A 112,542-nucleotide genomic window follows, 5' to 3' on the forward strand; every position below is an offset into this window, starting at 1 on the left:
CCGAGCTTCCGGGTGGCGCTGCGCAGATACGCCTTGACCGTCTCCGGCTCAAGACCCAGGTACTGGCCCACCTCCGCGTTGGTGCAGCCGAGTGCGACGTGGGAGAGGACGTCGAGCTCGCGCGGGGAGAGACGCGGACGCTCCACGGCGGCACCCGGCAGTCCGGCGGAGCCGCCCCCGCCCCCGGTCTCGATCCCGGCATGCAGGAACCGGTCGCAGGCCCGGCGCAGCCGATCCCGCAGGGCCGCGTCCTCGATCTCCTGTGCGATACCGCGCAGTTCGGCGTGCAGGTCCCGCAGCGCGTCCAGCCCCGGCGCCGGGGGCTGCTCGGGCGGGGCCTCGGCCGCGGCCTCCAGCAGCCTCACGCGCCGGTCCACCTCGTCGCGTACGGCGATCTCGCCCGCCAGCCGGCGTGCGGCGTCCACCAGCGCGGCCGTCGTCCGGTCGCCGAGCGGTGCCGCGTCCCGGGCGGCGGCGTAGAGCACACCCCGCACCCCGCCCCGCACGGTGACCGGCGCCGCCACGATCGCGCGGATGCCCTCGCGCTGCACCGGGCTGTCGTAGTCGTGGGTGATGGTCGTGGCCGGCACGTAGTCGCTCACCGCGTACGGGCGCTGGTGCGTCAGGACGTAGCCGCCCAGCCCCCGGCCCGGTCCCACGCGCAGGCCGCGCATCGAGTCGGTGAGTGTGCCGGTGAACTCGGTCAGCCGCAGCGCCCCCTCGGTCACCTCGCCGCCGAAGACCGTGCGCACGCCTGTACGTCGCCGCGCCAGACTGAGCGCGTGGCGGAACGCGTCGGTGTCGTCCGGCCGCAGCGGGGACCGGGGCGGCGGCACCGGGCCGCCAGGTGTGCGGGGGCGGAAACGGTCGGGTGAAGGCAACCTCGACTCCTCCACTGCGCAGCAGCGCTCAGTTCGATCGTCCCGGGCGGTGCGCCGGGTCCAGCAGTTCGATGGACTTCTCGCGCATCTCGACCTTGCGTATCTTGCCCGTCACGGTCATCGGGAACGCGTCCACCACATGGACATGGCGGGGGATCTTGTAGTGCGCGAGCTTGCCGGTGCAGAACTCGCGAACCGCCTCCTCCGTGAGGGGTGCCGCGCCCTCCCGCATCCGTATCCACGCCATGAGTTCCTCACCGTAGCGCTCGTCGGGCACGCCGACGACCTGCGCGTCGAGCACGTCGGGATGGGTGTGGAGGAACTCCTCGATCTCTCTGGGGTAGATGTTCTCCCCGCCGCGGATGACCATGTCCTTGATCCGGCCGGTCACGCTGACGTATCCGTCGGCGTCCATCACCGCCAGGTCCCCGGTGTGCATCCAGCGCGCCGCGTCGATGGCCTCGGCGGTGGCCTCGGGCTGCTGCCAGTAGCCGAGCATCACCGAGTAGCCGCGGGTGCACAGCTCACCGGGCTCGCCGCGGGGCAGGCAGCGGCCGGTGGCCGGGTCGACGACCTTGACCTCCAGATGCGGCCCCACCCGGCCCACGGTCGCCACCCGCCGCTCGATCGAGTCGTCGGCGCGGGTCTGCGTGGAGACGGGTGAGGTCTCGGTCATGCCGTAGCAGATCGACACCTCGGCCATCCCCATCCGCTCGATGACCTGCTTCATCACCTCGACCGGGCAGGGTGACCCGGCCATGATGCCGGTGCGCAGGCTGCTCAGGTCGAAGGAGGTGAAGTCCGGGTCGGCCAGCTCGGCGATGAACATCGTCGGCACCCCGTACAGCGAGGTGCAGCGCTCCTCCTGGACAGCACGCAGCGCCGCCTTCGGTTCGAATGCGGCGGACGGGATCACCATGCAGGCGCCGTGGCTGGTGGCCGCCAGATTGCCCATCACCATGCCGAAGCAGTGGTAGAAGGGCACCGGCAGACAGATGCGGTCGGCCTCCGTGTAGCGGCACAGTTCGCCGACGAAGAAGCCGTTGTTGAGGATGTTGTGGTGGGAGAGGGTGGCGCCCTTGGGGAATCCCGTGGTGCCCGAGGTGTACTGGATGTTGACCGGGTCGTCGGCGGAGAGCGTGGCGGCGACGGCTTCCAGCGTCTCGCGGGCCTGCCCGGGGTCCTGGGAGCGGCCCAGGTCGAGCAGCCGCTGCCAGCTCTCCTCGCCGATCAGCACCACTTCGGCCAGGGCGGGACAGTCGCCCCGGACCTCTTCGGCCATCGCCGCGTAGTCGGAGCCCTTGTGACTGCGCGTGGCCACCAGGGTGCTGATGCCCGCCTGGCCCACCACATAGGCCAGCTCGTGCGCGCGGTAGGCGGGGTTGATGGTGACGAGGATCGCGCCGAGTTTCGCCGTCGCGTACTGCACCATCGTCCACTCGGGACAGTTGGGCGCCCAGATGCCCACCCGGTCGCCCTTGCGGATGCCCAGCGAGTGCAGGCCGAGCGCCAGGGCCTCGACGTCGGCGGCGAACTGCCGGTAGCTCCACCGCCGCCCACTGCCGGCATCGACCAGTGCGTCGCGGTCCGGGTGCGCGGCGACGGTCCGGTCCAGGTTCTCCCCGATGGTGTCCCCCAGCAGCGGCGCCGTGCAGGGGCCTGACGCGTAGCTGCGCTCGGCGCGGGGTGCTCGGCGCGGTGCGGATGCGGGCACGGCGGCCTCCTGGGTGCGTCGGAGTGGCGGCGGCGGAGCGGCGGGTACGTCGGAGTGTCGTGCGTCACAGATACCTGCCGTGCCGACCGGTCCGCTACCCCTTGTCGGGGGTAGCGGGGCTTGCCGGGGTGCGGACGGTCGCCGCGCCGCCGATTCGGGCCGCCGGCCTCGGGCGGCTCGCGGGCCGAACGGGTGAATTCTGGATCCGTGCGCCCGTACTGCGCAGGCCGGCGGGTACCTCTGCCGTCCTCTCCCGTCCTTCCGTCCCGTCAGACCATGCGGAAATGTACGCAAATGGGAGAATCGCCACGACAGGGCACCGGCTCTGGACACGCGTCGGACGGATACGGACGAGGAGAGCTGGGTGGGCGGCCCCGCGGATGGACTGGGCAGAGTGCCGCATTTGGCACCGCCGCTGCTGTTGCTCGGGGGTGCGGCGGCGAACATGTTCTCGCCGAAGCCCTACTACGGGCTGCCGCTGCTGGCCTGCACCTCGATGGTGGCGGGCATGAGCTACTCCTTCCGCTCCAGTGCGCTGTTCGCGCTGGCGGCCGGCGCGGTGACCGCGGGGGCGGCCTGGTACACGGGCCGCGAGGGTGCGGCGCTGGTCTCCGATGTGATCGCGGTGCTGGTGGTCAGCCTCGTGGGGCTGTGGGTCAAATGGCTCGTCGACCAGCAGGGCCGGAATCTGGCCGTCGCCCTGACGGTCGCCGAGGCGGCACAGCGAGCCGTCCTGCCCGCGCCGCCCACCGGCATCGGCCCGCTGACCGTGGCCGACCGCTATGTGGCGGCCCAGGTCGGAGCCGCGATCGGCGGGGACCTGTACGCGCTCCAGGAGACCCCGTTCGGCATCCGCGCGCTGATCGGCGATGTACGCGGCAAGGGGCTGCCCGCCGTCTCAGCCGTCTCGGTCGCGGTCGGCGCCTTCCGGGAGGCGGCCGAACACACCCCCACGCTGCACGACCTGGCCGGCCGGCTGGACCGGGCCCTCGACCGGGAGGGGGAGCGCCGCAGGGGCACGGAGGACGACATCGAAGGGTTCGTCACCGCACTGCTGGTCCAGATTCCGCCCAGTGGTGAGACGGTCACGGTGCTCAACCGGGGCCATCCGCCGCCCTACCTGCTGCACGACGGCATCGTCACCTGCCTGGAGCCGACCCATCCTGAGCTGCCGCTGTCCACCGGGCTGGAGTCCCCGAACGGTGCGCCGGTCGAGGAGACCTTCCCGTTCGCGCCCGACGACTCGCTGGTGCTGGTCACCGACGGGGTCACCGAGGCCCGCAACGCGGAGGGCGAATTCTTCGACGTCCAGCGGGGGCTCGGCAGGATCGGGCCGTGCCGCGCGGACGAGCTGGCCGACGCGCTGGTGAAAGCGGTGACGGAGTGGACGGGGGGGCAGCGGCAGGACGACCTGGCGGTGTTGGTGCTGACCAGGGGCGAGTGACCGGCGTTGGCCGAGGGGCTTTCCGAGGTATTGACGGTGTGCAGACACTGACTAAAGTCTAGACCAATCGGATGACCCCCACCGGGACCGCCCTGCGCGTGCGCCCCCTGGATGTGCCGCGCTCGCCGGTCCTGCCGCCGAAGGAGTTGACATGCACAAAAAGAGGAAGCTCGCCGCGCTGATCGGCGCCGGACTCTCCCCCCTGCTTGTCCTCGGCCTCTCCGTGACCCCGGCCAGTGCCCACGGCTACATCAGCGACCCGGCCAGCCGCCAGGCCCAGTGCGCCGCCGGAGTCGTCGAGTGCGGTTCCATCAAGTACGAGCCGCAGAGCGTCGAAGGCCCCAAGGGGCTCCAGGACTGCGCCGGCGGACACGACGAGTGGGCCGAGCTCCGTGACGACAACCACGGCTGGAACGTGGCCGACGTCGGAAAGTCCGCCACGTTCCAGTGGAAGCTGACGGCCGCTCACCGCACCACCACCTGGGAGTACTACATCGACGGGCAGAAGATCGCCGAGTTCGACCAGGGCGGCCAGCAGCCGCCGTCCCAGCTCTCGCACACCGTCGACTTCGGAGACTTCTCCGGCCGGCAGACCGTGCTGGCGGTGTGGAACGTCGCCGACACCGCCAACGCGTTCTACGCGTGCGTCGATGTGAACATCGGCTGAGCTCCGCTTCCAGGTGTGTCCCTCGCCGCCGTTCTCCCGGCGGTGAGGGCACACCTCGTGGTGAGGGCTGTCTCCGCCGGGAAGGAGCCGGGGAACTCACAGCCCGTACAGCCGCTTGGCCGTGCCGCCCGCGATCATCGCCGTCACTCTCTCCGCGTCCGACGGTGACCACTCGCCCCGTTCCACCCACTGTCCGGTCAGGGAAGTCATCGCCTCCCGGAAGAGGCGGGCGCCGGTCAGATACAGCTCAGGGACCCCGTAGGCGTCGGTGGAGAACAGTAGCTTGCCGAACGGGGTGAGCTCCAGCAGCTCGGCCAGCACATGGCGGGCGCGCGCACCGGTGTGGGTGAGGGTGAGACCGAAGTCGGCGTGGACATGGGGGAAGACGGCCGCCAGATAGCCGGCGCCGCGGTGGTAGGGGTAGCAGTGCAGCAGGATCAGCGGGGCCTCGTAGGGGGCCGTGGCGCGGATGAAGTCGGTCAGCAGCAGCGGGTCGCAGCGGTCCAGCCGCAGGTCGGGGTCGCCGAAGCCGGTGTGCAGCTGCAGCGGCAGCCCCGTCCGTACGGCCGACCACAGCAGGTGCCGCTCCAGTACGGGGTCGGAGAGCCTGCCGCCCCGCACCCGGGAGGCCAGCCAGCGGTCGGCCGCCGCGTAGACGGCGGAGGTGCCGGGAGGGGTGGGTTCCAGATCCAGGCCGCAGCGGTAGGCGACCACGGACTTGAAGCCGCGCGCCGTACAGGCCGACTCGCGTACGGAGTCGGCGAGCTCGGCGAGGAAGGAGTGGGTGTCGCGCGCCGTGTCGGCCGCCCGTTCGGCCAGCCGTTCGAGCCGGACGATCTCGTGTGCTTCCGCCATCGCCGTCTCGGCCAGTTCGCCGGGGGTGAGCAAGGCACCGGGCAGCCCGGTGTCCACCAGGAACGTGGCGATGCCGCTGGCCCGCAGCAACCGCCCGGTCACCTCGGTGGTGCCCAGTTCGGCGCGGCGCTCCAGGTAGGCGGCGGGCGGGCAGTGCGGTTCCAGACCGAGCTCGGGAGCGCACCACCGCCGCACGGCGAATCCCAGCTGGGTGTCGAAGTAGCCGGCCCGTCCGCCGGGGCCCCGGGGTGGGGAACCCGGGCCAGGGTCCGGGTGCTGCGGCACGTGCGCCTCTGTCAGGTACCCCTCGAAGACGTCCGGTTCGGGGCCCGTCCTGAGCACTCCGTGGCAGTGCTGGTCGATCAGCGGCGGAAACGTGCCGCCCTGGCCTGGCATTCAGTACCTCCCACGGGTCGCGGCGGCGATCTCGTGCTCACTCGCCCCCTCGAACAGCTCGATCTCACCGGCCCGCACGGCGCGGACGGCGCCGAAGAGCGGTTCGCCCATCGCCGAGCGCAGCGTGCCGGAGCGCTCGAAGTGCGCCAGCGCCTCCGCCAGCGAACCCGGCAGCCGGCCGGGCCCGCGCTCCTGGCGCGCCGGGTCCCCCAAGACCGGTTCGGGCAGCCGAGCGGCGGCCGGGTCGGTGCCGGCTGCCAGGTCCAGCCCCGCCAGCCCCGCCGCGACGACCCCGCCCACCAGCAGATACGGATTGGCGGCCGCGTCCACACACTTGACCTCGGCATTGGCGTTGCCGGCTGCCGCGCCGGTTCCGGCGACGAAGCGCAGCGCGGCCTCCCGGTTCTCCAGGCCCCAGCACTGGAAGGCGCCCGCCCAGCGGGACGGGCGCAGCCGCAGATAGCTGGCGGGCGACGGGGCGCCGAGCGCCAGCAGCGCGGGCAGTTCCCGCAGTACCCCGGCCAGGAACGCCTCGCACTCCCGCGTCATCCCGAACGGCCCCTCGCCGCCCGCGCACAGATTGCGGCCCTCCCGCCAGAGGCTCAGATGCACATGCCCGCCGTTGCCGACCCCGTCCGGGTCGACCACGGGCGCGAACGACGCGGTCAGGCCGTGGCGCAGCGAGACGGCGCGCACGGTCTCGCGTACGAGTACCGCGAGATCCGCCGCTCCCACCGGATCGGACGGCGCGACCGACACCTCGAACTGGCCCGGGGCGTACTCGGGGTGGATCTGCAGCACCTCGACGCCCTGCGTACGCAGAGCCGTCAGGATGTCGCGCAAATACTCCGAGTTCTCCACCAGCCGCGCCATCCCGTAGGCCGGACCGGTGGTGGCATACGCAGGCGCGGTGCCCGCTTCCGGCAACGGACCGCGTACGGCCACCCACTCGGTCTCGAACCCCATCCGCAGCTCGATCCCGTGCTCGGCCAGCGCCCGCCGGGCCATCCGCCGCGCGAAGCCGCGCTGGCAGCCCGCGTACGGCTCGCCGTCCTGCTCGTAGCGGTCCACCGGCGCCCACGCCCAGCCCGGCTGCGCGGCCAGCACCGTCAGTCGGCCCAGGTCCGGCACCAGCCGCAGGTCTCCGTCCGGGCCGCCGAGGTGCTCACTCGCGGTCATCGAGTCGTCGACGAGGTAGACATCGAAGCAGGGGGACATGCCCACGCCCGCGCCGACGGCCTGGGGCAGCCGGTTTGCCGGCACGGCCTTGACGCGGGTGAGCCCCGCGTTGTCCACCCAGGTGAGCGCCGTACCGTGCACCCCGGCCCCGGCCAGCCGTGCCGCCGCTCCGCGGGCCCGCTCCTCGGCGGGTCCGCTCCGTGGGCCCTGCCGCCCGTGCTGCTGACCCGTCATGTCCGCTTCCGGCCGCGCCGAGGTGCGCGCGGCTGATGCCGGACCGCGCCGTTTGGTTCCCATGAACGAGGCGTTTACTCCCCCTTCGCGATCAGGGCAAGTCGGCGTGCGCTGGGGCCTCCGCATTTCGCTCCCGACCCACTCCACGGCGGCGCCGCGGATGTGCCAACGGCAAGAAGCCTGGGTACGAGGTGCCTGACTCCGGGGGTAGTTGGGCAGGTACCCCCATGAGGCCACATCGGAGCGGGGAGGGAAACTTGGAAGGTGGCGAGACCAATGCGGCTACGGTACGGGAGCAGCGGTATGCGCATCACTGACGTCACTGGCGGTGAAGCGGCCGCCAGAGACGCCGAGCACGACGGTACGGCGGAGGGGCACGACGGTACGGCGGAGGGAGGTGGCGCGTCCCCTGCGGTGCCCCGGATGGTGCTGGGTATCCGCCTGCGGAGACTGCGCGAGGCACAGTACATATCGCGCCGGGAGGCCGCCGAGGCCATCCGGGTGACCCACCAGCGGATACAGGACCTGGAACAGGGACGCATCGGCTGCGCCCTGCGGGATGTCGCGGATCTGCTCACCATCTACGGGGTGACGGACGAGAGCGAGCGCGCGGTACTGACCGCGCTGGCCCAACAGGCCAACACGCCCGGCTGGTGGCACTCCTTCCAGGGAGTCGTCCCGCGCTGGCTGCACACCTTCCTGGGGCTGGAGCAGGCGGCCAGCGTGATCCGCACCTACGAGGTGCAGTTCGTGCCCGGCCTTTTGCAGACCGCCGAATACGCCCGCGCCGTCATCGAACTGCTCCACGACGAGGAGCCCGAGGCCGGGATACAGCGGCGGGTGGACCTGCGCATGCGCCGCCAGCAGATCCTCTACGGCCCGCGCGCCCCGCACGTGTGGGCGGTCATCGACGAGGCCGCGCTGCGCCGCCCCGTGGGTGGAGCGGCCACGATGCGGGCGCAGCTGCGGCATTTGAGCGCGATGAGCGAACTGCCGCACGTGACGGTCCAGATCATGCCGTTCAGCGCGGGCGGACACGCAGCAGCGGGAGGCCCCGTCACGCTGCTGCGGCTCCCCGAGAGCGAACTGCCCGACATCGTGTATCTGGAGCAGCTGCACAGCGCCACCTATTTCGAGGACGACGCCGACATCGAGGCGTACCGCCGGGTCACCGACCGCCTGGTGACCCGTGCGATGCCGCCGTCCCGGACCCGGGACATGCTCAGGGAACTCGCCGAGGAGCTGCCCGACGACGAGCCCGTGCGGCACTTCGCGGGCCGGTAGAGGTGTACCCGGCCGGCTGCGCCCACCCCCCCCCGGGCCCTCTCCGCGCAGTCAGCCCGCATCCGGTACGCGTTCGAACACGGCGGCCAGGCCCTGGCCGCCACCGATGCACATCGTCTCCAGGCCGTAGCGGGCGCCACCGCGCCGCATCTCGTGTGCCAGCGTCGCGAGGATGCGCGCCCCGGTGGCGCCCACGGGGTGGCCCAGCGAGATTCCGGAGCCGTTGACGTTGATCCGCTGCTCGTGGTCCCGCTCGGTCAGGCCGAGTGCGCGGGTGCAGGCGAGAACCTGCGCTGCGAACGCCTCGTTCAGCTCGATCAGATCCATCTCCGCCAGACCGAGCCCGGCCTTGGCGAGCGCGTCCCTGGTGGCCTGTACCGGGCCGAGGCCCATGGTCGCAGCGGGCACTCCGGCGCGGGCGAAGGAGACCAGCCGCACCACCGGACGCAGCCCCAGCCGTTCGGCGGTGGCCGCACCGGTCACCAGGCAGGCGGCCGCCGCGTCGTTCTGCCCGCTGGCGTTTCCGGCGGTCACGGTGGCCTCCGGGTCCTCGCCGAGCCGTACGGGCCGCAGCCCGGCGAGCTGTTCGGCGGTGGTGTCCGCGCGTGGGTGCTCGTCGGTCCCGACGCGCGTCTCGCCTTTGCGGGTGCGTACGGTCACCGGCACCGTCTCCGCCTCGAACGTGCCCTCGGCCAGCGCCCGTGCGGCGCGCTGCTGGGAGCGGAGTGCCAGCGCGTCCTGCTCCTCGCGGCTGACGGAGAACTCCCGGCGCAGGTTCTCCGCGGTCTCGATCATCCCGCCGGGCACCGGGTGGTGGACGCCGCCCGCGGTGACCCGGCCGCGGGCGAGCGAGTCGTGCAGCGTCAGCCCCGGTCCCTTGATGCCCCAGCGTCCCTCGTGCGTGTAGTACGGCGCCGCGCTCATCACCTCGGTGCCGCCCGCGATGACGACCTCGCTGAACCCGGCCCGTATCTGCATCGCCGCGTCCAGCACCGCCTGGAGGCCGGAGCCGCAGCGCCGGTCGACCTGGGTGCCCGTCACCGACTGCGGCAGCCCGGCGTCCAACGCCGCGACCCGGCCGAGCGCCGGCGCCTCCGAGGTGGGGTAGGAGTGCCCGAGGATCACCTCGTCGACCCGCTCGGGATCGATGCCTGTACGCGTCACGATCTCGGAGATCAGCAGTGCTGCCAGCTCCTGTGGGCGCTGCCCGGCCAGCGCGCCGCCGAACCGGCCGATGGGGGTGCGCAGGGGTTCGCAGATGACGATGTCGGCGCTGTCGGAACCGACTGGGCTACCTGTCATGCTGTGGCCTTTCCGAGGGGGAGTCAGCTGGCGGAGCGGGCAGGACGTCGTGGGCCACCTCCAGCACGCTGTGCAGCGCGGCCGACGGGTTGTCCGCGCGCCAGGCGAGCGCCGAGCGGAGCACCACGGGCGGCCCGGCGAGCGGGCGGTAGGCCAGGCCCGTCTGCTGGATATGGGTGCAGGAGGTGAGCGTGAGGGTGACCCCGACTCCCATCGCCACCAGCGCGAGGATGGTGTACGAGTCGGGCGCCTCCTGAACGACGCGCGGGATGTGCCCGGCGCGTTCGCAGGTCTGGAACGTCACATCGCGCAGGCTGGAGCCGGCGTCTGCCGGGAAGCTGACGAACGGCTCGCCCGCCAGGTCCGCGACGTCCACCCGCTCCTGCCGGGCCAGCGGATGGTCGGCGGCGAGCGCGCAGATCAGCTCCTCCTCGGCGATCACCCGGGTCGCCACGCCCGGCCTGGTCACCGGCAGCCGTACGAAGCCCAGGTCGAGGGAGCCCTCGGCGACCCTGGCCAGGGCCCGGTTGGCGTAGTTCTGGCCCTGCATCACCAGCTCGATACCCGGGTGCGCGGTGCGCACGGCGCGGGTCAGCAGGGGGAGGGTGGTGTGGCTGGACGCTCCCGCGAACCCCACGCTGACCCGCCCGAACTCGCCGCGCCCGGCGGCCTTGGCGACCCGGGTGGCGGCGTCCAGGTCGGCGAGCACCTTGCGGACCGGGGCCAGGAAGGACTCACCGGCGCTGGTCAGCCGTACCGAGCGGGTACTGCGCTCGAACAGCTGGACGCCCAGCTCCTTCTCCAGCTGGCGGATCTGCTGGCTGAGTGGCGGCTGGGCCATGTGCAGCCGCTTGGCGGCCCGTCCGAAGTGCAACTCCTCGGCCACGGCGACGAACGCGGCGAGGTAGCGCAGTTCCACGGCGGGCTCACTTTCGCGGGGACGGGCCCGGTGGGCCGGCTGATCTGTCGCTTGTCTGTCGCTCGTACTGATCTGTTGCTCGTCTTAAAAAGACTCTAATTTGGTATTGGACGCAGATCAATGGTCGCTGACAGCGTGGAACCGCGCGCACCGAGGAGAGGGAGCCGTTCATGCGGATCAGGGTCGTGGGAGCCGGCACCATGGGCCGTGGCATCGCACAGTGGGCCGTCACGGCGGGACACACGGTCGAACTCGCCGACGCGCGGCCCGAGGCGGTGGCCGACGCGGTCGCGTTCGTCCACGCCATGCTGGAGCGTGCGGTGGCCAAGGGCCGGACGAGCCGCGCGGCGGCCGACCGCGCGCGAGCGGCGCTGGTACCGCTGGACTCCCCGTACGACGCCGCGAGCGGCAGCGCCCACGACGGCACGGCCCCCGAACTGGTCATCGAGGCGGTGCTGGAGGACCTCGACGTCAAGGTGGAGCTGTTCACCGGTCTGGAGCGGACGCTGCCCGCCGCAACGGTCTTCGCGACCAACACCTCGTCGCTGTCCGTCACCCGGATCGGCGCCCGGCTCGACGACCCCGGGCGGCTGGCCGGGCTGCACTTCTTCAACCCCGTCCCGCTGATGAAACTCGTCGAGGTGGTGCCCGGCACCGCCACCCGGGCGGGCGTGACCGAGCTGCTGACCGCCCTGGTGGCGGACTCCGGGCACCGCCCGGTCACGGTGGCCGACACCCCCGGCTTCCTCGTCAACCACGCCGGACGCGGCCTGGTGACCGAGGCCTTCGCGCTGCTGGAGGAGTCCGTCGCCGGTCACCCGGCCCTCGACCGGATCGCGCGTGACGTACTCGGGCTGCGCATGGGCCCGTTCGAACTGATGGACCTGACGGGGCTGGATGTGACGGCCTCGGTGATGGACACCGTCTGGGACGGCTTCCGCCACGCCGACCGGCTCCGCCCCTCCTACCTGCCGGCCAACCGTCTCGCGGCCGGGCTCTACGGGCGCAAGTCCCGGCGGGGCTTCTACGCGTACGGCGAGGGAGAGGCGGGGCCCTCGCTCCCGGAGCCCCTGATCGAGGGCGGCGACCCCGCGCGTGCCGTACGGGTCACGGGCTCCGAACTGGCGGCGCCGGCCACGCCGCACGAGCCCGGTGACGACGCGCTGGTCCTGGTGCCGACCTGGGGCACCTCGGTCGCGGCCGCCGTCGCCGAGCAGGGGCTGCCCGCCGAACGCACCCTGGGGGTCGACCCGCTGTCGCTGGACACCCCGCGCCGGGTGCTGGCCATCACCCCCGCGACAGGCGAGGACGCCGTACGGGACGCCGTGGCCGTGCTCGCCCGGGACGGTCACGCGGTCACCGTCGTACGGGACACCGCGGGCTCGGTCGCGCAGCGGCTGCTCGCCTCCATCGTGAACGTCGCCACCGGTATCGCCGAGCGCGGTATCGCGGAGCCGGACGACATCGACGTGGCCGTCACCCTCGGCCTCGGCTATCCGCGCGGGCCGCTGGCCTGGGGCGACGGGGTGTGTGCTGCGCGCATGCTCACCCTGCTGCGGGCTCTCCACACGGAGACGGGCGACCCGCGCTACCGGCCCACCCCGTGGCTCACCCACCGCGCGTGCCTGGGCCTGCCGCTGAGCACACCGATGCCGCGCCTGCCGGAATGAGGATGCGCTTTCCGGACGGGGAGCCGAGAAGAGGAGAGGGAGCACATGGACCAGCGCGATTTCGGGCTCAGCGAGACCCAGCGGGACTTCCGTGCCATGGCGCGGGACTTCACCGAGCGTGAGGTCGTCCCGCACGCCAGGGACTGGGACCGCGCGGAAGCGGTGGACCCCGCGATACCCGGGCGGCTGGGGGAGCTCGGATTCCTCGGTCTGACGCTGCCGGAGGAGTACGGCGGCACACCCGCCGACATGCTCTCCTACACGGTGGTCACCGAGGAACTGGGCCGCGGCGACTCCTCGGTCCGCGGCATCGTCTCCGTCTCGCTGGGACTGGTCGCCAAGACGATCGCCGCGCACGGCACCGAGGAGCAGCAGCGGCAGTGGCTGCCACGGCTCGCCGGCGGTGAGTCGCTGGGCTGCTTCGGGCTCACCGAGCCCGGGACCGGCTCCGACGCGGGCTCGCTCCGTACCCGGGCCCGGCGGGACGGCGGGGACTGGATCCTCGACGGCGCCAAGACGTTCATCACCAACGGCACCGTCGCCGATGTGGCCCTCACCTTCGCCCGCACGAGCGAGGACGGCATCACCGCTTTCCTGGTACCGACCGAGGCGCCGGGCTTCACCGCGACCGGCATCCACGGCAAGCTCGGGCTGCGCGGGCAGGCCACCGCCGAACTGGCCTACGACGGCGTGCGGGTGCCCGACTCGGCGCGCCTCGGCGGGGTCGGCAAGGGTCTCGGTATCGCGCTGGGCGCGCTCTCCCGCGGCCGGATCTCGGTGGCGGCCGGCTCGGTGGGGCTCGCGCAGGGGGCGCTCGACGCGGCCGTGCGCTATGCCACCGAGCGCGAGCAGTTCGGCAGGCCGGTCGCCTCCTTCCAGTTGGTGCAGGAGCTGCTGGCGGAGTCGGAGGTGGACATCCGCGCGGCGCGGCTGCTGACGTACCAGGTCGCGCGGATGGCGGACGCGGGCGCCACGCCGAGGCAGTACGCCACCGAGGCCTCGGTCGCCAAGTACCACGCGAGCGAGACGGCCGTGAAGGTCAGCAACAACTGTCTGCAGACCTTCGGCGGCTACGGGTTCATCGACGAGTACCCGGCGGGCAAGTACCTGCGGGACGCCCGCGTGCTCACGCTCTACGAGGGCACCAGCCAGGTGCAGAAGCTGATCATCGGCCGGGCGCTGACCGGGATCGACGCCATGACCTGAGCGGCGCCGCGGTGGTCACCGGACCTGCTGCTCGCTGTAGAGGGACTCGATCTCCTGCGCGTACGCCTCGGCCACGGCCTTCCGCTTCACCTTCAGCGACGGGGTCAGCAGGCCGTTCTCCTCGGTGAACTCGCCGTCGACGATGCGGAAGCGGCGGATGGACTCGGCCGTCGAGACCGACTCGTTGGCGTAGTCGACGGCCCGCTGCACGGCGGCGACCAGCTCCGGGTCCTCGCACAGCTCGGCGAGCGGTGTGCCGGCGGGCCGCTTGCGCACCCGCAGCCAGTGCGCGACAGCCTCCGGGTCCAGGGTGACCAGCGCTGCCACGTACCGGCGGCCGTCGCCGACCACCATGCACTGCGCCACCGGTGGCCGGCTGCGCAGCCGGTCCTCCAGCGGCGCGGGCGAGACGTTCTTGCCGCCGCTGGTGATGAGGATGTCCTTCTTCCGGCCGACGATGGTCAGATACCCGTCCTCGTCCAGCTCTCCCAGGTCACCGGTGGCGAACCAGCCGTCGGACAGCGCCTCGGCGCTCTCCTCGGGCCGGTTCCAGTACGAGCCGAAGACGATGCCGCCCTTGACGAGCACCTCGCCGTCGTCCGCGATCCGCACCGCCGTGCCGGGCACCGGGCGGCCGACGGTGCCGGGGCGCGGACCCAGCGGCGGGGTGACGGTGGCGGCCGCGGTGGTCTCGGTGAGCCCGTAGCCCTCGTAGATGACGACGCCCGCGGCGCAGAAGAACAGACTGAGCCGGCGGTCCAGCGGTGAACCGCCGCTGATGGCGTAGCGCAGTCTGCCGCCCAGCTCCTTGCGGATGCGCCGGTAGACCAGCAGGTCGTACAGGGCCCAGGCCAGATACAGACCGGGCGAGGGGCCCTTGCCGCTGCCCAGGAACTTGTGCAGATACGCCTCGCCGAACCGCACCGCGATCCGGTCGGCGCGGTCGAAGGAGGAGCCGCGCCCCAGTTTCTCCGCCGTCTCCCGGCCGGTGTCGTGGATCTTCTCGAAGAGGTAGGGCACGCCGACGACGAACGTCGGCCGGTAGGAGCGCAGTTCCGGGCGGAGCTCGTCCGGCTTGATGCTGGGGCAGTGCCCGAACTCGATCCGCGCCAAAAGGCAGGCGATCTGAATGGTGCGGCCCAGGATGTGCGCCAGCGGCAGGAAGAGCAGCGTGGCTGCCGTCTGCCCGGTGACCTCCTTGAAGACCGGGTGCAGCAGCTCGACGGTGTTGGCGGCCTCGGCGTGCAGATTGCCGTGACTCAGCACGCAGCCCTTGGGCCTGCCGGTGGTGCCGGAGGTGTAGCAGAGGGTGGCCGTCGTGTCCGGGCCGAGCCCCGCACGGCGCCGGGTGAGCTCCTCGTCGGGTATCTCCCGCCCGTCCTCGGCGAGTCGGGCGAGCGCGGGGCTTTCGCCGTCGGCCGGGTCGATACGGAACAGCCGGGGCCGTTCGGGCTGTGCTGCCAGCGCGGGTTCGGCGGCGGCCGCGTGCTCGGCCGTCTCCACGAGCAGGAAGGCGGCGCCCGAGTCGCGCAGTATCCATGCGATCTGCTCGCTGGAGGAGGTGGGGTAGAGGGGTACGGTCTGGCCGCCGGCCGCCCAGACGGCGAAGTCCACTACGCACCACTCGTAGCGCGTACGGCACATCAGCCCGACCCGGCCCCCGGGCCGCAGCCCCGCCGCGATCAGCCCCTTGGCGATGCTTGCGACCTGGCGGGCGAAGTCGGCGGCGGTCACCGGGAGCCACTGGTCCCCGCACTTCCGGCGGATGACGACCGTATCGGGTGCCTCGGCGGCGTTGGTGAAGGGGAGATCGGCGAGGCTTCCTGAGGTGGTGGGCGCGACCAGGGGCGCGGCACGGGCCTCGCGTACGGTGCCGCCCTCCTTGATCACTTTCACCGGGCCGCGTGAGTCGATGTCGCCGCGGCGCTTCGCTGTCCTGAGGTCCTTCCAGACGCCCATCGGGAGGCTCCTGTTCGCGGGTACGGGTGTGGTGCCTGGGGTGGTGCGCTTGGTGACGAGACTGTCAACTTACTCATGCGTAAGAAGAAATCAATGCCCCGCACGCGAGCAGCGGCGGCCCGGCACCCTCCCGAGGAGGACGGCTCCAGCGGTCCGGGCGGCCCCAGTACTCCCCCCGGCTGCCCGGACGACACCGGCTCGCCGTCCCCCGGTCCGACCGGCTCCGCGTCGCCGACGCCCACGCCGAGTCCCACTGAGAGCGACGGCCCTTGCGAGAGCGGGACGCGGACCTGAGGCGGATCACTCCCGTGCTGCCGCTGCCGGGTGCGGGCAACGGGAGCCGGGCCGCTGATGCCGCCCGCGGACCCCCCACAGGCCGCGGGCGGCTGCCCAGCGGTGGCACAGGCCCGGGCGCCTGACGGGGAGGCGCCCGGGGACTTCCCTCAGAGTGCCCCACCGCGACTGCCCCCAGCAGGGGCCGAACGGCCCCTCTCCGCGCCGGGCTCGTCTCCGCGCCGGGCCCCGTCTCCGCCCGGCGCCGGCGTCAGTGCGGGTGCGGTCCGTCGTGGTGCACGGGGCCGTGCGGCGTCTCGCAGTGGCCCGCCGAGAGGCTGGACAGCGCGTGGGCGCCGGCCGGAATCGGGTCCGCGTGGTCGATCTGGAGGGTGGTGTGGGTCAGACCGTGCCGCTCGGCCAGCATCCGGTCCAGGTCGCGGCGGACGCGGTGACAGTCGCCGCCCGGTTCGACCAGGATGTGCGCCGACAGCGCGGGCTCGCCCGAGGTGATCGTCCAGATGTGCAGGTCGTGCACCTCGGTCACGGACTCCGCCGAGGCCAGTTCGTCGCCCACCTCGTCCGGGTCGAGGCCGACCGGCGCCGCCTCCAGGAAGATGCGGCCCGAGTCGCGCAGCAGCCCGTACCCGGCCTTGAGCATCAGCCCCACGACCAGCAGGGTGGCGATGGCGTCGGCCCGTGCGTAGCCGGTGACCAGGACGACGAGGCCGGCAACGGCGGTGCCGATGAAGGCGAACAGATCGTTGAGGATGTGCTGGTAGGCACCCTCGACGTTGAGCGAGGAGCGGTTCGCGCGCGACAGGCACCAGGTGGCCAGGAGGTTCACCACGATGCCCACCAGCGCTGTGGTGACCACCATCCAGCCGGTGACCTCGGGCGGGTCCAGCAGTCGGCGTATCGCCTCGTAGGCCAGCCAGACGGCGGCCAGAATCAGCGTGAGCCCGTTGGCGTGCGCGGAGAGGATCTCGGCGCGCTTGAGGCCGAAGGTGTAGCCGCCGCGCGCGGGCCGTGCCGACAGCCGCATCGCGACCAGGGCCAGCACGATCGAGACCGCGTCGGTGAGCATGTGCGCCGCGTCCGACAGCAGCGCCAGGGAGCCCGCCAGCACGGCGACCGCCGTCTCGACGACGATGAACACGCTGATCAGCGCGAGTGCCATCGAAAGCCAGCGGTGGTCGGCCCCCGCGGTCACCCCGTGTGTGTGCCCGGCGTGGCCGTTCCCATGGCTGTGCCCCGGCTGTCCCTGCCCCTGTTCGGTTCTCGCCCCCACGGTGTTCCTCTCCCTCGGTGCCCCTCCCTCGGCGGCCGGCGGCCGCCGCCCGGCGGTGCGGGCTGAGTGCAGTGAAACCCACCCCACCCCGGGGGTGCAAAGGCTGCACCGGTGACCGTTGTCAAAACCGATAACGCGGCCCTGACCTGCGCGTTCTTCATGATTTCCGTTGTCGGTCCGGCCTCCGGCCCAGCGGAGGTGAGAAGCTGGCGGCAGCCGGTGATCGACAGAGTGGGACGAGCGGTGGGAGTGGGATATGGACCGTAGCCCCCAGGAAGCCGCCGCCGAGGCCGCGCTCGCCGAGCTGGACCTGCCGGCGAAGGTGGCGCTGCTCGGGGGCACGGACATGTGGTCGGTCGGCCCGGACAGCGCGCTGTCACCCGCCGGGTTCGGCAGGCTCGTCCTCTCCGACGGGCCGGCCGGGGTGCGCGGCGAGAACTGGTCGCCCGAGGACCCCAGCATCGCGCTGCCGTCCCCCACCGCGATCGGCGCCACCTGGGACCCGGAGGCGGCCCGTACGGCCGGGCTGCTGCTCGCCCAGGAGGCCCGCCGCAAGGGCGCGCACGTCGTGCTGGCCCCCACCGTCAATCTGCACCGCACCCCCTACAGCGGCCGGCACTTCGAGGCGTACTCCGAGGACCCGCAGCTGACGGGGGCGCTGGGCGCCGCACTCGTCGCCGGTCTCCAGCGGGGCGGGGTCGCCGCGACGCCCAAGCACTACGTGGGCAACGACGCGGAGACCGACCGCTTCACCGTCGATGTACGTGCCGACGGCCGGACCCTGCGCGAGCTGTACCTCGAACCCTTCGAACGCATCGTGCGCACCGCACGCCCCTGGGTCGTCATGGCGGCTTACAACAGCGTCAACGGGGTGACGATGAGCGAGCACGACGTGCTCAACAACGGGGTGCTGCGCGGCGAATGGGGCTTCGACGGGGTGCTGGTCTCCGACTGGACCGGTGCCCGCTCCACTCTCGGCTGCGTACGCGGCGGCCTGGACCTGGCCATGCCGGGCCCGGACACCGTCTACGGCGAACATCTGGTCGCCGCCGTCCGCGAGGGCCGGGTGTCCGCGGAGACGGTCGATGTGCTCGCCCGCCGGGTGCTGCTGCTCGCGGCCCGCGTCGGGGTTCTGGACGGCGTGCCGCCCGCCGTGCCCGCCGCCGAGCTGCCCGCGCCGCTCGATGGCGCCGCCACCGTACGCGGCCTGGCTGCGCGGTCCTTCGTCCTGCTGCGCAACGAGCCCGCCGCTGCCCCACTGCTCCCGCTCGCCGTCGCCGGGGCCGAGCCCTCCGGCGCTGAGCCCCCCGGCGGCACCGTGCGCCGGATCGCCGTCAGCGGACTGCACGCCTCAGCGCTGCGCTTCGGGGGCGGGGGCAGCTCCCAGGTCTTCCCCGAGCACGTCCGCACCCCTCTGGAGGCGCTCCGCGCGGCGCTGCCGCCCGGTACCGAGGTGTCCTATGAACCGGGCCCCGACCCCCGCTCCCGGCTCGCCGCCGCGACCGCGGCCGACGGCTTCCGGCTGACCGCCGTCCTGCACGGGCTCGACGACGCCGAGCTGGCCCGGGTGGAGCAGCGGGACGGCAGCGTGCGCTGGATGGGCAGCCTGCCCGGCGGGGTCTCCTTCGCCGATCTGGGCCGTGTGGAACTGCTCGGCTCCTTCACACCGGGTGAGACGGGCACCCACCGGCTCGCGGTGCGCGGCGTCGGCCACTTCCGGCTGGAGGCGGGGGACAGGGTGCTCTACGACGCGGAGCTCCAGGCCGAGAGCGACGATCCGGCAGCCGCCTTCCTCAACCCGCCCCAGCGGACCTTCCTGCTGGACGCGGAGGCGGGCGAGCCGCTGTCCGTCCGCCTCCGGCACTCCGTCCCCGCGTACGGCGTGGGCGGCCTGTTCGGGCTGATCTCCTTCGAACTCGGCTACGGCGCTCCCGCCGTCTCCGAGCAGGAGCTGACCGAGCGTGCGGTGCGCGCGGCGGCCGAGGCGGACTGTGCCGTGGTGTTCGTCGGCACCACGGACGAGTCCGAGGTCGAGGGCGTCGACCGCGAGAGCCTCGCCCTGCCGGGCCGCCAGGACGAACTGGTCGCCCACGTGGCCAGGGCCAACCCCCGCACCGTCGTGGTGGTCAACGCGGGCGCGCCCGTGCTGATGCCGTGGCGCGAGGACGTCGCCGCCGTACTGCTGTGCTGGTTCCCGGGCGAGGCGGGCGGCGAAGCGCTGGCCGATGTGCTGCTGGGTGCCGCGGAGCCCGGCGGGCGGCTGCCGACGAGCTGGCCCGACGCCGAGGACGACCTGCCGGTGCGCCAGGTCGTCCCGGACGGCGACGGCCGCCTCCCGTACGCGGAGGGGCCGTACATCGGCTACCGCGCCTGGCAGCACCGCTCGGCCGGCAGCCGGGGGAGAGGTGCCGCCGTGCCCGCGCCCGCCTACTGGTTCGGGCACGGGCTGGGCTACACCCGGTGGGAGTACGAGTCGCTGAACATCACCGCGCTGGACGGTGCCCGGGGGAACGACCCGTACGGGGCCGTAGCGCGGGTCACCGTCCGGGTCCGCAACAGCGGGGAGCGCACCGGCCGCGAGGTCGTCCAGCTGTATCTCGGACCGGCGGGCCCGGAGCGCAGGCTGGCGGCCTTCACCGTGGTCGAAGCGGCCGCCGGCGAGGTGGCCGAAGCCCGGCTGGAGGTTCCGCTGCGCGCCGTACAGACCTGGGACGACGCCCGGCTGACCTGGCATCCGGCCGAGGACCCGCACACCTTCGCGGTGGGCCGCAGCGCGGTCGACATCCGGCTGGCGGCCGAGCTGGCGCTGTGGAAGTAGCCCGCAGGGCCGGCTCAGCGGGCGCGTTCTCCCGCGTCCCGCACCCCGGCGCGGAAGGCGCCGGGGGTGGTGCCGGAGCGCTGGTGGAAGAACTTGGCGAAGTTGGTGGCGTCGGCGAAGCCGAGCGCGGCGGCGATCCGCGCCGCTGAACGGTCGGTGTGTGCCAGGAGGCGCTTGGCCTCCAGGATGACGCGGCGGTCGACGAACTCCTTGGCGCCCAGTCCGGCCGCGGCGCGGGTGGCCCGGGAGAGGGTGCGTGGCGAGTAGCCCAGCGCGTGCGCGTAGTCGGCGACGCGCCGGGTGCGGGCGAAGTCCTTCTCCACAGCGGCGCGGAACCGGCGGAACGGCTCCGAAGAGGTGACCGCGTCCGGGCCCTGCTCTTCCGTCCCCGCCAGCCGTACCAGCCGCAGCAGCAGCACGCCCAGCAGATGGCGCAGTACCTCCGTGTGGGCGGCGCGGGCGGCCGGGGTGCGCCCGGCGGCGAACTCGAACCGCAGATGGTCCAGCGCGATACGCACCGCGCGCGCTTCCTCGTCGTAGGGGTGCCGGGACACCGCGCCGGTGGCCTCGTCCAGTCCGACGGCGGCTGCCGTCGCCGGGTCGGGAAAGGCGGGCTGGAAGAGGATCAGTGTGCCCTCGGCTTCCGCCACGTCCTGGTACTGCTGCACCTGCCCCGGGCGCACCCACAGCCAGGCGCCGGGCCCGGTGGTGTGTCCGGCGAAGTCGACCGACTGGCGCAGCGTTCCCGACTCCACGGCGAACAGCTGGTGGAAGCCGGGCCGCTGGGGGTCGGCGAGCCGCTGGCCGCCGCGCGCCGCACGGTCGCGCAGTTCGGACAGCGTCATCACCTCGATGCCCGTGGCCGCGACGCCCGGCGGCGGGGCGTACGGGAGCTCGGGGATCGCGGCCGACGCCGATGCGGCTGAGTGTCCGGTTCTCACCATGGCTGGTCGTGACCTTACCTCGCGGCACCGCTGCTGCCCGGTTAGCTTCGAGGTGTCGTCCTTCCCGCGCGGAGGACGCGGCCGCGAGCGTGGCGGAACATGCCACTCGGCCGACGCCCACCCCCACCCGTACGCAGCAACAGGAGTACCGCCATGGCGAACATCGCCGTCTTCGGGGCCAACGGCAACATCGGCAGCAGGATCGTGCGCGAGGCACTCGACCGGGGCCACCAGGTGGTCGCCGTCGTCCGCGACCCCAGCACGTTCGTCGCCTCCCGGGAGGCGGTCACGGTCACCACCGGCGATGTGCTCTCGCCCGAGTCCGTCGCCGCTGTCGGCGGGAACGCCGATGTGATCGTCAGCGCGGTCGGTGGTAAGGACGGCCCCGGCCATCTGGCGACCATCAGGCCCGCCGCCGAGTCGCTGGTGACCGGGCTGCGGTCGCTCGGCGCCGGAGCGCCCTCGCTGGTGTTCGTCGGCGGCGCGGGGTCGCTGCGCAAGCCCGACGGCTCCCAGGTGTGGGACACCGAGGGGCTGCCCGAAAGCATCCTGCAGATCATGCACGCGCACGGGGACGCACTGGAGTTCCTACGCGGCGTCGAGGACCTGCGCTGGACCAACATCAGCCCCGCCGCGATGATCGAGCCGGGTGAGCGTACGGGGACGTACCGCGTGGGCAAGGACGACCTCGTGGTGGGGGAGAACGGCGAGAGCCACATCTCCATGGAGGACTACGCCGTAGCCGTGCTGGACGAGATCGAGAGCCCACGGCACGTCAGGGAGCGGTTCACCGTGGGCTACTGAGCCCACGGCGAGTTCCCCGCGCCCCTCAGGGGCGCGGGGCTACGGCAGCCGCCGGTCCATCGCTGCCCGGCCTTCCGCCGCCAGGCGTTCGCGGGCCCACTGCAGGTTCTCCTCCGACAGGTCGCGTCCGGAGGCGAGGACCAGGTCCTCGGGTGTCGGCTCGCTCTCGGGGGCGGCGTGCAGGATGGCGTCCGGCGTCGTCCCCTCGTAGCGCTGGCGGAACTTCGCGATCTGGCCTTCGGAGTCCACGACTCGCGCCTTTCCGGTGTAGAACGGGTGACTCTCCGAGGAGATCTCCACATCGACGACCGGGTACATACGCCCGTCGTCCCACTCGATCGTGGTGTCGCTGGTGGCCGTCGAACGCGTCAGGAACGCGTAACCGGCCGCCCGGTCACGGAAGACCACCTCGCGGTAGTCGGGGTGAGTATCTGACTTCACAAGTCGCTCCTTCCCCCGCTTGCAGGGCGCCCCATCCAGGTTACGTCCGTACCTCTCGTGCAGCATCCCGCCTGGTGGGCCGCCCGCCCGGCGGGTTCCGACGTGCGGACCCGGGAGGGCGGCGGGATGCTGGAGTGCGCGGTCGTCGTCCCCTTCCGGAACGAGGTACGGATGCGCACCAACGACCTGACCAACGAGGTCCTCGCCACTCTGCGGAAGCCGCGCCCCTACCCCGCGGTCACCCTGGTGCTGCCCACCCACCGCACCAAGCCGGACAAGCTGCAGGACCCGGTGCGGCTGCGCAATCTCATCGCCGAGACCGGGCGGCGGCTCGCCGAGGACCCGCTGGTCCCGGCGTCGGCGCGGGCCGATGTGATCAAGCAGCTGGAGCAGGCCGAGAACGAACTGGATCCGACGTACGCGCTCGACACGCTGGTCGTCTTCGCAGCGCAGGGCGAGCACCAGTTCTGGCACCTGCCCCGGCGCTCGGGCGCCGAACGCATCGTCATCAACGACACCTTCCTCACCCGCAACCTGGTCGCGGCCCACGCCCAGAACCGCCCCTACTGGGTCCTCACCTTCGACGAGGAGAAGGCCAGGCTGTTCAGCGGCGTGGGCGAACAGCTCACCGAGGAGCAGCGGTTCGGCTTCCCTGTCGAGCACGAGACCGAGCTCTCCGAGCGCGAGCGGGCCTCCCGTACCGGGGACTTCACCACCGGCTACCGGGACGAGGCGGCACTTCAGCACCTGCGGGACGTGGACGCGGGCCTCTCCAAGGTGCTGGAGACGGAACCTCGCCCCTTGCTGATCGCGGGGCTGCAGCACGGGCTGACGGCGCTGGCCGACGTGGGGACGCACACGGCACGCAACGCGCTGGCCACCGTGCCCAAGGGGGGTCTGGCCAACGCGCGGCCCTCGGTCGTCCACGAGGCCGTCGCACCCGCGCGGGCCGAATCCCTGCGGGCCAGGGCCGACGAGGCGCTCGCCCGGCTCGGCGAGGCGATCGGCCGCAAGGAGTTCGTGGTGGGAATCGACGAGGTGTGGCGGGCCGCCAAGGAGGGGCGGCTCTCGCTGCTGGTCGTCGAGGAGCCCTACCGGCAGAAGGTGCGGCTGACCGGCGGTCATCTCTCGCCGGCCGCCGACGACGCGGTGAGCGACGAGTCGGGCGAGGTGTACGACGACATCGTCGACGAGACGGTGGAGTGGGCGCTGTCCACCGAGGCCGAGGTGGTCTTCGTGGCCGACGGCGCGCTGGCCGAACACGACAGGATCGCGGGGGTCGTCCGCTACACATGGGCCGGCTAGGGGCCGTTGGGCGCGCGGGGGAGCGGACGGCCTAGGGTCGGCAGCCGTGACCGAGGACAGCACCGCACACGACGACCGGCCACGGCGCGCCCTCGTGTGGTACGCGGCGGCGACCTTCGTCTTCGCCGTCGGCATGGCGGGCACCACGCTGCCGACCCCGCTGTACGGCCTCTACCGGCAGGAGCTCGGCTTCGGTGAGCTGATGGTGACGGTCGTCTTCGCCGTCTACGCGGTCGGTGTGATCGTCGTCCTGCTGGTGGCCGGCGACTTCTCCGACAAGCTGGGCCGGCGGCCCGTGCTGTTCGTGGCTCTCGCCCTCTCGGCGGCCAGTGCCGGATGCTTTCTGCTGGAGGGCGGGCTGCCGCTGCTGTTCGCGGGGCGGCTGCTGTCCGGGTTCGCGGCCGGGCTGTTCAGCGGGGCTGCGACCGCGACCGTCCTGGAGCTGGCGCCGAGCGGCAGCCGGGGCTTCGCCGCCACCGCCGCGAACATGGGCGGACTGGGCTGTGGACCGCTGCTGGCCGGCCTCCTCGCGCAGTACGCGCCCCGCCCGCTGGCCCTCCCCTTCGCCGCGCATCTGGCGCTGCTGGCCGTCGCCTCGGTGCTGACCTGGGCGCTTCCGGAGACGGTCCGGCCGCCCAGCCCCCGGCCCGCGCTGCGGCCGCGCGGGATGGAGGTGCCGCGCCAGGTGCGGCCGGTCTTCCTCCCCGCCGGACTGGCGTGCTTCACGGGCTTCGCGGTGTTCGGCCTGTTCACCGCCGTCTCGCCGGGCTTCATGAGCGGGACGTTGCACATCGCGAATCTGGCGGCCTCCGGCGCGGTCGTCTTCTCCGTCTTCTGCGCCTCGCTGCTCGGACAGTCGCTCACCGGCCGGTTCGGCGCCGCGGTGGCGCTGCCGCTGGGCTGTCTGGGACTGGTTCTCGGGATGGCGCAGGTGGGCCTGTCGCTGCTGGTGAGTTCGCTAGCTCTGCTGGTGACGGGAGCGCTCACCGGAGGCATCGGACAGGGCCTGGCGTTCCGTTCGGCCATGGCGGTGGTCAGCGCCAGGGCACCCGAGGAGCACCGGGGCGGCACCATCTCCGCACTGTTCGTCGTCGCGTACCTGGGCATCTCACTGCCGGTCGTCGGGGTGGGGGCCCTCAGCACGGGGCTCGGACTGCGCAACGCGGGACTGGTCTTCTCCGGCTGCGTGGTGCTGCTCGCCTCCGGTGTCGGCGCCCAGTTGTGGCGGACCAGAAAGGCGGAGGCGGCGGCACTCGCCACGACCGGCTGAGGCAGGGAGGCGGTCCGGCTGCTGGCGGGCCGGCCAACTCGGCTGTGCCGACGGTGGGATGAACCCTTGTCCCGGGCCGCGGAGCGCGTGTAGCGTCCCGCCACGTCAGGACATCCCATGTCCTACGTCTGATCTTTCCGGCGGCCGAGGGGGCGCTCCGCGATGGCGGGACTGACGAGACACGACGGCAGGACGCTCTTCGCCGCCTGGCTCGGATACCTCATGGACGGCTTCGACTTCGTCCTGATCACCCTGGTGCTGACGGAAGTTGCCGGCACCTTCGAGCTGTCGACCGTCACGGCGGCGACGCTCGTCTCGGCCGCCTTCATCTCCCGCTGGTTCGGCGGCCTGGCCATCGGCGCCGTGGGCGACAGGTACGGCCGCAAACCCGCGATGATCCTCAGCATCGTGCTGTACTCGGTCGGCTCCCTGGCCTGCGGACTGTCCTGGGGCTACTGGTCGATGTTCGCCGCGCGGCTGTTGCTCGGCCTCGGCATGGCCGGGGAGTACTCGGCGAGCGCCACCTATGTGATCGAGAGCTGGCCCGCCGCCGCCCGCAACCGCGCCAGTTCACTGCTGATCTCCGGGTACGCGGTCGGCGCCATCATCGCCGGGCAGCTCTACCGCTTCGTGGTGCCCGCCTGGGGCTGGCGGGCGATGTTCTTCCTCGGTGTCATCCCCATCGCACTCGCCCTGTGGATGCGGCGCGGGCTGAGGGAGTCCAGGGACTGGGAGGAGGCCCGTGCCGCCCCCACCCGCTGCGGCATGGGGGAGACGGCTGCCGCGCAGCCCGACTTCGTCTCCGTGCTCTACCGCGGTCGCCACGCCCTGCTCAACCACGCCGTCACCCTCGCCGTGGGGCTGAGCCTGTTCCTGCTGTTCACCGAGCGGGCCGGGCGCCTCACCTGGCCGCTGGCCGCTCTCGCCGCCGCCGGATTCGTGCTGTTCGCCGCACAGTTCGCCGGGCGGCGTACGCCGATGATGGTGACGCTGATGATCACCGTCTTCTGTGCGTTCCTGTACTCCTGGCCCATCCAGGCGCTGCTGCCCACCTACCTCAAGACAGACCTGGACTTCTCACCCGGCACTGTCAGCGACATGCTCTTCTTCGCCGGATTCGGGAACGTGGCCGGCTGTGTGCTGGTGGGCTTCCTCGGCGACCGGTGGGGCACCCGGCGCACCTATGTGGCCTCGCTGTGTGTGTCGATGCTCTTCGTACTGCCGGTCTTCGCCATGGACAGCGGCCAGACCGTCTGGCTGGCCCTGCTGCTGTTCTTCCAGCAGATGTTCGCGCAGGGCATCTCCGGGCTGCTGCCGAAGCTGATCGGCGGCTACTTCCGCACCCCGGAGCGCGCGGCGGGGCTCGGCTTCACCTACAACGTCGGCTCCCTCGGCGGCGCGGTGGCGCCCGTGCTGGGCGCCTCCCTGGCGGGCGGACACAGCCTGGGCCCCTCACTCGCCTGGCTGACGTTCTCCCTCACCCTGGTGGTGATCGTGCTGATCGCCGTCGACGCGCCGCTGCGGGTGCAGCGGCTGATGGGGTGCCGCGGAGCCGCGCCCCAGGGCGATCTGACCGAGCAACCTGCGGTCGACCCGGACCAGTTCGACCCCCGTCCTCGTACCACTCCGAAGTGACAGCCGGCACCGCTGGGAGACAATGCCTCGATGACCGACCAACCCGTATCAGGACCGGCCCTCGCGGACCGTACAGCGCTGGGCGGGGTGATCCCCCCGCTGTGCACCCCGCTGACCGGGGCGGGGGAGCTGGATGCGGCCTCGCTCCGGCGGCTGTGCGCGTTCCTGCTCGATGCCGGGGTCGACGGCCTTTTCGTCAACGGCTCGACCGGTGAACTCGCCTACCACACAGACGAGGTGCGGCTGGCGGCGCTGCGCACCGTACGTGAGGCGGTCGGCGGCACCGTCCCCGTCCTGGCCGGCGCCGTCGACATGACGGCCAACCGGGTCGTCGCGCAGGCGCGCGCCGCGCGGGACGCGGGCGCGGATGCCGTGGTGGCCACCGTGCCCTTCTACTCGCCCACCCACCCGGGGGAGATGGCCGACCACTTCCGCGCGGTGCGGGAAGCGGTCGGTCTGCCGCTGTGGGCGTACGACATCCCCGGCAACGTCCAGCGCAAGCTCCCCGCCGAGGTCACGGCCGAGCTCGCAGCCGACGGGGTGCTGGCCGGTCTCAAGGACAGCAGCGGCGATCTCGACCAGCTGCGCAGCCTCCTGCACCTCACCGAGGCCAATGGCGCACGCGCCCAAGGTTTCTCGGTGCTCACCGGTTCCGAGACGATGGCCGACACCGCCCTCGCGCTGGGCGCCGACGGCATCGTGCCCGGCCTGGGCAACGTCGACCCGCACGGCTATGTCGCCCTGCACCGGGCGATGCGGCGCGGCGACACCCTGGCGGCGGCAGCCGAACAGGAGCGGCTGCGCGGGCTGTTCGGGCTGACCCGGGTGGGCGATCCCGCCAGGCTGGGCACCTACTCGGCGGCCATCGGCGCGTTCAAGGAGGCACTGTGCCGGCGCGGGATCATCGCCACGGCCACCACTCCGCTGCCGATGCGCCCCCTGAACGGCGAGGAGCGCGCCGCGGTGGCACGCTGCCTCGCCGAGGCGGGGCTGGGGCCGGTGTGACTCCTGGGCGTCGGCTACGGGCTGGGCTCCGGGCGCAGCTCCGGCGGGTGGTCACCGCGCCGAATAGCCGCCGTCCACCAGGTGGTAGCTGCCCTGGATGAAGGAGGCGCGCTCGGACAGCAGGAACGCGGTCAGTTCGGCCACCTCGTCGGCCGTCCCCAGGCGGCCCTGCGGATGAAGCGAGATCAGGCGTTCCCGCGTCGCCCGGTCCGTCCCGCGCAGCAGCGGGGTGTCGATGAAGCCGGGGCCCACGGCGTTGATCCGTACCCCCTGGTCGGCGTATTCGAGCGCCGCCGTCTTGGTGAGGCCGACGACGCCGTGCTCGGCGGCCGCACACGCGGGACTCCCCGCGAAGCCGTTGCCGCCCAGGACGGACGCCACGTTGACGATCGCGCCCCTGCCCGCCGCCGACATGACGGGGAGCTGGTACCGCAGCCCGTGGAAGACGCCGCCGAGATTGGTCGCGATGATCCGGTCCCAGGCCGTGACCTCGTACTCGCCGGTGGGCATCGAGGGCCCGGCCACCCCCGCGTTGTTCACCGCGAGGTCGAGCGAGCCGAAGGTCTCGGTGGTGAACCGCACGGCCTCCCGGACGGAGTCCGGCTCGGTGACGTCGACGACCAGCGCCTCCGCGCGCGCCCCCGCGGTCTCCAGCTCCCCGGCGGCGAGCTGGGCGGCGTCCTCGTCGTAGTCGGCGACGACGACCGAGGCGCCGGCCCGCGCCAGCCGGCGGGCCACGGCCAGCCCGATGCCGGAGGCGGCGCCGGTGATCAGTGCGGCCCTGCCCGCGAACTCGCCGCTCATCCGCCCGACCTCCGCTCGGTGACCGCTTCGGCCACTCTCCCTCCCCGCGCCGTGGGCCGCACCGCCACGGGCGTCATCCGGGTGAGCGCCCCCGCCGGGGCACGGCAGTGCGCCGTACGGAGGGTTCCGGCTTGCGCCGTGCGCGTGGTACGCGTGACATGGCGGTGACGGCACCGCCGCCCCGCCCTCCGCCCGCCCGCACCCAAGGACCCGGTATGACACCTCTGCAACTGGTCTCCCGCCCGCTGCTCGGCGCGTTCTTCATCAACGCGGGATGGGGGACACTGAGCAAGCCCGAGCCTCCGGCCGAGATGGCGGCGCCCTTTCTCGACAGGCTGCGCGAGAAGGTCCCGCTGTCGGGTGACGATGTGACGCTCGTACGGGTGAACGCCGCCGTTCAGGTCGTGGCCGGTGCGCTGCTCACCGCCGGGCGCCTCCCGAGGACCTCGGCGCTGGCGCTGGCCGCCTCGCTGCTGCCGACCACCTTGGCCGGACACCCGTTCTGGGAGGAGGACGATTCGGGGCAGCGTTCGGCTCAGCGCATTCACTTCGGCAAGAACGTCGCCATCATGGGCGGGTTGCTCTCTGTCGTCAGCGACGCCAACCACCAGGCGGTGGCCCACGTGCTGAGGGCTCGCGCCAAGGCGCGTAAGCGCCTGAAAGAGAGCAAGGCTCCCTTGCCCCGCTGAGGGGGTGCCCCTGGAGGGGGCACCTGTTGCGCTTGGGCATTCTGCGCCAGGGGCGCAGGGTGGGCAAGCGCAGCCCCCATGCGGGGTACGCAAGCGTAAGCGATCAGCCCTGTGCGGCCCTCAGCACCCGTTGCGCGGCATGCACCGAGTCGACCAAGGGATGGAGCGCCAAGGCGCGCAGCGCCATACGCGGCGAATGGTCGACGGCCGCCTCAATGGCGCTGCGCTCGACAGCCTTGAGCTGCAGCATCAGCCCGAGCTGGTCCGGCGCCACCGGCCCGGCCGCCAACGGCCGGGCACCCCCGGCGTCGACCAGACACGGCACCTCCACCACGGCATCGCCGTCAAGACCGGGCACTGCCCCCCGGTTGCGGACGTTGAGAATGAGCGTCGTGCGCTCATTGCGCGAGATGGCCCGCATCAGGGCCAGCGCGACGCGGTCGTAGCCGCCGCCGTCCAGATCGCAGCTGTCACGCTGCCAGCCGCCGGACGCCTCGCGGCTCTCGGCCATATAGGTCTCCTCGCGTTCGCGGCGGGTGTCCTCCCAGGTCTGGAAGGCACGGCCGGCGCCGTCGCCGTCGGCCAGCTTCGCGTAGAAGCCCTCCTGCTGGCGGGCGAGGAACTCGCCCCGGGTGGCGTCGGCCTCGCGAATCGCGGTGAGCGCCTCGCGGTGGTGGTAGTAGTAGTGCAGATATTCGTTGGGCAGGGCGCCCAGCGCGCCCAGCCACTCGGCGCCGAAGAGCTTGCCCTCCTCGAAGGACTCCAGGGCCGGGGCATCGGCCAGCAGCGCGGGCAGCCGGTCGGTGCCGTCCACCACGATGCGGCGCAGCCAGCCGAGGTGGTTGAGGCCCACATAGTCGAACTCGGCACGGTCGGGGTCGGCGCCGACGGCCCGCGCGGCGCGGCGGCACAGTCCCACGGGGGAGTCGCAGATCCCGATGACGCGGTCGCCCAGCACGCGGCTCATCGCCTCGGTGACCATCCCGGCGGGGTTGGTGAAGTTGATGACCCAGGCGCGCGGGGCGAGTTCGGCGACGCGTTCGGCGATATGGGTGGCCACGGGTACGGTACGCAGTCCGTAGAGCACTCCGCCCGCGCCGACGGTCTCCTGACCCAGCAGCCCCTCAGCCAGCGGTAGTTGCTCGTCGCGTACCCGTCCGGCGAGGCCGCCGACGCGGATGGCGCTGAAGACGAAGTCGGCACCGGCCAGCGCCTCGTCGAGGTCCGTCGTGGTGCGTACGGCGGGCGCGGGCCCGGTGTGCCGGGCCGCCTGCTCGGCGAGGACGGCGCTGATGGCGTTCAGCCGGCCGGGGTCGGTGTCGTGGAGGACGAGTTCGGTGCAGCGCCCGGCCGCATCCGGGCCCTGTGCGTCGTCCAGCAGCGCACGGTGGACCAGCGGTACGCGGAACCCGCCGCCGCCGAGCACGGTGAGCCGCATTCCGGGAGCGCCGTCGGCACTCGTCATTCCGGTCATACTTGAACTACCTCCACATCGGCCTCGCGGAACGTGGCGAGGGTGGCCGGGTCGGTCTCCTGGCCGGTGATCAGCATGTCGATGTCGGCGGCCTCGCAGACGCGCGCGCTGCCGGTGCCGGGGAACTTGCGCGCGGTGGCCAGCAGCACCGCCTGCCTGGCCGAGCCCAGCATGGCCCGTTTGACGGGGACCTCGACCTCCGTGGTGTCCAGCACCCGGCCGTCGGCCAGGACCCCGCTGGTGCCGAGGAAGACCCGGTCGGCGTAGATCTCGCGCAGCGCGGCCTGGGTGAGCTGGCCGACCAGGGAACGGTAGTTGCGCCGCACCTCGCCGCCCAGCAGTACGAGACTCACCTCCGGGTCGGAGCGCAACTCCTCGTACACGGCGAGGTTGGAGGTGACGACGGTGATCTTCCGGCCGTGCAGCAGGCGCGCGAGCTGCAGGGTGGTGGTGCCGATGTCGAGCAGCACCGTCTCGCCGTTCTGGATCAGCTCGGCGGCCCCGGCCGCGACGGCTTCCTTGGCCGGGAGGTCGTCCACCTCCTCCTCGGCGAAGGGGCGCTCGACGGGTTCGCGGGCGATGGCGCCGCCATAGACCCGGCGCAACCGGCCGGCCCCGGACAGGTCGGACACGTCCCGCCGTGCGGTGGCCTCGCTGACCTGGAGCCGCCGGGCGATCTCGACGACCGGCAGCACCCCCTCCTCGCTCAGGAGCCGCAGCAGCTTCTCGTGCCGGGTTTCGCGCAACATGCTCCGCACCCTAGCGCGACTGAGCGTCTTTGCGCGACTATGACCGACCTCTTGCAAGCGGCCGCGAAAGGGTGCAAGGTATCGCTCAAATCAGTCACGGAAAAGCTGAGTTCTGGCCATAGCTGAGAGGGGCGAACGGCCTTGAGCACCACTGGGAGCGCCCTCCCCCAAGTTCTCGACTCCGCTCGAACAGGGGGGACCCCCATCGCACCGACCGGGAGCTGGTTGGACCCGCTGGCCGCCCTCCGCGCGGACGGCGGTCCTGAGACCGATGTCTTCCTCACCGGCACGGTCTTTCTCGACATCGTCTTCACCGGCCTCGACCACGCTCCCGTACGGGGCACCGAGACCTGGGCCCGCGGCATGGGCTCCAGCCCCGGCGGAGTGGCCAACATGGCGACAGCGCTGCGCAGGCTCGGGCTGCGCACCGCGCTGGCGGCCGCCTTCGGCGACGACATGTACGGCGACTACTGCTGGGAGGCCCTCTCCGGCAGCGAGGGCATCGACCTGGCGCCCTCGCACCGGGCGAAGGGCTGGCACTCACCGGTCACCGTCTCCATGGCGTACGAGGGCGAGCGCACCATGGTCAGCCACGGCCACGAGGCGCCCAAACCGTGCGTCAGCGTCGCCGCCCGACCGCGCTCGCGGGCCTGCGTCACCTCGCTGTCCCCCGGCCGGGTGGGGGACTGGGTTCGGCAGGCGCACACCGAAGGCAGCCTGATCTTCGCCGACACCGGCTGGGACGAGACCGGCGCCTGGGACCCGGACACCCTGGCAGACCTGTCGCTGTGCCACGCCTTCCTGCCGAACGCCACCGAGGCCCTCCACTACACCCGCACCGACACCCCGGAGGCGGCCGTACGGGAGCTGGCCGAACTGGTGCCCGTCGCGGTCGTGACCAAGGGCTCCGGCGGCGCGGTGGCGGTGGACGGGACCACCGGCGAGTACGCGGACGTGCCCGCGCTGGAGGTCGAAGCCCTCGACCCCACAGGGGCCGGGGACGTGTTCATGGCCGGCTTCACCACCGGAACGCTGGCCGGCTGGCCGCTCGCCGACCGGCTCGCCTTCGCCAACCTGACCGCGGCACTGTCCGTACAGCACTTCGGCGGCTCCCTCTCGGCACCCGGCTGGAGCGAGGTGGCCGCCTGGTGGCAGTACGCACGGCGGATCGGCGGCCAGAGCCAGGAGGTGATGCGGCGCTATTCCTTCCTGGACGGCCTGCTGCCCGGCGGCGGTGGCGACTGGCCCCTGCGGGCCACCCCCACCATCGGCTTCCGCTCATGAGGGCGCGTGCGCCCCGCAGGGGCGCGGGGCTGTGCTCGTTCATGCGGCTCCGCCGCGCGGGCGCGCCGAGCCGAAACGGAACCGCAGCCTGCGACGCGAAGCCAGGGGCAGCCCCTTCCCAGCAACAAGGAGGCGTACGACCATGAAAGCGCACCGGCACCACAGGAGAGGGCGCTCGTGCATCGTGCTGGGCGCGCTGCTGCTGGCCGCAGCCTGCGTTCCCGGGACCGACGGTTCCGGCGCGGCGGGCTCCCAGGGGGCCGCGGCGACTGCCATACCCGACCCCGGCAAGGCCGGAAAGGTCACCCTCACGGTGTGGGACCAGCAGACCCGCGGCGGCGCGAACGCCCAGATCGAGCGGCTCAACAAGGAGTTCGAGCACAAGTACCCCAACGTCACCATCAAGCGGGTGGCACGCAGCTTCAACGATCTGAAGAAGACCCTCAAACTCGCCCTGAGCGGCGACAACCCGCCCGACGTCGTCCAGGCCAACCAGGGCTACTCCGACATGGTGGCCTTCGCCCGTGCCGGCATGCTCACCCCGCTGGACAGCTACGCGGGCCTCTACAGCTGGAACACCCGCTTCCCGCAGACCCTGCTCAACCTCAACCGGGTCTCGCCCGACGGCAAGCAGTTCGGCACCGGACAGCTGTACGGGATCTCCCAGGAGGGCGAGTACATCGGCGTCTACTACAACAAGAAGGTGCTGCGGAAGGCGGGCCTCGAGCCGCCGAGGACCTGGCAGGACCTCACGGGCGCACTGCCGAAGCTGAAGAAGGCGGGAGAACTTCCCATTCAGTTCGGCAACCTCGACAAATACCCCGCCATCCACACCTTCGGCGTCCTCCAGGGCCAGGCGGCAGGCAGCGCCGAGCCGGTCCGCGAGACGGTCTTCGGCCGCGGCGGCGGCTTCGACACGGAGCCCACCCGCAAGGCGGCCCGCACCCTCGCCGACTGGGCGGAGAAGGGCTACTTCCCCAAGGGCGCCAACGGCAAGGGCTACGACGACGCCGCCAAGCAGTTCGCCGACGGCAAGGGCGCCTTCCTGATCACCGGCACCTGGCAACTTGCCGACCTGCGCAAACCCATGGGTGACGACCTCGGCTTCATGCCGCCGCCCCCGGCCGAGGGACGGCAGCCGGTCACCACCGGGGGCGAGGGCCTGCCCTGGTCCATCACCTCCAAGTCCGACCACCCCGAAGTCGCCGCCGCCTACCTGGACTTCCTCACCGACGCACACGCCTCCAAGGTGATGACCGAGGAGGGAGTGCTGCCCATCGTGCCCGGCAAGGCCGCGAAGCAGCTCGACCCGGACGAGGCCGACGGCCAGATGTTCGCGGGCTGGCAGAGACTGAACGCCGCCGACGGGCTGGTGCCCTACCTCGACTACACCACGCCCACCTTCTACGACACCCTCTCCGCCGACCTCCAGGGCGTCCTCAGCGGCAAACTCAGCCCTGGCGATCTCGCCACGCGGATGCAGAAGGAATACGCGGAATTCCGCGCCCGGCAGCGCACAGGCTCCGAGGACGAGGGATGAGCGCGCACACCGGCACGGGAAGCCGGGGGAGTGCGGCCGTACTGCGCCGCCTCACCGCCCGCTACCGGCGCCAAGCACCCGGCGAGCCCAGGGCGGTGGGCTATCTGTACGTCCTGCCCGCGCTCGCCGTCTTCGGGGTCTTCCTGCTGTGGCCGCTCGGCCAGACCGCCTGGCTCTCCCTGCTGCACTGGGACGGGCTCACCCGCGCGAGCTGGGCCGGTCTCGACAACTACCGGGACCTGCTCACCGACCCCGCACTGCGCGCCCCCTTCGCGCACGCCGCGGTGCTGCTGCTGTTCTACGCCGTCCTGCCGGTGGCCATCGGCCTGCTGCTCACAGCGGCGCTGACCCGCTTCCGTATCCGCGGTATGACCTTCTTCCGCACCGTGCTGTTCCTGCCGCAGGTGCTGGCCATGGTCGTGGTCGGTGTCGCCTGGCGCGCGGTGCTGGCCCCCGAGGGGCTGCTGAACGACACGCTGAGCGCCGTCGGCCTGGGCGGCCTGACCCGGTCCTGGCTGGGCGACGACACCTGGGCGCTGCCCGCCGTCGGCACCGTGGGCACCTGGGTGGAGACGGGGCTGTGCCTCGTGCTCTTCCTCGCCGGGGCGCAGCGCATCCCACGGGAGCTGTACGAGGCCGCCCGTATCGACGGCGCCGGACCGGTACGGGAGTTCTTCACCGTCACCCTTCCGGGGCTGCGCGCGGAGGTCGCCGTCGCGCTCACCCTCACCCTGGTGGCGGCGCTGCGCAACTTCGACCTGATCTACATCACCACCAGCGGCGGCCCCGGCAACGCCACCTCCGTACCCGCCTACGAGGTCTACCGCCGGGCCTTCGAGAGCGGCGAGGTCGGCTCGGCCTCGGCCATGGGCATCACCCTCACCGCCGTGATCTTCGCGCTGACCATGGTGGTCACCAGGCTCGTGGAGGGCCGCAGACGATGAACACTTCCCGCACCGAACGCGGCGTCACCTACGGCATCCTCGGCCTGTTCGCGCTGATCGCCCTCACTCCGGTGGCCGGAATCCTCTCCACCGCGCTGGCCGGCCAGGACTCGCTGGACACCGGCTTCGCGCTGCCGGACGGCCTCAACTGGGGCAACTTCGCCGACGCCTGGACCCGCGGTCACTTCGGCACCTACCTGTTCAGCTCCGTGCTGGTGGCCGTCGCCGTGGTGGCCGCCACCACGGTGCTGGCCACCCTGGCCGCCTACGCCTTCGGCACCATGCGCTTCCCCGGTTCCAACTGGCTGTTCTACCTGTTCGTCCTGGGGCTCACCCTCCCGCAGGAAGCCGTGATCGTCCCGCTCTACTTCGACCTGCGGCACTGGGGGCTGACCAACACCTACTGGGGGCTGATCCTGCCGCAGACCGCACAGTCCCTCGCCTTCGGCGTCTTCTGGATGCGCACGTACTTCCGCAACACGCCGCGCTCCCTGCTGGAGGCGGCCCGCATCGACGGGGCGACCCACTGGTCGACCCTCACCCGCATCCTGGTGCCGATGGGGCGGCCCGCCTTCTCCACGCTGACCGTCATCGTCTTCATGTGGACCTGGAACGAGTTCCTGATGGCCCTGGTGATGGTGAGCGACGAGGCGCACCGGACGGTACCGCTGGGTCTCGCCTTCTTCCAGGGCCAGCACGCGTCGGACACCGCCTTGTTGGCCGCCGCCGCGACACTGATCGCCCTGCCGGTCGTGCTGGTCTACCTGGTGCTGCAACGCCGCTTCATCCAGGGCATGCTGACGGGCTCCGCGAAAGAGTGACGGGCGGCGGCCTGCCTTGAATCCCTGGCAGAGAGGGCCGCTCCCGTTCGTGCGTGGGCAAGGCGAGCGCGAAGGTGGATCACTACTCTGCACGAATGCTCTCATACGACGAGTTGACCTCACCCGAGCGTGAGTTGTGGGACGCGTTCCCGGAGGGACGCCGCGTGGACCTGCGCACGGGCGTGCCCGAGGAGGACCGTGCCGCCGAGGGTGGGCGTTGGGGCCCTGAACGGACGGTGCGGGCCGCGGTGATGGTGGCGCTCCTCCTGGGCGCGAACACCGGGCAGCCGGGCGCCGTGGCATGTCTGAGGCTCGCCGGGGCGCGGATATCCGGTCACCTCAATCTGGCCGGCGCGCAGGTCGCTTACGCCCTCTGGCTTGAGGACTGCTGGTTCGAGGAGTCGGTTGACCTGCTCGGAGCGTCGGCACAAACCGTCGTGATCACGGGCAGCCACGTACCTGGCATCGAAGCCTATGCGGCCTGCATCGAGGGAACGCTCGACTTGCGGCGCTCCGTGGTGGAGAGCCTCGCTTCCTCGCCCTTCAACCACGTGAGCACCGCCCTGTCCCTGAGCGACGCCCGGGTGACTGGCGGCATGCTCCTCAACGGGACTGAGATCAGCGCGCCCGGCGGGTGGGCCGTGGCCGCAGGCGGCCTGGTCATGGAAGGAGGCGTGACCTGCAGGGGCGGGTTCGTCGTGCGAGGTGAGGTACGGCTGCTGGGGGCGCAGTTGCCGGGCGGACTGTTCATGAAGGGTGCACAGCTGGTGAGCCCCGGCCCGCGCGGGGTGGCGCTCGCGCTGGACAACGCCGTGGCCTCGACGCTCGACTTCTCCGACGGGTTCATGGCGAACGGTACCGTACGGCTGCGGGGCGCCCGGATCTCGAACAACCTGACCTTTGAGGGAGCCGTCCTGAACGGGCCGCCCGACGGGCGCAGCCCGTCCTTGGTCGCGCCTTTGATGCAGGCCGTCGACTTCGACTTCACCCTCGCCCGGTCTCCGTCCGGCAGCGTGGACCTGCGAGGCGCACAGGTGTCCAACCTCCACGACAGCGATCACAGCTGGCCGGACGTGGTGGAGCTGGACGGCTTCGGCTACGGCTCCATCAAGGTGGAGGAGGGCGGCGAGCGCAGGGAAGCAGTGGGGCGGCGGGACTCCGTTGCGCGACGGGTGGCGTGGATTCGGCGAAGCCCAGGCTACAGCCCGCAGCCGTACGAGCAGTTGGCGAGCTGGTACCGGAAAGCCGGCCACGACGACGACGCCCGCCGCGTTCTCCTGGCCAAACAGCGCCATCGGCGCCGAACTCTGCCCTGGGCCGCGCGCATGTGGGGGCACCTGCTCGACGCGACTGTCGGCTACGGCTACCGCCCCTGGCTGGCCGGTGTCTGGCTCCTCGCACTGACCTTGCTGGGTACGCTGTCCTTCAGCGCTCACTCCCCCAGCCCGGTCAAACCAGGCGAAGGAGCCCCGTTCCAGCCCGTCGTCTACACACTCGACCTTCTGGTCCCCATCGGCGGTCTGGGCCAGCGCACCGCCTGGTACTGGCCGAACGACGGCCTCCAATGGCTGGCCTACCTGCTGATCGCCTTCGGCTGGGTGCTGACGACCGCCGTCATCGCGGGTGTCACCCGCGCCCTGCAGAAGAACTAGGGGCAGCAGAGCAGTCCGCATCCCAGGGTGAGGAAGGCTTCGCGGGTATCGGAGATGCCCAGTTCACGGCCTTGTGCAAAGCGCTTTAGTGCTTCATGCTACCGACGAAGGTGGTCCAGGCAGTTGTTGAGAAGCGCAGCGGTGCTCGGTCGGTGTCCTTGCTGTTCCGTACGGGGACGGTGCCCGTTCGCGCCTGGGACGGCGCCCATTCAAGGCACTGCCCGCCGTTGCCGGCGCTGTAGCTGCTCTTGTGCCACGGCCCGTTGGTTGTGGTCATGGTGTGTGCTCTCCTATCACGCTCTGGGCCAAGCTGAGTCTGCTTATCGGCGTGCGGAGTGCTTCATGCTACCGACGAACGTGGTCCAGGCTGCCGTTGAGAAGCGCAGCGGTGCTCGGTCGGTGTCCTTGCTGTCGCGCACGGGGACCACACCGGTCACCACCGAAGCGGGCAACCACTCGAGGCAGTTGCCGCCCTGCCCGCCGCTGTAGCTGCTCTTGAGCCAAGGTCCGCTGGTCGTGCTCATCGAGTGCGCTCTCCCATCACGCTCTGGATCAAGCTGAGTGACTGAGCCGGCGACAGTGCATCCGCGCGCAGCCGGTCAAACAGGTTTTGGGCGGTTCCTACGTGCTCGGGAGAGTCAATCACACGGCCGATTCCCTGGCCCTCCGAGTACAGGACAGAGGAGTGGTCGTCCGGGAATTTCAGCAGTGTGAACGGCGACTCAGCCGGAGGCGCACCCGACGCGAACGGCAGCACCTGAACCGTGACGGCCGGGTAGTCCGCAATAGCTGCCAGGTGACGAAGCTGATCACGCATCACTGCGTCTCCGCCTACCCTGCGCCGCAGGCTCGATTCGTCCAGCACCAGCCACAGGAGCGGTGGGCGATCGTTCTCGTGCAGCTTGCGCCGTTCCATCCGCAGATCGACTTTGGCGGCCGTCTGCTCAGGAGTGTCGAGCGGCTGTCCGGAGCGCAGCAGCGCACGTGCGTACTCCCGGGTCTGTACGCCGCCGAAGATCAGGTTCGTGCTGTAGTCGCAGATTTCGGACGCTGCTTTCTCCAGCTCTACGAAGGGTGCGAACCAGTCGGGGTGGTCGACATCCATGAGCCGCCGTAACTGTTCGGCGAACAAGTCACCGGTGCCGAACGCGACGTCGCAGCCCTTTGCGAACTTCATCGACGGAGTGATGGTGCCCTTTTCGACCTTGCTGACATAGCCCTCGCTGTAACCGGTGGCGGTGCCCAAGTGCTTCTGCAGCAGTCCGCGCGCCTGCCTCACGCGCTTGACGTCTTCCCCGAACGAGGTAGGCGCCACTGGGTTCAAGTCACTGACCCGATTCCGCTTCCTTGCCATCTGCGACCAGCCTCTCTGTATCTAGAACGGTCAGACGCAGGTTGTCGCTCGCTTGCGTCCTCGCGTTCAAGCGAGCCAAGAGTACCGCCGGTTGTGTTGTTCTCACCACACAGCGCAACTAGGGAGGCGGGGCTATGCCCGACGAACGAGTAAGCATGAGCACAGCGATGAACGGCGGATGCCAGGACTGCGAGTGGTTCCGGATGATGATCAGTCGGGCCCGAGGAGCGTGCGACGACAGGAGCGCCGCAGATTTGGAGGCGTTGCAGGGGCGGCACCTGCATCTCAAGCACAACCCTGATGCCCAGCCCGGGCGGCGCGGCCTTCGGAGCGTGTGACATGTGGCAGGTCGGCGACACCGCGAGGGACGTGAAGAGTGGCCGCACCGGGGAGATCGTCCAGGTGACCGGACCGGCCCCGTACATCTACCGGTTGAGGGTCGTCACGGGTCCCGACGAACCCCCGATCATGCTCTATCGCTATGCCCCCGAACTTCGCCGCGTGGCAACCCCCGTCTCCCGACGCACTTGAGTCAGTCAGTTCAAGTCCACGGCGGCCGGGGAGAGGACCAGACGCCGCACCGTCTCCGCCTCCACGCGAGGGCGGGAGTAGACAAGAGGGAACGCCCCATCCGCGGCCCAGTCCTCGAAGAGATCCGCATAGTGGGGGGAGCGCGGGTCGCCGGACTGGCCGGGGGAGTTCATGGCGAGGGAGTTGTCCCAGGCGCCGACGTCCACCACCATCCGGAAGCTCGCCCCGGCGTTCTGCCGGAAGTCCGGCAGGTACGCGGCGGCACCCACCGTGTCGCCACTCCCGCCACGAGGGAGGGGACCGAGGCCGCACCAGCCGGGAGCCTCCGTCACCCCCTGGCGGGCCAGCAGCCGGGCCACCGGATGGTGCAGTTCGGCCCGGTGCAGGGCGCCCCAGGACCAGCCGTCCGGGTCCTCGCCCAGCAGCCCGGCGACGGCTGTCACGGCTGTACCGAGGCTTGTCAGGAGCAACTGTGCGCGCTCGCCGTCCGGATCGGGCGCACCCAAAAGCCGGAGCCCGACACGCGGGTCACCCGAGTCACCCTCCACCGGCAACACCCGCGCCAGCGCCTCGTCCAGCCGCTCCGCCGGCACCAGCCCGCTCAGCGCCCGCCGCAGCAGCGCCAGCCGCAGATGCCGCCGGAACCACACCTCGAACAGCGCGGCGGCGGCCGAGTCGGCGCGCAGCTCGCCGCCCCAGCCGCGCAGCAGCGCGAGGCCGGTCCGTACGCGGGGGTCCGTGCTCTCCAACCCGGACAGCAGCGGCAGCACGCGCCGCGCGGGCAGGCTGACGTAGTCGGTCTGGAGCCGTACGCAGTCCTCGGCCGTCCAGTCGTGCCGCGCCGCGAGGGCTTCGGCGCACCGCTGGTGGCGGAAGGGCGCGTACCAGTCGTGGGTGACGGGCCGCTCGGTGTGCGGGTAGTCGGGCGGCAGATTGTGCTGGTTGGCGGTGGCGAACCAGCCCTGTTCGGGGTCGCGTTCGGCCGGCAGCTCGTCGGCGTCCAGGAAGCCGTCCCACTCGTAGCGCCCGTCGCCGGGCACCGGCAACGTGCCGTCCCAGCCGCGCCGCCGGGGGACGCGGCCGGCCGGGCGCCAGCCGATCGTGCCGTCGGGCGCCGCGTACACCTGGTTCTCACCCGGCGCGCCCCAGCGGCGCATGGCTGCGAGGAACGCGTCCGGGCTCTCGGCGCCCATGTAGCTCGCGCTGCCCAGATACGGCGCCATCCCGGGGCCCAGCCAGGCGGCGCGCACCGCGAACGCGGCCTGCCGCTCGGGGCGTTCGCAGATGACGGGACCGTGCCGGGTGAACCACATCCGGGCCCGCACCGGCTCCGCGTCCCGGACCGGGATGTCCTCGGTCACGCACGTCATCGGCTCCCAGCCGTCCCCGTAGGCGTAGGAGTGCGGGTCCTCCGGGTCGGTGCGGTAGACGTACAGGTCCTCCTGGTCGATCGGGAAGATCGTCAGTCCGAACGCGATTCGGCCGTTGTGCCCGATGGAGATGCCTGGCAGTGCCGGTTCACCGGCGCCGATCACGTCGAGACCCGGTGCGGACAGATGGGCGAGGTAGCGCAGCGAGGGCAGGGTGACGGCCCGGTGCGGGTCGTTGGCCAGCAGCGGCCGTCCGGTGGCGGTGCGGGAGGGTGCCAGCACCCAGTTGTTGCTGCCGTCCAGGCCCTGGCGGGGCGGGGTGCCGGTTTCCCAGGGCGGGACGGTGGCCAGGTCGTAGACGCGGAGCACGTCGTCGGGGATGACCTCCAGGTCCAGGCCCTCGGGGACACGGAGCCGGTGGCCCTCCGGCTCGCGGGCCCTGCGCAGCTCCTCCACCTCGGGGCCGAAATCGCGGAGCGTGCGCGCCCGGGCCACCTCCTCGCGCAGGTTGTAGAAGAGCCCGTGGGTGCGGATCCGGGCCAGATCACCGGGCTCCCAGTACGACGGCTCGAAGCCGAGGGCCGCGAACTCGGGAGGGAGCGCGCCGGAACCCCGCGCGTGCGCCACATACGTGTTGAGCCCCGCGACGAAGGAGTGCGCCATCTCCTCCGTCCCGGGCCCGTACGCGGCCCACTCCTCCGCCATCTCGCCCCGATACAGGAACAGCCGGGCAGCGCGGTCGTGCTCGACGTACTGCTCGCCGAACACCTCGGCCAGCAGCCCAAGCCCCCGCCGCCGCCACAGGTCGAGCTGGAAGAGCCGCTCGCGGGCCGCGTTGAAGCCCTGCGCCAGGAAGAGGTCGGCCCGGGAGGCGGCGTACAGATGCGGTACGCCCCAGCGGTCCACCAGGATCTCGACGGGCTGCTCAAGACCGGGGACCTCGTACCTGGTCACGTCCACGCTCGTGCCTCCTCGGGGATCACGCCGGTTCCTGCTCCGGCGACGGGGTCTGCCGTGCCGGTGCCGTTCCGGGCGCGGACGGCCGGGCGTAGGTGAGTGCGACGGCCACCAGCAGGTTGGCCGCCAGACCCAGCAGGCCGCCGTTGATCCCGTGCCAGGGGTCGTTGTCCGTCCACCACAGCAGCAGTACCACGCCGAGCCCGACCAGCATGCCCGCGACCCCGGCCACCGCGCTCAGCCGCCGCCAGAACAGGGAGAGCAGCGCCAGCGGCACGAGCTGCGCCAGCCCCTCGTACGAGAGGACCGACAGCTGCACCAGGGTGTTCGGGAAGAAGAGGGCACCCAGCAGGGCCACGAGCCCGGCCACGAAGCACACCAGTTGGGACAGCCGCTTGATCCGTACATCGTCGGCGCCGCCCGGGCCCGAGCGCCCGGCGCGGCTGCGCGGGTCGGAGCCGTTGCCGCCGCCCAGCAGGGTCCGGCCGCACAGGGTGCCGATGGCCAGCATGAAGACGCTCATCGGCACAATGGCCGACAGCGCGCCCGCCACCCCGATCACCGCCACCAGCGGCGCCGGCAGCGAGTCGGTCACCAGCCGGAACAGCGCCAGGTCCGGGTTGTCCAGCGCGGGCAGCGCGAACAACGCGACGGCACCGACCATCATCGGGATGAACAGCAGCAGTTGGTACCAGGGCAGCAGCAGCGCGTTGCGGCGCAGCGCGTTGGGGCTCTTGGCGCTGAGGTAGCCGGCGACGGTGGTGGGGAAGATGGAGATCGTCACGGCGTTCAGCAGCAGCGTGGAGACGAACCAGGTGCCGTTCAGCCCGCCCGACTCATGGCCGGGGAAGGTCAGCCACTGCGGCTTCTCCTCGACCATCCGCGTCATGAAGTCCCCGTACCCGTCCAGGTAGTGCAGCGGCACCCACACCGCGAGGAAGACCACCGCCACGATGACGAGCACGTCCTTGAGCACGCTCACCCACGCCGAGCCGCGCAGCCCGGAGACGAGGATGAACGCCTCCGCGACGACGAAGGAGATCACGGCGGCGACGTGCAGATCGACGCTGCCGTACGTCATCGCGTTCACCACCACCCCCATGCCCTGGATCTGCACCTGCACGTAGGGAACGATGAAAACGGTCGCCGTGACCGCCACCAATATCCCCACCGGTCGGGAGCGGAAGCGGTGTTCAGCCATGTCGGCTATGGACAGCAGCCGGTGCCGGCTCGCGTACGTCCACAGCGCGGGCCCGACCACGTACGCCACCGCGAAGCCGGTCGTCAGATAGGCGACGAGGTACAGGATCGGCACGCCCATCGAGTACGACCAGCCTGCCGTGCCCAGGAACGAGAAGCTGGTGTAGGTCTCGCCCGCCATCAGCAGCCAGATGAACAGCACGCCGAGGCCCCGGCTGGAGACCGACCACTCGGCCATGCCCTTGTCCCGCCCCCGGGCGCTGAGCACACCGATGGCCAGGGTCGCCACCATGGCGAGACCGAAGATCGTGGTGGCGATCGCCGCCGATCCGTTCATCGCGGGCCTCCCTCGTCGTCGACCGGGAGGGGCTCGACGGCGCCCTGCCGGAATGCCGGGTCCAGCCGCGAGACCGCCCAGATGACGAGGGGGCTCACGACCGTGGCGGCCACGATCCAGAACAGGAGGAAGGGCAGCCCCGCGATACGGGGCTCGATCCGGTTCGCGACCACGGGCGCCGCGCAGTACAGGACGGCGGGGACGAGCAGGAGCCACAGCGCCGGGCGCCTGGCTCCGATACGGGGAAGCCCGGCGAGGGGGTCGTCGTCCCCCTGCGGCGGGCGGTGGTGCTCGGACATTGCGGGTTGCTCCTCGGGAGACGGCCGGTAACGGCATGGGAGTCACAGGGCGGGGTCGTACCGGCCGTCGACGGCGGTCCACCCGCCGTCGACCGTCAGCACGCTGCCCGTCACGAAGGTGGCGGCGTCGGAGATCAGGTACACCACGGCGCCGGCGATCTCGTCGGCCCGCGCCCACCGCTGCAGCGCGGAGGCCCGTGCGTAGGCGTCGTACCACTCGGCGTCGGCGGCGATCTGGTCGGTGAGCGGGGTGCGCACCACGCCGGGGGCCACGGCGTTGAACCGCACGCCCTGCGGCCCCCACTCGGCGGCGGCGGTGCGCAGCAGTTGGACGAGGCCCGCCTTGGCGGCCGCGTACACGCCTTGGCCCGGCTCGACCTGGAAGGCCCGCATGGAGGCGAGGGAGACGACCGAGCCCCGGCCGCGCTCCGCCATCGCCGGGGCGCAGGCCCGCACCAGTGAGAAGTGCGCCCGCAGGTTGAGGGCGATCACCCGCTCGAACTCCGCCACGGTGTAGTCCGCGATCCGCTTGCGCACATTGACGCCGACCGTCACCACCAGGCCGTCCAGCGGGCCCCAGTCGGCGGCGGCGCGGGTCAGCGCCTCCTCGTCCAGTACATCGAGTGGGTACGGGGAAGCGCCGGACCCCGCGAGTCGCACGGTCTCCTCGGCGCCCGCCGCGTCCCGGTCGGCGACCACGACTCGGGCGCCGTGCGCGGCGAGGGCACGCACCGCCGCACGGCCGATACCGCTGCCGCCGCCGACCACGGCCACCCGCTTGCCGTCCAGCCGGAAGAGCCGGCCGTAGTCCACCTCGGCGCCCCGGCCGCTGTCCGCGCTCACGGCTTGATCACCGCCATCTTCGTCACCGTCAACTCCTCGATCGCGAACCGTGGCCCCTCCCGGCCGATGCCGGAGTCCTTGACGCCGCCGTAGGGCGCGACGTCACAGCGGTAGCCGGGCACCTCGTTGATCACCACGCCGCCGACGTCCAGCTCCTCCAGCGCGCGGAACGCGACATCGAGACGGTGGGTGAAGACCGCCGCGTGCAGTCCGTAGCGGCTCGCGTCGACGGTGGCGAAGGCGGCGTCCAGATCGGGTACGGAGCGCAGACAGACGACCGGGCCGAAGATCTCCTCGTCCCAGGCCGGCTGGCCGTCCGCCACTTCGGCCAGCAGCGTGGGCGTCAGACAGCGGCCCGCCCGCTCGCCGCCCGCCACGAGCCGGGCGCCCGCCGCGCGCGCCCGCTCCACCCATGCCAGCACCCGCTCGGTCGCCGCCTCGTCGATCAGCGCCGCCACCCGGGTGCTCTCCTCGCGCGGGTCGCCCACCGGCACCGACGCCAGCCGCTCGGCGATCCGCCGCTCCAGCTCGGCGGCGACCGGCGCCTCGGCGATGACCCGCTGTACGGCGATGCACGCCTGCCCCGAGGCGTAGTAGCCGCCGCGCACCACCGCGTCGGCGGCCGCGTCCAGATCGGCGTCGGCGGCCACGACCAGCGCCGCGTTGGAGCCCAGCTCCAGCACCACCTTGCGGGGCGCCGCGTCCTTGGCGATGCGGTGGCCCACGGCGGCCGAGCCGGTGAACGAGACCGCGGCGACCGCCTCGTGGGTGGTGAGCGTCCTGCCCACCTCCACATCGCCGGTCACCAACTGCACCGCGCCGGGCGGTGCGCCCTGGGCGACCAGCTGTTCGCGCACCAGGTTCACCAGCCACAGTGTCGCCAGCGGCGTCGCCGGAGCCGGCTTGACGATCACCGGGCAGCCCGCGGCCAGCGCGGGTGCGATCTTGTGAGTGGCCAGCATCATCGGATAGTTGAATCCGGCGATCCCGACGACCACTCCGACCGGCCGCCGCGTCCAGAAGCCGGTCATCCCGTCGCCCGACGAGAGCCCGTCCAGCGGCACCGTCTCACCGTGGATGTGCACCACCTCGTCGGCAGCGGCCCGCCAGGTGGCCACGGCCCGGGTCACCTCCGTGCGGCAGTCGACGCGCGGCTTGCCCGTCTCCAGGACCAGCAGGTCCTCCATGCCCGCCGCCACGCTGTCGAGCGCTTCGGCGACCCCGGCGAGGACCGCGCGGCGGGTGCGGGTGGTCAGGGCCGCGACCGTGCGGCGCAGCGCGGTGGCGTGCTCGACCGCCTGCCGGGCCAGCTCCGGGTCGCCGACCGGGGCCGGTGCCACGGGTGTTGAGTCGTACGGGAACGAGACGACTTGGTGGTCTGGTGCCGCAACCCAGCTGTCGCCGACCGGAAGCCCGTCGGGGAACTCCTTGCCCTGCCACAGGTTCACGCGGCTGCGCCTCCCTTTCCGTCGGTGAGGAAGTGATGTGCCGCCGCCGCGTACACCCGGGCGTACTCGCCGATCTCTCGCACTTCCACGAACTCGTCCTTCTGATGTGCGATCCACTTGCCGCCCGGGCCGTAGACGACGGTGGGCAGTCCGGCGTCCCGGGTGAGGATCGTGCCGTCGGTGGTGCCCGGCACTGCGCCGAACGCCGGTGCGGAGCCGTGCACCCGGGTGTGTGCGGCGACCAGCCCGCGGACCACGGGATGGTCCTCGGCGATCTCGATGGCGGGCCGGTCGTCCACGACGGTCAGCCGCACCTCGACCCCGAAGGCTGCCGCCGCCTGCTCGGCCGTGGTCCGTACCCGCTCGGTCAGCTCGGTGTGGTCGGTGCCGGGGATGGTGCGTACGTCGACGCCGACGACGCCGTGCGCCGGGATGACGTTGAGCTGGTCCGGGTCGCCGCCGAGCAGTACGGTCGGGGTCACCGTCACCGAACCGGCGTGCGGATGCGTACCAAAGCGCACGGTGGCCCACTCCTGCACCGAACCGAGCGCCTCGACGATCCTGGCGCCCGCCGCGATCGGGCTGCGGCCTTCCTGCGGCATGGCCCCGTGCGCCATCACGCCCGTCAGATCGAGCCGCAGCCGGATGCCGCCGCGCGCCGAGGTGCACACCTCGTACCCCTCGGGCTCGCAGACGACGACGCCGTCCACCTCGGCGGCCAGCGGGGAGGCCGCGAACGCCTTGGCGCCGAGCATCATGCCCTCCTCGTCGGCCATGACGCCCAGCACCACCCGGCCGGGGAAGGGGCCCGCCTGCTGGAGGGCGCGCACGCCGTAGATCATCGCCGCCACGCCGGACTTCATGTCGGCCGTGCCGCGGCCCCACATCTTCCCGTCGCGGATCTCGGCGCCGTACGGGTCCACGCTCCAGTCCGCGGGATCGCCTTCGGTCACCACGTCCGTGTGACCCTCGAACATCAGCGTGGGGCCCGGGCCCCCGCCGCCCTCGACCACCGCGACCACGTTCGGGCGGCCCGGTGCCACCTCCGAGACGGTGTGCTCCCAGCCGAACCGGGTGAACAGCTCCGAGACCAGCTCGGCGGCCGGTCTCTCCACGCTCTCGGCGCCCTCGGCGTTGACGGTGCGCAGCCGCACCAGCTGCTGGGTGAAGGCGATGGCCGCCTCGGTGTCGAGCAGGGAATCCCACGGCAGAGCGCCGGGACCGGAATGCATGGCTCCTCCACGTCCCTGTCCCAGCCGTCGGCCCGCACAGTTAGGGCCAGGCGACTGGTCAGACCAGTTGATCGACCGTACTCTGCTGGTGGGCCACCGCCACGGTCAAGGGGTCGGCACAGGATCGACACACCGAAGACCATGCGGAACACAGCACGAACACGAGAAGGGGCGCCGATGTCGGCCGAGTCGCCTGTTCGGATCGGATTCCAGCCGGTGCGCCCGGTGCGCGCCTACCAGCGCGTCGCCGAGCAGATCGAGGAGCGCATCCTCGCCGGCGAACTACCGCCCGGCTCCCGGCTGCCCGCCGAGCGGGAGTTGGTGCGCCAATTCGACGTCGGCCGCTCGACCATCCGCGAGGCGCTGCGGGTCCTCCAGTCCTCCGGGCTGATCCGCTCCCGGCCTGGCGATCCGCTGGGCGCCGAGGTGCTGGGCGTCTCACCCGACACCCTCAGCCACGCACTCGGCCGTCTCGCCCGCTCCCACCTGTCCTCACTGGCCGAGCTGATCCAGTTCCGGATGGTGCTGGACGCCGAGAGCTACCGGCTCGCGGCTCGGCTGCACACGGAGGAGGATCTGCGCCGGCTGACGGAGTTGGCCGACAGGATGGGGGAGTGCGTCTCGTGCGACCCGCATGCCTTCAGCGAGGCCGACGCCCAGTTCCACCGCGTCGTCGCCGAGGCCAGCGGCAACGCGCTGCTCGCGCTGTGCGCGCGGGCGGTCCACGATGCGGTCGTGGACGCGATCGAGGGAGAGCTGGTCCGCGCGGAGCGGGATGGGGACGCGGGGGAGTGGATGCGGCGTTCGGTTGTCCACCACCGTGAGATCCTCGCCGCTCTGCGGGCCTCGGACGGGGGTCGCGCGGCGCGGTTGGGGCGGGAGGCCCTGTTCGAGCACTACGCCCCGCATCTTCCGGAGCGCGACCGTGAGCGGTTGAGGGCGGCGCTGGACTGATCCGGCGACCGCTTCCGGGGAGGGGCTGCCCTTTGATGTGCGTTGCAGGCTGCGGTTGTCTCTGTGGCTGTGGGGGCACCTCCTGGCCGGAGGCTGGGGGAGCAGTTCCCTGCGCCCCTGAGGAGGCACCGTCTCCGCTGTGCTTGGGCAGTCTGCGCCAGGGGCGCAGGGTGGGCAAGCGCAGCCCCCACGCCGGGTGCCGATTGTCAAACGGTGAGGTCGTGGAGGTCCGCAAGTGTCCCCGCGCTGGCCTCCGCGAGCCATTCGGCAGGGGTCGGCCCTCCCGTATAGCCGAGGACCGGCATGTGCGCGGCGTGGGCTGCGCGGACGCCCGCCGGGCTGTCCTCGATGACCAGGCACTCCGCGGGCGGGGTACCGCAGACGGCCGCCGCGTGCAGGAACAGATCGGGCGCCGGCTTGCCCTCGCGGACGTCCTCCGCGCTGAAGATCCGCCCAGCGAAGCGCTCCCACAGGCCGGTGGCCTTCAGCGAGTGGCGTATCCGCGCATGGCTGCCGCTGCTGGCGACGCAGTACGGGACACCCCGCGCGTCCAGCGCGTCCAGCAACTCGGCTACGCCCGGCATCGTGTGCGGGGCCGCGTCGAAAGCGGCGGCCACCCGCGAGCGGTACTCCACCAGCCAGCCCTCGTCCACCGGCACCTTCGCGTGGGCGCGTACCTGCGCCAGCAGATACGGCTCCGGGGTGCCCAGGAACTTCTCCAGTACGTCGGCCGGGGTCAGCGGCCAGCCCGCTTCGGTCGCCATGGCGGCGATGACCTCGGGCCCGATCCGCTCGGTGTCGACCAGGACCCCGTCGCAGTCGAAGATGACGAGTCGTGCCGCGGCCAGGGCCTGGCCGACCGGGGGGTGGGACGCGCTGTGCATGCGCCCCACCCCATCACGCCGCGGCGCCGGGGCTCGGACCGGGTCGCTCAGCCCGGGTCTGTCAGCCGGTCGGTGACCCAGGTGTGGAAGTCACCGATGTGGTGCTCGCTGGGGACCAGCACCCCGCCGTGCCGGTAGGCACGGGAGGCCATGGCGGGCTGGGTGCGTTCGCAGGCGTCGAAGTCCTGCAGGTTGACCCGGTGGAAGAGCTCCACCGAGTGCGAGACGTCCGCACCCGCGGAGATCACCTCGGGCGCGTACAGCCAGTCGCACTCGATCACCGTGCGGTCCTCGGCCAGCGGGAACATCCGGTGGACGATCACATGGTCCGGCACCAGGTTGACGAACACCTGCGGCCGGATGGTGATGGCGTAGTAGCGGCGGTCATGGGCGTCCGGAACGCCCGGCAGCCGGTCGAAGCCCGCGCTGCCGTCCACCGTGAACCCCTGCGCCTCGGCGGCGAACTCCGGCCCGTGCCCCACGTAGTACTGCGCCGCGAACCCGTCGGCGAACTCCGGTAGCACCTCCGTCAGTTCGGGGTGGATGGTGGCGCAGTGGTAGCACTCCATGAAGTTCTCGATGACGAGCTTCCAGTTGGCCGCCACGTCGTAGGTGTGGCGTCGGCCCAGGGCCAGCGACTCGATCGCGTAGTGCCCGATCACGTCGGTTCCGCCGAGCCGGTCGGCGACGTCCCCCATCACCGTCTGCTCGAACGGCGGCGGCTCGGGTGACAGGCACACCCAGGCGTAGCCCAGCCACTCGCGCAGTGCCACGGTGTGCAGCCCGTACGAGGAACGGTCCACGTCCGGCATCCGGGTCAGATTGGGCGCCGCGGTCAGCTTGCCGTCCAGGTCGTAGGTCCAGGCGTGGTACGGGCACTGGAGGCTGCGCCGCACCTCACCCGCCTGCTCGGTGCACAGCCGTGCGCCGCGGTGCCGGCACACGTTGAGGAAGGCCCGCAGCTCACCCCGCCGGTTGCGGGTGATCAGCACGCTTTCCCGGCCCACCTGGACGGTGCGGTAGGCGCCGGGCTTGTCGAGGTCGGCCGAGCGGACCGCGCAGAACCACTCGGTCTCGAAGATGCGCTCCTGCTCGCGCCGGAAGTTCTCCGGATCGGTGTAGCGGTCTCCTGGCAGGGTCGCCAGCAGGCTGCCGACAGCGGTCGTCATGATGTGGTTTCTCCCTCGGGAGTGGCGAACTGGCGGTGCGGGGCCTTCAGCGGCTCCCGGAGCGGGTCGAACAGTTCGATGGGGTGCTCGGTGGCGCCGTCGAGCGCCAGGTCGGCGACGATCTCGCCGACGACGGGCACGAACTTGAAGCCGTGCCCGGAGAATCCGCAGGCCACGGTCACCGCGTCGGGGTGCTCCGGGTGCCGGGCCAGCACGAAGTGCTCGTCGGAGGTGGTGGTGTACATACACGTGACGGCCTTGCGCAGCCGCCCGGGCAGGTCCGGGAGACGGGTGCGCAAGTGCGCGGCCATCGCCGCGGCCTCCGCTTCGGACACGGTGCGGTCGATGGTCTCCGGATCGCACAGTGCGCCCTTGCGGAAGAAGGCGGTCTTCGCCCCGCCCTCCGGGCCCTCGATCGCCGGGAACCCGTAGAACTGCACACCGTCCGTGTCCTCCCACACGTATACGGGCTGGTGTTCGGGGGTGAAGGCGGCGGTGCCGCCGCGCGGGTGGAACCAGTACATGACCTGCCGCTCGACGGCGAAGTCGACGCCGAGGTCGGCGAGCAGGCGCGGCGCCCACGCGCCGGGGCAGACCACCAGGTGGCCCGCGGTGTAGACGTCGTCGGCGGTGTGCACCCGTACGCCTCTGCCGCCGGGCAGCACTTGCCAGCCGGTCACCGGCTCCTCGAACCGCAGGTCGGCACCGGCCTGCTGGGCGAGCTGCACATGGGCGGTCACGGTCGCCTCGGGGCGGACGAACCCGGCGCGCTCCTCGTACAGCGCCACCTCGTCGTCCGCGGGAGTGAGGGTCGGGAAGCGGCGGCGTATCTCCGCGGCTTCCAGCAACTCGTGGGGCAGGCCCCACCGCCGGGCCGAGCGGAGGCTGCCGGAGACGGCGTGGCTGTCCGGGCGGCCCACCATCACGCCGCCGCACAGGTTGGCGAGAGTGCGGCCGGTGTCGCGTTCCAGCTTCGCGAACAGGTCGTAGGAGCGCAGGAGCAGCGGTACGTAGGCGGGGTCCTCGAAGTATGCCTGGCGGATGATGCGGGAGCCGCCGTGGCTGGAGCCGCGGTTGTGGGCCGGGCCGAACCGCTCGAGCCCCAGCACCCGGTGGCCGCGGGCCGCCAGATGGTAGGCGGCGGCACTGCCCATGCCGCCGAGACCGATGACGATGACATCGCGGGAGTGCGACATTGTGGGCCTCCTCGGGCTCAGCGGCGGATGCGGGCCATCTCGGGGTCGAACAGGGGCTCGGCCGCGACGGTCGCCGCGACCTTCTCGCCGAAGTACTCGACGGCGACCGGGGTCCCCGGCTCGGCAGCGGCGGCCGGCACCCACGCGTAGGCGACGCCCCGTCCCACGCTGTAGCCGTAGGAGGCACTGGTCACATAGCCGGCGACGACCCCGTCCACATGCACCGGCTCGCTTCCCATGACGACTGCCGCCGGGTCGTCGAGGGTGAGGCACACCAGTTTCCGGGCGGGCGCCCCGCGTGCGGCCAGTGCGTCCCGCCCGACGAAGTCGCCCTTGGCGGAGCGTACGGCGAAGCCCACACCGGCCTCCTCGGGGGTGTGCTCGGTGGTCATGTCGGCGGCCCAGGCGCGGTACCCCTTCTCCAGCCGGAGGCTGTTGAAGGCGCTGCGGCCGGCGGCGATGACGCCGAGCCGCTGTCCGGCCTCCCAGAGGGTGTCCCACAGCCGCAGCCCCACGTCCGCTTCCGTGTACAGCTCCCAGCCCAGCTCGCCGACATAGCTCACCCGCAGCGCGGTCACCGGGATGTGGCCCACATAGGTCTCGCGCGCCTTGAAGTAGCCGAAAGCCTCGTGGGAGAAGTCGGCGGGGGTCAGCGGCTGGACCAGCTCCCTGGCCAGCGGTCCCCACACCCCGATACAGCAGGTGCCGGAGGTGATGTCCCGGATCTGTACGTCGTCCGGCGCGTGCCGCACCAGCCATTCCAGGTCGGCCGGGCTGTTGGCGCCGAGCTGCCAGCGGTCGGGGGCCAGCCGCGCTGCGGTCAGGTCGCTGCGGATACCGCCGTTCTCGTCCAGCAGCAGGGTGTAGGTGACCGAGCCGGGGCGCTTCTTGAGGTTGTTGCTGGTCATCCGCTGGAGGAAGGCGAGTGAGCCCGGCCCGGTGACCTCCAGCCGCCGCAGCGGTGTCATGTCGTAGAGCGCGACCTTCTCCCGGGTCAGCCTCGCCTCGGCTGCGGCGATCGGCGACCAGTGCCGGGCCGACCAGCTGTCCCGCTCCGGCAGCCGCAGGCCGAGCTCCTCCACCAGCGGCGCGTTCGCCTCGTACCAGTGGGGCCGCTCCCAGCCGCCCGACTCCAGGAAGTGGGCACCCAGCTCCTGCTGCCTCGGGTAGAAGGGGCTGGTGCGCAGGGGCCGGCCGGTGCCCGGCGGCTGCAGCGGGTGGATCACGTCGTAGACCTCGACGAAGCTGCGTTCGCCCCGCTCGCGTACGTACGCGGGGGAGCGCTGCGCCTTCTCGAAGCGGTGCGGGTCGCACTCGTGGCTGTCCACCGTGGTGCGGCCGTCCGTCATCAGCTCCGCGACGGCCCGCGCTGCGCCGGCCGAGTGGGTGACCCAGACGGCCTCGGCCAGCCAGAAGCCGCGCACCGCGCTGGACTCGCCCAGCAGCGGCATCCCGTCCGGGGTGAAGGAGAAGACGCCGTTGAAACCCTCCTCGACCTGGGAGTCGGCCAGCGTCGGCAGCAGCCTGCCGGTCTCCGTCCAACTGGGCGCGAAGTCGTCCGCCGTGAACGGCAGCGAGGACGGCATCTTGGGGGCCTGGTCGTAGGGCAGGATCGTGTACGGGTCGACGGGCAGTGGACGGTGTGCGTAGGTGCCGATGCCGATGCGGCCCGGGCCGTTGCCCGTCGGGTCGAGGTGTTCCCGGTAGTACAGGTCGTGGTCCTGGTGGCGCAGGATGGGCCGGACGGCCTCGACGCCGTCGGCCCCGACGCCCTCCAGCCCGGACAGCGGCGCCGTCTTCGCGTACTGGTGCGCGAGCGGCAGCAGCGGTACGTCCACCCCGGCCATGGCGCCGACCACCGGCCCCCAGAACCCGGCCGCCGAGACCACGTGGTCGGCAGGGAAGGTGCCCCGGTCGGTGACGACCCCGGTGACCCGGCCGCCCTCGCGTTCGACACCGGTGACGGTGTGCCGGTCCAGGAAGCGCGCCCCGCGCCGCGAGGCGCGCTCGATCTGGGCCAGGCAGGCGGCTGTGGCCCTGGCCAGACCGTCGCCGGGGGTGTGGAAGCCGCCGAGCACGGTGTCCGGGTCGAGCATCGGAAAGAGCTCGGCGCACCGCGCGGGATCGACCAGCTCGCCCTCCACGCCCCAGGAGGCGGCCAGCCCGGCCTTGCGGTGCAGATCCAGCCGGCGGGCCTCGGTGGTGGCCACCTCCAGACCGCCCACCGGCAGGAAGCACGCCTGCCCCGCGTGGCGCAGCGAGCTGAACTTCTCGACGGTGTAGCGCGCGTACTGGGTCAGCGCCCTGGAGGGGCTGGTACGGAAGACGAGGCCGGGGGCGTGCGAGGTGGAGCCGCCGGGCGCCGCCAGCGGCCCCTGCTCGAGGACCGTGACGTCGCGCCAGCCGCGCGCCGTGAGCTCGTCGGCCAGCGAGCAGCCGACGATCCCGGCGCCGATGATGACGACACGCGAGTTGTTCGTCTGCGGCCCGGCAGTCGCGCGTACGTCGCTCGCTGTGTCGTTTGGTTCGCTTCTCCGTCCGCGCGGCTGTGGCGCGGGTCGGTTGTTCGTCTGCGGCCCGGCAGTCGCGCGTACGTCGCTCACAGGACCACCACCGATCGCAGGACCTTGCCGCGCTGCATCCGCTCGAAGGCGACCTCGACCTCGTCCAGCGCGATCGTCTCGGTGACGAAGGCGCCCAGGTCGAGCTTGCCGCTGAGATAGAGGTCGATCAGGACCGGGAAGTCCCTGCTGGGCAGGCAGTCCCCGTACCAGGACGACTTGAGGGCACCGCCCCGCGAGAACAGCTCCTGGAACGGCAGCTCGATCGTCACGTCCGGCGCCGGGACACCGGCCTGCACGAGCACGCCCGCCAGGTCCCGCATGGCGAAGCCCTGCAGATAGGTCTCCGGGCGGCCGACCGCCTCTACGACGACGTCCACGCCGTGGCCGCCGGTCAGCTCGCGTACGGCCTCGACGGGGTCGGTGCCGAGCGAGTTGACGCTGTGCGTGGCCCCGAACTGGGTGGCCACATCCAGCTTGTTGTCGTCGATGTCGACGGCGATGATCCGGCGCGCACCGGCCAGCGAGGCCGCCGCGATGGCCGCGTTGCCGACGCCGCCGCAGCCGATGACGGCGACGGTGTCCCCGCGGGAGACACCCCCGGTGTGCACGGCGGCGCCCCAGCCGGCCATCACCCCGCAGCCGATGAGCCCGGCCGCCTCCGGCCGCGCGGCCGGGTCGACCTTGACTGCCTGCCCCGCGTCGACCAGCGTTTTGTCGGCGAAAGCGCCGATGCCGAGCGCCGGGGTCAGCGGGGTGCCGTCCAGCAGCGTCATCGGCTGCCGGGCGTTGCGCGAGTCGAAGCAGTACCAGGGCCGCCCCTTACGGCAGGAGCGGCAGCTTCCGCACGGTGCGCGCCAGGCGAGTACGACGAAGTCGCCGGAGCGCAGATCGGTGACGCCGGGGCCCGTCTGTTCGACGACGCCCGCGGCCTCGTGGCCCAGGAGGAAAGGGAAGTCGTCGCCGACGGCACCTTCCCGGTAATGAAGATCGGTGTGGCAGACACCGCATGCCTGGATCGAGACGAGGACTTCGCCCGGGCCGGGGTCCGGTACCAGGACCGTCTGCACCTCGGCTGGGGCATCCTTCTTCATCGCGATGACAGCGCGGACCTCGTGTGGCATTCCCAGACCTCGCAGTTTGTTGCGTAGTGCACGACTGGTTGCGCTATGGGGAACATAGTGAGAACGCCGGGGCTCGCCCGTCAAGAGATGTGGATCAGCCGTTGATGACGACGTGTCAGAAGAACGCGATGCGGGTCCGGCCGAGGCCGGACCCGCAGTTATGGGAGGTCGGGGCGGTGCCTTTGCTGACGCCCCATCAGAATTTTGTAGTTTCCGACGGCTGTTTCGAGGCTGTTTCGGGGGTGGGGGAGCAGTCCTCCGCGCCCCTCGCGGGGCGCGCTCCCTCTCAGTAGGCGTAGCCCATGCGGCGGGAGAGATCTTGCGCAGCGGCCATGGTGCGTTTGGCGACCTCCTGGAGGCGTTCCTCCTCCAGCCGGTAGGAGGGCCCGGAGACGCTGATCGCGCCGATGACCTTCCCGTCGTGTGCCCGCACCGGGGCCGCCACCGCGTGCAGGCCGAGCTCCAGCTCGTCCCGTGCCGCCGCGAAACCGGTCTTGACCACCGCTTTCAGCTCGGCGCGCAGCTCCGCGGGGGAGACCACCGTCGACTCCGTCAGCCGTGGCAGCTTCCGGGACAGCACACTCTCCTGGACCGACTTCGGCTGGTGCGCCAGCAGTGCCTTGCCGCTGGAGGTGGCGTGCAGCGGCGTTCGCCTGCCCAGCCAGTTCTGCGCGGTGACCGAGGAGGCACCGCGCGCCTGCATGATGTTGACCGCCGCGTCGTCGTCCAGCACCGCGATGTTCGCCGTCTCTCCGGCGTCCTCGGCCAGCTCCCGGCACACGGGAGCGCCCTCCTGGGAGATGTCCAGCCTGGAGGCCGCGGCTCCGGCCAGCCTCAGTACGCCGGGGCCCAGGTAGTACTTGCCGCGGTCCTGCTCCTGTGAGACCAGCCCCCTGGCCTCCAGTACACCCAGCAGGCGGAACGCCGTCGATTTGTGGACGCCCAGCTCCTCGGCGATCTCCGTGACTCCCGCGTCGCTGTGCCGGGCCAGGATCTCCAGCACGCTCACCGCACGGTCGACCGACTGCACCGAGGCAGCCGCGCCCCTGGCCTGCTTGCCAGTCCCTGTGTCCTCCGCTTTTTCACTCATCTGCTCAACGTCACCGCCTGCTGGCCTTGTTGTGGTTCCCGGTTGTGGTGCGCGGCCGCGCGCCGTCCTCCCCGCAAGTCTCCGCGGAGGTCGTCGGCGAGTGCTTGACGTGAAGCCTCCCCGCTTGGATTCTGTTGCGCATCACGCTCCATCGTGCGCGATGCGGAACTCGGATAGTAGTGAAGTGTCTTCCCCGCACCTTCCCCGGTCATCCGGCACCGGGGCCGGCTGCCCCTGCTCACTCGAACGTGCTCGCGAGGTGAATCACAGTGATCCCTGTCTGCCGCCTTGAGGACCTGCCCCAAGGCGAGTCCGTCCGTCTCGACCTCGAACCTCCCATCGCCGTCTTCAACGCCGACGGCGAGCTCTACGCGATCGACGACACCTGCACCCACCAGGACGCGTCCTTGTCCGAAGGCTGGCTCGAGGGCTGTCTGGTCGAATGCCCACTGCACGCCGCTTCATTCGACCTGCGTACCGGCCGTCCCACCTGCCTCCCCGCTCGCAAGGCGGTACGCACCCACCCGGTGAGCGTGCTCGACGGCACCGTATGGGTACACGTCGAGTCCGACCTGGCCGCACAGGCACCGCACACCGCCGCAGCCGGACAAGGGAGCGCCGCATGAACACCATCACCGTGATCGGCGCCTCCCTGGCCGGACTCCACGCCGCACTGGCGCTGCGCGCCGAGGGGTACGACGGCAGGCTGGTGATCGTAGGGGAGGAGCACCATCGCCCCTACGACCGCCCTCCCCTCTCCAAAGAATTCCTGACCGGCGCGCTCACCGCCGAGCGGCTCTCCCTCGCCGACGCGGAGGAGATCGCCGACCTGGACGCCGACTGGCTGCTGGGCACCCGCGCCGAGGGCCTGGACCCGCCCTCCCGTACGGTCACGCTCACGGACGGCCGCAGGCTGTCCACCGACGGTGTCGTCCTGGCCACCGGAGCGGTGCCGCGCACCCTGCCGGGCGAGCCGCTGGCGGGGGTGCACACGCTGCGCACCCTGGACGACGCCGCCGCGCTCCGCGAGGAGCTCAGCCGTGGTCAGGTACGGGTCGTCGTGATCGGTGCCGGCTTCATCGGCGCCGAGGTCGCCTCCTCCTGTGCCACGCTCGGCCACAGCGTCACCGTCGTCGAGGCGGCCGCCCAGCCGCTGCTGCCCCAGCTCGGCGCCCGGATGGCCGCCTTCTGCGCCGATCTGCACACCGACCACGGCGTCACCCTGCTCACCGGCACCGGGGTGCGCGCGCTGCATCCGGACGCCAGGGTGCCGGACGCGCACGTGCGGGGCGCGCACGTGCGGGGCGCGCACGGCGCCGGGCACCGGCGGGTCGGCTGGGTGGAGCTGGCCGACGGCCGGTTCCTGCCCGCCGACGTGGTCGTCGTCGGAATCGGGGTCCGTCCCGCGACCGGCTGGCTGGAGGGCTCCGGCATCCCCCTGGACGACGGCGTGGTCTGCGACGCGGGCGGAGTCACCTCGGTGCCGGGCGTGGTGGCCGTCGGCGATGTGGCCCGCAGCGCCGGGCACCGGGACGAACACTGGACCAGCGCCATGGAGGCCCCGGCCGTCGCCGCGCGCAACCTGCTGGCCGGAACGACGGTCGAGACCTACACGGCGCTGCCGTACTTCTGGTCCGACCAGTACGGTGTCCGGCTTCAGCTCGCGGGCGCCAGGGCGGAGACCGACACCGTACGCGTGGTGGAGGGCTCACCGGAGGACCGCAGCTTCCTCGCGGTCTACGAACGGGAGGGAGCCACCACGGCAGTGCTCGCGGCCAATCGGCCGCGCCCCTTCATGCGGGCCCGGCGCGAGCTGGCTCGCGCCGGGATGGTGGCTGCCTGACCCTCTGCGGGGCTCCCTCTCCCGGTTCCGGGGAGGGGGTGCCCCTTGTGTGGTTTGCGGGCTGCTGGTTGTTCGTGGCTGTGGGGGTACCTCCCGGACGGAGTCTGGGGGAGCAGTTCCCCGCGCCCCTGATCGGCACCCCGCAAGCGGGACTCAATTGCCGGCAGTTGAAGGCTGCTTTTCGCTGGGGCGGACGATGACGAAGCCCTCGCCGTCCAGTCTGAGCTGCACCGCCTCTCCCGACCCACCACGGATCATCGATCCGAAGCTCTGTGAGCGGTGCAGCGAGGTCTGCAGCTGGGCGCTCCAGCCCACCACCGCGTCGGTGTCCACGAACACCGGCGCCTGCTGCGAGACCGGGATGACGATCGGCGTGCCCTCGCAGATGACGGCGAGCCTGCCCTGGCCGGAGAAGACGCTGTTGAACAGCCCTCCGCCGGCCATCCCGGCGCCCTTGACGATGCCGATCTCGTAGTGCAGCCCCGCGTCGAAGACCAGTACGTTGCGGCCGTTGACGGTGAGCGAGTCGCCGGGGGCTATGTCGATGAGAAAGCAGTTCTCCGCCTCGTGCGCGAACCATGCCTCGCCCTGCCCGCTGACCGACATCAGCGCCAGCCCCTCCCCGGTGACCTGACGCTTGAGGAAGTTGCCGACCCCCTGCCCCTTCTTCTCGAACCGCAGGTTCCCCCGCCAGGCCACCATCGATCCCTGCCGCGCGTAGCACTCCCCGTTGACGGCGTACTTCACGCACTTGTCGTTCTGCAGCTCCATTCCCGCCGTGGGGCTGGGCTGCGCCATGTTCTTCGTAGCGAAGAGCTCACTCTGCATGGCTGTATGTTCCCCCGGAACCCGCCGCTCAGCCAGGTGCTTTCCCATGAGTCGCCGCACTCGGGCCGAGCCGTGTGCGTGCCTGTGATTTGAGACTTTTCCACCCCCGGAAGCCCCAATAGCCAGCCATCCCTCGGGTGGAAGTCCCAAAAAGGAGTTCAGTGAAAAAATGGAAGGTGCCAGAGGGCGAGGGCCCTCGGGGTGTGTGCCCCATGGCATTCGGACAGGAGATCGGGACATGAAGTTCGTGCTGGAAGTCGACACCACCGAGATGCGCGGCGAGGGCGAGGCCGCGACCGAGCTGGGGCGGGTGCTGCGGTACTGGGGCGGCAACCTGCGCCACTACGGGCTGCAGCCCGGAGACGGCTCGCCCGTCTACGACTCGAAGTACCGTGAGATCGGCAACTGGCGTATCACCGAGTCGTCCTGAGAGTGGACGAAGCGGGCGGCTGGGAGGAGACCGGGTGACGGGCGCGGGCGTGGACCCTCATCAAATCGGACGGGAACTCGGCGGTGCCGTCGTCACGGTCGACCCCGGCCTGCCCCCGGCGGTGCGCGAGGGGGTGCGGGAGCTGACCGGCCGGCCGGTGGGCACCGGCGCCGGGCCCCGCGTGCATGTGGGTCCCTCCGTGCCCGAACTCGCTGCGGAAGAGCGGCTGTTGTGGCTGCACAGCACCAACGCCGGAGTCGACGCGCTGCTCAGTTCGCTCTCGCCGTGGCCGCCCGGGACACTGCTGACCCGGACGGTCGGGAGGATGGGCGAGCGGATCGGCCAGTACGTACTCGCCTGGGCGCTGGCCGAGTTGCAGGACATCCCGGGCTTCCTGCGCCAGCAGGCGTCCAGGACCTGGAACCGGCTGGCGACCGAGCCGGCTGACGGCACCCTCGCGGTCGTCTTCGGCACCGGCGGGATCGGCGCGGGGGTCGCCGCCGCACTCGGGCGCTGCGGCATCCGCACCGTCGGTGTGGCCCGCACCCCGCGCCGCGTCCCCGGCTTCGACGACGTTCTCCGGCTGGGCAGCCCGGCCGGTCCGGACGGTCCCTCGGCCGAGCTGGCCGCGGCGCTGGCCGAGGCGCGCTGGGTCGTCGACGCGCTGCCGCTCACCCCCGAGACGGACGGGCTCTTCGGCCCCGGGCTCTTCGGGGCGATGTCAGGCGCGACGTTCTTCAACGTCGGCCGCGGCGCGACCGTCCGTACCGACGCGCTCGCGCAGGCGCTGGAGGACGGCCGGGTCGCGCACGCGGTGCTGGACGTCCTGCCGGAGGAGCCCGCCCCGCCCACCTCCCCGGCCTGGGACCTGCCCCGTACGACCCTCACCTCCCATTCCGCAGGTCCCACGACTGCCACCGACATCACCACCGACTTCAGCGCCGCCTGGCACAGCCTGCGCGTCGGCCGACTCCCCACGCTCGCCGTCCACCCCACGGCCGGCTACTGAACGGGTATGCGCGACGACGTCGGCCGGGGCTCCGGGGCTGAGGCGGCCCAGCCCGTCGTCCCCCCAGACCCGGGTCACCAGAGCGCCGCGTACGGAGAGCGTGCGGCTCGCCGCGGGCTCCGCGCCCGGAGGGCCTGTCCCGGTCCCGGTGCCGTCCGTCAGGGCGACCCAGCCGCCCGGGATCTCCTCGCCGTCCATGGCTGCGCTCAGGTGTCCGGAGGCGGGCGCCCGGTGCGCCGAACGGACGCAGTGACGCGTACCGGGGCGTATGGAGGGGAACTCGTGCGCAGTCCGCCCTTCCGGTACCGAGAGAGGGGGCGCCATGCGCTGTTACGACTGCTACAGGGAAGGTATCGAGACCTCCGCCGTCGCCGTCTGCATCGAGTGCCACGCCGGTGCGTGTCCACGCCATCTCCACCCCGAGTCCGAGCCCGTGCGCCGGTCGACGAGCACGGGGCGGGTCTGGTCCGCGCGTGAATCGCGCCGGATGTACTGCTCCGTCTGCCATGCGTCGCTCCAGCAGGAGGACCCCGCCGATCCCGGCGGAATGTGACGAGTTGTCGCGCGCGCCCGCTGTGCCGGACCCGTGAGCGGGGCCGGCACGGCGGACGCGCGGGCGGCCGTCGTCGGCCACCGCCGGCCGCCGCCGGTCTCGAGGCGTGTCCGTGTGTCCGTCTCGCGGCGTGCCGGGGCCCGCGGCTCGGCTACCCGCCCTGCCGCACCCGGCGGGCCGCCGTGGCGCCCACGGCGGCCGCTGCCGCCGTGCCCACAGCGGCGAGCAGTCCGTGGTGGTGCGAGGCCCACAGCTGGTAGCTGCGCGAGGACGCCTCGTCGTCGAACTCGCCGTGTGCTCCGTAGTCGTGCCGGGAGTCCGCGGGCTTCCACAGGTTGTCCGGCTGCGCGGGGGAGCGTGCGTGGTCGGTCTGCTGGCCCTGGAAGCCGGTCCTGGCCAGATAGCGGTCCAGAAGGCCGGGTGCGAACTTCTCGCCCAGCAAGGTGGCCACCGTCGAGCCACCGACCCAGTGTTCCCTGCGCTGCGGGTGGTCGGCCGCGTACAGAATGCCGCGTGCGGCCACCTCGGGCTGGTAGACGGGCGCGACCGGACGCGGATTGCGCGGCAGCCGGGACTTGACCCAGGTGAACTGCGGGGTGTTCAGCCCGGGGAGCTGCACCATCGTGGCCCGTACCCCGCTCTTGTCGTGCAGCAACTCGCAGCGCAGCGACTCGTGGAAACCCTGGATGGCGTGCTTGGCCGCGCAGTACGCCGACTGGAGCGGGATGCCCCGGTAGGCGAGCGCGGAGCCGACCTGGACGATGGTCCCCGTGTCGCGCGGCTTCATGTGCCGCAGCGCGGCCAGCGTCCCGTGCACGAAGCCGAGGTAGGTGACCTCGGTCGCCCTGCGGAACTCCTCGGGCTGCACCTCGGTGACCGGCGCGAAGACGGTGGAGAACGCGGTGTTCACCCACACTGCGATCGGACCGAGTTCCCGCTCGATGCGATCGGCCGCCGCGTCCACCTCCGTATGGTCGCCGACATCGACGCTCAGCGGCAGCGCCGCGCCGCCCGCCTCCCGCACTTCGTCGGCGGCGCGGGCCAGGCCCTCCTCGCCGCGAGCGATCAGCGCGACCGTGGCGCCGCGCGCCCCGAAGGCGCGGGCCGTCGCGCGGCCCACCCCGCCGCTGGCGCCGGTGACCACGACGACCTGGCCGTCGGCTCCCGCGCGACCGGACTGCTGCTGGCTCATCGCCACACCTCCGCTGTCTGGGCGAACGCTTTCTGCGTCCATCTGTCTGCCGCGTCCATCTGCTTGCGCCGTCCGTCCGCTCTCCGCGCACGACGCCGGGCGCGGAGAGCGGCGGGCCGATGGGACGGCCGGTCAGGGGAATGGCCGGGTACCCCGCTCTCAGGAGCCCAGTAGGCAGAAGAGGCCGCCGTCCGGGTCGCGAACGGTGGCGACCCTGCCGTGCGAGGCGTGCTGGACGGGGGAGATCACCGTGCCGCCGGTCTTCTCCGCTGCGGCGAGTGCGGCGTCGATATCGGTCGCGCGGAAGTACACATCCCACCGGGTGCGCACCTGGGGATCGGGTGCGGCCTCGACGCCGCCGCCGCGCAGCCCGGCCACGGTTTCACCGTCGACCAGGATGTGCACCTCGTCGTTCTGCTCCTCGTAGCTGACCCCATGGCTGGGGTTCTTCGTCCAGTCGAGCACATCGCCGTAGAACAGCGCCGCCGCGAAGGCGTCGCCGGTGCGCAGCTCCAGCCAGGCGGGCGCGTAGCCCGCGCCGACCGCCCAGCCGCGCGGCAGTTCTCCCTGCCACATGCCGAACGCCGCGCCGTAGGGGTCGGCGGCCATGGCGGCGCGGCCGTCGCCCAACCGCAGCGGACCCACCGCGACGGTGGCTCCTCTTTCGCGGACGCGCTCACAGGCCAGGTCGGCGTCGTCGACGGAGAAGAACACGGTCCAGCGCACGGGGAGCTGCCAGGAGACCGCGGCTTCGTTGAAGCCCGCAATCGGTTCGCCTTCCCTGGTGGCCGTGCGGAATCCGCGGCCGAGAGAGCTGTCGGTGAACGACCAGCCCAGCACGGCGCTGTAGAACTCCTCGGTGGCCCGCCGGTCGCGGACGGTGAGACTGACCCAGCATGGCACCCCGGGTACGGAATCCATCACGTCACCTCAAGCCTCCCGCACTTTCCTTTCGCAGTTGGTCGTCCGTTTCTTCCGTCCCTGCATGCCGGGGTGCCCACTGCCTGCGGAGGCGAAACGAGAGTGACTCCTGGGAGGAAATGTACGGTTTTGTGGGTGTTTCCCACTCTGGGTGGGGTACCGGGCGGGGTGCGCCGATTCCGTGGCCGCCGCCACGGGGCCCTTCGGCGTGACCCGCACCCGTCGCGCGCCCCGCGCCCCCGAGGAGTCCCCATGATGGCCCACCCCGACACCCTGCGAGAGCTGCTCAACCGCTACGAGGCACTCCGTGACCGGCCCGGCGGCCGGCAGGAGCTGGAGGACGTCTCGTACACGCTCTGCGTCTCCACGGGCACCCGCGACATCCGGGACGCGGTACGGGCGGCGCGGGCGCATATCGCGGGTGCTTACGCGGCCTGAGCGCTGCCGCGGGCACCGTCCCCTGCCGGTTGCCGGTTGCCGGTTGCCGGTTGCCGGTTGCCGGGCGGAGGGGCGCAAGCCGCCTTCCCTCCGGGGCGGCTTCCACACCTGGTCGGAGCGCACTCCGCCGGTTCCGGTGGGCTCTCAGCCGGCGCCGTGGTCCAGCTCGTGCCCGGTTGTCGCGTCGACGTGGTCCGGGATCTCCTCGTGGCGGTCTCCCACCGTGGAGGTGCCGGCGGGCTCGAACAGCAGCAGTGAGGCGCCGGTCTGAGAACTGGGCTTGTGCTCGACGCCGCGCGGGACGGTGAAGACGGACCCGGCGGGCAGCGAGACGGTGCGCTCGCCCTGCGGCTCCCGCAGCGCGATACTCAACTGGCCCTCCAGGACGAGGAAGAACTCGTCCGTGTCCTCATGGGCGTGCCACAGGTGCTCGCCCTGGACCTTGGCGACCCGTGCGTCGTAGTCGTTGACGCGGGTGACGATACGGGGGCTCCAGAGGGCGTCGAAGGAGGCCAGAGCCTTGTGCAGATTTACAGGTTCGGTACTCATGAGCTCATCCTCGGCCGTGACAGCGCGTCCCGGAAGTGCTAGAAATCGCATATGGCGCAAGATTCCTCGCAGGGCCGGACGGCCGGACTCCACCGCGTCGTCGTGATCGTCGACGAGAACTCCAACCCGTTCGAACTCGGCTGCGCCACCGAGGTCTTCGGTCTCCGCAGGCCGGAGCTGGGCCGCGACCTCTACGACTTCACGCTGTGCTCCCCCCAGCCGCGCACCCTGATGCGCGACGGTTTCTTCACCCTCACCGGCGTCGCGGACCTCGCGGCGGCCGACCGCGCCGACACGCTGATCGTGCCGAACCGGCCCGACGTCGAGGTGGAACGCCGCCCCGCCGTGCTGGCGGCGATCCGGCGCGCCCACGCCCGCGGTGCCCGCCTGCTGGGGTTCTGCAGCGGAGCCTTCACCCTGGCCGAGGCGGGCGTGCTGGCCGGACGGCGGGCGACAGCGCACTGGCAGTGGGCCGACCAGTTCCGCGCGCGCTTCCCCGACGTACGCCTGGAGGCGGACGTGCTGTTCGTGGACGACGGCGACATCCTCACCGCCGCCGGCAGCGCCGCCGCACTCGACCTGGGGCTGCACGTGGTGCGCCGGGACCACGGTGCCGAGGTCGCCAACGCGGTGAGCCGGCGCCTGGTCTTCGCCGCGCACCGGGACGGCGGGCAGCGGCAGTTCGTCGAGCGGCCGATGCCGCCGGCCCCCGAGGAGTCGCTGGCGCCGCTGCTGGCCTGGGCCCAGGAACGGCTGGGGGAGCCGCTGACCGTGGCCGGGCTGGCCGCCGAGGCGGCGGTCAGCCCCGCGACCCTCCACCGCCGCTTCCGCACCCAGCTCGGCACCACGCCGCTGGCCTGGCTGACCGGCGAGCGGATCGCCCTGGCCTGCCGGCTGATCGAACGCGGCGAGGAGCGGCTGGACGTCGTCGCCCGGAAGAGCGGCCTGGGCACCGCCGCCAACCTGCGGGCACGGCTGCGCAGGGAGACGGGGCTGAGCCCGTCGGCGTACCGGCAGCGCTTCGGCCGCGTGGACCTCCCGGACCCGACCGCGGCGTGACGGGCGACGGAAAGCACCCTTCCGTGCCCCGGTCGCCCAGCACTTTGCGAGAGTGTCCCCATGGGCGAGAACAAGCAGCGCATGCTGGCTGGGGAGTGGTACGTCCCCGATGACGAGGAACTGTTGGCGGACACCGTACGGCGGGCCGAGCTGTGCGCCGCCTTCAACGCCGCCGACACGGCGCCGCCGGACGAACGGCGCAAGATACTGGAGGAGTTGATCGGTCAGCTGGGCGAAGACGTCCGTATCCGCCCGCCGTTCCGCTGCGACTACGGCACCCACATCTCGATCGGCACCGGTACGTTCGTCAACTTCGGTGCCGTCTTCCTGGACGCCGCACCCATCACCATCGGCCGGGACGTGCAGATCGGCCCCAATGTGCAGCTGCTGACCCCCACCCACGAGCTTGACGCCGAGCGGCGCCGCGCGGGCTGGGAGAAGGGCGTGCCCGTCACCATCGGTGACAACGTGTGGCTCGGCGGTGGCGTGATCGTCTGCCCGGGGGTCACGATCGGCGCCGACACGGTGGTCGGAGCGGGTTCGGTGGTCACCAAGGACCTGCCGCCGGGCGTCCTGGCGGTGGGCAACCCGGCCCGGGTGGTGCGCGAACTGTAGGCGTGCACGCTGGTCACGTTGACGACCGTGCCGCCGTCCCTCTGCCCGATCATGCGGCGCGCGGCGCGCCGGCCGGCCTCCCTCCGCTGGTGAGACGGCCGGCTGACAGCAAGAGCGCGCCGGTCACAACAGCGCGCCGGTCAGAGGGCCGAGTCACCCCTGAGACGGGTGCGTAAACAGGGGAGTGAGGGGTACGCCGGGCCACCGGGCAGCCTCACCGGCAACCGCGCCACGCCCGAACGTGCGACCCGCACGAGTGGCGCGCATGCTGGATGAGGGTCCCGTGTTGTCACTGCCCCAGTGAGGAGAAGCACCATGCAGCACGACGAGTTCATCGGCCAGGTGCAGGCGCGGGCCCACCTCGACAGCCGTGGCGCGGCCGAGGCCGGTACCCGTGCCACCCTGGAGACGCTGGCCGAACGCATCCCCGCATCGCTCGCCGACCACTTGGCCGCGCAGCTCCCGACCGAGCTGGGAGAACACCTGCGCCGCGTCGAGTACGCGCCGGACGTCCCGCAGACCGGGGTGCGGATGTCCCGGCAGGAGTTCTTCGACCGGGTCGCGCAGCGCGCCGGAGCCGACCCTCCCAAGGCCGTACACGAGGCACGCACCGTGGTGGAGCTCCTGGAGGAGGCGACCCAAGGTGCGCTGACCGAGCGCATCCGGCAGTCCCTGGACGAGGAGCTGGCCTCCATCCTCTTCTCCGGCAGCACCGGTACGGCCGGCCGCAGCTGACCGTCCCCACCGTCGCGGAAAGGCAGCGATCGGACATGGCCCACACCACTGTCGAAGAAGTCCTGGCCGCGCTGAAGGACGTGGATTTCCCGGCCGGGAAGGACGAGTTGCTCCAGGCGGCCGAGGAGTCCTCGGCGCCCGCTGAGGTCCATGTGGCGCTGCGCGGCATCCCGCCGGAGCAGTACGCCAACCGTGCGGAAGTGGCCCGCTCGGTGCAGGTCGACCCCGACTCCGACCTCGGCCACAGCCGGGCCCAGCACGCCGAACAGGCGCGGCAGGGCGGCAAGCCGGGGCAGTCGCAGTATCTGCGGGAGGCCCCCAAGCCCCCGGTCGAGGACGAGCTGGACCGCGGAGGCGAGCGGTAACCGCACGCTGTACGCACGCACCCAAGGAGGTCCGACATGGTGCGCAAGAAGGTCGAGGGCGACGAGGACGAGCGGCGCAGGGAAGCGCACAAGGCGCACCACGCCGACGAACCCGCCAGCGCCCGCTACGCGACCACCGGCGCTTCGAAGCAGCGCACCCACCGTGCGGGCGGGTCCGCCGAGCAGGACACCGAGACCCCGGCCCAGCGCCAGGGCAAGGTGGGGCACACCGCCACCGAGCAGGAGCGCAGGCGCCAGGGCGTCGGCCCGGCCGAGCCCCGCAGCCCCTACGAGGGCCGTGGCCGCCCGGACTACTCACCGGAGCACGAGCAGGTCTTCCGCGCCCTGGTCACCGCCGAGCAGCAGCACGACGGCGAGCCGGTGAGCCTCGATGAGATCTCGCGGGAAGCCCATATGCCGCAGGAGCGCATCCAGCCACTGGTGCACGATCTGGTGACGGTCCATCACCTCGCGACCGAGCTCCAGGGCGCCGAGGCCCCTGACCTGTCCCACTACGAGACCAAGCCGCGGCACTGAGCGCCCACCGGCGGGACGAGTTGTGTCCCAGCCGTTGACACGCCCCGGCCTCCTCCTTACTGTTCCGCCGAATCGCTTCGAAACACGCAATCGAAACGATTCGATGATCCCGCGGAAACAGTGCCGAGGAGGGGGCGTTGGTCAAGATCACGGATGTGGCCAGACGCGCTGGCGTCTCGCCCAGTACCGTCTCCTACGTCCTCAGCGGCAAGCGCTCCATCTCGGCCGCCACCCAGCGCCGCGTCGAGGCGAGCATCCGCGAACTCGGCTACCGCCCGCACGCCGGGGCCCGGGCGCTGGCGAGCAGCAGGTCCAATGTGCTGGCCCTGGTGATGCCGCTGCGCAGCGGCATCCATCTGCCCGTACAGATGCAGTTCGCCGGAGCCGTGGCGACCACCGCGCGCGGCCACGACCACGATGTCCTGCTGCTCACGCAGGAGGAGGGCGAGGACGGGCTGCGGCGGGTGGCCGACAGCGCGCTCGTGGACGCGCTGATCGTGATGGACGTCCAACTGCGCGACGCACGCGCCCCGCTGCTGCGAGCACTACCGCTGCCCTCGGTCCTGATCGGCTTCCCCGCCGAGGCCGACGGGCTGACCTGCATCGACCTCGACTTCACCGCCACCGGTGAGACCTGCGTCAGCCACCTTGCCCAGCTCGGACACCGGTGCGTGGCGCTGCTCGGCTCACCACCCGAGGTGTACGCGCGGGGCACCGGCTTCGCGCAGCGGACGGCCGCGGGCTTCACCGCCGCCGCCCGCCGCTACGGCATGACCTCCACGGTGCTCCCCTGCGAGCCCACCAGGGCCGCCGCACGGGAGACGGTGGACCGACTGCTGCACGACCACCCCGACCTGACCGGGGCCGTGGTGCACAACGAACCCGCGCTGCCCCTGCTGACGGAGGCGTTCCAGCAGGCGGGGATGCGCGTCCCGGAGGATCTCTCGCTGGTGGCCGTCTGTCCGGACGAGCTGGCCGAGAACGCCGCTGTACCGGTCACCTCGGTCGCCATTCCCGCCGCCGAGGTGGGGGAGCGGGCCGTCGAACTGCTGATGGCCAAGCTGAACGACCGTCCGGTACCGGACGCCACGCTGCTGCCCCCTGTGCTGACCCGGCGCGCCAGCACCGCACCGCGCGCCTCCGCCTCATGACCACCGCGCCCGCGCCACCCCCCGCCTGACCGCCTCCCCACCTCCGCTTCCCTATCTCCGCCGCCCGCCCCGAGCCGACCCCAACTCAGCCGCCGACGCCTCCCGTTGCGCGCCATTCGTCGAAGCGCTTCGACTCGAAGGAGAGCCCCGTGCAGGAACAGGGCACCCCCAGACGCCACCTCATCGCCCTCGGCCTGGCCGTCCCGCTGGCGGCCGCCGGTACGGGTCTTGCGCAGGCCGCACCCGCCACAGCGCGCCCCCGCAGGTCCACCCGTGCCGGCCACCCCTTCCGGGACCCCGCGCTGCCCTTCGAGAAGCGCGTCGAGGACCTGCTGGGCAGGCTGACCCGCAAGGAGAAGATCTCCCTGCTGCACCAGTACCAGCCGGCCATCCCCCGGCTCGGTCTGAAGCCCTTCCGCACCGGAAGCGAAGCCCTGCACGGACTCGCCTGGCTCGGCAAGGCCACCGTCTTCCCGCAGGCGCTCGGCCTGGCCAGCACCTGGAACCCGGCGCTGATCGAGCGGGTCGGCACCGCCGTCGGGGACGAGGCGCGCGGCTTCCAGCACGAGCGCCCCAAGGGCTGGGGCCTCAACCTGTGGGCGCCGGTGGTCAATCTGCTGCGCGACCCGCGCTGGGGGCGCAACGAGGAGGGCTACTCCGAGGACCCGTATCTGAGCGGGGTCATCTCCACCGCCTACGGCACCGGACTCCAGGGCGACCATCCCCAGTATCTGAAGACGGCCCCCACCATCAAGCACTACCTCGCCAACAACACCGAGAAGAACCGCTCGACCTCGGACTCCGTACTGCCCCCTCGGGCTCGACACGAGTACTACCAGGCCGCCTTCAGGCCCGCGCTGCGCGCCGACGCCGTCACCGGTGTGATGACCTCCTACAACCTGGTCAACGGCCGTCCCGCCACCGTCGATCCCGGCCTGGACGAGACCGTGCGGAAGTGGGCGGGGAAGGACCTGTTCAACGTCACCGACGCGGACGCGCCCAACAACCTCATCAAGGGACAGGACTACTACCCCACCCTGGCGGAGGCCGACGCGGCAGCGCTCAAGGCGGGCATCGACAGTTTCACCTCCGACAGCGAGGACTCCTCCAAGACCGTCGAGGCCCTCACCACGGCGCTGGAGAAGGGCCTGATCACCGAGGCCGACCTGGACACCGCCGTGCGGCACATCCTCGGCATCCGCTGCCGCCTCGGCGAGTTCGACCCGGACGGCGGACCGTACGGGAAGATCCCCGCGTCCGTCGTCGACAGCCCCGAGCACCGCGCCCTGGCCCGCCGGACGGCGCGGGAGGCGATCGTACTGCTGAAGAACGAGCCGCCGCCGGGCGGCGGTGCTGTGCTCCCGCTGGACGCCCGGAAGACGGCGAAGGTGGCCGTCGTCGGGTCGCTCGCCGACACTCTCTACACCGACTGGTACTCGGGGTCACTGCCGTACGGAGTCACCCCGCGCGAGGGCATCGCGGCCCGGCTCGGCGCGGCGGGTGAGGTCACCGGGGGTGAGGGCGTCGACCGGATCGCGCTGAAGAACGCGGCCACCGGAGCCTGTCTGACCGCAGGCAGCGGTGCGGAAGGGGCCGTGCTCACCGAGAGCGGCGACGGCTCGAGCACCGAAGCGCAGTTCGACGTCTTCGACTGGGGCGAGGGCATCGTCACCCTGCGCAGCGCCGCCAACGCCAAATACCTCGGCTACGACGGCAAGGTCTTCCGCAACGACCAGGAACAGCCCGGCGGCTGGTTCGTCCAGCAGCAGTTCGTGCTGGAGAAGCAGGCCGACGGTGCCCGGCTGGTGCGCTACGCCGGATACGAGACGCTCACCGACTGGTTCGGCGACAAGAAGTACCTCAAGGCGGGCGAGGACGGCACCGTCACCCTGGTCACCAAGCAGAACGCCACCTCGTACCAGGTCGAGACCGTACGCGACGGCGTCGCCGAGGCGGTCGAGGCAGCGCGCGAAGCGGACGCGGCCGTCGTCGTGGTCGGCACCATGCCCGCCATCAACGGGCGCGAGGACCACGATCGCACGTCGATGGCGCTCGCGGAGGGGCAGGCCGCACTGGTGAAGGCCGTCCGCCGGGCCAACCCGCGCACGGTCGTCGTGCTGGAGACCAGCTACCCGCAGACCGTCACCTGGGAGCAGGAACACATACCCGCGCTCGTCTGGACCACCCACGCGGGCCAGGAGACCGGCAACGCGCTGGCGGACGTGCTCTTCGGCGACCACAACCCGGCCGGGCGGCTCACCCAGACCTGGTACCGCTCCGAGGACGACCTGCCCGACCTCCTCGAATACGACATCATCAAGGCCGACCGCACCTACCTGTACTTCCGCGGAGATCCGCTCTACCCCTTCGGACACGGCCTGTCCTACAGCACCTTCCGCTACGGCCGGCCCCGGCTCTCCTCCCACACGCTGGAGCGCGACGGCGCCGTGACCGTCTCGGTGCGCGTCACCAACACCGGCAGCCGCGACGGCGACGAGGTCGTACAGCTCTATACGCGCAGGCGCGGCTCGCGGGACAAGCAGCCGCTGCGGCAGTTGAACGGCTTCGAGCGGGTCCGGCTGAAGGCGGGCCGCTCCATGACCGTACGGCTGAAGCTGCGGGCCGCGGACCTCGCCCACTGGGACGTCACCCGCGGCCGCGAGGTGGTGGAGAGCGGCGTGGTCGAGGTACGGGTGGGAGCCTCGTCCAGCGACATCCGGGGGCGTACGACCCTGCGGGTGCGCGGCGAGAAGATCCCGCCGCGCGACCTGTCGCAGACCACGCGGGCTGCTTCTTTCGACGACTACCGCGGGGTGCGGCTGGTCGACGAGAGCAAGGAGCGGGGCGAGGCGGTCGGTGCGGTGGAGGATCGCGCATGGGTGCTGTTCCGCGATGCCGATCTGGGCCGGGGCGCCGGGAAGCTGACCGCACGGGTGGCCAGGGAGGGCCGGGGCAGCGGGACTCTCACCGTACGGCTCGGCTCACCGCGCGGACGGGTGATCGGTTCCGCCGAGGTGCCGGGCACTGGTGACCGGTACGCCTACAAGAGCGTCACCGCGCGGTTGCGGGGTGCGCGCGGGCGGCACGACGTGTACCTCGTCTTCTCGGATGAGATGCGGCTGAGCGCGTTTTCACTGCGCTGAGCATTGTCGCCGCGAGTTTCGTCGCGGTCGGCGCCTCGGAGCTCGGAGGGAGCAGTTCCCCGCGCCCCTTCGGGGCACGTCCTTGGCGGGGCATGGCTCCCCCTTCTCGAAATGGAGATCCCCTTCTATGCAATTGCGCCCCGTGCTTCCCGTGCTCATGGCGGGGGTGACGGTCGCGTTCGGGCTCAGTGGGTGTGCCGCCGAGCCCGATCCCGGGACCGTCACCGTGCTCAACTCGGCAACCGACACAGCTGAGCACACCAAGAACCAGAAGTTCTTCGACCGCTGCGCCGCGAAGTTCGGGCTGCGGGTGGAGCAGAACAGCGTGCCCGCCGACCAGGTGTCGTCCAAGGCGCTGCGCATGGCGTCCTCGCACTCGCTGCCCGACATCCTCGAACTCGACGGCTCCGAGCTGCCGCAGTTCGCCGAGACGGGCGGGCTGCGCAGCCTCGATGACCTCGGCGTCCACACCTCCGGACTCTCGGACAGCGGCATCTCCCTCGGGACGTTCGAGGACACCCGCTACGGGATCGCCCGCTCCGTCAACTCCCTCGCCCTCTACTACAACCCGGAGCTGCTGCAGAAGGCCGGGGTCCGCCCGCCCCGGACCTGGGACGAGCTGCGGACGACGGCGAAGAAGCTGACCAGCGGCGGGACCTATGGGTTCGCCTTCAGCGCCAGCCCGAACGCGGACGGCGTCTATCAGTTCCTGCCCTTCTTCTGGTCGGCCGGCGGCAACGAGGCACGGCTGGACAACGGCAAGGGCGAGGCTGCGCTGCGGCTGTGGAAGGACCTGGTGAGGGACAAGTCCGTCTCCAAGGCGGTGGTCAACTGGAACCAGCAGGACGTCAACGACCAGTTCATCGCCGGGCGCACCGCCATGATGATCAACGGCCCCTGGCAGGTGCCGGTGCTGGAGGCCCAGGACAAGGTGGAGTGGGAGGTCGCCAAGTTCCCCGTCCCCGAAGCGGGCGACAAGGCGGTTCCCCCGGTCGGCGGCACCGTGATGACCGTCCCCAAGAGCGACGACAGCGAGCGCGAGAAGAACGCGGCCAAGATCCTCAACTGCCTCAACACCCGGAAGAACCAGCTCGACTGGGGCGAGGCCGTCAACAATGTGCCCACCCGCGCCGCCGCCGCACGCGCCTACGCGAAGCAGAACCCCAAGCTCGCCCCGTTCGCCGACCTGGTCACCACCGCACGCTCCCGCACCGCGAAGGTCGGCACCCGCTGGCCAGCCGTGAGCGACGCACTGGCCGGGGCCTTCCAGTCCGTACTCACCGGCGGCAGCAGCCCTCAGGCGGCCCTGCGCCGCGCCCAGCGGCAGGCCACGGCGGGGGAGTGAGGAGCCGATATGAGTACCGCCACAGCCCCTTCCGTGACCACCCCGCCCGCAGGCGTGCCGAAGGCCACGCCGGGCCGGGCAGGCAGCCGCCGCACCGCACTGCTGCGCTGGCTGTTCATCGCCCCCGCGCTGCTCTACATGGCCGCGTTCTTCGGCTATCCGCTGGTGCGCAACGTGCTGATGAGTTTCCAGCGCTACACGCCCACCACCTACTTCACCGGTGAGGCTCCCTTCAACGGCCTCGACAACTGGCGTGCCGTGTTCTCCGACCCCCTGTTCACCGACGCGCTGTGGCACACGGCGCTGTTCACGGCGGGTTCGCTGCTGGGCCAGTTCACCCTCGGGCTGGCCCTCGCGGTCTTCTTCTCCCGCCGCTTCCGCCTCTCCCGCTTCGTACGGGCGGTGCTGCTGCTGCCGTGGCTGGTCCCGATGGTGGTGGCCGCCGTGGTGTGGCGGCGCATCCTCGACCAGGAGCACGGCGTCCTCAACGCGGCTCTGAAGACGCTGGGCCTGACCGACGGCGGTGTGCCCTGGCTGAGCAGCCCGAGCGTGGCGCTGCTGTCGGCGGTACTGGTCAACATCTGGATCGGCATCCCGTTCAACATGGTCATCCTCTACGGCGGTCTGCAGGAGATACCCCGCGATCTGTACGAGGCGGCCTCGCTGGACGGCGCCGGGCCCTGGCGGGTCTTTCGCTCCGTCACGCTGCCGATGCTGCGGCCGGTGATCACCGTCGTCCTCGTGCTGGGCTTCATGTCGACGGTGAAGATCCTCGATCTGATCCTCGCCCTCACCTCGGGCGGCCCCGCCGACGCCACCCAGACGCTGGGCACCGTCACCTACCAGCTGTCGTTCCTGCGCCTCGACTTCGGCCAGGGCGCCGTCGTCGGCAACGTCCTGATCCTGATCAGCGCGGTCTTCGCGGTCCTCTACCTGCGTGCCAACCGCACCGACTTCGGCAACGGGAAGTGAGCACAGCACCATGACCCCGACCACCGCAGCCCGCACGGCACCGGGAACCGCACGCGGCGCAGCCCGCGGCACAGTCCAGGGAACCGCCCGCAGGGCGCACGGCGCCTGGAACACCGCCGCGGCGCTGCTGATCCTCGCCGTGCTGCTCTTCCCCGTCTACTGGATGCTGGTCACAGCGCTCCAGCCGTCCTCCGGCATCGACGTGGACTGGTTCCCCACGGACCCCGGACTCGACAGCTTCCGCAAGGCGCTGGACAGCCAGGGCGGCTCGCTGCTCACCAGCCTCGGCGTCGCGCTGGGCGCCGTCGCGGTCTGCCTGGCGCTGGCGGCCCCCGCCGCCTACGGGCTCGCGCAGTTCTCGCTGCGCGGCGGACAGGCCGTCGTCTTCACCACGCTCATCACCCAGATGGTCCCGGGCATCGTCATCGCCAACGCCCTCTACAGCGCCTACGCGGAGCTGCGCCTGGTCAACTCCTACCTCGGACTGATCCTGGCCGACGCCTCGCTCGGGCTGCCGTTCTCCATCGTGCTGCTGCGCGCCTTCATGGTGTCCATCCCCGGCGAGGTGGTGGAGGCGGCGCTGGTCGACGGCGCGAACAGATTCACCGCGTTCGTACGCGTCGTCCTGCCGATGAGCCGCAACGCGCTGATCACGGCCGGTCTGTTCACCTTCCTGTTCGCCTGGTCGGACTTCATGTTCGCCCTCACCCTCAACACCACCGACGACGTCAAGCCGGTCACGCTCGGCATCTACCAGTTCGTGGGCGCCCACGTCAGCGACTGGGGAGCCGTCATGGCCACCGCCGTGCTGTCCGCGGTCCCGGCGGCGGTGCTGCTGGTCGTCGCGCAGAAGTACATCGCCGCCGGGATCACTGGTGGGTCCGTCAAGTAGTCCCCGGCCACGGCGCTGCAGCCGCGAGTCGCTGCCGCTGCCCCCGCACTCAGAGCAAGTGAGGCTGTTCATCCTGATGAGTTCCCCTGCCACGGGCCGACGCACGCCCGTTCCGCCCCTGCCGGACCTCCCGGAGGACTTCGTCTTCGGTACCGCCACCGCCGCCTATCAGATCGAGGGGGCGCACGACGAGGACGGGCGCGGCCCCTCCATCTGGGACACCTACTGCCGTGAGCCCGGCCGGATCGAGGGCGGTGCCTCCGGCGATGTGGCCTGCGACCACTACCACCGCTACCGCGAGGACATCGCGCTCCTGCGGGAGCTGGGCGTGGACAGTTACCGCTTCTCCGTTGCCTGGCCACGTGTGCAGCCCACCGGCGACGGCCCCGCCGACCAGCGCGGCCTGGACTTCTACGACCGGCTCACCGACGAACTGCTCGCAGCGGGAGTCTCTCCCGCAGCCACGCTCTACCACTGGGACCTGCCGCAGGCGTTGGAGGACCGGGGTGGCTGGCGGATACGGGAGACGGCCGAGCGGTTCGCCGAGTACACCGCGCTGGTCGCCGCCCGGCTCGGCGACCGGATACCCCGCTGGATCACCCTGAACGAGCCGTTCTGCAGCGCCTTCCTGGGCTACGCCACCGGCCGGCACGCACCCGGCGCGCGGGAGGGCCGCGGAGCGCTGGCCGCGGCGCACCACCTCCTGGTCGGACACGGCCTCGCCGTACTCGCCCTGCGCGCGGCAGGCGTCCAGCAGGCGGGCATCACCCTCAACCCCGACCGGCTGCTGCCCGCCACCGGCTCCGCCGCCGACGCGGCCGCCGTACGCAGGGCCGAGACGCTGCACAACGAGACCTGGTTCGATCCGCTGTTCGCCGGGCGCTACCCGCGCGGCGAGGCGGACACCTGGGGTCCGCAGGCCGACGGCTCCTGGCGGCGGGACGGCGATCTGGAGCTGATCGGGGCACGACTGGACTTCCTCGGCGTCAACTACTACCGCCCGATCACCATCACCGACGCTCCCTACCGCGACCCGGACCCCGTCACCCGTACCGCCACCGACATCCGCGTCGCAGAGTGCCCACGCGACGACGTACGCCACACCACCATGGGCTGGCCCGTCGACCCGCCCGCCTTCACCGGTCTGCTGACGGACCTCGCGGCCCGCTACCCGGCGCTGCCGCCGCTGCTGATCACCGAGAACGGTTCGGCCGAGGCCGACAGCGTCGCGCCTCACGGGCGGGTGCACGACACCGACCGCATCGACTACCTGCGCGACCATCTGACCGCCGTCGCCGAGGCGATCCGGGCAGGTGTGGACGTGCGCGGCTACTACGTGTGGTCGCTGCTGGACAACTTCGAGTGGGCCCGAGGCTACGGGCAGCGCTTCGGCCTGGTCCGCGTCGACTACCCGACCCAGCAGCGCCTCCCGAAGGACAGCTTCCACTGGTACCGCGACCTGATCGCCGCTCACCGCGCGCAGCACACACCGACCGCACCCGTTGAACGAACTGGAGAGCAGACCGCCCGATGAAGTTCACCGACGGCTACTGGCTGATGCGCGACGGCGTTCGGGCCTCGTACGCCACCGAGATCGCCGACACCCGCGTCAGCGACGACCGTTTCACCCTCTACGCCCCCGTACGGCACATCCGGCACCGGGGCGACACCCTCAACGGCCCCCTGCTGACCGTGGAGTGCTTCTCACCGGCCGAAGGGGTGATCGGCGTCCGTGTCACCCACCACGCCGGAACCCTCGACCGGGGCCCGCACTTCGCGCTGCGGCACGGGCAGGGCGAGGCCGCGGCCGGCAAGGTCACCCGCGACGGCAGCCTGCTCGAACTGACCAGCGGCGGCCTGGCGCTGCGGGTCGACACGGCGGGCCCGTACCGGCTGGAGTTCACCGCCGACGGCCGCACCCTCACATCCGTCGAGGCACGCGGCACCGGCTACGCCACCACACCCGACGGCGCCCACCACTCACTCGCCCAGCTCTCGCTGGGCGTAGGAGAACTCGTCTACGGGCTCGGGGAACGCTTCACCCCGTTCGTCCGCAACGGGCAGAGCGTCGACATCTGGCAGGCGGACGGCGGCACAGCCAGCGAACAGGCTTACAAGAACGTCCCGTTCCACCTCACCAACCGGGGCTACGGCGTCTTCGTCAACCACCCTGGCAAGGTCTCCTACGAGGTCGGCTCGGAGGCCGTCGGCCAGGTGCAGTTCAGCGTCGAGGACCAGACGCTGGAGTACTACGTCATCCACGGCCCCGCACCCAAGGAGATCCTCTCCCGCTACACCGCCCTCACCGGCCGCCCGCCGCTGCCCCCGGCATGGTCGTTCGGGCTGTGGCTGTCCACCTCCTTCACCACCGCCTACGACGAGGAGACCGTCAGCGGCTTCGTGCGCGGCATGGCCGAACGCGACATCCCGCTGGGCGTCTTCCACTTCGACTGCTTCTGGATGCGCGCCTACCAGTGGTGCGACTTCACCTGGGACCCGGAGGTCTTCCCCGACCCGGAGGGGATGCTGCGCCGGCTCAAGGGGAGCGATGGCAGCGACGGCAGCGACGGCAGCGACGGCAGCGATGGGGAACAGCGCCTGCGCATCTGCGTATGGATCAACCCCTACATCGCCCAGAAGTCACCGCTGTTCGACGAGGCGGCCCGGCTCGGCTACCTGCTGCGGCGGCCGGACGGCAGCGTATGGCAGTGGGACCTGTGGCAGGCGGGCATGGGCCTGGTCGACTTCACCCACCCCGAGGCGCGCGCCTGGTACGCGGACAAGCTGCGCGGGCTGCTCGGGCAGGGCGTCGACTGCTTCAAGACCGACTTCGGCGAGCGCGTGCCCACCGATGTCGTCTGGCACGACGGCTCCGACCCGGAGCGGATGCACAACTACTACACCCAGCTGTACAACCGCACCGTCTTCGAGACCCTCACCGAGGAGCGGGGCGAGGGCGAGGCCGTGCTCTTCGCGCGGTCCGCAACGGCGGGCGGCCAGCAGTACCCCGTCCACTGGGGCGGCGACTGCGAGTCCACCTTCGGCGCCATGGCCGAGTCGCTACGCGGCGGTCTCTCGCTCGGGCTGTCCGGGTTCGGCTTCTGGAGCCACGACATCGGCGGTTTCGAGGGCGACCCCGACCCCGCGCTGTTCAAGCGCTGGGTGCAGTTCGGACTGCTCTCCTCGCACAGCCGGCTGCACGGCAGCACGTCCTACCGGGTGCCCTGGGTCCACGGCGAGGAAGCCGTCACCGTCACCCGCGACTTCACCCGCCTCAAGCACCGCCTGATGCCCTACCTCTACGCCGCGGCGCGCCAGGCCGCCGAGGCGGGCACACCCGTGATGCGGGCCATGCTGCTGGACTTCCCCGACGATCCCGCGTGCCAGACCCTCGACCGGCAGTACATGCTCGGCGACGACCTCTTGGTGGCCCCCGTCTTCACCGCCGACGGCACCGTGGAGTACTACGTCCCCGACGGCGAGTGGACCCACCTGCTGTCCGGCGAGCGGGTCAGGGGCCCGGGCTGGCGGCAGGAGCGCCACGGCTTCGACAGCCTGCCGCTGCTGGTGCGGCCCGGGGCGGTGCTCCCCTGGGGGGAACGGGACGGGTGCGCCGACTACGACTGGGCGCACGGGGTGACGCTGCGCGCGTATGGGCTCGCCGATGGCTGCACGGTCACCACGCGGGTGCCGTGCCCTGGCGGGGCCGACGCGGTGTTCCGTACGACGCGTGGGGGCTCCCGCATCACGGTTGAAGCCACGGGGGCACCCGGGCCGTGGTACCTCCGGCTCGACGGAGCCGGCCCGACCCATGAGGCCCCCACTGGCGCTACGGAGCTGACGGTGCTGCTCTCCTGACGCCTGTGTACCCCGAAGGGGGGAGCGCCCCGAAGGGGCGGCCGGGGGACTGCTCCCCCAGACTTCGTCCGCGGGAGGTGCCCCCACAGCCACAACGGACCCGCAGTCCGCGACGGGCGGCAAGGGGCACCCCCTCACCGCCCGGCTCTCACCTCGCGGGGCACCGGCTCGGCGGCAGCCGCCCGCGGCACCCCCACCCGGGCGGGCTGCTGCCGCGCAGGCTGGGCCACCCCGGCACTCCGGGCCGTCACATGCCGAAGGACCCCCGCAACCAGGCGCGGCGCCGTGATCCCGGCGCCGTGCACGAAGCGCATCACCGGGCCGAACGACGGCGCGGCCAGCAGCCCGGCGAAGAACAGCCCCGGGTGCGAGGACTCGAAGTCCTGCCCCAGCCAGGGCGCCCCGCTGTTGCCGACCCGGCGCAGAGTCTCCCGCAAGGTGGAGTCCAGCAGGCCGAGCCGGAACAGGTCGGGAACGAAACCGGTCGCGGCCACCACATGGCCGGTCTCCAGCGTCCGTGCCGTGCCGTCCGAGCCCTTCAGCCACAGCCGCACCCCTCCGCCGGGGCCGTCGCCGACCCGTCCGAGTCCGCCGCCGGTGCGGTCGGCCGCGGTGATGGTGTGGCCCAGCAGCGTCGGCACGGCCGGCTCGAACCGTTCGCGCAGCCACCAGGCGCCCGCCGGGCCGGGGGCGTGCTGGGTGAGGTGCAGCCGTACGGAAGGCGGCAACCGACGTACGGCGCCGGGCCGCCGCGACCACACCCAGGCCGGCCAGCCGGCGCCCAGCGCGCTGTGCGGGTCGAACAGCGTGGCGATCCGGTTGCGCTCCAGGGGCTTGGGCGGCGCGTCCCAGCGCAGCCGGGGCGCGCGGGTCACCAGCCGGGGCTCCGCGCCGTGCTCGGCCAGCAGCGCCGCTGTCTCCAGCGCCGACTGCCCGGCGCCGATCACCGTGACGTCCTCGCCCCGGAACCGGCTCAGGTCGCGGTGGTGGCTGCTGTGCGAGACGAGTTCGCGGGGGAGGCCGCGCAGCGGGGCCGGCCGGTGTGCGAAGGGCGGTGCGCCGATGGCCAGCGCGACGGTCCGGGTCGTGAGCTGTTCGCCCTCCGCCGTCCCGATCCGGAAACCGGACGGGTGCGGGACGATCCGGGTGACGGTCAGCTCCTCGGCCGGGGGCGCCGCGTGTCTGCCGAACCAGGTGCCGTACTCGGTGAAGGTCTCCAGCGGCAGCGGACGGCCGTGCTCGGCCTCGACACCGCGGTCGGCGCAGTAGGCGGTGAGGGTGTGGGCGCCCTCCGGGTCGGAGAGGGCGGAGGCGCTCGGCTCGGACTTGAGGAGCATCCCACGTGGCATGTGGTCGCGCCAGGAGGCCATCGGCCTGCCGAGCACCCGCAAGCGCAGACCCGCCGCCGCGGCGTGCGAGGCGATGGACAGTCCGTAGGGGCCGGCTCCCACCACTACCAGGTCGTACATGGGTTCCCTCTCTCTGCGTGCTGTGACGGTTCGTGGTGTCGTGGCACCTCTCATGCCGGAGAGCCGCCGGTCCGTCACCGACGGCCCAGCGGAGCGTGGACGGCCGCGGCCCCCGGACACTTGCGCAGGGCACCCACCACCGACTCGCGGGCCGCCACCTGGGCGGCGAGCAACGCGAGGGCCGGGGCCAGCTCCCTGCGGGCCAGCAGATAGCGCCGGTTGGCGGCGGTCACCGGGCGCCAGCGCAGCTTGTACGGTTCGGTGCCGCGCAGCAGGCTCAGCGTGCCCCGCCCGGTGGTGGCCGCGTAGCGCGCGTCGTGCCGCAGCAGCAGCGCGGGGATGTCCACCCGCTCCTCGCGCAGCCGTGGCTCGGCACCGTGCAGATATCCGCACACCAGGTCCTGCGAGGTGAAGGCGGTGCGGCAGGCGATCACCCGGCCGCCGATCCGGTACTCGGCCACGGCCGCGTCCCCGTCGGCCACCAGGGCGGTCGTGGCCCGCACCAGGTGGGCCCCGAAACGGGTCCGCAGATGCTCGGGCGTGAGCCCTCTACCGCGCCACTGCCGCTGGTGCAGCCGCAGCATGGTGCGTACCGCTTCGGGGACGCGCTCGCCCGTCACGTCGCACGCCTCGATGCCGAGTTCGTCGATACGGTGCAGCTCGCGTCCGGTGTGCTCGGCGTCGGCCGGTGTCAGCCGGGCCAGCAGCTCCGCCATGGGGATGCCGGGCAGTTCGAGACAGACCGAGTCGGCCAGACATCTGCTGACGCCGGGCCAGGCGGCGTACAGCCGTTCGGCGGCACCGCCCGGGCGCACCTCCCGCAGATCCAGTACGGCGCCGCGGAAGGCCGTATGGAGAGCCCGCGCCAGCGCTCCGGCGGCGCGCGGACAGTTGTCGTCCAGCAGTACGTCCTGATAGTCGGAGACGCTGCCGCCGAGGGTGACCAGCACGGGCAGCGGCCGGTGTACGAGCATCAGCGGGGCTGCGGCAACCAGCCGGCCGTTCTCCCGGACCAGCACCACGCGCAGCCTGCCGCGGCGCCCGTAGGACCGCCACCAGGACCACAGCCAGGCGTGGCTCTGGAACGGGGTCGCCGAACGGTTGCGGGAGCGCAGCGCGTCCCAGTCGGCGGCCAGCCCGGCGAACTGTCCCTCCGACCTGCACAGTGCCGCCGTCAGTCGGACGGGCGGCTGCCCGGAGGCGTCACCTCGTCCGCCGCGCCACGGCGACAGCACGGGACCGGCCAGTCTGCGCCGGGTGGACGGCGGCAGCGAGGACGTCATCGGGCACCCTCCCACCGCACGGCCGGTTTCTCCGCCGGACAGGTCAGGGCTCGGGCCAGGTGCTGCAGGACGGTCATCAGCGCCCGCGGCTCGCTGCCGAACGGTGCGGTGCGCTGTGCCGGCGATTCAGGCATGGACGACTCCGCCTCCCGGGATGAAGCAGAGTGACCTTGACAAAATCCGACTGTCGAACCTGAGCGGCGCGCCGGTTGTCATTCCGGTTTTCACCGACTGGTGGCACGCCTGACGGGTGCGGTCAGGCGAGCCGCGCCCGGGCGACGGCTCGGCACCTCCGCCGCCCGGTGCACGTAGCGTCCCTCGCCTACTTCCCCCGACGGCCGAAGCGCAGCGCCCTGGCCAGCACGTCCAGCGCCTCGTCGGCCCAGCCGATGGCGTGCAGGCCCGAGGTGACATTGGCGGGCGGGCGGTTGATGAGGGTGTCGCGGCGCATCAGCCGGGTGAAGTTCACCCGCACGGGACCGGTGCGCGGCTGTCCGCCGTACGGCGTGCGGAACTCCACGCCGGCTCGCCGCATCACCTCGATCAGCTCCTGGGCGAGGATGCCGTAGGCCACCGTCGTGGGGTGGACACCGTCCAGCGAGAACAGCCCGCCGTCGCTGCGCCGGTCACCGTCGCTCAGCAGGAAACGCGAGTTGGGCACCGGTTCGAGGCCCGCCAGCTCGCGGGGGAGCGGATAGGGCGTCCACCAGCGCGGCCGCGCCTCCTCGTCCTCGTAGTAGCGGCGGCAGGCCAGCCGGTCCAGCAGCCCGGCGGTGTCCAGCAGATACCAGTCACGCCCGCCGCGCCGCGCCTCGCGCACCACCTCGGCCATCGCGTCGTTGTACTGGTCGATCGCCTCGTCCACCGCGCGGGCCTGCTCCCCGGTCAGATGCGGGTCGCACTCCGGATCGAAGGCGCTGTCGGTGATCCAGGGACGGGTGTAGTACGGGAAGTAGCGGGAGCCCGGCTCGGCCTTGCCGCGCACACCGCGTGCGATCGGGGCGATGGTGACATGCGGAACGGTGCACCAGATCACGTGCCGCGCCCTGATCCGCCCTACCGCGTCGGCCAGTTGCCGCAGCTCCGCAGCGAAGTGCTCGGGCCGCCAGACCGTGAACCGCGCCTTGGTCCGCAGGTCGTCGTAGCCCTCGCCGCTCCAGACGACCTTCAGCTCGACGACGGAGGAGAGCGCGTTGTTGGCGCCCAGGAAGACGATCAGCGTCTCGATGCCGTGGTCCGGGTCGGCCTCCCGCTCGCCGTCCTCGGTCGCCTCGCCGTGCCGACTGCCGCCGGTCTGCTCGCCCAGCTCGGCGGCCGCCGTCACCTGGGTGAGCGCCCCGGCGGCCGGTGGCCGGGTGGGGAGCGTGCGCAGCGCGGCGCGCTCTCCCGGGTTGCCCACCACCTGGAGCACCAGGTCGTCGCTGGGGGTGCCGATCATCTTGCGGCACACGTCCGCCGACTTGTCCAGCGCGTCCCGCAGGTCCCAGCCGAAGACGGCCAGGTTGTGATTGATGGCGGTGTTCGAGACCGGGGCGCACCCCGCGCCGCGCTCCCAGTAGTCCTCCACCTTGTCCATGAAGCGGCGCGCCCTGAACAGCGCCGAGGGCGTGTCCCACCAGTCGATGGCCGGGCCGCAGTGGTCCTCGATGTCGCGCAGCAGCATCTCCAGATTGAGCGGGAGCCCGCCGCAGCCGTCGAAGGAGGGGTGGCGGAAGTGCTCGGCCCAACCCAGCTCGTGCGCGATGATCGCCGGGTACGACAGCTCCGTTTGGAAGGCGGCGCAGCTCTGGAAGCCCTGGGTGAGGGAGTCCCCGATGGCCACCAGCCGGTTGCGTGGTTCGCCGCGCCAGGAGGTGGTCACGGGGATGCCCAGAGTGGGGTCGGTGTAGGGCGCCCCCGGTTCGGCGCGGCCCGAGGCGGTCGCCGCTGCCGCGGCTGGGGACGGTGCCGCGGCGGGGGTCGGTCCGGGTGCAGAGGGGGGTTCCGGTGCCGTCATGTCACGCCCCGATCTGCCGCTGCCGGGGCTGCCGGTCTGGCTGCGCACTCCGGTGCGGCTGTGTCCGGTGAGTACGGTGTCCCACCAGCAGAGCGCGGCATTGGACGGCAGGCCAGAGGCGGAACGGCGAACTACGCGGCATCTACGTACGGTCTACGTCAACTGAGCCTGTACTGTGGCCGGTTGGAGGCCGGGGTGGCGGAGCCCGGGCCGTTCCGGAATGGGAGGCCGGGAGCGGGCCTGGAGTGGAGTTGGCCGTGGCGCGGTGCGGCACCAGGCGTCACAATGACGGTGCGGAACACCAGCGGTCGCTCGAGTCAACTCGCTTCCCTGGGGCCCGACTCTGCGGGATCATCGCTCGCGGCAGTGAGGACTAGACCACTACCGCGCGTCCGCGAAGTGGCCTTACACGGGGATTGGGTGAACGCATGACCGAGATCAAGGAACAGCCGGACACCAGCGGTCGCACCGGGACCCGGCTGGCCGTCGCAGTCCATGTCGAGGCGGAACTCCTCAGATTCGGGCTCCAGGCAATGCTGCCGGGCCTGGCGGCCGTCGAGCGTGCCGAAACGTTCACCCACCTGGGTACGCTGGAACGGGCCCTGGCCCGGGACAGATTCCACGTACTCATCCTCTCCAGCTCCAACAGCGCATCCGGCTCCCTCGGACGGCTGCGCCACACCCCGCAGGGGCTGCGCACCCTCATGCTCCTCGACCCCGTCGACGCCGAGTCCGACTCGGCGCTCGCCCGGCTTCCGGCCGACGGATACCTGCTGCGCGAGGAGCTGACCGCCGCGGCCCTGGACCGGGCGCTGCGGCAGCTCGCTGCGGACGAGATGCCGATGCCGCTGCGCCTCGGACGACAACTCCTCAGCCACGCAGGGGAGTCGGCCCCGCTGCTGCCGACCCGCCGGGTCCGGCTGACGGCCCGCGAGCACGAGGTTCTCGCACACCTGGTGGCCGGGCTCAGCAACAAGCAGATCGCCCGCCATCTGCGGATCTCCGAGCACGGGGTGAAGCGGCTGGTGAGCAGCGTGCTGCTGAAGCTCGGCGCGGCCAATCGGACGGCGGCCGTCGTCACCGCGATCAAACTGGGGCTCATCGACTGAATCGGCGCCGCCGCTGCGGGTCCTCGGCCCCGAAGACGGGCTGCCACCACGTGGCGCCGGGCGGCCGCTGCCCGACATCGGCCTCGTCTGCCGACAGGCGTCTGCTGTCTGCTGTCTGGCATCTGCCGACCGCCGGCCCGGCCGGCGTGAACGGAACCGGGATCCGTCTCCCGGGCGGGCGCCCGACGGCCCTGCCCGGCCGTTCGGCACGCCCTGCCCGACCACCGGGGCTACCCGATCGGCTATCCCCGTCCGCACAGCTCCGGGCGGGCGGTCGTCAGGGGCTGTCGGTGGTCCGAAGCGGAGAGCAGGATGTGCCACGCGGCTCGGCTGAGCACCAGGTGACGGCCGTCGAAGACCGCTGATCCCGCGCTCCCGCGGGGCATGCCTCGCCCGCCTTCGGCAGGGAGACGTGCCTTGCGCGTGGGACCCCGCCACCCCCGCCGAGAGGACAGCGCCGATGAGCTGGAGGCACCAGGAGCCCGCCAACCTCGCGGATGCCGCCGTCAGCAGTGTGGCCCTGGTCGCCGACCCGTTCGCACAGTCGGCGGCCCCCGGCTTCTGGATCTGGTCCCGTAAGGCGCACCACGCCGTCACCGACGCGGTCTCGGCCGTCCCCGGCGAAGACATCCGCGCCCTGGCCGGGGCCGTCGGCAAGGACCCGGCCGACAGCACCGCCTGCCGCCGGCTCACCGCGCTGCTGGCCGACCGGTTCACGTACGCGGCCGACCACCCTGGGGCCGAGCCGCGGACCGAACGCCTGGCCGCCCTCGTATGGGAGGCGGAGACCTGCTCGAGGCTGCGTATGCAGACCGGCACCGAGCGGCCCGCCGGGCTCGGCGCGCCCGACGCGGCGCGCGTCCTGCGCACGGCGCGGCCGCCGGCCAGGCAGGAGGGCCCGGTGGACGCCGCGCTGGTCATCCCGTTCCGCGAGCGCGGCGGGGAGGGGGACCGCACCCGCAACCTGGCAGCCGTACTGCACGCGCTCAACGACCAGAGCCACCCGCGCGACCGCTACCGGGTCGTCGTGGTGGAGGCCGACTCCAGCCCGCGCTGGGAGAGCGTGTACGCGCCCTGGTGCGACACCTACCTCTTCGCCGAGAACCACGGCCCGTTCAACTACTCGTGGACCATCAACGCCGGGGTTGTGCACGGCGCCCGGCCCGCCGAGCTGATCTGTGTGCTGGAGGCCGACATCCTGGTCGACCACGGCTTCGTACATCGTGCCGTCGAACGGTTCCGGGTGCCGGGCACCCAGGCGCACTGGCCGTTCGAGGACATGCTGTACCTGGACGCGGCCTCCAGTCACCAGGCCGTCACCGAGCGCTGTCTGGAAGGGCGCCCGGAGGTGGACAGGGACGCGCTGCGCGGGGTCTTCCTGCGCCGTACGCCCGGTGCCTGCGTGTGGCTGCGCGAGAGCCTCTTCACCCGGGTCGGCGGCTACGACGAGCGCTTCACCGCCGGCTGGGGCGGTGCGGACAACGACTTCGCCTGGCGGGCCGACCTGCACGGCGGCCTCGACAGGCACCGTGACCGCATGGTCCACCTGCATCACCCGCGGGCCACCGACTGGTTCGACGCCGAAGGCGCGGGAGCCGGCGCATACGAGACGTTCCCCTGGTGCACCTGGCCGCCGGACTCCGAGATCGGCGACCTGAGCAAGTTCCACACCCGGCAGCCGCGTTGAGCGGGCCGCCATCCGCCCCAGGCAGCCCGCGCCGAAGGCGGCGGGCCCCGGGGGCGCCGAGCACGAGAACCCTCGAGAAACAGGGGAAGACACCCATGGAACCTGTGGTCGGCATCGGCCCGGTCTCACGCTGCACCGTCGACGCGGCCCTCACCGTGGCCAGGCGGTGGCGCACGCCGCTCATGCTCATCCCCAGCCGCCGCCAGGTGGACGCCGAGGAGTTCGGCGGCGGCTATCTGGGCTGGACCACCGAGGAGTTCGCGGACTACGTCAAGGAGCGGGACCCGGACGGACTGCTGCTGCTGTGCCGTGACCACGGCGGCCCGTGGATGCACACCGCCGAGGCGGACATCACCGAGCCCGCCGTGGCGCTGGAGTCGTGTGTGCGCTCCTTCACCGCCGACCTCGACGCCGGTTTCGGCCTGCTGCACATCGACACTTCCCAAGGGCGCCCCGGCACCGGTCCCGTCCCGGCACAGACCGCGGCCACCCGGCTCGTGGAGCTGTACGCGCGCTGCCACGAGGCGGCCCTGGAGCGTGGCGTCGAGGTGTCCTACGAGATCGGCTTCGAACCGCAGGACGTGTCCACAAACGACCCCGACGAGTTCAAGGCGGCTCTCAGGCTGGTGCTGGAGGGCATCGAGGCGGCAGGTGCGCCCCGCCCCCGCTACGTCGTCGCACAGACCGGCACCAAGGTCGCCGAGCTGCGCAACGTCGGCCGCTTCCACGAGACGCACGCCCGCGACGAGACGCTGCGCCAGGTCTCCACCCTGGCCGCCACCTGCCACCAGGAAGGCGTCCTGCTCAAGGCGCACAACTGCGACTACCTCACCAGCGAGGAGACCGCGCTGCTGCTGCGCGCCGGAGTCGACGCCTTCAACGTCGCACCGGAGTACGGCGTGGCCGAGACCCGTGCCCTGCTGCGCGTGCTCGACGAGCTGGAACTGCCCCGCGCCAAAGAGGACTTCCTGCGGCTGGCCCACGACAGCGGCAAGTGGCGCAAGTGGATGCTGGAGCCCACCACGGCGACCGATGTCGAGCGCGCCGTCATCGCCGGGCACTACGTCTTCCGCACCGAGGAAGGGCTGCGCATCCGGGAGGAGGCCGAGCTGGCCCTCGCCGGGCGCGGCAGGCCACCGCTGGAGACGGTGCTCCAGGACGCGGTGGCCGAGCGCATCGAGTCCGCGCTGCGCGCCGTGGACCGGGCCGGCGGACGGGCCGCCGAGGCGGTACGGTGAGCGCCCCCGTGACCGAGGTCCACGCACCCGACACGCTCCAGGAAGCCGTCGACCGCGTCCTGCGGGTCCCCGACCGGCACCGTACGTTCGCCAAGGACGCCGCCTTCGCGCAGCAGACCTGGGCGATCGGCCCCGCCCTGCTGGAAGCCCTCCTCGACCACGGGCTGCCGCACCGGGGCGAGGGGGAAGCGCGCCGCTTCGAGCGCACCGACCTGCACAACATCAGCACCTATCTGAACCTGCCCTCGCCTTACTTCCAGGCTCTCAGCCGCAAGGCGCAGGCACTGGACGAGGTGGCGCGCAAGGGCGAGCGGCACATCCACGAACTCCAGCTGCGCGTGGAGTGCGCCAGGACGGGGCACACGGGGGAGTGCGCCTTCACGCCGATCGCCGGGCTCGACCGGTACAGCGAGCCGGGCAGTATGCGCGAGACCTCGCCCGGCCTCTTCACCGTGCGGGCCCAGCTTCCCTCCAACCGCCTGCTGTTCGACGAGGACCGCTCCGACCTGCTGTCCCTGGTCGCCGACTGGGAGCTGTACGTCCTGCCCGACGGAGTGATCGAGGATGAGGGCTTCTCGCGGGAAACCCGGCTGGCCAACTGCCTCATCCCCACCCGGCTGCTGCTGCGGGAGGCCGAGCGGCGCGGCATCAGGGCCCGGCACGGCGCCGGTCTGCTGGTGGCGCCGCCGTTCACCACCCTGCACCACTGGGTGGAGTTCGAGCTGGACGGCGACTGGGTGCCGGCCGATCCCGTGCTGCTGACCGCCTTCGCCCGCTGGGGCATGACCGACCCCGCCGACTGGCCCTACAACCGTTCGGTCGCGGGCATCGTCTGGCACCTGCTGACCTGGCCGCCGGAGGTCTTCTTCCCCGTCGTCCGCGACCGCGGCGGCCAGGCGCCGGTGCACATCGCTTCGCGCTGAGCCGAAATCCCCCTCTCCTCCCCGCAAGCCAAGATCCCGCCATGGAAGGACCGCACATGGGCAGCCCCGCGACCGACGCCGGCTTCTCCGCCATCAGCGAGCCCGAGGGCGACACCGGGGCCCACGAGGCCCGCCCGGCGCGCGAAGTGGCCCCGGGCGTACGGGTCATCGAGTTCGCCGACACCAAGAAGGTCGTCAAACTGTGGGGCCAGGAGCGCTGGCTGCACGAGGAGGAGCCGGACGGCCCGTACGGCTTCAAGTTCATCCGTATCAAGGCGGGCCACCGCACCTCCCTCCAGTACCACGAGCACAAGCGGGAGAGCTACTTCATCCTGGAGGGCGAGGCGGTGATGCACTACCGGGAGACCCTCGACGGCGAGACACTGCGGCTCCCGATGCCCGCCGGGACGTTGGCGCACGTCGATCCCGGAGCCGTGCACCGGGTGGAGGGCGTCACCGACATCGTGCTGGTCGAGGTCTCCACCTACGACGACGGCTCGGACAACGTCCGTCTCGAGGACGACTACGGGCGTGGCGACGGCCGCATCGCAGACGAGCACGCCGAACGCGGCGAGCGCTGATGGGCGGCCCCAGCGGTTTCACCGTTCCCAAGTACCGCTATCCGGCCCAGTTCGAGGGTGGTGGGCGCGAGCTGCTGGCCCGGATCGAGGAGCTGCTGCTGCGCGGCGGCTATGTACTGGGCCAGGAGGTCGCCGAGTTCGAGGACCGGCTGGCCGCCTACCTGGGTGCCGCGTACACCGTCGGCGTGAACTCCGGTACGGACGCGCTGATCCTCGCCCTCGACGCGCTCGGCATCGGACCCGGCGACGAGGTCGTCACCGTCGCCAACTCCTTCCACGCCACCGCGCAGGCCATCGCCCGACGCGGCGCCACACCCGTGTACGTGGACTGCCGTGACGACGACTTCCTGATGGATCTCGACCAGCTCCAGGACGCGTTCACCGAGCGCACCCGCGCCGTCATCCTCGTCCACATGTTCGGCAAGGCGGCGGATGTGCCCAGCGCCCGGCGTCTGGCGCACGACGCCGGGGTCACCCTCGTCGAGGACTGCGCCCAGGCCATCGGAGCCCGCAGCCACGGAGTGCGCGTCGGCACCGCCTCGGCCGCGGGCTGCTGGAGCTTCGCACCGTCGAAGAACCTGGCAGCGGCAGGCGACGCCGGGGCGATCAGCGTCCAAGACGGCGAGCTGGCCGAACGGCTGCGGCTGCTGCGGCACTTCGGGCAGCCGCGCCAGAACCAGCACGAGATCCTCGGCTACAACTCCCGCCTCGACACCCTTCAGGCCCTGGTCCTGCTGCACAAGCTCGACCGGCTCGACGCCTGGAACGCCGGCCGGGCCGAGGTGGCCGCCACCTACCGCGAGCGGCTGGCCGGACTTCCGCTGCGCTTCCAGCAGCCCGGCGAGGACGGCGAGCATGTCTACCACCTCTTCCAGGTCCGCACCGAGACCGCACAGGACCGCGACGGGCTGCTGGAGCACCTGATCGCCTCCGGCGTCGACGCCGTTGTCCGCTACCCCGTGCCGCTGCCGCACCAGCCGGCCCTCGCCGGTCCCGCCGCGCAGCGCCATCCCTGCCCGGTCGCCGAAGAGCTGTCCCGGCAGACCCTCTGCCTGCCCATACGCGCCGACCTGGACGCCCAGGAGATCGGCCACGTGTGCGACGCGGTCACCGGCTACTTCACCGGCTGAGGGAGAGACCGAACTGATGGAGACCCGCGTCCGCACGGCCGCCGACGACGCCGAATTCGAGGGCTACCTCGCCCAGACCCGGCACGCCTTCGGCAAGGTCCCCTACGACCACGCCACCCTGCGCGCCCACGGCGTCACCGCGGTGGCCGTCCGCGGAGCCGATGTGCTGGGCGGCGGGCTCTTCCTGCCGTTCGCCCAGCACTTCGGCGGTCGCCCCGTCCCCTCCGGCGGCGTGGCCTGGCTGGCCGTCGCACCCTGGGAGCGCGGCGCGGGGCTCGCCCGCCGGCTCACCGAGGAGGGCACCGACCGGCTGCGCGGCGAGCACGGTGCGGTGCTGGCCTGCGCCTGGACGCCCGCACCCGGCGTGTACCGGCGGTGGGGCTGGGAGTCCGCAGCCGTCGCCTCCGGGTACGCTCTCGACCCCGCCCAGCTCCCGCCTCCCGCACCCGGCTTCGAGACGGTGCTGCCGGACGGAACCGCCTGCGCCCGGCTGCGCGAGCGGCTGGCCCCGGACTGGAACGGACCGCTGCGCAGACCCGACTGGTGGCGCGGGTGGAAACAGCGGACCACCGAGGGGGCCTTGACGGTGGGTGTCGCCCGCGAGGGGGAGCGGGAGCCCTGCGGCGACGGGCCCGGCGGCGACTCGCGCGACGGCCACTCGCCCTGGGGCGACTCGCCCTGGGACGACTCAGCCTGGGGCGACTCACGCGGCAGCCACCTGGCCGGATACGCGACCGTCACCGTCGAGCCGTACCGCCCTTGGGGCGTCGCCGCCGTCGTCCACGACTTCTGGCACGACGGACTCGACGCACTCCCCGCGCTGCTGGCGGCCGTCAGCGCCCGCTCACCGCAGGTGCGCCAGATCCGCTTCCGCCGCTCGGTGCTGCCACGCGCCAACGCCCTGCAGTGGGTGCTGGACCAGTACACGGTGCACGAGGAGGGCTGGTATCCGTGGGTGCTGCGGCTGCTCGACATCCGCCGTGCCCTGGAGGCGCGCGGCTGGGACCCGCAGCCGCGCGGCGGCGTCGGGCTGGAAGTCGTCTCCCCTCAGGGCAAGAGCGCCCCCTACGTGCTCACCTTCGAAGACGGCCTGATGCACGTCCAGCGCGGCAGCCACCCCTCGGCCCGCACCGTGCGGCTGCCCTCGCCCACGCTCGCCGCCTGGTACGCGGGCGGGCTGCCGCTGCGGCACGCGGCCCGGCTCGGCATGGCCGAGGGCGACGGACGCGACCTGGCCCTGCTGGACGCGCTGGCCGCGGGACCCGCGCCCTGGCTGCCCGAGAGCTTCTGACGTGAGAGCGCATTCCCCCATCGGGACCAGCCCCTCCACCGCGACCACCCGCCCCTCCACCGCGACCGCCCCCCGACCCACCACCGAGGACGCGTGATGCCGGTGCCGGAGCCCACCACGCTGCTCGTCCTGGCCAAGGAGCCCCGCGCGGGACACGCAAAGACCCGCCTCGCCCCCGCCTTCACCCCGCACGGAGCAGCAGCCCTCGCCTCCGCGGCGCTCACCGACACCCTCCGCGCCGTCCTGGCGGCCCCCGCGCGCCGCCGCGTGCTGGTACTGGACGGCAGCCCGGGTCCGTGGCTGCCCGCACCCGAGGACGGCGGCGACCGTATCGAGATCGTGCCGCAGGCCGGCGGCGGCCTGGACGAGCGGCTGGCCGCCGCGTTCGCCCTGTGCGACGGGCCCGCGCTGCTCGTCGGCATGGACACCCCCCAACTGACCCCCGCGTTACTCGCGCCGCCCACCGGCCCGGACGCCTGGCGGGACTGCGACGCCTACTTCGGGCCCGCGGCCGACGGAGGCTTCTGGGCGCTCGGCCTGGCCGCACCCGACCCCGCGCTGCTGCGCGGCGTGCCCATGTCCACCGCCACCACCGGAGCTGTACAGCGCGCCCGGCTCGTCGAGGCCGGACTGCTGGTCCGCGATCTGCCGCGGCTGCGGGACGTGGACGAGCCCGCCGACGCCGAGGCGGTCTCGGCACAGGCGCCCGAGAGCCTGTTCGCCGCCGAACACGCCCGGCTGCGGCGGCTGCTGGGCTCACCCCACGCGCCGGCCGCCCCGCACGCGCGGAGCGCGCCGGGGGTGGGGGAGACGTGAGAGAGCGGGCGCGCGCCGACGCCGCCTCCTGGACCGAGGACCCCTACACCGAGGCCCTCGCTCTCGGCCGCGGTCCGCTCCGTCTGCGCGCGGCCGACGGCTGGTCCCTCGCGCTGGACGTGGAGCGCTGGTGTGCCGTCGCCGACGCGGCCGACATGACCGTGCTGGACCGCTGCCAAGGCACCGTGCTCGACATCGGCTGCGGCCCCGGCCGTCTGGTGGCCGCGCTGGGCGAGTACGGGCACCCCTCGCTCGGCATCGACATCAACGCCGCGGCCGTCGCCCGTACCGTACGGCGCGGCGGACGGGCCCTGCGCCGCTCCGTCTTCGACCCACCGCCCCCGCCAGGCACCTGGGACACCGCCCTCCTCGTCGACGGAAACATCGGCATCGGCGGCGACCCCGCGCTGCTGCTGCGCCGCGTCGCCGGTCTGGTGCGGCCCGGTGGGCTGCTGCTGGTCGAGGTCGCCGGCGAGGACGTCGACGAACGGCTCCGGGTGTGGATGGAGAACGCTCGCGGCGCCACCGGCACCCCCTTCCCCTGGGCCCGCCTCGGCGCCCCGGCCCTGCGCCGCGTCGCCCGCGTCAGCGGCTGGTCGCCGGTGGACAGCTGGTCGAAGGACGCCCGCGACTTCGCCGCACTGCGCCGCGGCTGACGCGGGCTCCGCCCGGACCCCGCGCGGGCGCCGCACCGCGACCGCGCACCCTCGTGACCGGCCGGCACCCGTCCCGTGCCATGATCCAGGGGTGACCGGAAGCGGCGGAAGCGCGGCACCGCCCCACCCCCCTCACCGCACGCGCCGCGCCCCTCGAAAGGACACGTGTTGAAGGGGAACTGGCCCGGTGGCACGATGCGTGCCGCCCGCATCACCGGCGTCGGACAGACCGATCTCGCAACCGTCCCGGTGCCCGAACCCGAGCCGGGCACCGCGCTGGTGCGCACCCGGCACGTGGGGATCTGCGGAACGGACCTGGAGATCCTGCACGGCACCTCGGCCTTCCTGCTCGACGGCCGCCTCACCTTCCCGCACGTCTTCGGACACGAGTGGTACGGCGAGCTGGCCGCCTACGCCGACGAGCCACCGGCGCACGCCCCCGCGGTCGGCTCGCTCGTCGTCGGCCGCACGATGGTCGAGTGCGGCCACTGCGCCCAGTGCCACGCCGGGCGCGCGCAGATGTGCACCGCGCTGCGCGAGACCGGTCTGTACGGGTTGCAGGGTGGCGCCGCCGACTACGTACGGGTGCCCACGCACGCGCTCACGCCGCTGCCCGCCGGGCTCCCGGAGCCGGCCGGTGCGCTGATCGAGCCGGCGGTCTCCGTGGTGGAGGCGTTCGAGCGGGCACGGCTGCGGTTCGACGACCAGGTGGCCGTCATCGGCACCGGCACCATGGGTCTGCTGGCCGTCCAGTTCGCGCACCGGTACGCAGCCAAGGTGCACGCGGTCGGCATCGACCGGCCGGGACTCGAACTGGCTCTGCGCTGCGGAGCCGACGCAGCCCTGCACGCCGACGAGGCCCCCGAGAACGCCTACTCCCTGGTCGTGGAGGCTTCCGGCGCCGCATCCGCCTTCACCGGGGCGCTGCGGACAGCCGAGCGCGGCGGCCGGGTGGCGCTGGTGGGCGTCGCCAGGGAGCCGGTCTCCTTCGTGCCCGGCGAACTCTCCCTCAAGGGCGTGGACGTCCTCGGCATCCAGCACGGCACCTCCCACTACGACCGTACGGTCGAGCTCTTCGAGCGGGGCGTCCTGGACGCGGGGCCGCTCCTCGCCGACGTCCTTCCCGCCGAGTCGGCGGAGTCCGTGCGGGCCGCCTTCGCACTGCTGGAGCAGGGCAGAAGCGGGCCGCCGAAGGTCCTGTTGACCTTCGGCGGCTGACGCTGCTGACCGCCCCTCAGTGGGCCGAGCGGGAGGCCCCGCCCAGCAGCCGGGCCACGGCCCGGAACGGCAGTGTGACGACTGTGGCGATGGTGCCGCCTATGGCACGCAGTACATCGGCGATGGCGCGGAGCATGGTGTCCTCCTTGCCGCGAGCGATCGGGTGTCCGCCTCACGGGTGGCCGCTTCTGCCGAGGACAAACCACCTCACCACAGAGTCGCCCCGCCACCCGCCCCCTGCGGGACCAGGGCGCCTCGCTCGAAGTCGAGGAGGTGGCGCTTGCGTTCGATGCCGCCGCCGTATCCGGTCAGCTGCCCGGTCGAGCCGATGACCCGGTGGCAGGGGACGACGATGCTGATCGGGTTCCGCCCGTTGGCCAGCCCGACGGCGCGCGCCGCGCCCGGCCTGCCGATCCGTTCGGCGAGCTGTCCGTAGGAGAGCGTCCCGCCGTAGGGGATCTCGCACAGCGCGTCCCACACGGTGCGCTGGAAGTCGGTCCCGTGCGGTGCGAGAGGCACCGTGAACCGGGTGCGTTCCCCCGCGAAATACTCGCCCAGCTGCTCCGTCACCGCGCCGAAGGCGCTCGGGTCGGGCACCCCGAACGTCTCCTGGGCCGGACGGTGCCGCTGTTCGTCCATGTAGACGGCCGACAGGACCCCGTCGGTCGCGACGAGGGTCAGCGGCCCGAGGGGGCTGTCGATGACGGTGTGCGTGCGGTACATGGCGCGTCCCTTCTCCGTTCCCCTCCAGTCTCGCGGTACGCGCGCGCCGGGACTGGCGGAAAAGCGACATCACGGTCCCGGGGCACGGCCCGGATTCCGGGGCCGGTCATCCGCCCCAGCGGTCCCGTGCCGCCGCCACCCGCTCGCGGTAATCGGCATAACCCTGCTCGTAGCCCGCGCGTTCGGCCTCGTCCGGCTCCACCAGCCGGTACCCGGCGTGCCACCGCTCCTCGTCCACCGGGTCGCCCAGTGCGGCGCGGGCCACCACGGCAGCGCCCTTGGCGCCGACCTCCGTCTCGGCCGGTACCCGCACCGGGCGGCCGAGGATTCCGGCGAACGTCCGCATCCAGCCCTCGGATCGGGTGCCGCCGCCGCAGGCTGCGAGCGTCCGCGACAGCCCTGCGGTCTCCAGACAGTGGCGTGCCGCGTAGCCGACGGCCTCGCACATGGCGCGCACCAGATCGGCCCTCTCGTGCGCCAGCGACATGCCCTCGAAGGAGGCCCGCGCCTCGGGCTCGACGAACGGCGCCCGCTCGCCCGCCTCCGACAGGAACGGCAGCGCCACCACACCGCGGGCGCCGGCCGGGCTCTTGTCCAGCAGCGTCTCCAGGTCGTCGGTGGAGGCGCCGACCATGCCGAGCGCCCAGTCGATCCCGGCCGTGCCGACCATCGCGGGCAGGGCGCGCAGCCAGCGGCCGGTCTCGGGTGTGCACAGCCACATCCCGGCCGGCTCCCCGTCCGGCTCCCGGTCCGTACGCTCGGTGAGCACCTGGCAGGCCAGTGTGGTGCCCACGGTCAGCAGGCCGTCGCCGGTCTCCCTTACACCGCTGCCGATGGCGCAGGCGGGCAGGTCGTAGGGGCCCGAGGTGACCGGCAGTCCGGCGGGCAGCCCGAGCAGCGCGGCTCCCTCCCGGCCGAGGGCGAGCACGGCGCGGGGCGCGGCGGGTTCGGGCAGCAGCCGGGCCAGCTCCGCCACGCCGCAGGCGGCCAGCGCGGCGGGGGAGTAGGTGCGGGTCACCGGGTCGAGGAAGGGCAGGGTGGCGTCGGAGGCGTCCACGCTGACCGTGCCGGTCAGCCGCTGGGCGACGGCGTCGACGCAGTAGCCCGCGACCGCCGTGCGCTCCAGCGTCTCGGGTTCGTGCTCGCGCAGCCACGCGAGCAGGGGCGCGTGGCAGCCGGGGAACAGGCCGGAGCCGGTGTGCCGGAAGACCTCGCGCACGGTGCCGTCCCGCTGCCAGCGGCTGACCAGCGGTGCCGCGCGGCCGTCCATCCAGGAGATCATGCGCCGTACGGGCCGGCCCTGGGCGTCGCGCAGCCACAGACCGTCGCCCTGCCCGGTGAGGGCGAGCGCGGTGGGCGGTGCCGGCAGCGCCGCGGTGACCTCTGTGACCACTTGCGCGACACCGGCCAGTACCTCTTCCAGGTCCTGCTCGACGATGCCGCCCGGCGCGCGCAACAGCGTGGAGCGGCGTACCGCGGCGTGCAGCCGGTTGCCGTCGCGGTCGAAGGCGACGGCTTTGGTGACGGAGGTGCCGATGTCGACACCGATGATCGCCCCGCTGCTTTCACTCATGGCTGTCCGCCTTCCCGTCCCGGCAGTTCGCACTGCTCTCCACATCGAGGTTGTTATATTTATAGCGCTTGACGTGAAGAAGCCCAATGGGCTGGGAGTGTGCGCCACACCGCACCCGCCCGCCGCACCGAGGTCCTGGAGGACGTATGACCGCCCGGCTCCTGCTCGTACGGCACGGCCAGACCGCCTGGCACGACGAGAACCGGTACGCCGGGATCTCGGACATCGCGCTGACCGACACCGGGCGGTGGCAGGCCGAACGGCTGGGCGAGTGGGCGGTGGCCCGCTCCCGGCGGGAGCCCATCGGCGCGGTCGTCAGCTCACCGCTGGAGCGTGCGCGGGACACCGCCCGGCCCGCGGCCCGGGCGCTGGGGCTGGCCCCGGCCGTGCACGAGGGGCTGCGGGAGGCCGACTTCGGCTGGGGCGAGGGCCGCACCATCGCGGAGATGACCGCCGAAGCGCCGGAGCTGGTGCGCGCCTTCCAGCAGGACGCGGAGACCGGTGCCTTCCCCGGTTCCGAGCCGCCCAGCGCCGTGGCGCAGCGGGTGTGCGGGGCGCTGTGCGAGGTCGCGGCGGACCACGAGGGGCGCACGGTGCTGGTGGTGGCGCACAACACCGCCTTCCGTATCGCGCTGTGCGCGATGCTCGGCATCCCCGTGGGGCGCTACCGGCTGGTGCTGCCCCGGCTCGACAACGCGGCGGTCACCGAGATCGAGGTGACCGGTGACCGCACGGCGCTGCGCTCGCTGAACGTGCCCACCGCCGTCGACGCGGCGGCCTGCGGTCACGCGCCGCTGGCGACCCCAACGGCCGCGGGATGAGCGGGGAGAACGCCGTGGCCGGCCAGGGGCAGCCGACGGGCTCGGCCCGCTCGCAGGAGAACCGCAGACAGCGCATCGCCGAGTACGTGGTGGGGCACGGCACGGTGACCGTGAGCCGGCTCGCCGAGACCATGGGCGTCAGCGTGATGACCGTGCACCGGGACCTGGAGGCGCTGGCCAGGCGGGGCGTGCTGCGGCGCTTCCGCGGTGGCGTCTCGGCGCTGCCCACCAGCGTCTTCGAGAGCAACCTCGACTACCGGCTGGGCGTCCATGTCGCGGAGAAGGAGGCGGTGGCCCGGGAGGCCGCCGAGCTGGTCGAGCCGGGCATGTCGGTGATGCTCGACGACTCCACCTCCGTGCTGGCGCTGGCCGCGCTGCTGCGCGAGCGCACACCGCTGACCGTGCTGACGAACGCGCGCCGGGTGCTGGAGGTGTTCGCCGGGCGCGAGGAGATCCGTCTGATCGCGCTGGGCGGTGAGTACTCCCACACCCACGACTCCTTCCTGGGGGTGCCCTGTGTGGAGGCCATCGAGGCGATGTCGGTGGATCTGGTGCTGGTGAGCACGTCGGCGATGAACGGGCACATGACCTTCCACCAGGAGCAGGACGTGGTGCTCGTGAAGCGGGCCATGCTCGCCTCCGGTGCGCGTACGGCGCTGCTGATGGATCACTCCAAGGTCGCCCGTACGGCGCTGCACCGGCTGTGCCCGGTGGCCGACTTCGACCACGTCGTGGTGGACGACGGGGTGGACGGCGACCTGGTGGCCGAACTGGGGGAGCACACCGATGTACGGGTCGCGGAGGTGAACGGCTGAGCGCGCTATCACACAGAGCGTGTGAAATTAACATCGTGACTGAGAGGTATGCCATGCACAGCCCAGCCCCGGCGCCCGGACCCACCCCCTCCACTGCTGCCGCCACCCCACTCGTCGCCGGGATCGATGTCGCAACGGCCGCTGTCCGCGTCGTTTGCGTCGACGCACACGGCACGGTGTTCGCCGAGGGCCGGGCCGCACTGCCCGAGCCGGTCCGCGAGGGCGGCCGCAGCGAGCAGGACGCCACCCGCTGGTGGCCCGCCACCGCCGAGGCGCTCCGCCAGGCCACCTCAGCGCTGCCCGCGCGCGGCGCCGAGGTGTCAGCCGTCGCCGTCTCCGCCACCTCCGGCACCTTCGTACCGGCCGACGCGGACGGCCGGGCGCTGGGCCCGGCGCTGATGTACGACGACCGCAGGGCGGCCGATCTCAACGCCGAAGCACAGCGCCTGGGCGCGGACCGCTGGCGGGCGCTCGGCCTCACCGTAGGACCCACCGCGGCGCTCGGCCGGGCCGCTTGGTGCGCACGGCACGCGGCCGGCATCCCCGGCACCGCGCGGCTCCTGCACACGCCCGACCTGCTCGGCCGGCACCTGACAGGGGCGCCCGTGGCCACTGACTGGAGCCACGCGCTCAAGACCGGGTACGACCCGCGCGCGGGCGAGTGGCCGGTCGAGATCCTCGACGCGCTCGGCATCCCGGCGCACTGGCTGCCCCCGGTCCAGCCGCCGGGCACCTCGGTCGGCACCGTCTGCGCCGAAGCGGCGGCCGAGACGGGGCTGCCGGTGGGCTGCGATGTACGGCTGGGCATGACGGACGGCTGTACGGGGCAGCTCGCCACCGGTGCGGTGGCACCTGGCCAGTTCGTGGGCGTCCTGGGCACCACCTACGTCCTCAAGGGCGTCACCCGCGAGCTGGTCACCGACCCGGCCGGCGCCCTCTACAGCCACCGGCACCCGGACGGCTGGTGGCTGCCGGGCGGCGCCTCCAACACCGGCGGGGAGGCCCTCGCACACCGCGCCGCCGGACAACTGCCCGCGCTCGACCAGGCCGCCGCGGCGCGCGGCCCCGCCTCCTGCGTGAGCTATCCGCTGCGCCGCGAGGGAGAGCGCTTCCCGTTCGTGGCCGGGGCAGCGCGCGGCTTCACCCTCGGCACTCCGGCCGACGACGCCGACCGGCACCGCGCGGACCTGGAGGGCGTCGCCTTCCTCGAACGGCTCGCCCTGGAGCGGGTCGCGGCGCTGGGGGTGCCCGTGACGGCCCCGCTCTACGCGGCGGGCGGCGGCAGCCGCAGCCCGCTGTGGACCCGCATCCGCGCCACGGTGCTCGGCCACCCGCTTCGGGTGGCCGAGCGTGCGGAGACGGCTTTCGGCGCCGCCCTGCTGGCCGCCACCGGCACGCTGTACCCCTCGCTGGAGAAGGCCGCGGCCGCCATGACGGGCGAGGGCCGGCTGGTCGAGCCGGTGCCGGGGGAGAAGGACGCGCTGGACGAGTCGTACGCACGCTTCACGGAAGAGCTGGCCACGCGCGGGTGGTTGTAGCCGAACGTGGTGGTTGCGGCCGTCTCTGATACCGCAGGACGGCCGCAACGACGGCGTTCGGTCAGAAGGGATGCCACCGCACCGTGGGGTCCGACTCGCGCAGTGAGGCCACCCGCCGCTGGAACTCGGCGCGCGCCGCCGGGTTGCCCGGCGCATGTTGCGAGACCCACGCGCAGCTTGCCGTCTCGCGCGCTCCCCGGAGCACCGCGCACCCCTCCCACTCGCGCACGTCCCAGCCGTAGGTGGCGCAGAAGGTCTCGTACTCGGCCTCCGGCAGGCCGTAGCGGTCGAGGCTGAGCGCCATCACGACCAGGTCGTGCTCGCGCAGGTCCGAGGAGAACGTCTCCAGGTCCACCAGCAGCGGCCCCTGCGGGGTGACGTGCACGTTGCGGGGCAGCGCGTCACCGTGCACCGGGCCGGGCCGTAGGTGGGGGACGAGGCCGGGCAGCGCGGCGAGGACGTCGTCCCGGCGCGCCCGCAGGAACGCCGCGTCCTCCCGCGGTACCGCGTCCCCGGCCAGCCGCAGCCAACGCTCCACCCCGCCCAGCAGCTCCCGCGCGGGCAGGGGGAACGGCGGCTCGGGCAGCGCGTGGACGAGCCGCAGCAGCCCGGCCAGGTCCGCAGCCGCCGCGGGACGCACCGCGGCGGGCAGCCGCCGCCAGAAGGTGACAGGGTGGTCCCCGACGAGCCGCGGCTGCGGTTCTGCCGCGCGTACGGCGGGCACGCCCTCGCTCTCCAGCCAGTTCGCCACCCGCAGCTCGTGCTCGGCGCGCGCCAGCAGCTGCGGGTCCCGCCCGATGCGTACGACCGTCCCGCCCAGCGCGAAGACGGCGTTCTCGCCCAGGGACAGCAGCTCCGCCGTACCGCCGGGGCCACCCGTCGCGGTGGCCAGCACCTCCCGTGCCAGGTCCTCGGTGAATGCCACGCTGGTCGCCATCGACTGTGCTCTCCCTGCTCTCGGTCGGTCCGGTTCCAAGGTCCTACAGGGTGCCCCGTCGGCTGCCGCACAGGCATGCCTCGAATGCGGCGTATATCTCATCTCCACGACGCAACCGCTGATCCCTCCGAGAGGTCTGCATCAGTGCCGAGACCGGTGAAATCGGGACAGTTGGGAGCAGTAGTGCGCAGCAAGCGGGGCAGCAGGCCGACGACCGTGGCGTTCGCCGCCGCGGCGGGGACCGTGGCGGTCGGTCTGCTGACGGCGTTCGTCGGGACGAGCGCGGGGGCGGCGGCCTCCGGCCGGCACCCGGGCTGGGAGCAGAGCGTGCGCGCGGCGCGTGTCCAGCAGGAGTCCGCGGCTCCCGAGCAGAAGCCGCATGCGGGGCCCGCGCGGCCGAAGGCTCCCCGGAAGGTCAGCCGGTCGATAAGCCACCGTACGGCCACCGGCGGGCGCTCCGTCTCGCTCACCCTTGACGACGGACCGCATCCTGAGTGGACGCCCAAGACGCTGGACCTGCTGCGCCGGTACCACGTCAAGGCCACCTTCTGTCTGATAGGTCCCAACGCGGAGCGCTATCCGAAGCTCGTCCGGCGGATCGTCGCCGAGGGGCACCGGCTGTGCGACCACTCGGTCGACCACGACACGGGGATGGATCACAAGTCGGTCGCCTACCAGAAGCGGCAGATACTCGGCGCCAAGCGCATGATCGACAAGGCGTCGGGCGGGGCGCGGATCTACTACTACCGCGCTCCGGGCGGTGCCTTCACCCCGGCCAGCCGCCGGGTGGCGGCCGAGCACGGTATGCGGCCGCTGGGCTGGGTCGTGGACCCGGGGGACTGGCAGCTGCCCGGTACGGAGGCGATCGTCCGGCACGCCAAGGAGCAGGTGGAGGACGGCGCCGTGATCCTCCTCCACGACGGCGGCGGTGACCGCTCCGAGTCGTACCAGGCGCTGCGGGAGTTGCTGCCGTGGCTCAAGGAACAGGGCTACAGCTTCAGTTTTCCGAAGGCGTGAGCGTTCCCGCGCGAAGGGTTGACCGACCACGGTCAGTCGTTAAAGTCTAGACCAATCCCCACTGTGTGCTCTCCCCCCCACCGAAGGAGCTGAGATGCACCGGACCAAGAAGCAGAAGCAGCCTCGCAGACGGAAGTTGGCGGCATGCGCCGGCGTCGGCCTCGCCCCACTCCTGGTCCTCGGTCTCACGTCGACCCCCGCCGAGGCGCACGGCTGGATCACCAACCCGGCCAGCCGCCAGGAACAGTGCGCCCGCGGCGTCGTCTCCTGCGGCTCGATCAAGTGGGAACCGCAGAGCGTCGAAGGCCCCAAGGGGCTCAAGGACTGTGCGGGCGGCAACGAGCGCTTCGCCGACCTGCGCGACGACAACAAGGGCTGGCGCGTCACCGACGTCGGCAGCTCGACGGACTTCAACTGGAAGTTCACCGCCCGGCACCGCACCACCAACTGGCAGTACTTCATCGGCAATACGAAGATCGCCGAGATCGGTGGCGGAGGTGCACAGCCACCCGAGACCGTCTCGCACCACGTCGACTTCCGCGGCTTCACCGGCAAGCAGAAGGTGCTCGCGGTATGGAACATCGCTGATACGGCCAACGCCTTCTACGCCTGCGTCGACGTCAACATCCGCGGCTGACGCCCACCGCGCCCGGCCCACCGCGGCCACCCCGCCAACACGCGGGGTGGCCGCGGTGTTTTCGGCGCCCGCGGCAGCGCGCCGGACGGATTTCACGGGGCGGGCCCCGTCTATATTTCACTCGCGAGCAATTGCCATTCTTACGTCACAGCCGCCGCATTCGTCACCGGTAACTCTCCATGCCCGTAAGGCGATCAGCGATACGGGCAGCGACACGCCGAATCAGCGGCGGCCCGCCGGAGGTTTCTTGAGCGCATCGCCGCTCGACTGCCTTGATTCCAGGGGGAGTTCAGGGAAAACCTGGAATCCTATTATGGGCAGCCTTATGCAGAAACCGTTTGCTTGAATCCTGTATTGCGGCACGCTTCCTTTCGAGGAAACGGCCCGCCGAGGCGAGCCGGGCAGCCCAACACCCCACTCCTGCAAGGAGGTCCCGTTGCCCCTTGCCCTCTTGGCTCTGGCCATTGCAACGTTCGGTGCTGGCACGGCCGAGTTCGTGATGATAGGTCTACTGCCCGAGGCCGCCTCCGACATGGGAGTGAGCATCCCCGATGCCGGTGGCTACGTCTCCGCCTACTCGCTCGGTGTCGTGATCGGGGCACCGCTGCTCACCCTCGCGGGTATGCGGATCCGCCGTAAGACAATGCTGCTCGCGATGACATGCATGTTCATTTTCGGGAACACAGCGTCAGCCCTTGTCCCCAACCATGAACTTCTGCTGGCCGCCCGCTTTACGGCTGGGCTTCCGCACGGTGTGTTCTTCGGAATCGGCGCCGTTGTCGCGGCGCGACTCGTCCCGCCGGAAAAGCGCGGCAGAGCCCTCTCGGTGGTACTGGTCGGCGTGCCGATGGCGAACATCGTCGGCTCACCACTGGGCACCCTGCTCGGTCAGACGGTCGGCTGGCGCTGGACGTTCATCGTCGTCGCGGGCATCGGCCTCCTCGGCCTCGTCTCCCTCGCGACCCTGATCCCCGTGCAGCAGGAACCAGGACGGGGAACCGTGCGCGGCGAACTCGGCATATTCAAGAGACCGCAGGTGTGGCTGGCCTATGCCGTGGTGGTGTTCGGCTTCGCCGGCACCTCGTCCTTCTACACCTACATCCAGCCGCTGGTCACCCAGGTCAGCGGCTACACCCCCACCGCGGCCACCGCGCTGCTGGCGCTCTCCGGCGCCGGCATGACCGTGGGCACCATGCTCGGCGGGCGCCTCGCCGACTGGCCCGTACGGACCATGTGCGGGGCGCTGCTCGCCCTCGCGCTCTCGCTGATCATGTTCCTGGTGACGGCGCAGAACACCGTTCTGGTCGCCGTCAACGTGTTCCTCACCGGAATCGCGGGCATGGCCGCCATCCCCAGCGTCCAGGCCCGCATCCTCGACCACGCCAGGGACGCCCCCGAACTCGGCTCCGCCAGTGTGCAGTCCGCCTTCAACATCGCCAACTCGCTGGGGGCCTCGCTCGGCGGCATGGTCATCGCCGCCGGCTTCGGCCTCACCTCACCCAGCTGGCTGGGGGCTCTGCTGGCCCTGGCGGGCGCCTGCTTCGGGCTGCTGTCCGGCTGGCTCGACCGCGGCAACCGCTCCTGGGGGGTCACCCCTTCCGCCGCCTCCTGGAAGAGCGTCAAGTCCGAGGCGTTATGGGGCCGGGCGCCCACGCCCGCCCGCTGCCCCGTAGGCCGCCCCGGCGCGCGTCACCGCACGGCGGCGGCCCGCTCATCGGCGTGCGTCCACCGCAGCAGCGCGCCCAGCCCGCCGACCGGGAGCTCTTCCCGCGGGTCGGCGACCAGCACCTCGGCGTCGGTCGCCAGCGCGTTGCGCAGCAGCGCGTCGTCGGCCCTCGCGGGCACCGGGTCCGTAGCCCCGAGGTACTGCAGCTCGGAGCGGCGCACGGCCACCTGGTCGGAGCCGTCGCCCACCCATACCTGGCGGTCCCGGTCGGGGCCGCCGGGCCGCACCAGCAGTGTGCCGACGCGGTGTTCACGCGCGGCCTCCACCAGCGAGGGCACCGACTCGGCCGTCGCCGGAACCGGCGCCGCGGGATCGTGGAGGTCCCCAGGGCCTGAGCTGCCAGGACTGTGCGCTGCGCGCATCTCGGCCAGCGCGCGAGCGGTGTGCTGCTCGACGAACTCCTGACGGGCCCGCGCCGTCTCCCGGTCGAGCAACTCCGAGGAAGCTCCTGCCGCGCGGCCGCCGTGCGAGGTCTCCACTGCGATGCCCCGCAGCCGCTCGGGCAGCCGCTCGTGCACGGCCCTCCGCTCGCGCGGGTCACCGCTGAGGACCAGCACATCCGCGCCGGTCTCCTGGAAGCGGCGGTCGATCGCTTCGGCGATCAGTCCGGCGTTGCTCTCCCAGGTGTTCTCCACCCGCAGCTGGAAGTGCTTCTCCGACAGTTCGCCGGTGGCGTTGCGGTGGATGGGCCACTCCTCACCGGTCGCCTGCCCGGCGCTGTGCGTCCCGTGCGCGTCGACGAGTTCGAAGTCGGCGCCGGTGCGGTCGATGCGCGCCGTCAGGCAGCGCGGGTTCTCTCCCCGCAGCTCCGGCAGCGGCCCCAGGTGCGGCAGCGCCGACCAGCACACGACGGTACGGTCGGGCGCCGTGTTCAGCGGCAGTTCGAGCACGGTCTCGCCGGCAGCGGCGAACACCACGCTGCCCTGCGGCCGGGTCCTGGGCGAGAGCGCGGCCAGGTGCTCGGTGACGGCGTCGACGGTGGACGCGTCTGCCCCCTGCCGCGCCAGCTCGTCCCCCGCGGCACGGGCCGCCAGACGGCGCTCGTCACCGGCGGACTCGGTGGCCCGCGCCGTGCTGGTGTAGACGGTGGCCCACGGCCCGTTCCGGTCGAGGAGCGGTGCGAGGGAATCGAGGCGCATGGTTCCTCCCTGCTGTTGGGGGGCGCTTTGTGCCGGTGTCGGGTACCCCTGTCACAGGCGCCGACACCGGCACCGTCGGGCGGGGCCGCGGCAGCGGGTGACCGGCCGTGACGTTCCGGGCGGGAGGCGCCCTGAGACCCCGCCGGGCGGCGTGTCAGTATCCGGGGCATGGCGTCACTGAGCGAACTGCTGCCCCGCGAGGCGATACGGCTGGAGGTGGCCGCGGCCGACTGGCGCGCGGCGGTCGGTGTGGCGGGCGAACTGCTGGTCACACGGGGTACCACTACCGACGCGTACACCGACGAGATGATCCGCAACCTGGAGGAGAACGGGCCCTACCTCGTCATCGCGCCCGGCTTCGCCTTCGCCCACGCCCGACCCTCGCCCGCGGTGCGCCGCACCGGAATGTCCTGGGTGCGGCTGGCTGAGCCCGTCGCGTTCGGGCACGAGACCAACGATCCGGTCACCCTCGTCGTCGCCCTCGCGGCGGAGGACTCCGGCGCCCATACGGCGGCCATGGCGGCGCTGGCGCGGCTGCTGGGCGACCCGGAGACCGAGGCGGCCCTGCGCACCGCACCGACCCCCGGGGAACTGCACAGGGTGCTCGCCGCAAACGAGCAGCGGCGGGAAACCGGCGGCGGGGGGACCGCGCGCGCGAGTGGGCACTCGGCGCGCGCGAGCGGGCCGGCCGTGCAGAAGATCCTCACCGTGTGCGGCAACGGCGTCGGCACCAGTCTCTTTCTGAAGAACACTCTGGAGCGCGTCCTCGACAGATGGGGCTGGGACCAGCACATCACCGTGGAGGCCACGGACACCATCTCGGCCAAGGGCAAGGCGTCCGAGGCCGCGGCCGTCCTCACCTCCCGGGAGATCGCCGCGACCCTCGGCGACGTGGGCGTTCCGGTGAAGGTGGTGGAGGACTTCACCAGCGCCAGTGAGGTCGACGCCGTCCTGCGCGACACCTACGACGTCTGAGCCCGCCGGGCTCCCGGGACACGTCTCGCACGAACACAGCACGAAGCGGAAGGCTCCATGGACTGGCTGGTCACTGTCGCGAAGTTTCTCGTCAACGAGATCCTGAGCGTTCCCGCGTATCTGATCGGTCTCATCACGGCGGCCGGTCTCGCGGCTCTGAGGAAATCGGCGGGGCAGATCGTCGGCGGCGCCATCAAGGCGACGCTGGGCTTTCTGCTGATCGGCGCCGGAGCAGACCTCGTCGTCGGCTCGCTGGCGCCGCTGGGGGAGATGATCCAGGGCGCCACCGGGGCGCACGGGGTGATCCCCACCAACGAGGCCATCGTCGGAATCGCGCAGGACGAATTCGGCGCACGGGTCGCCTGGCTGATGATCGCCGGGTTCGGGCTCGGGCTGCTGCTGGCCCGGTTCACCCCGCTGCGCTATGTCTTCCTGACCGGCCATCACATGCTGTTCATGGCGACGCTGCTGACCATGGTCCTGGCGACCGCGGGGCTGTCCGCGTGGGTCGTGGTGGCCGTCGGTGGCGTGCTGCTGGGCATTCTCCTCGTGTCGATGCCGGCATTCGCTCATCCCTGGACCAAGCGCATCACCGGCAACAACAGCATCGCCATCGGGCACTTCGGCACGGCGGGCTATGTGACGGCCGGCGCGGTGGGGCAGCTCGTCGGCAGGCGCAGCCGCAGCACGGAGGACATGAAGCTGCCCGAGGGGCTGCGCTTCCTGCGCGACTCGATGGTCGCCACCGCGCTGTCCATGGTGCTCATCTACCTGATCATGGCGGTCCTCCACCTCGCCAAGGCGGGCCGGGAGACGGCCTTCAAGGCGTTCGCCGCCGACAGCGGACAAGCCGCGGCCGACCTGGGCGACTATCTGATGCAAGCCCTCATGCAGGGCCTCCAGTTCGGCATCGCGGTCGCCGTCATCCTCTTCGGCGTCCGGACGATTCTGGGCGAACTCGTCCCGGCCTTCCAGGGCATAGCCCGGAAAGTCGTACCCGGAGCAGTACCGGCGCTGGACGCGCCCATCGTCTTCCCGTACGCGCAGAACGCCGTGCTCGTCGGGTTCCTGGCCAGCTTCGTCGGCGGCCTGAGCACCCTCGCCCTGCTGGCCTGGGTGCTGGGCCCGGCCTTCGGTCTGGCCCTGGTGCTGCCCGGGCTGGTGCCGCACTTCTTCACCGGTGGCGCGGCGGGCGTGTACGGCAACGCGACCGGCGGCAGGCGCGGCGCGGTGCTCGGCGCTTACTGCAACGGCGTTCTGATCACGCTTCTGCCCGCCGTGCTGCTGAAGGTTCTGGGCGCCTTCGGCAGTGCCAACACCACCTTCGGGGACGCCGATTTCGGCTGGATCGGCTCCCTCGTCGGCTTCGCGGGCAAGGCGGGCGGAGCGACAGCCATCGTGCTGATGCTCGCCACCGGGGCCGTGGTGCTGGCGGGCGCCATCCTGGTGCAGAAGCGGGTCGTCGAGCCCGGCTGGGACCCCGGAGCCCGGCGCGACGCGCTGCTGCCGTCCCCGGCGCCAGGGGACGGCGGGCCCTCCCTCGTGCCGGCGGCCGCGGCGCCGCGCGCCTACCCCAAGCTGCCACCTCCCGCCGGGGCTCCCACCCCGCCCCCGCCGCCCGAGGACCGTGCCCGGGGCTGACCCGCGGCGAGCCGTCCCGCGTCGCGCCCCCGGCTGTCAGTGGCTGCTGGTAAGACATCAGCAACATCACGTCAGCCGGAAGGGCCACGCACCATGAACGCGCAATTCACCACCTCCTCCGACGGCACCGAGCTCGCCTTCGAGCGGCTGGGCGACGGCCCGCCCGTCCTGGTTACCGGGGGCGCGCTCAGCACCCGCGCCGCGGGCGTGCCGTTCGCCCGCGAACTGGCGGGGCTGGGCCTGTCCGGAGTGGTCTACGACCGCCGGGGCAGAGGCGACAGCGGCGATACGGAGCCCTATGCGCCCGTCCGGGAAGGCGAGGACCTGGCCGCCGTCGCGGCGGCGGTCGGCGCGGGCGGGGAGGAGTCGGAGTGCTTCGCCTTCGGGATGTCGTCCGGCGGCCTGGTGCTGCTGGAGGCGATGGCGCACGCGGGGGCCGCGCTGAGCAGGATCGTGCTCTTCGAACCGCCCTTCACCGGAGCGGTGGGACAGCTCCAGGACCCGGTCCGGGTGGCACGGCTGACCGAGCTCGTCAGCGAGGGCGAGCGGGCCGAGGCGGTCACCTACTTCCTCTCCGAGATCATCGGCCTGCCACCGCAGGCTGTGGAGGGCGCCCGCCAGTCCCCGGCCTGGGAGGAGATGAAGAAGATCGCGCACACGCTCTGCTACGACACCACGCTGCTGGGGGACAGCACCCTGCCCGAGGAGACGCTGGCCGCTGTGCGGGTCCCCACCCTGGTGCTGAGCAGCGACGCCAGTACGCCGGTGCTGCAGGACGCGGCCCGCGCCACTGCCGAGGCGCTGCCGAACGGCGAGTACCGCACCCTGCCCGGGGTCTTCCACCAGGTGCCGCCCGAGGAGCTGGCGCCCGTGGTGCAGGACTTCCTCATGTCCTGAGCGAGCCGCCCTTGAGCGGCCCTTGAGCAACCCGTGAGCGGTCCGCGAGCCGTCCGGCAGGCGCGGCACGTCAACAGTTGCCCATGCCTTCCCCAATTCCGCCATGAGGCAGGGAGGTTGGGGGAAGCCACTGGCTGTCCGGCCGAGCGAACGTGAGCGGGACGGGGTGGGGGAGATGGACGCGACGGCAGCGGGCGGCGCCCGGCGGTGCGCGGCGGCGGACGAGGCGGACCCGACACCGTGCGAGGGCAGGCGCACGGCGGTCACCGTCCTCGACCGGAACGGCGTGCAGCACACCGGCTGTATCCACCACACGGCGCGGCTGCTGGCCAGCCTGGAGGGAGCACGTCTGCATCCCTCGGCCGCCGCCCTGCCGTGGGCGTGCGAGGTCTACTGCCGGGCCGCCCAGCTTCCGCCCTTCGCCTGGCAGGTCGGGCGCTAGGCGGGAGCATGGCACCCGTTTCGCGTCGGTACTCGGCACAGGGGCCGCTGGGGTGATGGGATCGGGGCCGGGAGCACCCACCGGCCGACGCCCGGGGCGCGTACCGGGCGCGACCAGCGCCTCCGGCACGCCCCGCCGGGCAGGCACCTGTGAGAAGGAGACCGGAATGAGCACTGCTGAAGCCACCGACGGTGCCGGGAACACCGAGTACGGCCGGAAACCGTTCAAGAGGTCCAAGAGCCACTTCGCCGACCGCATCACGGCCGACGGGCGGGACGGCTGGCCGGTGGAGGCCGGCCGGTACCGGCTGGTGGTCAGCCGGGCCTGCCCGTGGGCGTCCCGCGCGCTGGTCTCGCGGCGACTGCTGGGCCTGGAGAGCGCGCTGTCGCTGGCCGTCGCCGACCCGATCCAGGACGACCGCAGCTGGCGTTTCACCCTCGATCCCGACGACCGCGACCCGGTGCTCGGCATCCGCTTCCTGCACGAGGCGTACGACAAGCGTGAGTCGGACTACCCGGGCGGTGTGAGCGTCCCCGCGATCGTGGATGTGCCCAGCGGCGCACTGGTCACCAACGACTACCAGCAAATCACCCTCGATCTGGCCACCGAGTGGCGGCAACTGCACCGGCAGGGCGCCCCCGACCTCTACCCCGAGGCGCTGCGCGACGAGATCGACGAGGTGGCCGCTGGTATCTACCGGGACGTCAACAACGGCGTCTACCGGGCCGGGTTCGCCACCACGCAGCAGGACTACGAGGCCGCGTACGCCGATGTCTTCCGGCGCCTGGACCTGGTCTCGGAGCGGCTGCGGGACCGGCGCTACCTGGTGGGCGACACCATCACCGAGGCCGACATCCGCCTGTTCACCACGCTGGTGCGGTTCGACGCCGTCTACCACGGCCACTTCAAGTGCAACCGCAACAAGCTGGAGCAGGACCCCGTGCTGTGGGCGTATGTGCGGGATCTGTACCAGACGCCGGGGTTCGGGGACACGGTCGACTTCGACCACATCAAACGGCACTACTACGTCGTCCACACCGGTATCAACCCGACCTCCATCGTGCCGGCCGGACCCGATCTCTCCGGCTGGCTGGCCCCGCACCACCGAGAGCAGCTCGGCGGCCGCCCCTTCGGGGACGGCACCCCGCCCGGTCCCGTCCCGGCCGGCGAGGAGATCCCCGCGGGCCACAGCGCCTGAGCCCGCCCGGCGCTTCAGGCGCCGGGCACCCGGTCCAGGAAACCCTTCACCGAGGCGATCCGGCCGTCCTCGGCCAGCGTGATCACATCGAATCCCGCGGCGGGCGAGGAACCGTCGGCGACGACGACCAGCTCCCAGGAGAAGCGGGCGATGTCGTGGTGTCCGTCCACAGCACCGATCTGCCGGAACTCGCAGCCGGGGAACTGCTCCCGTGCCGCACCGATCGCCGCCGTCAGCTCGCCGTGGCCGGCCACTTGGGCGAGCGGGTCGGTGTAGCTGCCGTCCTTGGTCCACGCCGTGGCGACGGCCTTGGCGCGGCTCTCGGCGTCCGGCGCGTTCCAGGCGGCGAAGTAGCGCTCGACAGCGGTCTCGTAGGTGTTCATGACGTACGTCCCCTCGTTCCCTCGTTCTCGTTGTCCCGGTGGAGTACCGGCCTGCTCGTCGTTGCGGTGGAGCCCCGGCCCGCGTCGTGTCCGCGAGCCGATGCCATGACGATGCCGCCCGCGCGGGGTCCGGGTCGATTACGTGCCGGGTAATCGCCGGACCGGGCCGCACCGGGGCCGAGTTGACGTGCTCGCGGCGTCCGGGAAGAGTCCGGGGCGTGGAGATCACCGAACTGACGGAGCCGGAAAGGCGCGTGTGGGAGGCGTTTCCGCGGGGCGAGCCGGTCGACCTCTCGGCGGCCGAAGATCGCACCGTGCGGGCCCGGGTACTGCGCTCCCTGCTGCTGACGACGCCCGACGAGAACGGGGAGATACCCGCGCTGCGGCTGCGGGGCGCGCGGGTGACGGGTGAGCTCAATGTGCACTCCGGCCATGTCAGCTGCCCGGTGTCGCTGCGGGAGTGCGACTTCGACGAGACGGTCGTCCTCTACGGAGCCGAGTTCCGGCAGCTCACCCTGGGCGGGTGCCGGATGCCGGGGCTGTGGGCGACCACCCTGCGCGTCGACGGGGCGCTGCGGCTGAACGACTGCCGCGTCACTGGCGCGGTCGCACTGTCCGGGGCGCGTATCGCGGGCGCCCTCTTCCTGGACCGCGCCGAGGTGGGCGTACCGGCCCAGGCTGCGGGGGAGGGCGGCACACAACCGGCCGAACGGCCGGAATCCCCGCTGAAGCTCGACCACGCGACCGTCGGCGAGGATCTGCGCGCCACCCGGCTGACCGTGCACGGCAGGGCCCGGCTCGACGGAGTGACCGTGACGGGCCTCGTCCGGCTCGACGACGCTTGTCTCCTGCAGCCCGGCGGCACCGCACTCCAAGCCGAGACCCTCACCGTGGGCACCGATCTGCACGCCATGCGACTGTGGGCCGAGGGCCGCGTCAACCTGCGCGGCGCGACCGTTCCCGGGCAGCTCAACCTCAGTTGTGCGCGGCTGTCCAACCCGGGCGGCGTCGCGCTGCGGGCCAGCAGCTGCACGGCGGGCGAGTTCTGGCTGCGCGAGGCCCGCCCCGTCGAGGGCGTCGTCAATCTGCGCCGGGGCCGGTTCGAACTGCTGCACATCAGCCCCGAGGTGTGGCCCGCCGCGGTGCGGCTCGACGGCCTGACGTACACGACGCTCGTACCCGCCCGCCCGGCAGCCGAACGGCTGGAGGTGCTCACCCGCGACGGCGACGGCTATGTACCCTTCGCCTACGAACAGTTGACGGCCGCCTACCGGCACATCGGTGACGACGCGGCGGCCCGTACCGTCCAGCTCGCCAAGCAGCGCAGACACCGCACGACGCTCGCCCTCCACGGGCGGCTGTGGGGCCATCTCCAGGATGTGACCGTGGGCTACGGCTTCCGGCCGATGCGGGCCGCCGGCTGGCTGGCCGGACTGCTCCTGGTGGGCGCGGTCACCTACGGACTGCGTCCGCCGCGCCCTCTGAAGGCCGACGAGGCACCGGGCTTCAACGCCTTCGCGTACGCCCTGGACCTGCTGCTGCCGATCATCGACTTCGGCCAGGAGAAGGCGTACGCCCCGCAGGGCGGGTACCAGTGGCTGGCGTATCTGCTCATCGTCGCCGGCTGGGTGCTGGCCACTACGTTCGTGACCGGCGTCAACCGCGCGGTGAGCCGGTACTGACCGGGCGTTCGGCGCTCAGGCGCGCCAGATCGTCGTCGTGTTGCAGAACTCGCGGATGCCGTGCCCGGACAGCTCCCGCCCGTAGCCGGAGCGCTTGACGCCGCCGAAGGGCAGGGCCGGATGCGAGGCGGTCATTCCGTTGAAGTAGATGCCGCCCGCCTCCAGGTCCTGCGCGAAGCGGTCGGTCTCGCACTCGTCCCGCGTCCACACGTTGGAGCTGAGCCCGAAGGGGGTGTCGTTGGCCAGCTCGATGGCCTCGTCGATGTCGCGCGTCCGGTAGAGGGAGGCGACCGGGCCGAACGCCTCCTCGCGGTGGATGCGCATCTGCTCGGTCACGCCGGTGAGCACCGTCGGCTCGTAGTAGAAGCCCCGGTCCAGGCCCTCGGGGCGGCGCCCACCGCACAGCGCCTGCGCGCCCTGGGTGAGCGCGTCGGTGACCAGCTCCTCCAGGTCGTCGCGACCCTGCCGGCTGGCGAGCGGGCCCACGTCCGTTCCGGGCTCCATGGGGTCGCCCACGGTCAGCGCTCGCATACCAGCCGTGAACCGCTCGGCGAACGCGTCGTA

General features: G+C 72.1%; 101 protein-coding genes and 2 pseudogenes (2 of these 103 cut by a window edge). 60 read left to right on the top strand and 43 right to left on the bottom strand.

Translation table 11 applies throughout. The annotated features are described in order from the left end of the window. A protein-coding gene (locus JW592_RS12085) for a helix-turn-helix transcriptional regulator (RefSeq protein WP_229375802.1) crosses the window boundary here: on the bottom strand, positions 1-881 show its 5' portion. The gene continues 58 nt to the left of window position 1, outside the view; only the first 881 of its 939 coding nucleotides appear in the window; its start codon is at positions 879-881; its stop codon lies beyond the left edge, outside the window. Positions 882-909: 28 nt separating this feature from the next. Beyond that, positions 910-2,595: an AMP-binding protein gene (locus JW592_RS12090; protein WP_209265003.1), complete on the bottom strand. Its 1,686-nt coding sequence runs from the start codon at positions 2,593-2,595 to the stop codon at positions 910-912. Positions 2,596-2,989: 394 nt separating this feature from the next. Here JW592_RS12090 and JW592_RS12095 point away from each other — a divergent pair, with 394 nt between their 5' ends. Then, positions 2,990-4,039, top strand: a complete 1,050-nt coding sequence (locus tag JW592_RS12095) for a PP2C family protein-serine/threonine phosphatase (protein WP_307805383.1) — start codon at positions 2,990-2,992, stop codon at positions 4,037-4,039. A gap of 151 nt (positions 4,040-4,190) precedes the next feature. Continuing rightward, positions 4,191-4,706 carry a lytic polysaccharide monooxygenase auxiliary activity family 9 protein gene (locus tag JW592_RS12100; protein WP_209265005.1) on the top strand — a complete coding sequence of 172 codons (516 nt, stop codon included), beginning with the start codon at positions 4,191-4,193 and terminating at the stop codon, positions 4,704-4,706. Between the two features lie 96 nt (positions 4,707-4,802). Here the strand turns inward: JW592_RS12100 and JW592_RS12105 are convergent, their stop codons facing one another. Together JW592_RS12105 and JW592_RS12110 are read right to left on the bottom strand one after the other, a co-directional pair. Then, positions 4,803-5,957, bottom strand: a complete 1,155-nt coding sequence (locus JW592_RS12105; RefSeq protein ID WP_209265006.1) for an amidohydrolase family protein — start codon at positions 5,955-5,957, stop codon at positions 4,803-4,805. Then, complete coding sequence (locus JW592_RS12110) at positions 5,958-7,370, bottom strand: type I glutamate--ammonia ligase (protein ID WP_209265007.1); 1,413 nt, start codon at positions 7,368-7,370, stop codon at positions 5,958-5,960. A gap of 303 nt (positions 7,371-7,673) precedes the next feature. Here JW592_RS12110 and JW592_RS12115 point away from each other — a divergent pair, with 303 nt between their 5' ends. After that, positions 7,674-8,654 (top strand): Sco1979 family transcriptional regulator, encoded by a 981-nt coding sequence (locus JW592_RS12115; RefSeq protein WP_229375804.1) that lies wholly within the window; start codon positions 7,674-7,676, stop codon positions 8,652-8,654. A 51-nt stretch (positions 8,655-8,705) separates the two neighbouring features. Here JW592_RS12115 and JW592_RS12120 read toward each other — a convergent pair whose 3' ends face one another. Both JW592_RS12120 and JW592_RS12125 read right to left on the bottom strand, forming a co-directional pair. Next, entirely contained in the window at positions 8,706-9,956 is a 1,251-nt protein-coding gene (locus tag JW592_RS12120) for an acetyl-CoA C-acetyltransferase (protein WP_209265008.1), read from the bottom strand. After that, positions 9,946-10,875 carry a LysR family transcriptional regulator gene (locus tag JW592_RS12125; RefSeq protein WP_209265009.1) on the bottom strand — a complete coding sequence of 310 codons (930 nt, stop codon included), beginning with the start codon at positions 10,873-10,875 and terminating at the stop codon, positions 9,946-9,948. The genes JW592_RS12120 and JW592_RS12125 overlap by 11 nt, the downstream gene beginning before the upstream one ends. 170 nt (positions 10,876-11,045) lie before the next feature. On the opposite strand from JW592_RS12125, the gene JW592_RS12130 reads away from it, so the two are divergent. Then, positions 11,046-12,545, top strand: coding sequence for a 3-hydroxyacyl-CoA dehydrogenase (locus JW592_RS12130; RefSeq protein ID WP_209265010.1), 1,500 nt, complete (start codon positions 11,046-11,048; stop codon positions 12,543-12,545). 45 nt (positions 12,546-12,590) lie between these two features. Further along, complete coding sequence (locus JW592_RS12135) at positions 12,591-13,751, top strand: acyl-CoA dehydrogenase family protein (RefSeq protein ID WP_209265011.1); 1,161 nt, start codon at positions 12,591-12,593, stop codon at positions 13,749-13,751. Positions 13,752-13,766: 15 nt separating this feature from the next. Here JW592_RS12135 and JW592_RS12140 read toward each other — a convergent pair whose 3' ends face one another. Beyond that, the gene (locus JW592_RS12140; protein WP_209265012.1) at positions 13,767-15,710 is read right to left on the bottom strand and encodes an AMP-dependent synthetase/ligase; all 1,944 of its coding nucleotides are present in this window, start codon (positions 15,708-15,710) and stop codon (positions 13,767-13,769) included. A gap of 544 nt (positions 15,711-16,254) precedes the next feature. Further along, positions 16,255-17,274: a cation diffusion facilitator family transporter gene (locus JW592_RS12145; RefSeq protein WP_209265013.1), complete on the bottom strand. Its 1,020-nt coding sequence runs from the start codon at positions 17,272-17,274 to the stop codon at positions 16,255-16,257. A 256-nt stretch (positions 17,275-17,530) separates the two neighbouring features. Between JW592_RS12145 and JW592_RS12150 the strand changes: the two genes are divergently transcribed. Further along, positions 17,531-20,092 (top strand): glycoside hydrolase family 3 protein, encoded by a 2,562-nt coding sequence (locus tag JW592_RS12150; protein ID WP_209265014.1) that lies wholly within the window; start codon positions 17,531-17,533, stop codon positions 20,090-20,092. A gap of 14 nt (positions 20,093-20,106) precedes the next feature. Here JW592_RS12150 and JW592_RS12155 read toward each other — a convergent pair whose 3' ends face one another. Continuing rightward, a complete protein-coding gene (locus JW592_RS12155; RefSeq protein WP_209265015.1) occupies positions 20,107-21,036 on the bottom strand; it encodes a helix-turn-helix transcriptional regulator in 930 nt (309 codons plus the stop codon). A gap of 153 nt (positions 21,037-21,189) precedes the next feature. On the opposite strand from JW592_RS12155, the gene JW592_RS12160 reads away from it, so the two are divergent. Further along, positions 21,190-21,840, top strand: a complete 651-nt coding sequence (locus tag JW592_RS12160; protein ID WP_209265016.1) for an NAD(P)-dependent oxidoreductase — start codon at positions 21,190-21,192, stop codon at positions 21,838-21,840. 201 nt (positions 21,841-22,041) lie between these two features. On the opposite strand, the pseudogene JW592_RS32690 reads toward JW592_RS12160, so the two are convergent. After that, positions 22,042-22,281 (bottom strand): annotated as a pseudogene (locus JW592_RS32690) (type B 50S ribosomal protein L31); the annotation flags it as partial. A gap of 102 nt (positions 22,282-22,383) precedes the next feature. On the opposite strand from JW592_RS32690, the gene JW592_RS12170 reads away from it, so the two are divergent. The 4 genes from JW592_RS12170 (at position 22,384) to JW592_RS12185 (ending at position 27,496) form a co-directional block, all read left to right on the top strand. Continuing rightward, the gene (locus tag JW592_RS12170; RefSeq protein ID WP_307805384.1) at positions 22,384-23,586 is read left to right on the top strand and encodes a baeRF3 domain-containing protein; all 1,203 of its coding nucleotides are present in this window, start codon (positions 22,384-22,386) and stop codon (positions 23,584-23,586) included. Between the two features lie 46 nt (positions 23,587-23,632). Next, the gene (locus JW592_RS12175) at positions 23,633-24,856 is read left to right on the top strand and encodes an MFS transporter (RefSeq protein ID WP_307805385.1); all 1,224 of its coding nucleotides are present in this window, start codon (positions 23,633-23,635) and stop codon (positions 24,854-24,856) included. Between the two features lie 162 nt (positions 24,857-25,018). Then, a complete protein-coding gene (locus JW592_RS12180; RefSeq protein WP_209265018.1) occupies positions 25,019-26,491 on the top strand; it encodes a sialate:H+ symport family MFS transporter in 1,473 nt (490 codons plus the stop codon). A 30-nt stretch (positions 26,492-26,521) separates the two neighbouring features. Continuing rightward, the gene (locus tag JW592_RS12185) at positions 26,522-27,496 is read left to right on the top strand and encodes a dihydrodipicolinate synthase family protein (protein WP_209265019.1); all 975 of its coding nucleotides are present in this window, start codon (positions 26,522-26,524) and stop codon (positions 27,494-27,496) included. 51 nt (positions 27,497-27,547) lie between these two features. Here the strand turns inward: JW592_RS12185 and JW592_RS12190 are convergent, their stop codons facing one another. Continuing rightward, positions 27,548-28,300, bottom strand: a complete 753-nt coding sequence (locus tag JW592_RS12190) for an SDR family NAD(P)-dependent oxidoreductase (protein WP_209265020.1) — start codon at positions 28,298-28,300, stop codon at positions 27,548-27,550. A 215-nt stretch (positions 28,301-28,515) separates the two neighbouring features. Between JW592_RS12190 and JW592_RS12195 the strand changes: the two genes are divergently transcribed. Further along, a complete protein-coding gene (locus JW592_RS12195; RefSeq protein WP_209265021.1) occupies positions 28,516-28,989 on the top strand; it encodes a DoxX family protein in 474 nt (157 codons plus the stop codon). A 103-nt stretch (positions 28,990-29,092) separates the two neighbouring features. Here the strand turns inward: JW592_RS12195 and JW592_RS12200 are convergent, their stop codons facing one another. After that, positions 29,093-30,427, bottom strand: a complete 1,335-nt coding sequence (locus JW592_RS12200) for a 6-phospho-beta-glucosidase (RefSeq protein ID WP_209265156.1) — start codon at positions 30,425-30,427, stop codon at positions 29,093-29,095. 32 nt (positions 30,428-30,459) lie between these two features. Next, positions 30,460-31,212 carry a DeoR/GlpR family DNA-binding transcription regulator gene (locus JW592_RS12205; RefSeq protein ID WP_209265022.1) on the bottom strand — a complete coding sequence of 251 codons (753 nt, stop codon included), beginning with the start codon at positions 31,210-31,212 and terminating at the stop codon, positions 30,460-30,462. A gap of 225 nt (positions 31,213-31,437) precedes the next feature. On the opposite strand from JW592_RS12205, the gene JW592_RS12210 reads away from it, so the two are divergent. The 5 genes from JW592_RS12210 to JW592_RS12230 all read left to right on the top strand — a co-directional run bounded on the left by JW592_RS12210 (position 31,438) and on the right by JW592_RS12230 (position 37,453). Beyond that, positions 31,438-32,496 carry a carbohydrate kinase family protein gene (locus JW592_RS12210; RefSeq protein ID WP_209265023.1) on the top strand — a complete coding sequence of 353 codons (1,059 nt, stop codon included), beginning with the start codon at positions 31,438-31,440 and terminating at the stop codon, positions 32,494-32,496. 142 nt (positions 32,497-32,638) lie between these two features. After that, positions 32,639-34,036, top strand: coding sequence for an ABC transporter substrate-binding protein (locus JW592_RS12215; RefSeq protein WP_209265024.1), 1,398 nt, complete (start codon positions 32,639-32,641; stop codon positions 34,034-34,036). Next, positions 34,033-34,980, top strand: a complete 948-nt coding sequence (locus JW592_RS12220) for a carbohydrate ABC transporter permease (protein WP_209265025.1) — start codon at positions 34,033-34,035, stop codon at positions 34,978-34,980. The genes JW592_RS12215 and JW592_RS12220 overlap by 4 nt, the downstream gene beginning before the upstream one ends. Beyond that, positions 34,977-35,801 carry a carbohydrate ABC transporter permease gene (locus tag JW592_RS12225; RefSeq protein ID WP_209265026.1) on the top strand — a complete coding sequence of 275 codons (825 nt, stop codon included), beginning with the start codon at positions 34,977-34,979 and terminating at the stop codon, positions 35,799-35,801. Before JW592_RS12220 ends, JW592_RS12225 begins: the two co-directional genes overlap by 4 nt. Positions 35,802-35,896: 95 nt before the next feature. After that, a complete protein-coding gene (locus JW592_RS12230) occupies positions 35,897-37,453 on the top strand; it encodes an oxidoreductase (protein ID WP_209265027.1) in 1,557 nt (518 codons plus the stop codon). 85 nt (positions 37,454-37,538) lie between these two features. Here JW592_RS12230 and JW592_RS12235 read toward each other — a convergent pair whose 3' ends face one another. The 3 genes from JW592_RS12235 to JW592_RS12245 are packed head-to-tail and all read right to left on the bottom strand — an operon-like array spanning position 37,539 to position 38,807. Continuing rightward, positions 37,539-37,730, bottom strand: coding sequence for a DUF397 domain-containing protein (locus tag JW592_RS12235; RefSeq protein WP_209265028.1), 192 nt, complete (start codon positions 37,728-37,730; stop codon positions 37,539-37,541). 43 nt (positions 37,731-37,773) lie between these two features. Beyond that, on the bottom strand, positions 37,774-37,977 hold the full coding sequence (locus JW592_RS12240) for a DUF397 domain-containing protein (RefSeq protein ID WP_209265029.1): 204 nt from the start codon (positions 37,975-37,977) through the stop codon (positions 37,774-37,776). Then, a complete protein-coding gene (locus JW592_RS12245; protein ID WP_209265030.1) occupies positions 37,974-38,807 on the bottom strand; it encodes a helix-turn-helix domain-containing protein in 834 nt (277 codons plus the stop codon). Before JW592_RS12245 ends, JW592_RS12240 begins: the two co-directional genes overlap by 4 nt. A 300-nt stretch (positions 38,808-39,107) precedes the next feature. Between JW592_RS12245 and JW592_RS12250 the strand changes: the two genes are divergently transcribed. Next, positions 39,108-39,338: a hypothetical protein gene (locus tag JW592_RS12250; RefSeq protein ID WP_229375805.1), complete on the top strand. Its 231-nt coding sequence runs from the start codon at positions 39,108-39,110 to the stop codon at positions 39,336-39,338. 5 nt (positions 39,339-39,343) lie between these two features. Here JW592_RS12250 and JW592_RS12255 read toward each other — a convergent pair whose 3' ends face one another. From JW592_RS12255 to JW592_RS12280, 6 genes are read right to left on the bottom strand one after another with little or no spacing between them, the layout of a single operon-like run. Then, positions 39,344-41,668 carry a penicillin acylase family protein gene (locus JW592_RS12255; protein WP_209265031.1) on the bottom strand — a complete coding sequence of 775 codons (2,325 nt, stop codon included), beginning with the start codon at positions 41,666-41,668 and terminating at the stop codon, positions 39,344-39,346. Between the two features lie 19 nt (positions 41,669-41,687). Next, complete coding sequence (locus tag JW592_RS12260) at positions 41,688-43,202, bottom strand: sodium:solute symporter family protein (protein WP_209265032.1); 1,515 nt, start codon at positions 43,200-43,202, stop codon at positions 41,688-41,690. After that, positions 43,199-43,501: a DUF3311 domain-containing protein gene (locus JW592_RS12265; RefSeq protein ID WP_209265033.1), complete on the bottom strand. Its 303-nt coding sequence runs from the start codon at positions 43,499-43,501 to the stop codon at positions 43,199-43,201. Before JW592_RS12265 ends, JW592_RS12260 begins: the two co-directional genes overlap by 4 nt. A 42-nt stretch (positions 43,502-43,543) precedes the next feature. Next, positions 43,544-44,344: an SDR family NAD(P)-dependent oxidoreductase gene (locus tag JW592_RS12270; protein ID WP_307805387.1), complete on the bottom strand. Its 801-nt coding sequence runs from the start codon at positions 44,342-44,344 to the stop codon at positions 43,544-43,546. Continuing rightward, the gene (locus JW592_RS12275) at positions 44,341-45,792 is read right to left on the bottom strand and encodes an aldehyde dehydrogenase family protein (RefSeq protein WP_209265035.1); all 1,452 of its coding nucleotides are present in this window, start codon (positions 45,790-45,792) and stop codon (positions 44,341-44,343) included. The genes JW592_RS12270 and JW592_RS12275 overlap by 4 nt, the downstream gene beginning before the upstream one ends. Then, entirely contained in the window at positions 45,789-47,024 is a 1,236-nt protein-coding gene (locus tag JW592_RS12280) for a M20 family metallopeptidase (RefSeq protein ID WP_209265037.1), read from the bottom strand. The genes JW592_RS12275 and JW592_RS12280 overlap by 4 nt, the downstream gene beginning before the upstream one ends. A gap of 177 nt (positions 47,025-47,201) precedes the next feature. Between JW592_RS12280 and JW592_RS12285 the strand changes: the two genes are divergently transcribed. Continuing rightward, complete coding sequence (locus JW592_RS12285) at positions 47,202-47,978, top strand: FadR/GntR family transcriptional regulator (protein WP_229375807.1); 777 nt, start codon at positions 47,202-47,204, stop codon at positions 47,976-47,978. A gap of 206 nt (positions 47,979-48,184) precedes the next feature. Here the strand turns inward: JW592_RS12285 and JW592_RS12290 are convergent, their stop codons facing one another. From JW592_RS12290 to JW592_RS12315, 6 genes are all read right to left on the bottom strand, one after another. After that, positions 48,185-48,862 (bottom strand): HAD family hydrolase, encoded by a 678-nt coding sequence (locus JW592_RS12290; RefSeq protein WP_209265039.1) that lies wholly within the window; start codon positions 48,860-48,862, stop codon positions 48,185-48,187. A gap of 47 nt (positions 48,863-48,909) precedes the next feature. Next, on the bottom strand, positions 48,910-50,031 hold the full coding sequence (locus JW592_RS12295) for an aromatic ring-hydroxylating oxygenase subunit alpha (protein WP_209265041.1): 1,122 nt from the start codon (positions 50,029-50,031) through the stop codon (positions 48,910-48,912). Continuing rightward, entirely contained in the window at positions 50,028-51,227 is a 1,200-nt protein-coding gene (gene solA / locus JW592_RS12300; protein WP_209265043.1) for an N-methyl-L-tryptophan oxidase, read from the bottom strand. The genes JW592_RS12295 and solA overlap by 4 nt, the downstream gene beginning before the upstream one ends. A 17-nt stretch (positions 51,228-51,244) precedes the next feature. Beyond that, positions 51,245-53,686, bottom strand: a complete 2,442-nt coding sequence (locus JW592_RS12305) for a GcvT family protein (RefSeq protein WP_307805392.1) — start codon at positions 53,684-53,686, stop codon at positions 51,245-51,247. A 140-nt stretch (positions 53,687-53,826) separates the two neighbouring features. Continuing rightward, a complete protein-coding gene (locus JW592_RS12310; RefSeq protein WP_209265047.1) occupies positions 53,827-54,912 on the bottom strand; it encodes an S-(hydroxymethyl)mycothiol dehydrogenase in 1,086 nt (361 codons plus the stop codon). Positions 54,913-55,198: 286 nt separating this feature from the next. Next, a complete protein-coding gene (locus tag JW592_RS12315; protein WP_209265048.1) occupies positions 55,199-56,002 on the bottom strand; it encodes an IclR family transcriptional regulator in 804 nt (267 codons plus the stop codon). A gap of 269 nt (positions 56,003-56,271) precedes the next feature. Here JW592_RS12315 and JW592_RS12320 point away from each other — a divergent pair, with 269 nt between their 5' ends. Both JW592_RS12320 and JW592_RS12325 read left to right on the top strand, forming a co-directional pair. After that, on the top strand, positions 56,272-56,628 hold the full coding sequence (locus JW592_RS12320; RefSeq protein ID WP_209265050.1) for a bifunctional 3-phenylpropionate/cinnamic acid dioxygenase ferredoxin subunit: 357 nt from the start codon (positions 56,272-56,274) through the stop codon (positions 56,626-56,628). Further along, positions 56,625-57,845, top strand: coding sequence for an NAD(P)/FAD-dependent oxidoreductase (locus JW592_RS12325; protein ID WP_209265052.1), 1,221 nt, complete (start codon positions 56,625-56,627; stop codon positions 57,843-57,845). The genes JW592_RS12320 and JW592_RS12325 overlap by 4 nt, the downstream gene beginning before the upstream one ends. Before the next feature lie 153 nt (positions 57,846-57,998). On the opposite strand, the gene JW592_RS12330 is transcribed toward JW592_RS12325, so the two are convergent. Next, entirely contained in the window at positions 57,999-58,673 is a 675-nt protein-coding gene (locus tag JW592_RS12330; RefSeq protein WP_209265054.1) for an AIM24 family protein, read from the bottom strand. A 238-nt stretch (positions 58,674-58,911) separates the two neighbouring features. Here JW592_RS12330 and JW592_RS12335 point away from each other — a divergent pair, with 238 nt between their 5' ends. The 3 genes from JW592_RS12335 to JW592_RS12345 all read left to right on the top strand — a co-directional run bounded on the left by JW592_RS12335 (position 58,912) and on the right by JW592_RS12345 (position 60,665). After that, a complete protein-coding gene (locus tag JW592_RS12335) occupies positions 58,912-59,103 on the top strand; it encodes a hypothetical protein (protein ID WP_209265056.1) in 192 nt (63 codons plus the stop codon). 34 nt (positions 59,104-59,137) lie between these two features. Next, on the top strand, positions 59,138-60,112 hold the full coding sequence (locus JW592_RS12340) for an NAD(P)-dependent oxidoreductase (protein WP_209265058.1): 975 nt from the start codon (positions 59,138-59,140) through the stop codon (positions 60,110-60,112). A 322-nt stretch (positions 60,113-60,434) separates the two neighbouring features. After that, the gene (locus JW592_RS12345; RefSeq protein ID WP_209265060.1) at positions 60,435-60,665 is read left to right on the top strand and encodes a DUF2180 family protein; all 231 of its coding nucleotides are present in this window, start codon (positions 60,435-60,437) and stop codon (positions 60,663-60,665) included. A 151-nt stretch (positions 60,666-60,816) separates the two neighbouring features. Here the strand turns inward: JW592_RS12345 and JW592_RS12350 are convergent, their stop codons facing one another. Further along, positions 60,817-61,857 carry an SDR family oxidoreductase gene (locus JW592_RS12350; protein WP_209265061.1) on the bottom strand — a complete coding sequence of 347 codons (1,041 nt, stop codon included), beginning with the start codon at positions 61,855-61,857 and terminating at the stop codon, positions 60,817-60,819. A 159-nt stretch (positions 61,858-62,016) separates the two neighbouring features. Continuing rightward, complete coding sequence (locus JW592_RS12355; protein WP_209265062.1) at positions 62,017-62,778, bottom strand: VOC family protein; 762 nt, start codon at positions 62,776-62,778, stop codon at positions 62,017-62,019. Between the two features lie 252 nt (positions 62,779-63,030). Here JW592_RS12355 and JW592_RS12360 point away from each other — a divergent pair, with 252 nt between their 5' ends. Further along, entirely contained in the window at positions 63,031-63,216 is a 186-nt protein-coding gene (locus JW592_RS12360; protein WP_229375809.1) for a DUF5133 domain-containing protein, read from the top strand. Between the two features lie 144 nt (positions 63,217-63,360). On the opposite strand, the gene JW592_RS12365 is transcribed toward JW592_RS12360, so the two are convergent. Then, positions 63,361-63,765 (bottom strand): cupin domain-containing protein, encoded by a 405-nt coding sequence (locus JW592_RS12365; RefSeq protein ID WP_209265063.1) that lies wholly within the window; start codon positions 63,763-63,765, stop codon positions 63,361-63,363. 51 nt (positions 63,766-63,816) lie between these two features. Here JW592_RS12365 and JW592_RS12370 point away from each other — a divergent pair, with 51 nt between their 5' ends. The 12 genes from JW592_RS12370 (at position 63,817) to yicI (ending at position 78,437) form a co-directional block, all read left to right on the top strand. Next, entirely contained in the window at positions 63,817-64,824 is a 1,008-nt protein-coding gene (locus JW592_RS12370; protein ID WP_209265064.1) for a helix-turn-helix domain-containing protein, read from the top strand. A 60-nt stretch (positions 64,825-64,884) separates the two neighbouring features. After that, positions 64,885-65,439: a sugar O-acetyltransferase gene (locus JW592_RS12375; protein WP_209265065.1), complete on the top strand. Its 555-nt coding sequence runs from the start codon at positions 64,885-64,887 to the stop codon at positions 65,437-65,439. A 315-nt stretch (positions 65,440-65,754) separates the two neighbouring features. Further along, positions 65,755-66,174 carry a DUF2267 domain-containing protein gene (locus JW592_RS12380; protein ID WP_209265066.1) on the top strand — a complete coding sequence of 140 codons (420 nt, stop codon included), beginning with the start codon at positions 65,755-65,757 and terminating at the stop codon, positions 66,172-66,174. A gap of 35 nt (positions 66,175-66,209) precedes the next feature. Then, complete coding sequence (locus JW592_RS12385) at positions 66,210-66,539, top strand: DUF2795 domain-containing protein (protein WP_209265067.1); 330 nt, start codon at positions 66,210-66,212, stop codon at positions 66,537-66,539. Between the two features lie 36 nt (positions 66,540-66,575). Then, complete coding sequence (locus JW592_RS12390) at positions 66,576-67,076, top strand: hypothetical protein (RefSeq protein ID WP_209265068.1); 501 nt, start codon at positions 66,576-66,578, stop codon at positions 67,074-67,076. A gap of 137 nt (positions 67,077-67,213) precedes the next feature. After that, on the top strand, positions 67,214-68,227 hold the full coding sequence (locus JW592_RS12395; protein WP_209265069.1) for a LacI family DNA-binding transcriptional regulator: 1,014 nt from the start codon (positions 67,214-67,216) through the stop codon (positions 68,225-68,227). Positions 68,228-68,376: 149 nt separating this feature from the next. Then, positions 68,377-71,370: a glycoside hydrolase family 3 protein gene (locus JW592_RS12400; RefSeq protein ID WP_307805388.1), complete on the top strand. Its 2,994-nt coding sequence runs from the start codon at positions 68,377-68,379 to the stop codon at positions 71,368-71,370. A gap of 127 nt (positions 71,371-71,497) precedes the next feature. Then, positions 71,498-72,715, top strand: coding sequence for a sugar ABC transporter substrate-binding protein (locus JW592_RS12405; protein WP_209265070.1), 1,218 nt, complete (start codon positions 71,498-71,500; stop codon positions 72,713-72,715). A 9-nt stretch (positions 72,716-72,724) separates the two neighbouring features. Next, positions 72,725-73,687 carry a carbohydrate ABC transporter permease gene (locus JW592_RS12410; RefSeq protein WP_209265071.1) on the top strand — a complete coding sequence of 321 codons (963 nt, stop codon included), beginning with the start codon at positions 72,725-72,727 and terminating at the stop codon, positions 73,685-73,687. A 10-nt stretch (positions 73,688-73,697) separates the two neighbouring features. After that, positions 73,698-74,579: a carbohydrate ABC transporter permease gene (locus tag JW592_RS12415; protein ID WP_209265072.1), complete on the top strand. Its 882-nt coding sequence runs from the start codon at positions 73,698-73,700 to the stop codon at positions 74,577-74,579. 76 nt (positions 74,580-74,655) lie between these two features. Then, positions 74,656-76,113: a GH1 family beta-glucosidase gene (locus JW592_RS12420; RefSeq protein WP_209265073.1), complete on the top strand. Its 1,458-nt coding sequence runs from the start codon at positions 74,656-74,658 to the stop codon at positions 76,111-76,113. Continuing rightward, positions 76,110-78,437: an alpha-xylosidase gene (yicI, locus tag JW592_RS12425; protein ID WP_209265074.1), complete on the top strand. Its 2,328-nt coding sequence runs from the start codon at positions 76,110-76,112 to the stop codon at positions 78,435-78,437. The genes JW592_RS12420 and yicI overlap by 4 nt, the downstream gene beginning before the upstream one ends. 134 nt (positions 78,438-78,571) lie before the next feature. Here the strand turns inward: yicI and JW592_RS12430 are convergent, their stop codons facing one another. From JW592_RS12430 to JW592_RS12445, 4 genes are all read right to left on the bottom strand, one after another. Then, complete coding sequence (locus JW592_RS12430; protein WP_209265075.1) at positions 78,572-79,906, bottom strand: NAD(P)-binding domain-containing protein; 1,335 nt, start codon at positions 79,904-79,906, stop codon at positions 78,572-78,574. A gap of 74 nt (positions 79,907-79,980) precedes the next feature. Beyond that, a complete protein-coding gene (locus JW592_RS12435) occupies positions 79,981-81,189 on the bottom strand; it encodes a GNAT family N-acetyltransferase (RefSeq protein WP_209265076.1) in 1,209 nt (402 codons plus the stop codon). Then, positions 81,186-81,323 carry a hypothetical protein gene (locus JW592_RS12440; RefSeq protein ID WP_209265077.1) on the bottom strand — a complete coding sequence of 46 codons (138 nt, stop codon included), beginning with the start codon at positions 81,321-81,323 and terminating at the stop codon, positions 81,186-81,188. Before JW592_RS12440 ends, JW592_RS12435 begins: the two co-directional genes overlap by 4 nt. Before the next feature lie 188 nt (positions 81,324-81,511). After that, positions 81,512-83,185 carry a hypothetical protein gene (locus tag JW592_RS12445; RefSeq protein ID WP_209265078.1) on the bottom strand — a complete coding sequence of 558 codons (1,674 nt, stop codon included), beginning with the start codon at positions 83,183-83,185 and terminating at the stop codon, positions 81,512-81,514. Here JW592_RS12445 and JW592_RS12450 point away from each other — a divergent pair. The 11 genes from JW592_RS12450 (at position 83,184) to JW592_RS12500 (ending at position 93,834) form a co-directional block, all read left to right on the top strand. Further along, a complete protein-coding gene (locus JW592_RS12450; RefSeq protein WP_209265079.1) occupies positions 83,184-83,351 on the top strand; it encodes a hypothetical protein in 168 nt (55 codons plus the stop codon). The genes JW592_RS12445 and JW592_RS12450 overlap by 2 nt on opposite strands. A 262-nt stretch (positions 83,352-83,613) precedes the next feature. Further along, positions 83,614-84,294 (top strand): LuxR C-terminal-related transcriptional regulator, encoded by a 681-nt coding sequence (locus tag JW592_RS12455; protein ID WP_209265080.1) that lies wholly within the window; start codon positions 83,614-83,616, stop codon positions 84,292-84,294. Between the two features lie 460 nt (positions 84,295-84,754). Further along, entirely contained in the window at positions 84,755-85,981 is a 1,227-nt protein-coding gene (locus JW592_RS12460; protein WP_209265081.1) for a glycosyltransferase family 2 protein, read from the top strand. Between the two features lie 95 nt (positions 85,982-86,076). Then, a complete protein-coding gene (locus tag JW592_RS12465; RefSeq protein WP_209265082.1) occupies positions 86,077-87,219 on the top strand; it encodes a class II D-tagatose-bisphosphate aldolase non-catalytic subunit in 1,143 nt (380 codons plus the stop codon). An 8-nt stretch (positions 87,220-87,227) separates the two neighbouring features. Next, a complete protein-coding gene (locus tag JW592_RS12470; protein WP_307805389.1) occupies positions 87,228-88,142 on the top strand; it encodes a transglutaminase-like domain-containing protein in 915 nt (304 codons plus the stop codon). A 41-nt stretch (positions 88,143-88,183) separates the two neighbouring features. Then, entirely contained in the window at positions 88,184-88,723 is a 540-nt protein-coding gene (locus tag JW592_RS12475; RefSeq protein WP_229375811.1) for a cupin domain-containing protein, read from the top strand. Next, positions 88,723-89,853 carry a DegT/DnrJ/EryC1/StrS family aminotransferase gene (locus JW592_RS12480; RefSeq protein ID WP_209265084.1) on the top strand — a complete coding sequence of 377 codons (1,131 nt, stop codon included), beginning with the start codon at positions 88,723-88,725 and terminating at the stop codon, positions 89,851-89,853. The genes JW592_RS12475 and JW592_RS12480 overlap by 1 nt, the downstream gene beginning before the upstream one ends. 16 nt (positions 89,854-89,869) lie before the next feature. After that, positions 89,870-91,144 (top strand): GNAT family N-acetyltransferase, encoded by a 1,275-nt coding sequence (locus JW592_RS12485; RefSeq protein WP_209265085.1) that lies wholly within the window; start codon positions 89,870-89,872, stop codon positions 91,142-91,144. 96 nt (positions 91,145-91,240) lie between these two features. Then, positions 91,241-91,960: a TIGR04282 family arsenosugar biosynthesis glycosyltransferase gene (locus tag JW592_RS12490; protein WP_209265086.1), complete on the top strand. Its 720-nt coding sequence runs from the start codon at positions 91,241-91,243 to the stop codon at positions 91,958-91,960. Beyond that, a complete protein-coding gene (locus JW592_RS12495) occupies positions 91,957-92,616 on the top strand; it encodes a class I SAM-dependent DNA methyltransferase (protein WP_209265087.1) in 660 nt (219 codons plus the stop codon). Before JW592_RS12490 ends, JW592_RS12495 begins: the two co-directional genes overlap by 4 nt. Positions 92,617-92,811: 195 nt before the next feature. Next, the gene (locus JW592_RS12500) at positions 92,812-93,834 is read left to right on the top strand and encodes a zinc-dependent alcohol dehydrogenase (RefSeq protein ID WP_209265088.1); all 1,023 of its coding nucleotides are present in this window, start codon (positions 92,812-92,814) and stop codon (positions 93,832-93,834) included. Between the two features lie 16 nt (positions 93,835-93,850). Here the strand turns inward: JW592_RS12500 and JW592_RS33185 are convergent, their stop codons facing one another. The 3 genes from JW592_RS33185 to JW592_RS12510 form a co-directional block, all read right to left on the bottom strand. Beyond that, a complete protein-coding gene (locus tag JW592_RS33185) occupies positions 93,851-93,970 on the bottom strand; it encodes an LPFR motif small protein (protein ID WP_267878000.1) in 120 nt (39 codons plus the stop codon). Positions 93,971-94,041: 71 nt separating this feature from the next. Continuing rightward, positions 94,042-94,557 (bottom strand): methylated-DNA--[protein]-cysteine S-methyltransferase, encoded by a 516-nt coding sequence (locus JW592_RS12505; RefSeq protein WP_209265089.1) that lies wholly within the window; start codon positions 94,555-94,557, stop codon positions 94,042-94,044. A gap of 106 nt (positions 94,558-94,663) precedes the next feature. Then, positions 94,664-96,130, bottom strand: a complete 1,467-nt coding sequence (locus JW592_RS12510; protein ID WP_209265090.1) for an FGGY-family carbohydrate kinase — start codon at positions 96,128-96,130, stop codon at positions 94,664-94,666. Positions 96,131-96,276: 146 nt separating this feature from the next. Between JW592_RS12510 and JW592_RS12515 the strand changes: the two genes are divergently transcribed. The 3 genes from JW592_RS12515 to JW592_RS12525 are packed head-to-tail and all read left to right on the top strand — an operon-like array spanning position 96,277 to position 99,304. After that, positions 96,277-96,951 (top strand): histidine phosphatase family protein, encoded by a 675-nt coding sequence (locus JW592_RS12515; protein ID WP_209265091.1) that lies wholly within the window; start codon positions 96,277-96,279, stop codon positions 96,949-96,951. Beyond that, a complete protein-coding gene (locus tag JW592_RS12520; protein WP_209265092.1) occupies positions 96,948-97,766 on the top strand; it encodes a DeoR/GlpR family DNA-binding transcription regulator in 819 nt (272 codons plus the stop codon). The genes JW592_RS12515 and JW592_RS12520 overlap by 4 nt, the downstream gene beginning before the upstream one ends. A 53-nt stretch (positions 97,767-97,819) precedes the next feature. Continuing rightward, a complete protein-coding gene (locus JW592_RS12525; RefSeq protein WP_209265163.1) occupies positions 97,820-99,304 on the top strand; it encodes an FGGY-family carbohydrate kinase in 1,485 nt (494 codons plus the stop codon). Positions 99,305-99,365: 61 nt separating this feature from the next. Here JW592_RS12525 and JW592_RS12530 read toward each other — a convergent pair whose 3' ends face one another. Then, entirely contained in the window at positions 99,366-100,241 is an 876-nt protein-coding gene (locus JW592_RS12530; protein WP_209265093.1) for an aminoglycoside phosphotransferase family protein, read from the bottom strand. 183 nt (positions 100,242-100,424) lie between these two features. On the opposite strand from JW592_RS12530, the gene JW592_RS12535 reads away from it, so the two are divergent. From JW592_RS12535 to JW592_RS12545, 3 genes and pseudogenes are all read left to right on the top strand, one after another. After that, positions 100,425-101,258: a polysaccharide deacetylase family protein gene (locus JW592_RS12535; RefSeq protein WP_307805390.1), complete on the top strand. Its 834-nt coding sequence runs from the start codon at positions 100,425-100,427 to the stop codon at positions 101,256-101,258. 94 nt (positions 101,259-101,352) lie between these two features. Beyond that, a complete protein-coding gene (locus JW592_RS12540; RefSeq protein WP_209265095.1) occupies positions 101,353-101,895 on the top strand; it encodes a lytic polysaccharide monooxygenase auxiliary activity family 9 protein in 543 nt (180 codons plus the stop codon). 499 nt (positions 101,896-102,394) lie between these two features. After that, positions 102,395-103,366, top strand: a pseudogene (locus JW592_RS12545) (MFS transporter); the annotation flags it as partial. A gap of 218 nt (positions 103,367-103,584) precedes the next feature. On the opposite strand, the gene JW592_RS12550 reads toward JW592_RS12545, so the two are convergent. Continuing rightward, positions 103,585-104,760, bottom strand: coding sequence for a baeRF2 domain-containing protein (locus JW592_RS12550; protein WP_209265096.1), 1,176 nt, complete (start codon positions 104,758-104,760; stop codon positions 103,585-103,587). 168 nt (positions 104,761-104,928) lie between these two features. Here JW592_RS12550 and JW592_RS12555 point away from each other — a divergent pair, with 168 nt between their 5' ends. From JW592_RS12555 to JW592_RS12575, 5 genes are all read left to right on the top strand, one after another. Next, positions 104,929-105,735, top strand: coding sequence for a PTS sugar transporter subunit IIAB (locus JW592_RS12555; protein WP_209265097.1), 807 nt, complete (start codon positions 104,929-104,931; stop codon positions 105,733-105,735). A 57-nt stretch (positions 105,736-105,792) separates the two neighbouring features. After that, positions 105,793-107,376, top strand: coding sequence for a PTS ascorbate transporter subunit IIC (gene ulaA, locus JW592_RS12560; RefSeq protein ID WP_209265098.1), 1,584 nt, complete (start codon positions 105,793-105,795; stop codon positions 107,374-107,376). Between the two features lie 93 nt (positions 107,377-107,469). Beyond that, positions 107,470-108,273: an alpha/beta fold hydrolase gene (locus JW592_RS12565; protein ID WP_209265099.1), complete on the top strand. Its 804-nt coding sequence runs from the start codon at positions 107,470-107,472 to the stop codon at positions 108,271-108,273. A 103-nt stretch (positions 108,274-108,376) separates the two neighbouring features. After that, positions 108,377-108,715, top strand: coding sequence for a hypothetical protein (locus JW592_RS12570; protein ID WP_229375815.1), 339 nt, complete (start codon positions 108,377-108,379; stop codon positions 108,713-108,715). A 166-nt stretch (positions 108,716-108,881) separates the two neighbouring features. Further along, positions 108,882-109,913 carry a glutathione S-transferase family protein gene (locus JW592_RS12575; protein WP_209265100.1) on the top strand — a complete coding sequence of 344 codons (1,032 nt, stop codon included), beginning with the start codon at positions 108,882-108,884 and terminating at the stop codon, positions 109,911-109,913. 14 nt (positions 109,914-109,927) lie between these two features. On the opposite strand, the gene JW592_RS12580 is transcribed toward JW592_RS12575, so the two are convergent. Continuing rightward, positions 109,928-110,296, bottom strand: coding sequence for a nuclear transport factor 2 family protein (locus tag JW592_RS12580; RefSeq protein ID WP_209265101.1), 369 nt, complete (start codon positions 110,294-110,296; stop codon positions 109,928-109,930). Between the two features lie 218 nt (positions 110,297-110,514). On the opposite strand from JW592_RS12580, the gene JW592_RS12585 reads away from it, so the two are divergent. Next, positions 110,515-111,978: a membrane-associated oxidoreductase gene (locus JW592_RS12585; RefSeq protein ID WP_209265102.1), complete on the top strand. Its 1,464-nt coding sequence runs from the start codon at positions 110,515-110,517 to the stop codon at positions 111,976-111,978. Between the two features lie 15 nt (positions 111,979-111,993). Here the strand turns inward: JW592_RS12585 and JW592_RS12590 are convergent, their stop codons facing one another. Beyond that, positions 111,994-112,542, bottom strand: the end of a protein-coding gene (locus JW592_RS12590; protein ID WP_209265103.1) for an NADP-dependent succinic semialdehyde dehydrogenase. Its footprint extends 840 nt past the window's final position; the window shows 549 of its 1,389 coding nt (coding positions 841-1,389); the start codon falls outside the window, past its right edge — the gene reads right to left on this strand; the stop codon is at positions 111,994-111,996.

The organism is Streptomyces spirodelae (genome assembly GCF_017676385.1).
Taxonomy (GTDB): domain Bacteria; phylum Actinomycetota; class Actinomycetes; order Streptomycetales; family Streptomycetaceae; genus Streptomyces; species Streptomyces spirodelae.

Coding starts and splice junctions, on each gene's coding strand:
- JW592_RS12100 (WP_209265005.1), top strand. CDS start 4,191: ATGCACAAAAAGAGGAAGCTCGCCGCGCTGATCGGCGCCGGACTCTCC.
- JW592_RS12105 (WP_209265006.1), bottom strand. CDS start 5,957: ATGCCAGGCCAGGGCGGCACGTTTCCGCCGCTGATCGACCAGCACTGC.
- JW592_RS12110 (WP_209265007.1), bottom strand. CDS start 7,370: ATGACGGGTCAGCAGCACGGGCGGCAGGGCCCACGGAGCGGACCCGCC.
- JW592_RS12115 (WP_229375804.1), top strand. CDS start 7,674: ATGCGCATCACTGACGTCACTGGCGGTGAAGCGGCCGCCAGAGACGCC.
- JW592_RS12120 (WP_209265008.1), bottom strand. CDS start 9,956: ATGACAGGTAGCCCAGTCGGTTCCGACAGCGCCGACATCGTCATCTGC.
- JW592_RS12130 (WP_209265010.1), top strand. CDS start 11,046: ATGCGGATCAGGGTCGTGGGAGCCGGCACCATGGGCCGTGGCATCGCA.
- JW592_RS12135 (WP_209265011.1), top strand. CDS start 12,591: ATGGACCAGCGCGATTTCGGGCTCAGCGAGACCCAGCGGGACTTCCGT.
- JW592_RS12140 (WP_209265012.1), bottom strand. CDS start 15,710: ATGGGCGTCTGGAAGGACCTCAGGACAGCGAAGCGCCGCGGCGACATC.
- JW592_RS12150 (WP_209265014.1), top strand. CDS start 17,531: ATGGACCGTAGCCCCCAGGAAGCCGCCGCCGAGGCCGCGCTCGCCGAG.
- JW592_RS12155 (WP_209265015.1), bottom strand. CDS start 21,036: ATGGTGAGAACCGGACACTCAGCCGCATCGGCGTCGGCCGCGATCCCC.
- JW592_RS12160 (WP_209265016.1), top strand. CDS start 21,190: ATGGCGAACATCGCCGTCTTCGGGGCCAACGGCAACATCGGCAGCAGG.
- JW592_RS12180 (WP_209265018.1), top strand. CDS start 25,019: ATGGCGGGACTGACGAGACACGACGGCAGGACGCTCTTCGCCGCCTGG.
- JW592_RS12185 (WP_209265019.1), top strand. CDS start 26,522: ATGACCGACCAACCCGTATCAGGACCGGCCCTCGCGGACCGTACAGCG.
- JW592_RS12190 (WP_209265020.1), bottom strand. CDS start 28,300: ATGAGCGGCGAGTTCGCGGGCAGGGCCGCACTGATCACCGGCGCCGCC.
- JW592_RS12195 (WP_209265021.1), top strand. CDS start 28,516: ATGACACCTCTGCAACTGGTCTCCCGCCCGCTGCTCGGCGCGTTCTTC.
- JW592_RS12200 (WP_209265156.1), bottom strand. CDS start 30,427: ATGCGGCTCACCGTGCTCGGCGGCGGCGGGTTCCGCGTACCGCTGGTC.
- JW592_RS12205 (WP_209265022.1), bottom strand. CDS start 31,212: ATGTTGCGCGAAACCCGGCACGAGAAGCTGCTGCGGCTCCTGAGCGAG.
- JW592_RS12215 (WP_209265024.1), top strand. CDS start 32,639: ATGAAAGCGCACCGGCACCACAGGAGAGGGCGCTCGTGCATCGTGCTG.
- JW592_RS12220 (WP_209265025.1), top strand. CDS start 34,033: ATGAGCGCGCACACCGGCACGGGAAGCCGGGGGAGTGCGGCCGTACTG.
- JW592_RS12225 (WP_209265026.1), top strand. CDS start 34,977: ATGAACACTTCCCGCACCGAACGCGGCGTCACCTACGGCATCCTCGGC.
- JW592_RS12230 (WP_209265027.1), top strand. CDS start 35,897: ATGCTCTCATACGACGAGTTGACCTCACCCGAGCGTGAGTTGTGGGAC.
- JW592_RS12235 (WP_209265028.1), bottom strand. CDS start 37,730: ATGACCACAACCAACGGGCCGTGGCACAAGAGCAGCTACAGCGCCGGC.
- JW592_RS12240 (WP_209265029.1), bottom strand. CDS start 37,977: ATGAGCACGACCAGCGGACCTTGGCTCAAGAGCAGCTACAGCGGCGGG.
- JW592_RS12245 (WP_209265030.1), bottom strand. CDS start 38,807: ATGGCAAGGAAGCGGAATCGGGTCAGTGACTTGAACCCAGTGGCGCCT.
- JW592_RS12250 (WP_229375805.1), top strand. CDS start 39,108: ATGCCCAGCCCGGGCGGCGCGGCCTTCGGAGCGTGTGACATGTGGCAG.
- JW592_RS12260 (WP_209265032.1), bottom strand. CDS start 43,202: ATGAACGGATCGGCGGCGATCGCCACCACGATCTTCGGTCTCGCCATG.
- JW592_RS12265 (WP_209265033.1), bottom strand. CDS start 43,501: ATGTCCGAGCACCACCGCCCGCCGCAGGGGGACGACGACCCCCTCGCC.
- JW592_RS12280 (WP_209265037.1), bottom strand. CDS start 47,024: ATGCATTCCGGTCCCGGCGCTCTGCCGTGGGATTCCCTGCTCGACACC.
- JW592_RS12285 (WP_229375807.1), top strand. CDS start 47,202: ATGTCGGCCGAGTCGCCTGTTCGGATCGGATTCCAGCCGGTGCGCCCG.
- JW592_RS12290 (WP_209265039.1), bottom strand. CDS start 48,862: ATGCACAGCGCGTCCCACCCCCCGGTCGGCCAGGCCCTGGCCGCGGCA.
- JW592_RS12295 (WP_209265041.1), bottom strand. CDS start 50,031: ATGACGACCGCTGTCGGCAGCCTGCTGGCGACCCTGCCAGGAGACCGC.
- solA (WP_209265043.1), bottom strand. CDS start 51,227: ATGTCGCACTCCCGCGATGTCATCGTCATCGGTCTCGGCGGCATGGGC.
- JW592_RS12310 (WP_209265047.1), bottom strand. CDS start 54,912: ATGCCACACGAGGTCCGCGCTGTCATCGCGATGAAGAAGGATGCCCCA.
- JW592_RS12315 (WP_209265048.1), bottom strand. CDS start 56,002: ATGAGTGAAAAAGCGGAGGACACAGGGACTGGCAAGCAGGCCAGGGGC.
- JW592_RS12325 (WP_209265052.1), top strand. CDS start 56,625: ATGAACACCATCACCGTGATCGGCGCCTCCCTGGCCGGACTCCACGCC.
- JW592_RS12330 (WP_209265054.1), bottom strand. CDS start 58,673: ATGCAGAGTGAGCTCTTCGCTACGAAGAACATGGCGCAGCCCAGCCCC.
- JW592_RS12335 (WP_209265056.1), top strand. CDS start 58,912: ATGAAGTTCGTGCTGGAAGTCGACACCACCGAGATGCGCGGCGAGGGC.
- JW592_RS12345 (WP_209265060.1), top strand. CDS start 60,435: ATGCGCTGTTACGACTGCTACAGGGAAGGTATCGAGACCTCCGCCGTC.
- JW592_RS12350 (WP_209265061.1), bottom strand. CDS start 61,857: ATGAGCCAGCAGCAGTCCGGTCGCGCGGGAGCCGACGGCCAGGTCGTC.
- JW592_RS12355 (WP_209265062.1), bottom strand. CDS start 62,778: ATGGATTCCGTACCCGGGGTGCCATGCTGGGTCAGTCTCACCGTCCGC.
- JW592_RS12360 (WP_229375809.1), top strand. CDS start 63,031: ATGATGGCCCACCCCGACACCCTGCGAGAGCTGCTCAACCGCTACGAG.
- JW592_RS12365 (WP_209265063.1), bottom strand. CDS start 63,765: ATGAGTACCGAACCTGTAAATCTGCACAAGGCTCTGGCCTCCTTCGAC.
- JW592_RS12370 (WP_209265064.1), top strand. CDS start 63,817: ATGGCGCAAGATTCCTCGCAGGGCCGGACGGCCGGACTCCACCGCGTC.
- JW592_RS12375 (WP_209265065.1), top strand. CDS start 64,885: ATGGGCGAGAACAAGCAGCGCATGCTGGCTGGGGAGTGGTACGTCCCC.
- JW592_RS12380 (WP_209265066.1), top strand. CDS start 65,755: ATGCAGCACGACGAGTTCATCGGCCAGGTGCAGGCGCGGGCCCACCTC.
- JW592_RS12385 (WP_209265067.1), top strand. CDS start 66,210: ATGGCCCACACCACTGTCGAAGAAGTCCTGGCCGCGCTGAAGGACGTG.
- JW592_RS12390 (WP_209265068.1), top strand. CDS start 66,576: ATGGTGCGCAAGAAGGTCGAGGGCGACGAGGACGAGCGGCGCAGGGAA.
- JW592_RS12405 (WP_209265070.1), top strand. CDS start 71,498: ATGCAATTGCGCCCCGTGCTTCCCGTGCTCATGGCGGGGGTGACGGTC.
- JW592_RS12410 (WP_209265071.1), top strand. CDS start 72,725: ATGAGTACCGCCACAGCCCCTTCCGTGACCACCCCGCCCGCAGGCGTG.
- JW592_RS12415 (WP_209265072.1), top strand. CDS start 73,698: ATGACCCCGACCACCGCAGCCCGCACGGCACCGGGAACCGCACGCGGC.
- JW592_RS12420 (WP_209265073.1), top strand. CDS start 74,656: ATGAGTTCCCCTGCCACGGGCCGACGCACGCCCGTTCCGCCCCTGCCG.
- yicI (WP_209265074.1), top strand. CDS start 76,110: ATGAAGTTCACCGACGGCTACTGGCTGATGCGCGACGGCGTTCGGGCC.
- JW592_RS12430 (WP_209265075.1), bottom strand. CDS start 79,906: ATGTACGACCTGGTAGTGGTGGGAGCCGGCCCCTACGGACTGTCCATC.
- JW592_RS12435 (WP_209265076.1), bottom strand. CDS start 81,189: ATGACGTCCTCGCTGCCGCCGTCCACCCGGCGCAGACTGGCCGGTCCC.
- JW592_RS12440 (WP_209265077.1), bottom strand. CDS start 81,323: ATGCCTGAATCGCCGGCACAGCGCACCGCACCGTTCGGCAGCGAGCCG.
- JW592_RS12450 (WP_209265079.1), top strand. CDS start 83,184: ATGTCACGCCCCGATCTGCCGCTGCCGGGGCTGCCGGTCTGGCTGCGC.
- JW592_RS12445 (WP_209265078.1), bottom strand. CDS start 83,185: ATGACGGCACCGGAACCCCCCTCTGCACCCGGACCGACCCCCGCCGCG.
- JW592_RS12455 (WP_209265080.1), top strand. CDS start 83,614: ATGACCGAGATCAAGGAACAGCCGGACACCAGCGGTCGCACCGGGACC.
- JW592_RS12460 (WP_209265081.1), top strand. CDS start 84,755: ATGAGCTGGAGGCACCAGGAGCCCGCCAACCTCGCGGATGCCGCCGTC.
- JW592_RS12465 (WP_209265082.1), top strand. CDS start 86,077: ATGGAACCTGTGGTCGGCATCGGCCCGGTCTCACGCTGCACCGTCGAC.
- JW592_RS12475 (WP_229375811.1), top strand. CDS start 88,184: ATGGAAGGACCGCACATGGGCAGCCCCGCGACCGACGCCGGCTTCTCC.
- JW592_RS12480 (WP_209265084.1), top strand. CDS start 88,723: ATGGGCGGCCCCAGCGGTTTCACCGTTCCCAAGTACCGCTATCCGGCC.
- JW592_RS12485 (WP_209265085.1), top strand. CDS start 89,870: ATGGAGACCCGCGTCCGCACGGCCGCCGACGACGCCGAATTCGAGGGC.
- JW592_RS12490 (WP_209265086.1), top strand. CDS start 91,241: ATGCCGGTGCCGGAGCCCACCACGCTGCTCGTCCTGGCCAAGGAGCCC.
- JW592_RS12500 (WP_209265088.1), top strand. CDS start 92,812: ATGCGTGCCGCCCGCATCACCGGCGTCGGACAGACCGATCTCGCAACC.
- JW592_RS33185 (WP_267878000.1), bottom strand. CDS start 93,970: ATGCTCCGCGCCATCGCCGATGTACTGCGTGCCATAGGCGGCACCATC.
- JW592_RS12505 (WP_209265089.1), bottom strand. CDS start 94,557: ATGTACCGCACGCACACCGTCATCGACAGCCCCCTCGGGCCGCTGACC.
- JW592_RS12510 (WP_209265090.1), bottom strand. CDS start 96,130: ATGAGTGAAAGCAGCGGGGCGATCATCGGTGTCGACATCGGCACCTCC.
- JW592_RS12515 (WP_209265091.1), top strand. CDS start 96,277: ATGACCGCCCGGCTCCTGCTCGTACGGCACGGCCAGACCGCCTGGCAC.
- JW592_RS12520 (WP_209265092.1), top strand. CDS start 96,948: ATGAGCGGGGAGAACGCCGTGGCCGGCCAGGGGCAGCCGACGGGCTCG.
- JW592_RS12525 (WP_209265163.1), top strand. CDS start 97,820: ATGCACAGCCCAGCCCCGGCGCCCGGACCCACCCCCTCCACTGCTGCC.
- JW592_RS12530 (WP_209265093.1), bottom strand. CDS start 100,241: ATGGCGACCAGCGTGGCATTCACCGAGGACCTGGCACGGGAGGTGCTG.
- JW592_RS12540 (WP_209265095.1), top strand. CDS start 101,353: ATGCACCGGACCAAGAAGCAGAAGCAGCCTCGCAGACGGAAGTTGGCG.
- JW592_RS12550 (WP_209265096.1), bottom strand. CDS start 104,760: ATGCGCCTCGATTCCCTCGCACCGCTCCTCGACCGGAACGGGCCGTGG.
- JW592_RS12555 (WP_209265097.1), top strand. CDS start 104,929: ATGGCGTCACTGAGCGAACTGCTGCCCCGCGAGGCGATACGGCTGGAG.
- ulaA (WP_209265098.1), top strand. CDS start 105,793: ATGGACTGGCTGGTCACTGTCGCGAAGTTTCTCGTCAACGAGATCCTG.
- JW592_RS12565 (WP_209265099.1), top strand. CDS start 107,470: ATGAACGCGCAATTCACCACCTCCTCCGACGGCACCGAGCTCGCCTTC.
- JW592_RS12570 (WP_229375815.1), top strand. CDS start 108,377: ATGAGGCAGGGAGGTTGGGGGAAGCCACTGGCTGTCCGGCCGAGCGAA.
- JW592_RS12575 (WP_209265100.1), top strand. CDS start 108,882: ATGAGCACTGCTGAAGCCACCGACGGTGCCGGGAACACCGAGTACGGC.
- JW592_RS12580 (WP_209265101.1), bottom strand. CDS start 110,296: ATGAACACCTACGAGACCGCTGTCGAGCGCTACTTCGCCGCCTGGAAC.